Origin of the sequence: Photorhabdus laumondii subsp. laumondii (genome assembly GCF_003343245.1) — a bacterium.
Taxonomy (GTDB): Bacteria; Pseudomonadota; Gammaproteobacteria; order Enterobacterales; family Enterobacteriaceae; genus Photorhabdus; species Photorhabdus laumondii.
The window spans coordinates 519,044-634,386 of the sequence record NZ_CP024901.1; the positions used below are offsets into that span (position 1 = coordinate 519,044).

Below are 115,343 nucleotides of genomic sequence, written 5' to 3' on the forward strand. Positions count from 1 at the left end.
TGCTCAGCTCTGGAATATTACCTTTAGCATTCCCGGCATGAATAAATGGCTACACCGTCAGGGTTTTTCTTATAAAAAACCTTGTGGCGTCCCTCATAAATTCGACGCAGAAAAACAGCGACAATTTATTGAATATTATGAGAATCTTAAAGTCACAGCGAAAGACGAACCCATCCTTTTTCTTGATGCTGTTCACCCGACTCAAGGCACCAAACTCGGTTATGGCTGGATGCGAAAAGGCGAGAAAAAAACAGTAAAAACAACAGGAAGCCGGACTCGCCTGAATATATTGGGCGCGCTCAACCTGAATGCCATTGGTCGTACGGTGTTCCAGGAATATCAAACCATCAATGACTACAACATTTGCTGTTTTTTCAATGAAATAAGAAAGTCTTATCCTGACTATCATCAAAAAATTCATCTTATTGTGGATGGGGCGGGTTACAACAAAGCTCATCTTGTTAAGGAGTGGGCTTATGTTAGCAATATTGAGTTACATTACCTTCCTCCCTATAGCCCAAATTTAAACCCAATAGAGCGATTATGGAAGGTCATGAATGAACAGGTTCGAAATAACCGTTATTTTGCGGATAAACATGAATTTCGAGACAACGTCTTCAAATTTTTCACCACAACGCTACCGGATATAGCGGACTCGCTGATGTCTAGAATTAACGACCATTTTCAGGTGCTAAAAACTGCATCTTGAAGTTTCTTGGGTATATATATCAAGGCCCGATGTTTAAACTCTTTCTAGAATAAAACCGGTAAAGTCAGCAGTTGCCTCTTCTGGAAGTTCTACAAATTGGTCTTTCAGCATGTAAATACGTAAAAGTCCTTCTTCATCTGTGTTTAATTCAACTGAACCGGTCGTAAAATTGAAGCTATTGACAACAAAGGATTCAGGGCCAAATGTGCGATTCTGTAAGCCAAAATAAGCGGGCAAGGCCCTTTGTGGTGTTAGTTGAGTCGATAAGCGTGCTGTACCCGTCAGTCGATATTTAACGTTAGGTTCCAACCCTGTTATTATTTGATCAATGACACCAGAGCTGGAATAGGTTTGGATGCTAAGAAAATTAACGCCATTCTCGGACAGGATTTCTACAGTTTCAGGGGTTGGGATTCTCCAGCCACGATATCCTTCGTTAAATGAACCATTAACCAGCTCTTTATTAGCGTTTTTTGTATCAGAATAATCTGCGCTATTTAGCATTTTCTTCATATCCATATATGAGTCCTTTTAAATGAATGGCAATTAAATTTAATTTTGCTTAATAATTTTTTCCTATAAATACTTTAGCAATAATGAAAAAATATTCAATCATGTTTTTTGATTGAAGATTAGGCTTGTGATAATTAATGTGAAAATAAATGACAGGGCTAAATTATTTCGATGGGAATTTATCTTAAAATAATTGAACTATATTCCAGTTAAGATATTAATTTATAATTTTTAAATTTATTTTCTCAACCAATTAAAACACCCAGAGCCGTGAACTCTGGATGTTTAAAATGTTAAAATATATCGAAGTTAAATGCTTAAGCTTGCTCTAAAATAAAACCGGTAAAGTCAGCGGTTTCTCCGTCTGGTCGAGGACCAACTTGGTCTTTCAATAAATAAACGCGTAAAAGTCCCTCTTGATCTGTACTTAATTCTACCGAACCGGTTGTAAAATCGGTGCTGTTTACAGCAAAAGTGTTGGGGCCTTCGGTGCGACTCTGTAAACCAAAATAAGCTGATGAGGCCCATTCTGATGATACGCGAGCTGTACCTGTTAGTTTATATTTAGTGTTAGGTTCTAATCCTTCGATAATTTGATCAATGACGCCAGAACCGGTAACGCTTTGGATTCTGATAAAGTGAACGCCATTTTCAGATAAGATTTCTACTGACTCAGGAGCTGGGATTCTCCAGCCGTTATATCCCTCTTCGAATGAGCCGTTAACCAGTTCTTTATGAGAGTTTTTCTTGCTATCAGAATAATCTTCATTATTCAGGATTTCTTGTACGTTCATATATTAGTCCTTTTTAAATAGATAGAAATGAATTTAATTTCTTTCAGCACTTTGTTTTTCGGGGGGGCACTTTATCAATAATGGGATAATACTCAATTGTATTTTTTGTTGGTGGTGAATTGTAATTTGTATAAATTAATACAAGAATAAATGAGTTATAAGCGCTTATCCTGATAGGTGTTTCTGTAGGCTAATTTGTTGCTCGTGACAATGCTCATTGTTGCAGAAATGTTATGTTGAAATATTAGTCACATTGAGAGAAAGAATAGAGTGAATAATGAGGTAATATCTATGACTGTTTGAAATTCATCGGATATATTTATATTAAATCTTATTTCTTATGATTATTTCTTGTTAAATACTCTTATCTAAAATAGAATTATTTTAGATAAGAGAAAATTAAATTATCGACCTAAATAGTTATCCCAATCTTTCCAGACAGGCTGTAATCCGGCTTTAATTAATGCGTCTGCGACCTGATAGACAGAACGGTTATCATGCGGCATAAATTGTTCCAATTCTTCGTGGCGACTATCTGCGTAACCACCGGGTTGGGTTTTCGAACCGGCACTAACGTTGTTGATTGCCAGTGGTATGATGTGATCGCGGAAGAATGGAGATTCACGAGTGGAAATAGACAGCTCAACATCTGGCGCAAATAGACGAAAAGCACAAATCAGTTGTACCAGTTCTGCTTCACTCATTAGCGATGCCGGTTCAATCCCTCCGGTACAAGGTCGTAAACGTGGGAATGAAATAGAGTAACGGCTTTGCCAGTATGTGCGTTGCAGAAAGAATAAATGCTCCGCCACCATATAGCAGTCTGTCCGCCAATGACTAGAAAGGCCAATCAATGCCCCTAAACCGATTTTATCGATTTTTGCCCGACCAAGACGATCGGGTGTTTCTAATCGCCAGTGGAAATCCCGTTTCTTACCTCGTAGATGATGCAACAGGTAAGTTGGTTGATGATAGGTTTCCTGATAAACCATCACGCCATCTAGCCCCAGAGTTTTTAATTCTGAGTACTCTTCCTGTGTCATAGGCTGGACTTCCATCATGATTGAGCTGAAATACTCGCGGATAAGCGGCAGATAGTGGCGGAAATAATCCATACCGACCTTGCCCTGATGTTCTCCGGTGACTAATAACAGATTGTTGAAGCCCAGCGCTTTAATCGCCTGACATTCGGCAATAATTTCATCTTTATTCAGTATCTTGCGTTTGATGCGGTTACTCATTGAGAACCCGCAATAGGTGCAATCATTGGCACACAAATTGGAGAGATAAAGTGGCACATAGAAACCTACGGTGTTACCGAAGCGTTGACGCGTCAGTTTTTGTGCCCGTTGTGCCAGCGGTTCGATGTAGGGTTTCGCTGCTGGTGAGAGCAAGGCCATAAAATCGTCCAGATTTAATTTGTTACTGCTTAATGCTTGTTCAACATCCTGCGCGGTTTTGCTATGAATGCGCAGGGTGATGTCATCCCAACTCAATTGTTGCCAGCGATAACTAAAATTGCTGTTCGTAAGATGATTCGTCATCAGAGCACTCTCAGGAAATCGGTCAGTGGACTGGATGCAACAGCGTGTTGTTTTGGACTTGCCCGGCCAGCTTGATAAGATAATTCACCCGCTTCAATCGCTATTCTGAAGGCTTGAGCCATTTTTACTGGATTACGTGCGACAGCAATTGCGGTGTTGACTAATACAGCATCCGCGCCTAGTTCAAGCGCTTCCAATGCATGGCTTGGTGCACCGATGCCGGCATCAATGACCACTGGCACTTGTGCTTGTTCAATAATAATTTGCAGGAAATCTCGGGTTAGTAGCCCTTGATTAGATCCGATCGGTGCGCCTAAAGGCATAACCGCCGCGCAACCCACTTCTTCCAGACGTTTGCACAAAACAGGATCAGCACTGCAATAGGGCAGAACGACAAACCCATCTTTGACCAACATTTCAGCGCCTTTGAGTGTTTCAATCGGGTCAGGTAACAAGTATTTCACATCAGGATGAATCTCCAGCTTGATCCAGTTGGTTGCCAGTGCTTCACGGGCCAGACGGGCGGCAAACAGGGCCTCTTCTGCGGTTTTGGCCCCAGAAGTATTTGGCAGCAATTTGACGCCAAGTTTTTGCAATGGCGCCAAAATAGCGTCATTACCGCTCTGCAAATCAATGCGTTTCATTGCCATCGTGACAAGCTGGCTGCCGGAAGCGGCTATAGCTTGAGTCATTAAATTTGCATTGGCGAATTTGCCTGTACCGGTAAATAGACGGGAATGAAAAGTCGTATCAGCAATTTTTAACATATCAACCTCCAGCAATAGCCTGAAACAAAAGGATATTGTCTCCATCATTAATTCGATGCGTATTCCACTCTGAACGCGGAATAATGGTTTGATTAATAGCCAGTGCCATTCCCGGTTGTGTTTGTTCAAGTTGTTCTAGCAATTGCTGTATAGCCAGAGAAGCCATAAGCTCCATCGGCTGGTCGTTTACCGTAATTTTCATGCCATATCTCCGCAAATCGGGCATTGCTGCGACCGGTTAAGTTGTAGTGTGCTCCAGCTTTGTTGTTTACCATCAAACAGTCGGAGTTTGCCGCTTAACGGAGAGGGAAGCCCAGTTAACATTTTGATGGCTTCTAATGCCTGTAATGTGCCGATGATACCGACTATCGGACCTAATACACCCGCAGTCCGGCAATTTCGTAGAGGCTCTTGCTGTTCAGGGTAGAGACAGTTATAGCAGCCATGAAGATAAGGGGGTTCAAATACCATAAGTTGGCCGCTAAAACCGACAGCACTGCCGCTGATCAACGGTTTTCGCGTTGCCACACAAGCAGCATTGATAGCGTGGCGGGTTGTCATGTTGTCACAGCAGTCGAGAACCAGATCGACTTGCTTCACGATTGTTGTCAGCGATTCCAGGTTCTGACGTTGATTAAGAACCATTGTTTTGATCAGCGGATTCAATGCATTGAGTTGATTGGCTGCAAGTTCAGCTTTTGCAGAAGGGATATCCTCAGTGCGGTAAAGTATTTGCCGTTGTAAATTGGAGATGTGTAAGTGGTCATCATCAGCGAGATAAATTGTTCCCACACCGGCTCCGGCCAGATAGAGAGAGGCAGGAGCGCCTAGTCCTCCCAGTCCGACAATCAATACGTGGCTGGATTTCAGTTTTTCCTGTCCTTCCGGGCCAATATCTTCGAGTAACAGTTGTCGGCTGTAACGCATAAATTCTTGATCATTCAGCATAAGAACCTCTCTACCCCTTCAACTCAATGCCTTCAACCAGATAAAGCAGTTGTGCAGTTGCCTGACGCCAATCCTTTGCTTTGGTAATGGCACTAACCAGCGCCACACTGCCAACTCCCGTTGCAATGACATCCGGTACGCGTTCAAGAGAAATTCCGCCGATGGCGACAGTGGAATAGTCTGGTGTGTTTTCTACCTGTCGTTTCAGTGCTTCCACTCCTTGTGGGGAAGATGGCATCGCTTTGGTTGTGGTTGGGAAAATGTGGCCGAGAGCGATATAAGATGGACGCAGGGATTTTGCTCTTGCCAGCTCTTGTTCATCGTGGGTAGAGATTCCTAACCGCAATCCCGTTTTTTGGATGGCGTTCAGATCAGCGATAACTAAATCTTCCTGCCCCAGATGAACACCATAAGCGCCATGTTTTATTGCCAGTCGCCAGTAATCGTTAATAAACAGACGAGCGTTGTATTGGCGACCGAGCATAATGGCTTGTTGAATCTCTTCTTCCACCTGATCTTCTGGTAGATCTTTAATTCTCAACTGAATTGTGGTGACGCCTGTCTGTAACAGGCGGGAAATCCACGCTAGCGAATCCACGACCGGATACAGCCCCAATCTGTGTTCAGTTGGGGCAAATGGTGCGTTAGGCAGATTGTTCATGGGATACATCCTCTACACTGTGATACAACTCACTACCGTGGGCGCGGAATGCTTCGGACATCTGTTCCATACCAGCGGCATAATCGCGTACTTCTTGAGAAATCTTCATAGAGCAGAATTTAGGCCCGCACATAGAACAGAAATGCGCAATTTTGCCGGAGGCTTGTGGCAAGGTTTCATCGTGATAGGCGCGAGCAGTATCGGGATCGAGCGCGAGATTAAATTGATCTTCCCAACGGAACTCAAAACGTGCTTTAGACATGGCGTTATCGCGGATTTGTGCGCCTGGGTGACCTTTGGCGAGATCGGCGGCGTGAGCAGCAATTTTGTAGGTAATCAGCCCTTGCTTAACATCATCTTTGTTTGGCAAGCCGAGATGCTCTTTCGGCGTCACATAACAGAGCATGGCGCAGCCAAACCAGCCAATCATGGCTGCACCAATACCGGAAGTGAAGTGGTCATAACCGGGTGCAATATCTGTTGTCAGGGGGCCAAGAGTATAGAAAGGCGCTTCATGACAATGTTCTAATTCTTCCGTCATATTGCGGCGGATCATCTGCATAGGAATATGCCCGGGGCCTTCGATCATCACTTGAACATCATATTCCCAGGCAATTTTGGTCAGTTCACCTAATGTATGTAGTTCTGCAAACTGCGCTTCATCGTTAGCATCCTGAATAGAACCGGGGCGTAGACCGTCTCCCAATGATAGGGAAACATCATAAGCGGCGCAGATTTCACAAATTTCACGGAAATGTTGGTAGAGAAAGTTTTCTTGATGATGAGACAGACACCATTTCGCCATAATTGAACCGCCGCGGGAAACGATCCCAGTAAGGCGTTTGGCGGTCATCGGTACATAGCGCAGTAATACGCCGGCATGAATGGTGAAGTAATCGACCCCTTGTTCTGCTTGTTCCAGCAAGGTATCACGGAATATTTCCCAAGTGAGATTTTCCGCCCCGCCATTGACTTTCTCCAGTGCCTGATAAATAGGGACTGTACCGATAGGAACCGGGCTGTTACGTAAGATCCATTCGCGGGTTTCGTGGATATAACGGCCAGTGGAGAGATCCATTACCGTATCTGCGCCCCAACGAGTGGACCAGATTAACTTTTCTACTTCTTCCTCAATCGAAGAGGTGACTGAAGAATTACCGATATTGGCGTTAACCTTCACCAGAAAATTGCGACCAATAATCATCGGTTCTGATTCAGGATGATTGATATTGGCAGGGATAATTGCCCGACCAGCCGCGACTTCCTGACGGACAAATTCTGGTGTGATATTTTCCGGCAACTGAGCGCCAAAACTTTGTCCGGGATGTTGTTGGCGTAACACATCACCGCGGATACGTTCACGTCCCATATTTTCCCGTAGTGCGATAAATTCCATTTCCGGCGTGATGATGCCTTGACGAGCATAGTGCAGTTGAGTAACGCGTTTGTCTTTACGGGCTTTTAATGGATGGGGGCGATGATTGAAACGTAAATGATCGAGACCGGCATCCGTCAGGCGTTGCTGAGTAAAATCGGAGCTGAGGGCGGCAACAGGTTCAGTATCTTGGCGTTCGTCGATCCAGGGTTGACGTAGTTGAGTTAACCCAACATGTACATCCAGCTTGGCATCAGGATCGCCATAAGCGCCGGAAGTATCATAAACCGGAATGGCTTCGTTTTCTTCATACTGAGGTTCTTCTTTGGTGCCACCAATTAACGTGGGAGATAATTGAATTTCACGCATTGGAACTTGGATATCGTCACGGGAACCTTGAAGATAAATTCGTCGTGAATTTGGGAAGGTCACGCCTTGAATAGAATTAATAAATTCTTGGGCGGCATCGCGTTGAGCTTTACGTGGGCGTGCCGGATCGGGTTTTGGTGAAATATCGGTTGTAGGGATAACAGTATTATGAGACATAGCAAATTCCTAAACTGTGTTATTGGGAAAGTTGCTTGTCTGGAGCTCGCAGGCAAATGAGTAAGAGTAATATAATTGATGGCTGGACAGACCTGTAAAAAATTGGGTGGGCTGACAGCGGTTGATTACTCTTGTTCCCTTCGCGGGTATTAACCCGATCAGGTTCCGCGGATCCCGAATTAACGGTCTCAGCCTGTGTATGCTGCGATAAAACAGCTTACGCTAGGCACTCCGACAAGAAAGTAAGCAGTAGTATAGAAGGGATTATGAAAACTACAACCCCTACTGATTGAAAGTATTTACAGTGACCAGGTTAATTGTTGCCAGCCATGTTGTTGTGCTTCGGTTTTTAAATGGGCATCAGCATTGACCGTAATTACCTCATCGGCAAATTGACACATTGGGAGATCATTAATTGAATCACTGTAAAAGCGAATAATTTTGGGATAACTATTTTTCTGTTCCAGCCACTGTTTTATCCGTTTTACTTTACCTTCACGAAAAGTCGCAATTCCATCTATTTTACCGGTATAACAGCCATTTTCTATTACCATATCAATGCCCAGTGCCGTGTGAATATTCAATTCGGTAGCAATCTTTTTTACAATAAAAGAGACTGTGGCTGAGATGATCATAATTGGGATTTGTTGCTGTTGATACTCTGCAATAAGAGCTTTAGCTTGCGGATAAAATCGAGGTCTTATTTTTTCGTTAACAAATTCAGTCAGCCAAAGATCAACTTGTTCTTGTGGAACTTGGTGCAAGGTTTGCAGGCTAAATGCCAGATAATCATTCATATCCAGTGAACCCGCGCTGTAATCAGCCATCATTTTTTTATCTGCTTCGATAAAAGTTGGATCAGTAATGACACCTTTTTCCCATAAAAACGTGGTCCATATAGCGCTGGAATCACCGGAAATTAAGGTGTCATCCAGATCAAACACGGCAAGCAATTGAGACATGGTGTTGTGCTCCTCAGATCAAAGTCTATTTAATCGTTGAGAATAATGCCTATTACTGCCAGATCGGGCAATATGGTCTATGACAATAGTAATAAAGCACGCTTTTCTGATTAGAAAGCGTATGATTTATACCCTATGGATTTCAAGATGGATTGCGACGGCAAGGGAGTGAATCCCCGGGAGCATAGGTAACGATGTGACCGGGGTGAGCGAGTGCAGCCAACAAAGAGGCAACTTGAAAGATGACGGGTATATACAGATATTAAAATTAAGATGTCATAGTGATGATGATGCAACAACAAATTACAGGTACAGAACATGGCTGGTGGATTATCAGCAATGAAAATCGTATTTGGCTCCCGAAAGGTGAGTTACCTTTTGGAATGGCAACTCAATGGTCACTGCAAGGAAAAATAGCCTTGCCTATTGGTGAGTGGCAAGGCGAAAAAGTTTGGCTTATCCGTCAGAAAATGGTTTCAAATATGGTTTCTTTACGGCAAATTGTTGCAAGTGATCGTGGCTTGTTTCAATTAGCTGGCCGAGGAGTGCAATTGGCAGAGTTTTATCGCTCTCATCAATATTGTGGTTATTGTGGTAATGAAATGCACCATAGTGTCAGTGAATGGGCTTGTCTGTGTCATCACTGCCATGAACGTTATTATCCGCAGATTGCACCTTGTATTATTGTCGGTATTCGTCGGGATGATCATATTTTGCTGGCTCAACATCAGCACCATCGTGGAGGGGTGTACACAGTATTGGCGGGATTTGTTGAAGTCGGTGAAACACTCGAAGAAGCTGTTGTCCGCGAAGTGATGGAAGAGAGTAATATTAAAATTCGCAATTTACGTTATGTGGCTTCTCAACCGTGGCCTTTCCCTCATTCATTAATGATGGCATTTCTGGCTGATTATGACAGTGGTGAGATCCGCCATGATCCGCAAGAGCTGATTAGTGCGGATTGGTATCACTATGATCAATTACCATTGATTCCACCACATAATACTATTGCCCGTCGGTTGATTGAAGATACGATTGTTCTATGCCGAAATACGTGATGTACAGTTTGGCGCAATTCAACGGGAGAGATTTACCTATCATGTTACAATGAGGTTCTAATTCATTGTAGTCAGATTATGTTGCGGCCAATAAATATAGATGGAGCCTGTCATGAATGCGCTGAAAAACGATCGTTATTTGCGAGCTTTATTACGCCAATCTGTTGATGTTACCCCTGTTTGGATGATGCGCCAGGCTGGCCGCTATTTACCTGAGTATCAGGCTACTCGTGCTAAAGCCGGTGATTTTATTGCTTTGTGTAAAAACACTGAGCTCGCTTGTGAAGTCACTTTACAACCTTTGCAGCGTTATCCGCTGGATGCGGCAATTCTCTTCTCTGATATTCTCACTATTCCTGATGCTATGGGGTTGGGACTCTATTTTGAAGCCGGTGAAGGTCCGCGTTTTAAATCTCCGGTTTTCAGCCGTGCTGATGTGGAAAAACTGCCAGTGCCTGATCCGGAAATGGAGTTGAGCTATGTGACGGATGCCGTGCGTGCGATTCGTAAGGCACTCGCGGGCCAGGTTCCTTTGATCGGCTTTTCTGGTAGCCCGTGGACACTGGCAACTTACATGGTGGAAGGTGGTAGCAGCAAGGCATTCACTAAAATTAAAAAAATGATGTATGCCGAACCTACCGTGATGCATCTGTTGCTGGATAAGCTAGCAGACAGCGTTATTCTTTATCTCAATGCTCAGATTAAAGCAGGTGCTCAGTCTGTGATGGTTTTCGATACTTGGGGTGGAGTACTGACGGGGCGGGATTATCGGGAATTTTCCTTACATTATATGCACAAAATTGTTGATGGTCTGATCCGTGAAAATGAAGGTCGTCGTGTGCCAGTGACACTGTTTGCTAAAGGTGGTGGACAATGGCTGGAAGCAATGGCTGAAACCGGTTGTGATGCGCTTGGTTTGGACTGGACGACAGATATTGCCGATGCACGCCGTCGTGTGGGGAATAAAGTCGCTTTGCAGGGTAATATGGACCCATCTATGTTATACGCCTCTCCAGAGCGGATTGAGCAGGAAGTTTCGACAATTTTGCAAGGTTTTGGGACGGGTTCTGGTCATGTCTTTAACCTTGGTCATGGTATCCATCAGGATATACTGCCGGAACACGCGGGGGTATTTGTCGAAGCGGTACATAAACTTTCAGCTAAATATCATCAGTAAAAATATGATTAATACGAAAGCATTACGTCAGGAACAAATAGCAAAGGCTCAACAGGTTATCTGTTATGATGATTTTTCCCCACCTAAATTGATTGCGGGTGCTGATGTGGGTTTCGAACGACAGGGAGCAATTACCCGTGCAGCGATAGCGGTTCTCTCTTATCCTGCTCTTGAACTGGTGGAATATCAGATAGCGCGAATTGAAACTACGTTGCCTTATATTCCCGGTTTACTCTCTTTCCGTGAATATCCTGCATTAATGGCTGCTTGGCAGTTGTTGAAATACAAACCTGATCTAGTCATGGTGGACGGTCATGGCATTGCTCATCCACGTCGTTTAGGTGTAGCTAGCCATTTTGGTTTATTAGCTAATGTGCCCACAATTGGTGTGGCAAAACGTCGTTTATGTGGTGAAAGTGAACTATTGGGAGAACAGCCCGGCAGTTGCCAACCTTTGCTTGATAAAGAGGAACAGATTGGTTGGGTATGGCGAAGTAAAAAACGTTGTAATCCGTTGTATATTTCTACAGGACACAGAATCAGTCTTGATAGCGCATTGCTATGGGTGGAACGTTGTATGAAAGGTTATCGCTTGCCTGAAACAACCCGTTGGGCAGATGGTATAGCCTCAAATAGACCATTTTTTGAACAAATGATACAGAAAAATCCTTAAATTCGGTGTAAGCGTGTGGATATTCTTGAATTTCAGGTAAACTGCGGAGCAAATTGTGCATAATGAGTAAAAGCTAATGTTACGGAACCCGATACATTTACGGCTGGAAAAACTTGAAAGCTGGCAGCATCTGACCTTTATGGCAAGTTTATGCGAACGGATGTATCCAAATTACCAGATGTTCTGTTGCCAGACGGCATTTGCAGAACCTGCTCTTTACCGCCGTATTCTGGATTTGGTGTGGGAAATATTAGTTGTAAAAGATGCCAAGGTGAATTTTGATAATCAGCTGGAAAAGTTGGAACAAATTATTCCCTCAGCGGATGATTACGATATTTACGGTGTGTACCCGGCGATTGATGCATGTATTGCATTAGGGGAAATTATTCACTCCCGTCTGAGTGGTGAAACATTGGAGCATGCAATTGCAGTGAGTGAAATTTCAATCCGCACTGTTGCTATGCTTGAAATGACTCAGGCCGGAAAAGAAATGACTGATGAAGAACTGAAAATATTACCGGCTATTGAACAAGAGTGGGACATCCAATGGGAAATTTATCGCTTATTGGTTAGCTGCGAAGAGCGGGATATTGAGTTGATTAAAGGATTGAAAGCTGACCTCCGGGAGTCAGGAACGAGCAACATTGGTATAAATTTAACGCAGTAAAGTGAAAAAACGTGATTTAATGCTTTAAATGCCATGTTCAAAGACTTCACTTTTGCCCCCACTCTGTTCTACATTTGGGGGGTGAAAAGAAGTGGCTATCGGTGCGTGTATGCAGGGGTGCTGTCATTCGGCATATCCGTCGCACTCGATGCTTTGCAAACGATAAACACACTGTAAGGATAATCTATGAATAAGACTGAATTAGTTGATGCAATCGCAGAAAGCACAGAACTGACTAAAGCTCAGGCAAAAGCTGCTCTGGAATCAACTTTGAATGCAATCACCGAATCCCTAAAAGCGGGCGATTCAGTACAACTGGTAGGTTTTGGTACTTTTAAAGTTAACCACCGTGCAGAACGTACTGGTCGTAACCCGCAAACCGGTAAAGAAATTACCATCGCGGCTGCAAACGTACCTGCTTTCTCTGCTGGTAAGGCTCTGAAAGACGCAGTTAAATAATTTCATTGCAAAAAAGAAAAAATAGAAGGGGTATTATTTATCCCCTTTTGTTGGTTCGTCAGGGGCTGATGACACTAGGATTCGTCTTCGCGCTCAGCGCCTGTACCAATCAACCTAAAGAACCTTCTTTCAGCGCAAGTGGATTCATTGCCGATGATGGTGTTGTCCGCTTGTGGCGTCTCAACGATCAGAACAGTAAACCTCGGGTGCTGATGAGTGTTTACAGCCCCTACCGTAATGACAATACCGTCGTGACTTTTTATGAATATAAGCAGGGAGATTTGCGCCAAATTCGCCGTGAAATTTTGAATGATAAAAATCCACTATCTGAACAACTTCGTTTGAATAAATCCGGTGATGTGATTTTTATGCAAAAGCAGTCGAAAACGCGACGAGAGCGACTTTCCAGCGATGATATTGTTCGTATGCAGTTTGATGCTAAACGGACGCTTGAATTAAGTGATGCGTTGATAGTGGGAAATGTGCGTTTGGTGCAAGGGCACTGGAATAACGGTAAAGTCACTACCTGTGCAGGTGAAACGATTTCCCTTGAGTTTGAACCTTACGCGAGGTCATGGCTTGAACAGCGCGAAAAAAGTAGCTACAGCCAGTTAACTATTGCTTGGTTGGAAGCGCCTGCTGGCCGCGAATTATTGTTGGTAGCTAATAATGACTTTTGTCGTTGGGAACCGACGAAGGACAGTCTCTGACCCTCGTCAGTTTTATGATTATTTCAATCGGTTAATTGCCCGATATCCGATATCCTTGCGGTAAAAACAGTTATTCCATTCAATCTCTTCTGCTTGTTGGTAAGCATTTTTCTGTGCATCTATAATGGTTTCTCCTAATGCTGTAACACACAGAACGCGTCCACCGGCGGTAATAACATCATTGTCTTTCATTGCTGTACCAGCATGGAAAACCTTGCTACTTTCATTTTCTTGTTGGGGCAAGCCATGAATGATATCCCCTTTGTGATAATCAGCAGGATACCCTCCGGCAGCGAGTACCACACCCAGAGCAGGGCGCTCATCCCAATCAGACGTTTTACCCGCAAGCTCGCCTTTTGCACCAGCTAGACAGAGTTCAACAAGATCGGAGCGCATACGCATCATGATGGGTTGTGTTTCTGGATCACCAAAGCGACAGTTAAATTCAATCACTTTGGGTTCGCCATTTTGGCTGATCATCAAGCCGGCATAAAGAAAACCCGTATAGACATGACCCTCAGCAGCCATACCATTAACAGTAGGATAAATAATCTCTTCCATAATGCGTTGGTGGATTTCATTGGTGACGACTGGTGCGGGAGAATAGGCTCCCATTCCGCCAGTGTTTGGGCCGGAGTCACCATCACCTATGCGTTTATGATCCTGACTGGTTGCCATCGGAATAACATTCTTACCGTCGACCATAACGATAAAACTAGCTTCTTCACCTGTTAGAAACTCTTCAATAACAATACGATGGCCTGCATCACCAAACGCATTTCCGGCTAGCATATCTTTTATGGCGGACTGGGCTTCTTCCCGTGTTATCGCAACAATCACACCTTTACCCGCAGCCAATCCGTCAGCTTTTATAACAATAGGAACGCCGACTTTATCTAGGTAGGCAAGAGCGGGTTCGATAGCTGTAAAATTCTGATAAGCCGCAGTTGGGATTTGATGACGTGCTAGAAAATCTTTGGTAAATGCTTTTGAACCTTCTAATTGAGCGGCTGCCTGAGTTGGACCAAAAATAGTCAACCCTGCTGTTTGGAATGCATCGACGATACCTAACACTAATGGTACTTCAGGGCCGACGATAGTCAGCCCAATATCATGGCTTTGTGCAAATACTAACAAGCCGTTGATATCTGTCGCTGAGATATCAATATTTTCAAGATTGCTTTCCAGAGCAGTTCCTGCATTTCCTGGAGCGACATAGATTTTATCAGCTAAAGGAGATTGAGCTGCTTTCCATGCCAGCGCATGTTCGCGTCCACCGCTACCAACAATTAAAATATTCATCAGATTAACTCCTGCTATTGATTAGTGGCGAAAATGGCGCATGCCGGTGAAAATCATAGCAATACCGTGTTCATCAGCCGCGGTAATTACTTCGTCGTCACGGATTGAACCGCCGGGTTGGATAATGCAACTTACGCCGACAGCCGCAGCGGCATCAATGCCGTCACGAAATGGGAAAAAGGCGTCAGACGCCATTGCGCATCCTTGGACTTCCAAGCCTTCATCGGCTGCTTTAATCCCCGCAATTTTTGCGGAATAGACACGGCTCATTTGGCCAGCACCAATACCAATGGTCATATCATTTTTTGCATAAACAATGGCATTAGATTTGACAAACTTAGCGACCTTCCAGCAGAACAGAGCATCTTTCATTTCTTGTTCGGTGGGATGACGTTTGGAAACCACACGTAGGTTAGTTACTGCAACCATACCAAGATCGCGATCTTGTACCAGTAAGCCACCATTAACTCGTTTAAAATCAAGGCCAGCAGCCCGGTCCTCCCATTCACCACATACCAGAACGCGGATATTTTGCTTGGTTGCCAGCACAGGTAAGACATCTTTATTTACTGAGGGGGCAATAATTACCTCGACGAATTGACGGTCGATAATGGCTTGTGCAGTTTTAATATCAAGTTCGCGGTTGAAAGCAATAATACCGCCGAAAGCGGAGGTTGGATCTGTTTTGAATGCGCTATCATAAGCTTCGTGGATATCTTTACCAATGGCTACACCGCATGGGTTAGCGTGCTTAACAATAACGCATGCAGGCTCCACGAATTCCTTAACACATTCCAGCGCTGCATCGGTATCAGCAATGTTATTATAGGAAAGAGCCTTACCTTGTAACTGAGTTGCAGTTGCAATGGATGATTCAGAAAGATTCTCTTCTATATAGAATGCAGCATCTTGGTGGCTGTTCTCACCGTAACGCATATCCTGCTTTTTAATGAAATTCAAATTCAGAGTACGAGGGAAACGTCCTGATGGTTGAGTCGTATCACCATGATAAGGAGGAACCAGCTTGCCAAAATAGTTAGCAATCATGCTGTCATAAGCCGCGGTGTGTTCAAAAGCCTTAATGGCTAAATCGAAGCGGGTTGATTGTGTTAATGACCCCTGATTGTTATCCATCTCTTCAATGATTTTTTTGTAATCCTTACTATTTACCACAATCGCTACATCTTTATGGTTCTTAGCCGCAGAGCGAACCATAGTTGGACCACCGATATCAATGTTTTCAACGGCATCTGCCAAAGTACAATCTGGTTTAGCTACGGTCTGAGCGAATGGATATAGATTCACAACCACCATATCGATCGGTGAGATTTGGTGTTGTGCCATGATTTCATCATCTTGTCCGCGGCGGCCAAGGATTCCGCCATGTACTTTAGGATGCAGCGTCTTAACACGGCCATCCATCATTTCAGGAAAACCGGTGTAGTCTGAAACTTCAGTAACCTTTAGATCTGACTCAGCGAGTAAACGCGCTGTGCCACCAGTAGAAAGCAATTCGACACCGCGTTGAGATAAGGCTTTTGCAAATTCAACAACCCCTGATTTATCGGAAACGCTAAGCAGGGCACGATGGATTGGACGAAGCTGTTGCATTGATTTGATCCCTTGGATTTTGTAAGGCAGTAACATGTTATTGGGAAGAACCCACTACACCCGTTATCTTTCAAGTTACCTCTTTGTTGGCTGCACTCGCTCACCCCGGTCACATCGTTCGCTATGCTCCCGGGGATTCGCTTCCTTGCCGTCGCGATGCATCTTGAAATCCATAGGGTATATACCAGGACATAAAAAATGGGCACTGCAATAACATTTCAGTATAGTCAGATAAAATCGCTTGATGATTTTAACCACCGAATTGTAACGAAAACGTTTGCGTGATGCTCGATAAATTTTCATCCAACTAGCCATATGTGGATAAATCTGTTGGTAAGTAGGTATAAAGTAGAGCTTTGCTGTGGAATTAATCAAACGATCAATTTTTTTCAAAATAATTATTGCCAGCGTCAAAGAATTCCCTATAATGCGCCACCACTGACCGACACAACGCTGATAAACATTGTGAGGTCGGGCAGAGAACCGGCGCAATAAGCGCTTGACTCTGCGGGCGAACAGCGTAGTATACGCAGCCCGGCTGAACGAGAATGTTATTTTTTATGTCAGCCTGCTCTTTAACAATTAATCAGACAATCTGTGTGGGCACTCACAAGACCGTATCACAAAAAAATACGTTTTAAAGTCTTGAAGAGTGAACAACAGTTAATTCATTACGAAATAATTAGTCAGAATTCTTTGAGCATCAAACTTTAAATTGAAGAGTTTGATCATGGCTCAGATTGAACGCTGGCGGCAGGCCTAACACATGCAAGTCGAGCGGTAACAGGAAAGTGCCTGCACTTTTGCTGACGAGCGGCGGACGGGTGAGTAATGTCTGGGGATCTGCCCGAGGGCGGGGGATAACCACTGGAAACGGTGGCTAATACCGCATAATGTCGCGAGACCAAAGTGGGGGACCTGAAAGGGCCTCACGCCGTCGGATGAACCCAGATGGGATTAGCTGGTAGGTAGGGTAATGGCCTACCTAGGCGACGATCTCTAGCTGGTCTGAGAGGATGACCAGCCACACTGGGACTGAGACACGGCCCAGACTCCTACGGGAGGCAGCAGTGGGGAATATTGCACAATGGGCGCAAGCCTGATGCAGCCATGCCGCGTGTATGAAGAAGGCCTTCGGGTTGTAAAGTACTTTCAGCGGGGAGGAAGGGTTTAGCCTGAAGAGGGCTGGACTTTGACGTTACCCGCAGAAGAAGCACCGGCTAACTCCGTGCCAGCAGCCGCGGTAATACGGAGGGTGCAAGCGTTAATCGGAATGACTGGGCGTAAAGCGCACGCAGGCGGTCAATTAAGTTAGATGTGAAATCCCCGGGCTCAACCTGGGAATGGCATCTAAGACTGGTTGACTGGAGTCTCGTAGAGGGGGGTAGAATTCCATGTGTAGCGGTGAAATGCGTAGAGATGTGGAGGAATACCGGTGGCGAAGGCGGCCCCCTGGACGAAGACTGACGCTCAGGTGCGAAAGCGTGGGGAGCAAACAGGATTAGATACCCTGGTAGTCCACGCTGTAAACGATGTCGATTTGGAGGTTGCGGTCTTGAACGGTGGCTTCCGAAGCTAACGCGTTAAATCGACCGCCTGGGGAGTACGGCCGCAAGGTTAAAACTCAAATGAATTGACGGGGGCCCGCACAAGCGGTGGAGCATGTGGTTTAATTCGATGCAACGCGAAGAACCTTACCTACTCTTGACATCCTCAGAATTTGCTGGAGACAGCGAAGTGCCTTAGGGAACTGAGAGACAGGTGCTGCATGGCTGTCGTCAGCTCGTGTTGTGAAATGTTGGGTTAAGTCCCGCAACGAGCGCAACCCTTATCCTTTGTTGCCAGCACGTGAAGGTGGGAACTCAAAGGAGACTGCCGGTGATAAACCGGAGGAAGGTGGGGATGACGTCAAGTCATCATGGCCCTTACGAGTAGGGCTACACACGTGCTACAATGGCGGATACAAAGTGAAGCGACCTCGCGAGAGCAAGCGGAACACACAAAGTCTGTCGTAGTCCGGATTGGAGTCTGCAACTCGACTCCATGAAGTCGGAATCGCTAGTAATCGTAGATCAGCATGCTACGGTGAATACGTTCCCGGGCCTTGTACACACCGCCCGTCACACCATGGGAGTGGGTTGCAAAAGAAGTCGGTAGCTTAACCGAAAGGGGGGCGCTGACCACTTTGTGGCTCATGACTGGGGTGAAGTCGTAACAAGGTAACCGTAGGGGAACCTGCGGTTGGATCACCTCCTTACCTGAGAGAGGTTGAGTGCAGTGCTCACACAGATTGTCTGATGAAAATAGAGTGCAAATGAGTCTGCGAAGCTGACCTGCGGGTCCCCTTCGTCTAGAGGCCTAGGACACCGCCCTTTCACGGCGGTAACAGGGGTTCGAATCCCCTAGGGGACGCCATATTGCGGGATGACGGGTGAAAGGCGTTGTCAGGTTATCTTTAAGCGGATTTAAGCGAATCTGTTTAGCGATAGATGCTCTTTAACAATCTGGAACAAGCTGAAAAATTGAAATACTCAATAATATCGCCGAGGTATTGTTGAGGTGTCTCTCAAGCTGAACAGTCCGAGACAGTTTCGGGTTGTGAGGTTAAGCGACTAAGCGTACACGGTGGATGCCTAGGCAGTCAGAGGCGATGAAGGACGTGCTAATCTGCGAAAAGCGTCGGTAAGCTGATATGAAGCGTAATAGCCGGCGATGTCCGAATGGGGAAACCCAGTGCAATGCGTTGCACTATCATTAACTGAATTCATAGGTTAATGAGGCGAACCGGGGGAACTGAAACATCTCAGTACCCCGAGGAAAAGAAATCAACCGAGATTCCCCCAGTAGCGGCGAGCGAACGGGGAGGAGCCCAGAACCTGCATCAGCGATAGCATCAGAGGAACGGTCTGGAAAGGCCGGCGAGAGAGGGTGACAGCCCCGTACTCGAAGATGGTATGGCTGTGAGTTCGATGAGTAAGGCGGGACACGAGAAATCCTGTCTGAAGATGGGGGGACCATCCTCCAAGGCTAAATACTCCTGACTGACCGATAGTGAACCAGTACCGTGAGGGAAAGGCGAAAAGAACCCCGGCGAGGGGAGTGAAAGAGAACCTGAAACCGTGTACGTACAAGCAGTGGGAGCCGTGATTAATCAGGGTGACTGCGTACCTTTTGTATAATGGGTCAGCGACTTATATTCTGTAGCAAGGTTAACCGGATAGGGGAGCCGCAGGGAAACCGAGTCTTAACTGGGCGAAAGAGTTGCAGGGTATAGACCCGAAACCCGGTGAGCTAGCCATGGGCAGGTTGAAGGTTGGGTAACACTAACTGGAGGACCGAACCGACTAATGTTGAAAAATTAGCGGATGACCTGTGGCTGGGGGTGAAAGGCCAATCAAACCGGGAGATAGCTGGTTCTCCCCGAAAGCTATTTAGGTAGCGCCTCGTGAATTCATCTTCGGGGGTAGAGCACTGTTTCGGCTAGGGGGCCATCCCGGCTTACCAACCCGATGCAAACTGCGAATACCGAAGAATGGTATCACGGGAGACACACGGCGGGTGCTAACGTCCGTCGTGAAGAGGGAAACAACCCAGACCGCCAGCTAAGGTCCCGAAGTCATGGTTAAGTGGGAAACGATGTGGGAAGGCCCAGACAGCCAGGATGTTGGCTTAGAAGCAGCCATCATTGAAAGAAAGCGTAATAGCTCACTGGTCGAGTCGGCCTGCGCGGAAGATGTAACGGGGCTAAACCATGCACCGAAGCTGCGGCAGTGACACGCAAGTGTTATTGGGTAGGGGAGCGTTCTGTAAGCCGGAGAAGGTGGAGCTGTGAGGCCTGCTGGAGGTATCAGAAGTGCGAATGCTGACATAAGTAACGATAAAGCGGGTGAAAAACCCGCTCGCCGGAAGACCAAGGGTTCCTGTCCAACGTTAATCGGGGCAGGGTGAGTCGACCCCTAAGGTGAGGCCGAGAGGCGTAGCTGATGGGAAACAGGTTAATATTCCTGTACTGAATGTGACTGCGAAGGGGGGACGGAGAAGGCTAGGCCATCCGGGCGACGGTTGTCCCGGTTTAAGCGTGTAGGTGGGAGGAGCAGGGAAATCCGCTCTTCTGTGAACACTGAGGCGTGATGACGAGCCGCTACGGCGGTGAAGTGGTTGATGCCCGGCTTCCAGGAAAAGCCTCTAAGCGTCAGGTCATATTGAATCGTACCCCAAACCGACACAGGTGGTCAGGTAGAGAATACTCAGGCGCTTGAGAGAACTCGGGTGAAGGAACTAGGCAAAATGGTGCCGTAACTTCGGGAGAAGGCACGCTGGCGGTAGGTGAAGGAGTTTGCCTCCGGAGCTGAAGCCAGTCGCAGAGACCAGCTGGCTGCAACTGTTTATTAAAAACACAGCACTGTGCAAACACGTAAGTGGACGTATACGGTGTGACGCCTGCCCGGTGCTGGAAGGTTAATTGATGGGGTTAGCCGCAAGGCGAGGCTCTTGACAGAAGCCCCAGTAAACGGCGGCCGTAACTATAACGGTCCTAAGGTAGCGAAATTCCTTGTCGGGTAAGTTCCGACCTGCACGAATGGCGTAATGATGGCCAGGCTGTCTCCACCCGAGACTCAGTGAAATTGAACTCGCTGTGAAGATGCAGTGTCCCCGCGGCAAGACGGAAAGACCCCGTGAACCTTTACTATAGCTTGACACTGAACATGGAGCCTTGATGTGTAGGATAGGTGGGAGGCTGAGAAGTGCGGACGCCAGTCTGCATGGAGCCATCCTTGAAATACCACCCTTGAATGTTCGATGTTCTCACCTGGGCCCGTAAACCGGGCCGGGGACAGTGTCTGGCGGGTAGTTTGACTGGGGCGGTCTCCTCCCAAAGTGTAACGGAGGAGCACGAAGGTTGGCTAATCACGGTCGGACATCGTGAGGTTAGTGCAAAGGCATAAGCCAGCTTAACTGCGAGAGTGACGGTTCGAGCAGGTACGAAAGTAGGTCTTAGTGATCCGGTGGTTCTGAATGGAAGGGCCATCGCTCAACGGATAAAAGGTACTCCGGGGATAACAGGCTGATACCGCCCAAGAGTTCATATCGACGGCGGTGTTTGGCACCTCGATGTCGGCTCATCACATCCTGGGGCTGAAGTAGGTCCCAAGGGTATGGCTGTTCGCCATTTAAAGTGGTACGCGAGCTGGGTTTAGAACGTCGTGAGACAGTTCGGTCCCTATCTGCCGTGGGCGCAGGAAGATTGAAAGGGGCTGCTCCTAGTACGAGAGGACCGGAGTGGACGCACCGCTGGTGTACGGGTTGTCATGCCAATGGCATAGCCCGGTAGCTAAGTGCGGGAGAGATAACCGCTGAAAGCATCTAAGCGGGAAACTTGCCTTGAGATGAGTCTTCCCCTGACTGAGGTCACGGAAGGAACGTTTAAGACGAAGACGTGGATAGGCTGGGTGTGTAAGTGCAGCGATGCATTGAGCTGACCAGTACTAATGAACCGAGAGGCTTAACCTTACAACACCGAAGGTGTTTTGGTGTCGGAAGACAGAAGAGAGAAGAATTTTCAGCTTGTTCAGAGATTGATTCGGGTGGTTGTGGCGGAAGAGCGACAACGGCCGGAAGAAAACCGAATATGCCTGGCGGCGATAGCGCGGTGGTCCCACCTGACCCCATGCCGAACTCAGCAGTGAAACGCCGTAGCGCCGATGGTAGTGTGGGGTCTCCCCATGTGAGAGTAGGACACTGCCAGGCTTTAAATACCGTAGAAACCCTCAGCGAAAGCTGGGGGTTTTTGCATATCAGGGTCTGTATCATTTTATTTGCTTATATTATCTGGTTACCGTGTCTACCGCGACCTGTCTATCCGCATTATATAGGACAACTCCGTCGGAAATCGGATTTGAACGTCGCGACTCGCGACGGCCCACAAAGTGAACGGCTAAAGAGCTGTTTATAAGCCGATGAGATTTGTAAAGTTATCATGCTGACCGCCTAATAGCTGGAAATTTTGTATTTAGCGGTATGTTTTTTCACCCTCTGTATAAAATTTGCTTTGGGAAAATTTTTTCCCGCTTTTCTTAGATGATATAATTTGTTCTTCTTCCCGTAATTGGTGAAACTTCTTTGGGATTTTGTCCTACACATCGTAAAAACTTTGCACTAGGGCTTACACCATGAGCTGCTAGACGAACTAAATTGTAGGAAATGAGGCTCGTTCGTCACTTTTAATGAATGCTTTCAATACGCTGATGATAAGTGTATACGCATGATTTCATTGTCTACGTTTTATCTCCCCGTAGCTGAGTTCAACCTTCTATATATGTTCCGTTGGGCGATATAGGCATGTCGGTTAATGGGTTATTTTCGATATCGGTTTTGAGCACCTTAATAACGCCGCTTTTTCTTAATTAGTATAAGTTAACGAGAGTTTTTTCCTAATTGCATGGCTACTTTGCTTAAGTTGACGACGTAGTTCATATCAAGTTTGAGCCAGTATCGAATGATTAAACCTTAATTTCTTCTGGACATTTCTCCTAAGCTGACTTAATGTCCCTGCTTCTGATTTTGATAGGTTTGGCAATTTTCGAGCTCTTACTTATTGTCATAGTGTGGTTCTTGCTGGTTGTGGTGGCTCATTGCTCTAAATCATTCGGTAATATATTAGCGGCGAAATCCTCTTAGTCACAAAAAATATGTCTTATATCTCCACTCTAAAGAATAAGACTTTACGATACACTAAATAAATTGGGATTACAGTTTCACATCCAGACTAAATTTTAAAAAAATGTATCCTTATAGTGTATATACCCAATGGATTTCAAGATGCATCGCGGCGGCAAGGGAGCGAATCCCCGGGAGCATAGAGAACTATGTGACCGGGGTGAGTGAGTGCAGCCAACAAAGAAGCAACTTGAAAGATGACGGGTATAAATATGTCATAGCACTACGTTTATCATTCTAAACTTTACTCATTCTATATTGCATTGAAATATGAAGAAAAAACGTCCTATTTTACAAGATGTTGCTGATCGTGTTGGTATAACTAAAATGACGGTAAGTCGTTTCTTGCGTAATCCTGATCAAGTTTCTGAGCAATTGCGAAAGAAAATAGCGGATGCTTTAGATGAACTAGGTTATATCCCAAATAAAGTGCCGGATATTCTTTCTAATTCCACTAGTCATGCTATTGGTATTTTATTGCCTTCTTTGACTAACCAAGTTTTTGCGGAGGTTATTCGTGGTATCGAATATGTGACGGATAGTTATGGTTATCAAACTATGTTGGCTCACTATGGTTATCGCTCAGAAAAAGAAGAAGAGCGTTTGATTTCTTTACTTTCCTATAATATTGATGGTTTGATTCTTTCAGAACGTACTCACACTCCACGAACTTTGAAGATGTTGGGAACGGCTGGTATCCCTGTCGTTGAACTGATGGATTGTGTTTCTCCTTGTTTTGATATGGCAGTTGGTATTGACAATTTTGAAGCAGCTCGGCAGATGGTAATCGCAATGATTGAGCGTGGTTGCCAGAGGGTGATTTATCTTGGTGCGAGACAAGATGAAAGGACAATTATTCGTCTGGAGGGCTATGAAGCTGCAATGAAAAGCGCCGGGTTAAAGCCAGGCAAGATAATGACACCAGACAGCTCTTCTTACACATTAGGGGGGCAGTTACTGAATGAAGCACGAACAAAATATCCTGATGTTGATGGTCTATTCTGCACTAACGATGACCTCGCAATCGGAGCAATTTTCGAGTGCCAACGTCAAGGGATAGCTGTACCACATGATATTGCGATAGCTGGCTTTCATGGCCATGATGTTGGTCAGGTGATGACACCAAAACTTGCCAGTGTATTGACGTCTCGTGACTTATTGGGGCGGAGGGCTGCCGAATTATTAATGGCTCGGCTGAAGGGCGAACATTTACCGCAAAAAATAATTGATATCGGTTTTCAGTTATCTCTGGGAGAGAGTATCTAATCGGTCTGCTGGATTTGCGTTTTTTTGAACTCATTTGTGATAAATATCACATTTATATTTCCTGAATATTCTGTGTTGTTGCGAATTTCATCTCTACTTCTGATAATGTTACCGATAACAGTTACCGGTAACATTTTGTGGATAAAATATCTACGTTGAGGAGTTTATATGAGCGATACCCAGCATTCGAATCATGTTTTTGTGCTTATGGGGGTATCCGGTAGTGGTAAATCTGCTGTTGCCAGTGCTGTGGCCTATAAATTGGATTCTGCTTTTTTAGATGGTGATTTTTTACATCCAAGATCTAACATTAATAAGATGGCAGAAGGCTACGCGCTGAATGATGAAGATCGTGAACCTTGGTTGAAATCACTGAATCATGCAATTTTTGCTATGCAACGCACAAACCCGATTTCCCTGATTGTTTGCTCTGCTTTAAAAAAACATTATCGGGATATACTGCGTGATAATAATAAGAATCTTTCATTTCTTTATATGAAAGGCGACTTTGATTTAATTGAAAGTCGATTGAAGGCACGTAAAGATCATTTTTTTAAATCTCAAATGTTGGTATCTCAGTTTGAGGTATTAGAAGAGCCGGGGAGTGATGAACAGGATGTTTATCTGGTTGACATTAGATCATCTCTTGATGAAGTGATAAATCACTCGATAAGAATAATTAATAGTGTCATTTCAGGGGAAAAATAATGAGTACTTTAACCTTAGTGCTGACAGCGGTGGGTTCTGTGCTTTTACTATTGTTTTTGGTGATGAAGGCCAGAATACATGCTTTTGTTGCGCTAATACTGGTTTCTATGGGAGCGGGTGTTTTTTCTGGTATGCCACTGGATAAAATTGCTGAAACAATGCAAGAAGGAATGGGAGGAACGTTAGGTTTTCTGGCTATTGTTGTCGCACTGGGCGCGATGTTTGGTAAAGTTCTGCATGAAACAGGCGCACTGGATCAGATTGCGGTTAAGTTACTAAATAGTTTCGGTGAAAAGAATGCTCATTATTCATTGGGGATCGCTGGCTTGGTTTGTGCTTTGCCTTTGTTCTTTGATGTAGCTATTGTTTTATTGATTGGCGTGGCGTTCGCAGTCGCGCGTCGTACTGGCGGTAATGTAGTGAAGTTGGTTATTCCTCTGTTTGCTGGTGTCGCAGCCGCAGCGGCATTTTTGTTACCTGGTCCAGCGCCGATGTTGTTGGCTTCACAGATGAATGCTGATTTTGGCTGGATGATCTTGATCGGTATCAGTGCAGCGATTCCTGGGATGTTACTGGCGGGGCCAATCTTCGGTAATTTTATCAGTAAGTATGTCACTCTGGATTTGCCCGTGGATATAAGTGAGCCAAGCCTTGGTCAAGGTAAGATGCCATCTTTTGGTTTGAGTTTGTCACTGGTTCTGTTCCCTTTGGCTTTGGTTGGGTTAAAGGCTATTGGTGAGAATTTTGTTGAACAGAGTTCTGAGTTGTATCAGTGGCTTGAATTTATCGGTCATCCATTTTCTGCGATTTTGGTTGCTTGTTTGATTGCTATTTATGGTTTGGCAATTCGTCGTGGGATGAGTAAAGAGAAAGTGATGGATATTTGCTCTTCGGCTATTCAACCGGCGGGAATTATTTTATTGGTGACTGGGGCTGGTGGTGTATTCAAACAAGTATTAGTGGATTCTGGTGTTGGCCCTGCTTTGGGAAACGCATTGATTGGGGCGGGTCTGCCTATTGCATTAGCGTGTTTCATCCTTGCTGGTACAGTACGCGTTATTCAAGGTTCTGCAACTGTTGCCTGTTTGACAACTGTTGGTCTGATTTTGCCCGTTGTTGATCTTCTGGGATATTCTGGTGCCCAGCTTGCCGCTCTTTCAATTTGTATTGCGGGTGGTTCTTTGGTATTGAGCCATGTTAATGACTCAGGCTTTTGGTTATTTGGTAAATTTACTGGTGCAACAGAATCTCAAACACTGAAAACTTGGTCAATTATGGAAACTATTCTTGGGACAATAGGTGCCATTGTTGGAATGGTTTTCTTTGCCATGTTGTAATTCATATGAATTAAGAGATTGTATTAGATTAGTACCGCCTTCCTTAGAAGGCGGCAGGATAAGTTAACTATTTGGAAATATTGGTGACATTAAAATAGTGTTCTTGCTAACTGGTGACGATGGCACCAGCGATCTTTATAGGCGAAAGTAGGTTTACCAATAGAATAGCGCATCGTTTTTTGATTCTGCTGACAGAGCGTTGAAGCATTTTGAATATTTAACCACATGACAATGCTTCCAAGGCTGAGATTAGCGTATTCAGGATCGTATCCACCGTTTACTGCATCGAATGAAACCCATTGAGGGCTGTCTGATTTTATAACTAAATCGTAGGCGGCTGGGGTTCCATTGATAGTTAATACACATCCGTACAGATGCTGTTTGAGTTCAGTGTATAGTTCGGTTAATTTTCCTTTTTCTTCTTCACTGTGTTTTTTTCCCCACCGTTTTTCGTACAGTGTGGTATAAATATCAACAAATTCTTGGCAGGTGAAGTCATCAATTTGATGTATTTCTCCGCCTGCACGCTTAAATTTATTAATTTCATTACTCCGATTTCTTCTTGTTTTATAAGAAAAATCTTCTTTAGCAAGGCATATTGTTCGCTTGTTTAATCGGCCATAATAGATGTTGACGAAGTTTTCTTTGTGCAGAGGTGATATGGTTTTTGACTTCCTAGGGATAATAGTTTTTAGATGTTTGGCAATAGGGAAGAGAATTTCATCGTAACTGAAAAAATAGTAGTCCTTTTGGTGACTTGCTGCCAGATGATGATCTTTACATGTAAAGTATGCCCCTTCGATAACGTTTTCTATTTGTGGATTTTCTTTGACGTAAAAGATAAAACTATTGCCAAATTTTTCATTTAAAAAACGTACAATATCTGGATGAGTAGATATTCCACCACCATAGAGAGAATACGCTTGTTGGTAACGTTCGAAACTACATTCTTTCCAGCCGGAGATGAGCCTTTTTATCGTGCTGAGAGGATACTTTTTTGGAAAAATCATATTTTAAATACTCTTTTTAACGCTATGTTTTACACATGGTATAAACTTATTTTCAACGCATTAAATACAGCAAAAAAGATAGTTTGTCTTTATCAAATGGGTTTTGTGTGAGCTCATACATATTGTAAATCTAAGATTATAAGTTTAATTTTTCTGCACTAAAAACAAGAGAAGTATTTAGCACTACTCCCAGTCAAGCCTTATTGTTGCTTATTGACCGAGAGCATCTATTAACTGTTGATATAAAGCTTCAGCACTGCGCTCATAACCTGCGGCTGAAAGGTGAACATAATCAGGACGAGCAAGATCTTGTTGCGCCCAGCGCCTAATTGAGCATTTTCCACCCATATATGCACGCCAGTTCCAGAATAGTGTGTGCTGATCTTGAGCGACTTTTTGTTGAATATGGATGATATTATCCAACATTGTTGATTGTTGTGCTATACAACTTGTAAATTGGTTGTTTTTCAAAGAATCACCCGGCCCAATGATAAGGATAACTGTTTGTGGTAACTGATTACGAATCTGCTTTATCTTAGTTTCCAGTTGCTGGCGATAGCTTGGTAAGTCCAGCGAATGATTAAATGCCTCATTTGTGCCATAAGCGAGGATCATCATATCAGGATGCATTTGAACTAATGTATCAATCCATTCGGGCTGCCACTTATCCATCATATTAATAGTCGCACCATTGATACCCAAGGCGGATAACATAACACCTGGTTGTTTACGATTAATAAACCAGCCGCCTAATTTTAACTGATTATTTTGTATCGCCATAATATTAACTGGGAATGTCACTGATTCTTCAGTAGAAAATTGCCAGTGATCGTGGGTTGCCGGTAATTTCAGTATTCGTTTGGTTGCAGATTGTACCAGAATCTGAGCATCATCCGATGCTTGGTATAACGTTTTGAGTTGATAGCGATCATGGGATGGTGCAAACAGTCTTAGAATTAATTGACTTATTTGGCTATTGGGCTCTGCAATTGTACCGCCGATAGGAAAATCAGGCCGATTATCTTTGCGGCTGGTGGTGAGTTTCCATTGCTGCTTATTATCGGTCATACTGACCATAGCGTTACGTTGACCAGGTACATTAATTGGGCTAACAAAACCAATCCCTGCATTGCCAAAACGTTGTTGCAATAAAGAGCGGAGCTTGCCGGTAAAAAAGTCAGCGGCAGTATGGGAATCTCCTATCTGAACAAAATGCAGTTGATTATGGCGGCTGTTGTGAAGTTTATCCGCCAGTAAAGCTAAATTCGGTTCACCAAAGTCTATTAGCTGTTGGCCCTCTTTTGCAGACTGTTGTGTTGGCAACGGCCCTGGCTTTTGTTTATGGCACGATATCAAACTTAAAGAGAGTGTGATGACCAGACTAATGCTAGCAGCTTGGTATCGCCGACGAAGTTGTTTAACTATTTTCATTTTGTTTAGCGGGTTCCTGAATAAATTTAATCAATGAAAATATGTTATCTGAGATAGTTTGCTGGCCTTTCAGGCTAAAGTGTATACCATCACCGCTTCTGAGTTTAATTTTGTTACTATTGTCGCCGACATAATCGGAATAATCATTTGCATGATATTTGAAAATATCATTAACAGAAACATAGATTTCTCCGGCTTTCGTGACTTCTGATTGATACAAGGATCTCAGATATTTCATGTTGGCAGAAAGTTTTTTCTGTCGCATATTGGGAGGAGCAACCCAGATAATATCAGCACCGTGGTTACGTGCTTCGGTAAGGACCATTTCGATACGTTGGCGATAGAGGTTTTCCCAATCAGGACTGGCAAATTTCAGGTAGATGTTTCCATGTTTTGGTGGCATATCCCAGGGATCATTTGGCCCCAAAAAAATAACAACCAGCTTGATATCATGGTTGGCTTCCAGTGTTTTATTGATAGTTTCCGGCCAATTAAAAAAACTGGGATAAGCAAGTCCAGTACTTTGTTTGCTGAGATTAATACTTGAAATACTGTAATCCTGGTAGAGCCGACGTTTCAGATGGGGGGCGATACCCTGCATCATTGAATCTCCAGCAAACAGCACCTTATCTTTGGCTGTCAGTGTCACGTTAGTTTTAGCGATAACCGTACTGGGGGAAACATTATTCCTTAAATCATGGGGTATTGGTGAATTAACAGGATGAGTATGGGGCGATTTTTGTAATAACTCAGGGAAAGTTGCAGGCAGATTTGTAACAGGAGAGGGATAACCACTCAGAAGCTTGAGTCCAATCTGAAAATCCGCAGGCAGTGTGATATCAGTTTTCTGGAGAGTTTCCTGATGGTTGTTACTGTTATTGCTGGTAGTATGTGACAGGAAAGCTTCCCCCGCAGCGAGTACACCTTGTTCCAGGTTATCACCGAAATCCCAGAGCGGATGACCTTGCAAAGTCGCCCAAAGACTTTGCCGGTGATATTCCTGTTGCCAGAATCTATCCAGTGAACGATGATTTAGCCAAATTAACAGTAGGCTAGTTAATATTACGATAAAAATGACTTGCCCAGCCGTTTTTAAATTAGATTTGAATTCAGAAATTGGCATAAATGAATCCTGGTATTCCTTGTGGTGAAATCATAAATACCAAAGTCAGAATAATTGCTAATGGTATTGGGTAGCATATCCATGAAATCTGAGAATACATTTTCTCAACCATTATTTTTAGATTAATCAGCCACGGATAAATAATAAAGAGTCCCCAGAACATCAGTAACAACCCACTATTGGCTATTATCGAGTGAAATAAATTTGATGATATCAATTGATTTAATAATATTAGTGCATCATCTAGAGTAGGACAACGGAAGAAAACCCATGCCAGACAGATAAAGTGGAAAGTAATGATTCTGGATAGAAATGAGATGACTGGGTTTTGGGGAATGTTTTGATTTTTTTTGTCTATTGGAGGAAATAACTGGTATTTAACATTGAGGATGATTAATCCCAATCCATGAATAGCTCCCCAGATAATGAAATTAATTCCGGCTCCATGCCATAACCCAGAGATTACCATAGCGACAAACAAATTAAGATTTTTACGTAAAAATCCTTTCTTATTACCACCAAGAGGAATATAGACATAATCACGGATAAATTCAGATAAACTGATATGCCAACGGTGCCAGAAGGCTTGTAAGTTTTCAGCCAGATAAGGGGCATTGAAGTTTTCAGGTACTCTGAATCCAAGGAGTAGTGCTAATCCAGTAACAAGATTGGTATAACCAGAAAAATTAAAATAGATATGCCAAGCATAGGCATAAATACTAACCAAGATTTGCCCTGCATTGTAGCTGACAGGATCATCAAAAACCGGATTAACATAATTTTCGGATAAATAAGAGCTGAACAAAAATAGTTTGGTTATCGCCAATGTAATCAATAATATGGCTCTTGATGGTTCAATGATCACTCTTGATGATATCTGGATTTGAGGCAGAAAATCTTTAGCTCGGTTTATTGGTCCGGCAACAATACTCGGAAAAAAGCATAGATATAAAGCGACATCAGGAAATGATGCTTTGGGTATTTCTTTTCTGGCGACAGCAACGACATAGCTGACGGAATGAAATGCATAAAAAGATAAACCCAGAGGGACGAGTAGTGTTAGTACGGGTAAATCTATGGACAAACCAAATTTGGCAAACGCTTGTTGGAGACTTTCTTGAAAGAAAGAATAATATTTGAATAGAGTAAAACACCCCAAAATACCTATTGTCAGGATAGTAAACGTGATGCGGTTGGATAGAAATTTGCTGGCTACGTTTGTTAAAAGATAAATAAATAGCGTATAGCCAAATAGGATGCTGGTGAAAAGCGGATTAAAGGAAAAGACAAACAGATAACTTGCGATTATCAGCAGGTAGTTTTGTGTTTTCGCATGTTTTTGTAGCATCCAATACAAGAGAAAGAAAGCAACAAAGGAACCAAGAAACTCAAAAGAAAAGAAATTCATATTAAACTCTGGTAAATCATTTTATCTCAATATAAGATTGAGTGATATTATAGTATTTAACCTAAACATTCTATCAATGAAAAGAATAAACCGGTGGACATAAGAAAATCATCCGTTCCATAGTTGGTTATGGTAACGGATGATTTTGGTACTTAGCACAAATATTCAAACACAAGATATTCATGCTAATGACTTACTCAGGCTCTTAGTCGTGATCGTTTTTAGCTAACTTCTGCGCCTGAGTAATAAGCCCTTTATTGCTGTTAAATACTTTGTGCAGGTAGTTGTTGTAAGTCGAACCCAATTGTGAATATCCTTCAAGATTATCAATCAATTTGCTGGTATTGAGTGATTCCTGAAGGCTTCTCTGCTTGGCGCGTGAAGCACGCAATGATTCATAAGCGTTATGGGTGTTCATATTTCTCATATAGGCTTTGACCGAATCATTGATAGTCGGATAGGCGGAATAACCTTTTATTTTACCTTGGGTTTTCTTACAGTTGTTACCGCAACGCATACCAAATAAGTTGTTATTCTGTTGTGCAAGCTTAGATGTTCCCCAACCAGATTCTGTTGCGGCCTGAGTGGCAACAAAATGGGTTGGGATGATGTCAACACGACTTAGTAGCTTGTTCCAGTTAATTTTTTTAGGCGAGCTGCTACAGCTCACGTTGTAGTTTTTACAAATTTGTTGCAGGCGTTTGATACCCTGTATAGACCAAAGCTTGTCATTTTGGTGTTCCAGTAGCCATTTCCGTTCCTGCATAATTTGTTGATTGTGTTGATCAATCACGGGGACAACAACATTTAAAAACGCTTTCTTACGTAGGGTGCCCGAAGGGTATTTTCGCAAATCTGGCAAATTGCTTTGCATGTCATTGTGAGAATACTCTATGCTTTTAGCTGTGCTAGTTGAAGCATGACTAAAAGCGGAAAACAATAGTGAGATAAAGAAAGCGAAGATGGCAGTTGTCCTCATCGTTGTTTGAGAGGGCATTGCTTTTCCTCGTTTGCTCTGAATAAAAAACAGGCTGATATTAGCAAAATAAATCCAGCATAGCCAGAGTTATTAGTGATTCATAAATATATTTTCTGTAATAAAAATTATTATTTTGCTAATTTGTTCTGTGGTTTTTTATTAATTTCTATATGGTTATGTGCTGTTTGTGTACAAAATATTGCCTGTCTAGATTGAATTATTCATCAGATATGATCATGATTTTTGAGTTAATTTTGTGCCTGTAAGTCGCTTTATCAAAAGAAAAGTGATTTGTAAACCAGCTAGTGTAATATCGGAAGTGATTGAACTTAGTTTTATATAGTACTGTTAATTATAGTACTGCCAATCGTAAGAACACCGCAGCGAGTAATAAACTAATTGATATTAATATTGCCGTTATAAGAATAAGTATCATTTTCATAAAAAGGTAACCTGTTACCGATATGGTCTCTTTACTCTGAGTTAAAACTAAGTCGTATCTGTCAGGTTTGAGCTAATTTCATAATAGAGCCATTGTTATTGGTGCGGTGCAGGATATTCGATATGGTTATAAATGTTAAGTTAAAATAAGTAACAATGTGTTACAAATATTTACTCCGGGTGATATTGTAAGAATATAATAATAGAGGGGTATATAAGAATAAAGAAATTTTAATAATTTATTTGTGGATAATATAAATATTTATCTTTCTATTTTTATATTAAAGGTGTTTTTGGAGAATAAAATTTATATTGTTCCTGTGCTATTTCAAGTTATTTTTCACATTTTTATATTACGTGTAATTATATTTTTTTCTAAGGTTTTTATTTGTTATTTATTTTTATATCATTGATTTTAATGAAATATTTTTATTGTCAATCAATGGTGATTGAATGTTTTCATATGTTTTATTTTTCTATTTATGTGGTTTTTTATTGTATTACTCTCTTTTGAATATATTTTTTATTCTGGTTGTTTGTTATTTTTATTTATTCTTTAATAAGGTTGTAAAATATTATCTTGATATTATTTTTTTAATTTTATTGATAAGTGAAAGTATGTTTTTTTCTATTTTTCATAGAATTCCACTATTTTGTTGATAAATTAAGCGAGTTTGAATAATTACTTAATGTTAGGATTATCATTGTGTTACGTAAATTCAGGGAAGGTTATAAATGTAAATGAATTTTTCTATAGAAACACTTTATTACAAATTATTACTGATTGAAACATAAAATTTTAATTCGAATGAGGGAAATAAGAGGCATTCCCTTTGCCTCTTGATTAATTGTATTCAAAGTTCAGTACAGAAGTTGCTTTCAGTTCCCCTGCTATGATGTTTTGGGGATCATAAACGTGGTAGTAAGCATTAAGGTCGATGGTAAAGTGTTTATCGATGACATTACCGGAGTTTTTACTGAATAGTAGTGTTGCACCTTGGGATGAGGATTGCGAAGCACTGAAAGTTATCGGCGTTGAATCACTTGTCTGAGAAACACGGATACCAACACCTTTAGCGGCACCTGCTTTGCTATCAATTAAAGTTCGATTGTCATTTGGTAGCAGATTATTACTGCTCAGGTAAGCTTTAACTGAGCGTGAAGTTTTACCGTTTTGGAGATATTTGCATTCAAAGTTGAGGGTAAAAGGCGTTTCTCCTTTATCTGCCCCGTTAAGCAATCTAATGCGGTTGACTTTTGGTAGATTCACTGTTAACCCCGCATTTAAGAAGTGACAAGTTGTATCTCTGTGATTAAAAATCATCGTGACGGGTTGATAATAGATATCTTCAGAATGTGTCGGCCACTCCCAAGTAAGAATAAAAGTCAGGAAATCGGTAGCGAAACGGAGAATGGCATCAAGGAGTCCTAAGTTGGTGGTATCCATCGCAATTACAGCCGTTTTTAATGTTGCAGAATTGCCGGAAAAGACGTGAATATTACTACCACCGGGTCTGCCACTCAGTAGCTTTACATTAAGTGTAAATTGGGCTTGCAATTTGCTGGCAGGGTATGTGTCGTTACTGTTTCCCAGATTAATACTGTTGCCAGGAGAAAGATTCGTGATAGTCACTTCGGCATAATTTTTGCCACCATTGAATCCTAAAACAACTTTGTTTTTGGTAAAAGGCGAACCGTTAGCAACCGAGTTTTGTTTCCATAGTGAATTTCTTGTGCATGTAAAATAGCCAGAATATTGGGTGTTGAGTATCCAGGTTGCATTACTGTTCAGAGTGAGATGATCTGTCATATCAACCAGGATTGCCGGTGCCGGTATTGCATATTTGGGTTGGCAATCGGCATAGGCTATGCCACTGCTCAAACTGATTATGGCCGCCAGATACAATGGCTTAAGATATGATGGTTTAAGTTTCATTATCTTCTCCCTTAACGGCAAATATTGGCGTTTGAGCTCATTTCAGGCTGTGGATCATTTATTATGCAGCTCTTTTCACCTAGTTGACCGATGTGGACATAAATTTGCGGTGGTAATTTTTCTACTCGTAGGAAAACCATACTACCCTGACCAACGTATCCTAAGCTGTTACCTTCTGAATCGACAATTTCAGTACCGAAAGGTAAAGGTTTACCATCAGCCTGAGCGGAGTAGAAGATAAAAGTCTTCCGCTGGTCTGTTTTAAATCCGATATGGGTAATCGCGCCGGAATATGGCGCGACATCTCTGATGTTACCGATAAGTTCAGCGGCCCCTTCTGGCACTTCACTGGTATCTAGCATGATGGCATTTTTACGATAAGGAGAAAGATAAGGTATCAGCAACTTACCGCTGGTGTTTGTCACCATGCTTTTATCACCATTCACAGAAGCGTTTGCTGTGCCCGGTGCGTCAATGATGGCGAAAGTTTCCCCAATTTGATTAGCCGCCAGAATTCCGCCTCGATAAGCAACTAAACTGCCGGTTGCGCCAAGTCCCATTTGGCGGTACTCCTTGGATTGGCTATAAGAACTACTCAGTGTGGAAACGGATGTTTTGTAGGTCAAATTTGCACTGGTTGTTGTCGAACCACTTTTCTGATCTGAAATGTTGAAGTGGTAATTCAAACGGTTGTTTGGGCCTGCGCTGCCGCTTAATCCTAAGTTACTGTTGTCATAGTGACTTTCATTGATTGAGACATTATTGGTCAAATAGGCAGGGTAGCCAAACAACTCAAAAGGAACAGACAGCATCAGATAATAGCGCTGTTCCTCTTTACTTTCTGTTTCATTGATATTGTATCGGACACGGCTTGCTGTCAGGGAATAATTGATTTTCCCCAGACTATTGGAATACCCCATTTGATATTCTCTACTTTTATTCTGGGTTCCCCAGTAATTACGAAATGTTCCCGAAAGAAAAAGTGAACCTGCACGACTACCAAGATTCTGGTTCAAATTGATATTAAAGGTATTTTTTTGATGAGAATAATATTGTTGGTTATATCCATTGCTTATCCAGTCATGCAGATCAATCGCATCGATTAGGGTGAGATAATTTTTAGTTGAATAACGATAAGCCGCCAGCGAGAAATTTGTTTTTGTTTGTGGGATATAACGGCTATAAGCCAATTTGTAGCTTTGCCCTTTCATGGTTGGGCTATTATCAAATTTGGCGCTGGACTGTGAAACGTCAATTGAGACAGCGCCAATGGGTAGATTAAAGCCACTACCTAGCAGTAGTGAGTAATAATCTTTACTGATAATGGTACCTGTATAACCGGTCAGGACATTATTAAAACCATATTGATAGCTGGCTTGAAAAAAGTTTGGTTTATAACGACTGTTGGCAATATGTGTTTTACCTGCACTGATATCATATTTGCCAAGACCTTCTTTCATCATATTAGGAACGGATGAAAAGGGAACGGTAAAACTGTTAGTACGCCCGTCTGCTTCCGTCACTGCAACTAGCAAATCACTACCTGAACCTGTGGGTAAAATAGTATCAATAGCAAACGGCCCGGGTGGTACATTACCTTGATAAATAACAACATTATTTTGGGTGATTTTTACCAGAGCATTAGTCTGCGCAACTCCCCGAACGATAGGGGAAAACCCTTGCCAGGCATCGGGGTACATGCGCATATCGGTTTTCAAATTGATACCTCGGAAGCGGAAAGAGTCGAATAAATCGCTTGATGTATAGCTGTCACCAATGCGAAATTCTGAATTAATTGATGAAATTCCTCGTTGCAGATAACGGGTATTGTTACTCCATTTATCACCATTTGAACGCGTATAGTGATAAGAGGATTGATCACGTAATTGCCAGCCAAATAGATTCAAACCGCTATTAAGTGACACGTAAGCATTATCTTCATCTTCACGGTCGCGGTTTTGTTTATTCCTATTCTGAGTATGGTAATAGTTGGCATTGTAGGACAGCATAGCGCCGGGGATACCTCTGTCCCAGAACGCAGGATCGATATAGCCTTTTAGCTCGTTTTTGATATATGCCTGCGGGACGACCAGATGCAGGCTGAGTTTAGGAACATCGAGATTAGCGGTTCCTTCATGTATTATTTTAGTAAGAAGAATTTCATCTTTGGATAAATTCGATTCTGGTAATTGGTTTTTATCAATTTTTATACCTAACCTGGGAAGATCTTCATTAAGTAAGTAAATATCTTTGCCATCGTTCTGGATATTAATATCAAATCTTCCTTTCCAGTCATTATTCAGATATATGTCAATACCATAACGACCAGCGGGTAGCTCTGAAGTGGAATAAAATCGGGATAAATCCGCTTTTGCCGATTCACCAACCAGAAAGTCAGTATTAAATGTTGTGGCATAGCATAAACAATCTGTATACAGAAGGGTACTTATTATCAGAGCTAACGGACTAATTTTTTGTCTTATCATGTTCTATGCTATGCCAGTAATATCACTATTGAAGTGGTAAAGTTAATTTATTTATAGCACCAAAATCATCAACAATAGCCAGAGTTAATTTGTCTCCAACTTTTACTTTTTCATTGGTACTGAATGAATGAGAAGAGAACGGTTTTATAATTGTTCCTTCATTGAGTAAGTTAGGTTGAGTGTCAGAAGATTTAAGGCCGACAATACTCATGAAATAGGGTGATGCATTTTCCAATTTTAGTTGGCTACCCTCACGTTTTAATACAATATGTTGTTGGATCTGTTTAGGTAAGATAGAAAGCTTATCAGGCCGGTAGAAAAATTTGATCCGGGTACGAATTGCGATTTGCATAACGTTTTTATCACTAATATTTTCTGCAACGGGAGGAATATCCAGAACATTTAAATAAAACAGCGATTCACGATCCGTGGGTAGATTGTTACTGATGTATTTAATTCTTAATTGTTGCCCGTTATTGCCATCAATTTTGACGACTGGAGGGGTGAGTAAAAAGGGGACTTTAGCTGTTTCAGGTGTTGAATTAGGATCGCCATCATCTATCCAGGATTGTACCAGAGAGGGTTGATCCCCTGCATTTAATAATTGAACTGATACCTCTTTATTACTGGCTGGGTAAATAACACGTGTTGTGTTAATAACGATGTTAGCATGAGCAGATAAAGTCGTTATCCCTAATAATATAGTTAAAAATAATTTCTTCATAACGTTATTTTTGCCAAATTAAATAAGCCTATTTATCTAAATAGGCTTTATTTATTGTAGTAAATCATTATAAATAAGTAACGTGATAAGTAACCATTGTTACTATTTTACCGTGATCTGCATCACCAGCGCCTACTTTGTAATATTTCGCATAGAAATCGACAACTTCAGGTATTGTCTCAGAGCCTTTGATTCCTGTATCAAACGCTTTATTCAGCATAATAGGGTTATTTTCTTCGGCGTGTTTAACAATCGCGATACCTACGTTTTTCGGCTTACCATTTGCATTAAGTTCTTGGTTAACCAGGTACTTAGCATCGTTAGAAATAGTATGTGATGATGAGAACTGGATTTTCAACATAGAGGTTGCTGGATCAAAACCAACGGCTTTGGACTGGCAGTTAGAAAATTCTAGTGAAAATGCTTTCTTACCAAAATCAATTAAGCCTTCTTTTTGTCCGGCTTGAGTGACTGAGATCGGTTCCAATATAATCGACAGATTAGCTGAAGCACCACCATTAATAGTACAAGTGGCATCAGTGACTGCACCAGAGAAATGTAATGTACCGCCGGCAGCATCATTGGCTGCAACAGCAGAACCCGTAGCAAAAATAAGCGCAGCGGTGGTTGATAACGCTAGTTTATTCATTTTTCCTCTCCAGGAGTAGGGACATCTTAATTGGCTTTATCAGGGGGGTGAAGATAGGGGCCCTGAATCCCCCAATACATCAGAAAAATTAAAAAAACAATATGAGTATTTATCTATTAAATTGATTTAATATTATAAATTTAAAATAAAAATCAATATATTATATGGTCGAAAATAGTTTAGTAACTTGAGTTTTAGTTGAATAAATCTAATTGTTGCCAATGCAAGTTCTTATTTTATCTACTTAGATAAAGCTGATATTGTTTATACATATTTATAACTTGGAAACGTATATTATAGACGATTAAACCTATTTAAGAAGGGATTTTTATTATTTAGGTTAAATTAAGAGTGAAAGTCTAATTTTTCGATAAAAATAAGTGTAATACACAGATTGAGAGTGTAATTAAGAATTATATTCTTGTTTTTGTGATCTTTTTGATATTTTGTTTCTTTTTTTGTTGTTGTGCTGGTTAATATTCTTATGATTTTTTAATTTGTTTTTTTAGATGTTATGTAATATTAATTATTTTATATCAGTTGTTTATTGGTGTTTTATCTTTGTAAATATTTCAATACGATTTTTTTATCCTGTGAAATAATTCCTTATTGATGTAGGCTTTCTCTTTATAGATTAATTTAAGTAGGGTGGGCATAGTTTAGTTTTATTATAGATGATGTTGAGTTTATATTATGATGTAACATTATGGAAATAGTAAATTATAATTGATGATATTACAAAGGAATTATTGTTTGAGAAATAGTAATCTAAAATCTCTCATATATTTTAACTCATAATGTTATATACATTCTTTCATAGAAAATATATGCATCAATGATTCTCTTGTTGTTCTTTTGCTTTTTCTGCCAATTGTGGAAAATCAAGAGCAATCCAATAACTTTCTGGTACAGGAAGATCTTTCATTTGGCGGCTAGGCCACAATTGTAATTCGGCCAATTCAGATAATCTGTAGCCAGTATATTGTTGTGGCAGGGTAAGTCTGAGTGGAACTTGCTGTTCTGTAGGCACCATATTAGGGGTACGATCGCTGTGAGTATGGAAATCACGTTGAAGGATTAAACGTTTATCAGGCACGCGACGTTTGCTGTCCCACCAGATACCATCAACCTGTTCAAACATTTTCCGTGTTTCATCAGGGGATAAGGCTTCTAGTTCACGTAGTGCAGGAGGCAGAATAGCTTGCATTGATAGACGGTACTGTTTCATTGACGGTACTTGCCCAGCCAGTATCAAAGAGAGGGAAAGACGAGCGCCTAATAGATTGGAGTAGAGATCTTCAGGAGAGAACGCAGATACTTTTTCAGAAAATCCCGGTACAGACTGATAACCGTACCATTGGGCGATTTCATGCCATGCAGCAAGTTCAAAAGCCAATTTTGCGGCTAGATAAGCAGTTAAGGTATAACGTTGTTCTATCGATGCTGGTGGTGTGAATTGATAGAATTGGATACGGCGTAATGCTAATTCGCTGCTGAGTTCTATTTGCCACTCTTCTCCAAGACGAGGCCAGATTTGACTGAACAGAAAAACCGCATTATCAGCGGTATCCCGTACATGGGAAATATCAATGAATCCGCCTCGGCGGGTATATATCATCCCCACTTTTTCATTACTGAGCCCTGTTAATGAAGCAACGGTACCAAAAAAACTGTTGTTATAATTATGTGCCCCAAGATTATCGGCATCCAGCACATTACTTATGTGGTAAAAAGGTACTGGAATGGTCAGTAATTCAGTTTTTAAATTGTAGCCAAAAGCACAGCAAGCTCTTAATCCTTCGGGAGAGGGAATCGGAGCAAGAACCGGCCATGCACGGGTGGCTTCGGCGGTTGTTTCACTATTTAAGTCAGGTTGTACTGGTGCGATTGAAGAAAAAGTTCCTTGGCATCCTGCGACTAACGTTAAAGCAGTAATCCATAAACGCAATTTCAAAACGCCTCTCCTACCTGAAAATAAAATCCATTGCTTTTTTTACCGATACCAAAATCCAGCCTGACATTCATTTTAGGTTTGAATTCAAAACGATAGCCTGCGCCAACGGTGGGTAACCAGTTTTCTGAGCCAATATCTTTTGCATAATGGCTTAGAGTGCCCGCCCCAGCCCATAGAACAAAGCCATGTCGCCAGTCCAATTTGTGCCGATATTCCAATTGGGTGCTGATAACATTTTTGTCCCGGTATCTGCCTTCATAATATCCGCGCATCCGATGACTATTACCTAGCATTGACAGCATATTCCAGGGCACTTGGCCGTCAGTGAAACGACCATAACTATCGAATGCCAGTACAGATTTTTCATCTAATTGATAATAGGTGCTGTATTGCATATCAACGGTATTAAACCGGCGGTCACTGCCTAATGCCGGGGAAAAATGGGTATAGGTAATATCAAGAACGTGTCCTTGATGAGCGTTAGGCAGAAAATCCCGAGTGTCATAGCTGAAATAGGCACTGACGCCTGAACTCAATATGGACCGGCCATCGTTTTCTGCTGCAAAAAGTTTTTTAGCACCGTTATCAGGGTCTTTGGCATGTAATGATGAAAAATTCCAGCCAGCGCCTAAATAGGTAGAATCAGCAACTCGATAGAGAACTCTGGGTTGCAAGTGCAGTTCCTGTGAGTGATATTTTTCTTTGCGATCATCTGTCTTACCTGCTTGATATCCTGTACCCCAGTAGTAGGTGGGAACGTTGTTCAATGTACCGGAAAGAAAAAAACGCCATTGATCATCAGCAAAGAAATTGTAGTTATCAAATGTGAAGCCAAAGGCACCTGTTGAAGAGGCAAATCCATTCAGGGAAAGAGAAGAGATTTGGCTGGTATGATCATTATTATCTGGCCGATAGAGACCAATGACAGCAACACCGAGACCAGCACCTAACTCTGGAGTGTAGAAAGGGCCGGGTAAAATGCCCCAGTCAATCGCTTTACTGCTGTCATAGGTATTACTGCCACCTAATTTTTCTAGCCAGCCATCGATTTTTCCCCTGCTGAGTCGTGCTTCGCCATATGAGAAATCAGAAATAAAAAGGCTGACTAAAGCCAGCCCATATAAAGTACAGCGGATATTCATTAAAAGCGAAACTCTCCCGAAATATAGCAGCTATTACGTTTGTTAAAGCCAACTTCAGTCAGCAGATTGAAATTGCGGGTGACTTCCAGCCTTGCACCAACGGTATTATTCCAGCGGGATGCAACATGCTGTTTTACTTTGAATTTCATACTTTCATAATCGTCGAATGCACTTACTAATTTATCAAACATGGGGGGTAAATCCAGATTACTAATATTTCCCTCAAATTTCTGAGTAATTTTCTGGTACATACCACCGGTCCATACCTGCAATTTGGTATTTCCTTGGCCTGGGATGATTGGCTGGAATATAAACTCATAACCAACACGTGGTGTAACAACCAGAGCGCTAATTTTACCATCCAGAATATCTAGATTAGTGTAGGTATAGTTAGTATCAAGTGTACCGAAAAACTGATCGTAACCTCCTGCTAGAGTAAAACCGCCACCATAGGTTTTACCTTTAAAGTCCAATTTGAAAGGAATATCTTTCATATCAGGAATAGGGAAACCACTAAATCTGATTCCCTCAATGTTGGTTTTCGATGATCCTTTTGTCCAACCATAAACGCCATAAACATTCAGAAAAGGTAGAACCCAGGCATCTAGTTTGAGCATATGCGACTCATTCTTTTCTCTGGTTTTACCTGTCTGGATATCCAGCACATCTTCAAAACCTGGGGTATTCGGTATAATGATTTTAATATCGTCTACAATGATATTCTGCCGCATATTCATATAACCGTAACTGGCACCAAAAGGTTCCGGTAGGTCATAACCTTTAGCTCTGGCCTCGTCACCCCAAATTGGGAGTATTCGTGATTCTTGCTTATTTGGTTTTCTGGATAAACTACCATCAGCAGTCGTTTGGTTTCCGCCGGACTGGCTAACAGAGAGAGAAAGAATTGGGCGATCATCAGCATAGCTATAAGGGATTGCCAGGCAGGATGAAATAACAGCTAACTTGCTAATATCAGAAAATTTCATATCAAAAAATTTCATAATAGAAAGCTCGGTTTTGCGGGTAAGAAGATTTAAGGTTGTTAGATATGTCCTATCGTAATATTTAAAGCGCAACAGACCCGGCAAACTATCATAAGTTTTATTGATAATAAGTATCATAAAGTGCTGAAAAGTATAATTTTACTGTTCATCTAATGAACTATTCTGTTTTTCTCAGGCAAAGATAAAAGGAGCATGGTTATTACGCCACCTATTAATCCCCAGAATGCAGCGCCTACACCAAGTAATGTTACGCCAGATGCGGTGATTAAAAATGTTATTACCGCAGCGTCCCGTTGTTTTTCATTCTGTAGCGTTTGTAGCAGGCTGCCGGAAATTGTTCCAAGCAATGCTAATCCGGCAATAATATGAATAAGTGCTGCCGGTAGCGCGCTGAATAACATACTGATTGAACCACCGAACAGCCCTGCTATCAGGTAAAACACGCCCGCTACGGCAGCGGCCATATAGCGGCGATTTGGGTCAGTGTGGATTTCTGGGCTCATACAAATTGCTGCCGTAATGGCGGCAATACAGACGGAAAAACCACCAAAAGGTGACAAGATCAGTGAAATGAGCGCAGTCCAGCTTATCAGTGATGAAACAGAAACTGGATACCCTGCGGCTTTCAGTGTGGCTACGCCGGGTGCGTTTTGGGATGCCATCGTGACGATGAAAAATGGAATACCGACACTCAATAACGAAGAGAGTGTGAAACTGGGCGCAATAAATTCAGGGGCAACAAATGCGACTGTGGATTGTTGTTCAAAGTGAATACCTCCCTGTAAAGCGGCGATAATCAGCCCCGATAATAGTGTTAAGATGATGGCATAGCGGGATAAATATCTGCGTGCCAGAAGATAAGTTAAACACATTCCGGCAGTCAGTACGAAGTTGACTGAAAATGAGGAAAAGGCATCTAAACCAAAGCGTAATAGAATACCGGCTAACATAGCGGCGGAAAGTGCCTGTGGGATATAGTTCATCAATCGAGCAAACAGGCCAGTAATACCGCACAGCAAGATCAGTGCTGAAGCAAAGATAAAGATACCAATGGCTTCATTAATTGATGTTCCTGGTAGCGTTGTCGCCAGTAGCGCCGCGCCCGGTGTTGACCATGCGGTAAGGACGGGGGTGCGGTAATAAAGCGATAGCCCCAGGGAGCTGATACCCATCCCAAGCCCTAGCATACTCAGCCAGCCGCCGATCTGTAGGGTGGTGGCGCCCGCAGCTTCCGCAGCCTGAAAGATAATTGCCGCTGAACTGGTATATCCAACTAAAACAGCGACAAATCCGGCGGTGATTGCCGGAAAAGAGAGGTCACGCAGAGAAATTGTATGGCGCATGGTGGTCTCCATTTAAATTGTTTTGGTTAAAAGCATCTGAATTTGGCTATAATTTAGTTAACTATCAGCGTAAAACAGATTTATCGGTAGTGAACTTCCTCGTACAAACTTTGATGACGACAATATGACGGTAGAACCTGCCAGAATTTCAAGTAATTTACTGTGATCGAAAAGGTAAGGATCGTAAGGGCAAATAAGTCATGATGAATTTCATTCGAAAAATTTGAAGCTAAAAATAACTATATTCTATAATCAATTCTTATAATTATATGGAGCCTGCTAAATGGAAAACTATGTTCGCCCTGTTTTAACGTTACCGGATAATGCGGAACGATTATTATTGCACTCTTGTTGTGCTCCTTGTTCTGGTGAAGTGATGGAAGCGCTACGTGCTTCTGGAATTGATTACACCGTCTTTTTCTATAATCCGAATATTCATCCCAAACGGGAATATTTAATTCGCAAAGAAGAGAACATTCGTTTTGCGGAGCAACACAATGTGCCATTTGTCGATGCGGATTATGACAGCGATAACTGGTTTGAACGTGCTAAAGGCATGGAATTGGAGCCAGAAAGAGGTGTTCGCTGCACCATGTGCTTTGATATGCGTTTTGAGCGTACTGCTTTGTATGCTTATGAAAATAATTTCAGCATTATTTCAAGCTCATTGGGCATTTCCCGCTGGAAAAACATGCAGCAGATAAATGATTGTGGAAAACGAGCGGCAAGTCAGTATCCGGGGATTCAATACTGGGATTACAACTGGCGTAAACAAGGTGGTTCAGCTCGGATGATTGAAATTAGTAAACAGGAAAGATTTTATCAGCAGGAATATTGTGGTTGTATCTATTCATTGCGTGACACGAATAAACACCGTAAATCTCAGGGACGGGATATCATCAGGATTGGTGTTAAATATTATGGTGATGAAGATACTGAAGGGGCTTGTTAAGCTTTTCACGATAGCCTGTTGAGGGGGGGATTTCCCCCCTGAATTTACAGTTATGATACGACTAAACTTGTGTCATAACGATTGCGGACATAATTGCGGACATAAATAGTAGTTTTAGGCCGGAAAACTCAGTGAGCCTTCTTCTTGGCTTCTTTGCTTTTTGCCTTCTGGTGTGAGCGTTGTTTGGGGGCGGTTTTGCCAGATTTCTTCTCTGCTTTGGTATTTTCCATATGGGAAGACGTCGCCTTGGTATTCGAAGATTGGGGGGCGGGTGTGCTAGGTGCAGCCAATACCGCGCCAGAGAATAACAGTGATAATACAGTTATGGATAAGCCTAAACGTGTCATGATAATTTTCCTGTGTTTTAACTTTGTTTCACTTGCTGGAATACATTTTGCGCGACTCAGTAAGCTACTTGCTATTCCAGATTTGTTTTAACGCACAGTGAGTATACGGGCCTGATCATTAATTCAGCAATTTAAGATAATGCTTTTTTATAGTTTTTTATAATTCGTTGAAGAATCGTTGAAGTTTTTGGGCATAATTTGCCTGATAACAGAGGGCGTTTATTTAAAGCGGTGGGTTTTCTATTGACATGTATACTCCGGTGTTCGTATTCACTGTTCATTCATAGGCAGGTTTGCACAAGCGGTAATTAATTAACATAGGTATAATCTAGAGGAATTATCACATATACCCTATTGTTTTTTATTTAGATAGATTAGAGAGAAATATTATTACAACTAATTTCTATCTCTTTTGTGGACAATGGTGAAAACTATACTATTATGAAATTGGTGCATTGAAATAATTAATGCTGATATATACCCTATGGATTTCAAGATGAATCGCGACGGCAAGGGAGTGCAGCCAACAAAGAGGCAACTTGAAAGATAACGGATATAACAGTTCAGTAACTACATCACAGTCTATAATAACAGACTGAGCATATTAACGCTCTATTAGGGAAAAACTTATACCGTTCATGATGAAAAGGCAATGAGGCGTCATGATAACTCATTGGCTGTAATCGGAAAAGTAATGTTAACCAAGTGGAGATAGATATATGTCTAAATACAAATTAAACCGATATTTATTAGCGAGTTCTATATTATGTTTTTTCACATCAGGAAATGTTATTGCCGCCAACCCTAAAATATCTGCATATTATCTGAGTGGGCCTGCTGCACAGGTGGATACTCAAGAATATTATGCCAGCCTTGATAATTTTAAAAAATTAAGTAGAGATATCTCTAAGAACAAGAGTAACTTTAATACGTTGGTATTGTCTTTCGTCCAGCCTGGTTTTGTTAATTATGAAAAAAATAGCCTGAAATGTTCAGGATTGTTTGGTTATACCTGTACTTCTGGTCAAAGTATTAGCATCAAAGAAGCTGAAAATGCTAGAGCTGATTTTATGGCATTAAAAGGTGTGATTGCTGATTTAAAATCTCATGGTGTGAGCACTTATATTGCAGTAGGTGGATGGAACTTTAGTTGTGATCCAAAAATTTATGATATAACTGCCAGCAAAAAAGATGCTTGTGGTAATGAACCCGGTGCGGTTTATGACATCTTCCCTAATCCCCTGACTAAAATTCCTCGATTTGACAGTACTATTACGGGTAAAGCAGCAGATAAGGCATATAGAAATATTGTCAATTTGGCTGCTAACTTGGGAGTCGAGGGAATTGATGTGGATTATGAAGAATTCTGGCACGCTGATATTAATGCAAAAAGCTGGAAATTAACGCCTGACTCAATCAAGGTTCCCCTTAATAACAGTGAAACTCTTATTACATCAACTTTAATAGCAAAGGGACTCGGCGGTTATGTTTATGATGCGTCAATGAAGATTGTTCCTGGCGCAGAAAAAATTCCCCGTGCAATGCCTGCAACCGTGGATAAATTCGCCGCTATTTTAAAATCTTTTTACACTTCAATTAATGCCGTTAAACCATCACTTAAGCTAAGTATTGCAGGTCCTGCAACGGGAGGTATCCCGAATATGTCCGCTAATTGGGGAACCAATGCGAGGAATAGTGATATTTATGGTGGTGCTTGGTGGGGAGGAAATCTCTATGGTTTAATTTATAATACCGCGCTGAGTTATCCCAGTCTGATCAACCGACTCAGTTATATTGGTGTGATGACCTATGATTTAAGTGAAAAAGATTGTGGATTTATTGGAGGAGGTGAAACATATATTCCTTGTGACCTTCCTGGACAGGTTAAGTATTATTATGGGCAATATATTAATTGGCTTAAATCGGGCAATGAAGTTGTTACCTTTCATATCAAACTGAAAGGGGCACGTAATTACGCTCAGGCATCAGTTCAACCGCAAAAATTATTGGTTTTGCCGCCGATTACCGTTGGATTTGAAGTTGGTAGACCCGCAACCGGTAATTTACCGCTGACGAAGAGCGCTCTTAACAGCATATTAGATGGTACGATCAAATATGGTAAAACGGGTCTGATAATGTGGGATCTATTTAAGAATGAACGTTATGACGGTAGTAACTGGAAAGATGAGTGGGCAACACCTAATGATCTTTTGTCTACAGCTTGCAAAAAAATAGGGCTGACAGGAGAGCATTATAATTGTGATAGTTCTGTCCCGACACCTGATCCTGTTCCGGCTTTTATTAAGAAATAACATTGACGTTGATATTTCATTTTTAATTCTGCAAGTATATACCCTATGGATTGCAAGATGCATCGCGACGGCAAGGGAACGAATCCCCGGGAGCATAGATAACGATGTGACCGGGGTGAGTGAGTGCAGCCAACAAAGAGGCAACTTGAAAGATGACGGGTATATATGTGGGTTTCCTTTAAAGGTGATTTGCATTATCAAAACGGTGGAACTTATCGGAAATGCTAAATTTTCAAAGTTGATAGATACTGCCCCGCAATATACCGCGGGGCAACAGATAAAAATAGGTAAAACTATGGGGTTCTTGATGCGGTATCGTTTTCATCCTCACTGACGATAAACCACGGAGTGTACTGTTTTTCTCGCAAATATTTCTTAGCGGTGATGACCTTGTATTCCCGTCCCAGTGGATCATAAAGGTGGGTATCGGCAAACAGGTCATCTCGTGCGCTGTCATCACTAACGTAGCGCCAGTTATTCAGAAAATAGGGTTGATAAGTACGTACCGGTTGGCCTTTATCGTCATATTCTGTGCGACCGGAAACGGCCCATCGGGTGTCTGTAGCGGCACTGACCAGAGCACCATTTGCATCCACAACCAGCCCACCGTCCTCTTTACGTTGCCAGGCATCACCGGGCTCGTGACGGACTGAACTCTGGAGTAACCGGCCAAAACCGTCACTAAAACTCACGGTCTGTTGGTGCTGTTGTTGCGGATCGTTATCGTAGCGATCAGTGGTGATCCCCAGTACATGTGGAGGTAAACGGGGAATACTTGCCAATAGCGAGATGAGTTGAATCGTGAGGTTCTGCTGGCCTATTCCCCGTTTCCCGCCTAGCGCGCACACTTTCCCATCTTCGGTAACCATATGAGCGGCACGCAGTTGCGCCCATAGCGCTTCTGCCTCTTCTGGTGACTGAGAAAGCTGAGACAAAGATAACAACGGCATCCAGCTATCAACGGCATAGACTAAACATTGGGCAACGGGGAGTACTCCTGTTAACGCTAGCGCTTTATCTACGGAATCCGGTGGTGTAAAGGGCTGATTAGAATAGCCTGTGGCTTGTCCTGCCTCCGTACCCCAGAACCGGCTGGTGGTCACGCGACCTAGCGCGTCCAGTGTCACAATATGTTGATTATCATTAATATCTGTCAGTTGTACCGGCGTAAGGAAACGATAATCGTAACGGGCTTGCGTCGTTAATCCAGCGGCATCCTGAGTCTGAATTATTACGCAATGATGGGTATCCCAGGTCAGAGTGGTTTTCCCTGTTAGTAACGAGTTACGCTGAGTCTGAGGCCGCCAGAACTGGGTGGCATCACGGTAATCGGTATAGCCTTGCCGTGCCACCCATACTGGGCTTTCTGATCCGGTATTAAATAACCGCGCGACTTGCTGATAACCGGCCTGTGTCAGTGTGGTATTCAACCCCTGTTCTTCAATCACCCCTTCATACGCCTGTAATGAGGTATCGTCCATCATGGCGGTTTCTTGAAACGCTACCAGCGCCTGTAACGTGGGCTTTTCTAGTGTGACTTCCGATTGACCGGCGGTGTAAAACGTCTGTTGTTGCCCCAGATAAACGGCTGCTTTTTCATCTGCTAGTAGGCCATCGGCTTTCAGCAAGACTTCAAGAGAGATCCCTTCGGTTGGAATTTTGGTCCGGTCATAAGTATAAACATCACGGCGTTGTGCATTTGGTAAACCTAATCGCCAGTTTTCTCCGTCAGTCAGGTGATGCCAGCTATTTTTTTGCCTCACCAGACGTAATCGTTGTTGCTGGTCATCATAGCTACTGTCGAATAGTGCTTCCGGCAGGGTAGGTGGGTAGGGATTTACCGCCGGTTTTTCGCGGCGTGGCCAGGCAATATCGACACTTTGCAGTGATTGACCAAAGATATCGTGTTGCAGTCGGATACTCTGGCTGAGCTGTGGATCACTGATGATACGTTCATAGTGGTAGCTGCGATTTTCAATGGCAGTCACCCAGGCAGATAATTCGGTTTCTTTCTCTACGGGAATAGAGCGTACCTGATAGCGTGATTCACTGACGGTATAAGGCACCGTTTGACTGTCCGTTCCGTCCAGACCGTAGAGCTCGGTGCGTAGCAGTTGGCCTTTAAGTGCCCGCGTCAGCCAGTTACGTTGTGTCTCATTGGGGGTGAATGCTTGATCTGTCTGGTTAGCGTTATCCCAGACGGTATAACGGGTTTCAAATCCGCTATAAGCCTGAGTATCTGCCTGCCAATATTCTGTGGCTAATTGGCTGTCTACGTCATCTATCCCGGTGGCAAACCAGCTAATGCTCAATGACGGTGCCGCCTGTTCGGGGGCGGTGCCGTGAGAAAATGTTGTGGTATCTGTCTGTTTGACGCAACCAAATCCTCTGAATTCCCGCTCTTTACCATCCCAAACACCGTGGCTGTAGCTGACTGCACTCGTGAGCCGGTTACCGCTGATTTCATCCTGAATTTCGGTATGCCACAGCAGATGCATTGGAAACGGCAGGTAACAAGCTGGAGATTTGCCTGCTTTGGTGAGTTGTAATTTCTCATCCAACCAGAATTGCGCGGAGCTACGATAATGTAGAGTGTGATGTGCACCCCGGTTATTGTTCATCACATTTAGCAACCAAGGTTTGGTTAGCGACAAATCGCAACGCCAGTGATGTGGTGCCATATGTGGCACTGTCAGGATCAGACTGGCTATCCCTAGCCCTTGAATATCAGCGACTTGGAGTTGGCAAGTATTGTCAAATTGTACACCTTCTGGCAAAGCTAACGTCAGCGGGGCATCAAATTGATTACCACTTTGGTTGAGATAAATGAGCAAAGAGCCGGATTGCGCATAGATAATGTCAGTGGTGCCGGAGCCGTCGATATCCGCCAAAAACAGCCGTTCGGGATTGAAGCTAGTTTCGGGCTGGTTAAATCCTGGCAGGGTCAGTGGTTGACCGAAACGGCCATGTCCCAGATTAGGCCAACAAGTGACGCGATTAGCCCTGATTTCCACTAGGTGCTGTTGACCGGAACCGAGCATATCGCTGAAAGCCACCAGTTTGCGGGCGTCGGTTCCAGTAACCGGCAGAGTGATACCTGTGGATTGGGGGACATCTTGTCCTTTACGCCAGCCGTTTCGCTGGTTGGCGTACAGACGCACGCTTTTCGGCCCGATCAACACTAAATCGGATAAGCCTGCCCCGGTAAGGTCAGCGAACTGGATGCTTGGGTGAAAATATTCTACTGGCAAGGCATTGATTGGCGTAAAGTGCGTCCATTTTCCATCGGGTTGCTGGCTATGGTATCCGCGAATACCGGAGGCGGTGATTACCCAATCCAGTTGGCCGTCTCCGTTGATATCCATCAATGAGGCATTATCCTGCAAACTGGGTAGGGTAGGCAGTGGGGCGATTTTGTCGTAAGTGACGGCATTACTATCCCCGTCTTCCTGACGTTGCGGCGCTTTATACCACCAAGCACCGCGATCTTGGTACAGCATACCCGGCAACCCTTCTCCTCGCAGATCAACCAATTGATAACGTTGCTGCGAGTTAAAATTATCTAGTGCATCAAAACGTTGCCATGTTGGCATCTTCTCTAGGTTGAACCGCTGCCAGGCCAACTCTAATGGTGGCAGAGTGATTGGGCTGCCATCCGGTTCGTGACTCAATTGGCGGGCGGCAATCAATGTGGTGACGCTGGCATTTCTATCGTAATCCAGTATTAAGCGTCCAACCAGTTCCGGGGCGTCACTGGTACCGGCTTCTCCGGCCATGAGCGCGGTACGGTGAAACATCAGTACTTGTTGGCATAAGCGGCGAGTACGTACTTCAAAACCGTATTCATAGCGAGAGAAGATATCCTGGCGTACAGGCCATTGTGCTGTACCTGCATCCCATTTCGGCACGGTATGAAGTGACGTATCGCGTTCACCGTGGTCAAAGACCAGATGAAACAGCCACTCTTCCGGTGTCGGAGGTGTGTTATCCAGTACGAACAGGCTGGTTTGCGGTTTGATGTTACCGTAGTTCACCTGTACCAGATAGCGCTGTGCGGTAGCATTGGGGTGAGCGGTTTTTTCATTGTCGTCACAATGGGTTTCATCTTCGGCTCGGTATTGATAACTGACATGTTCACCGGTTGGTGTCACGGTTTCTTCCAGCAACCACTGGGCGATTTGTTGATCATTTTGCGGATTTGCCAGACAAGCCTGTGCGGTTTTCCCTAAGATGTGCAGTTGGCCGTCCGGTGACGATATCAGCCAGAAAGCGCGTCCTTCTTGACCGGAGGCCGGTTGCCAGTATTCGATTCTGCTGAAATCCACGATCTGGCGGGCTTGATAGCGGGTCACGGTATAGGAGATTGGCAAGGTCACGCCTTGCAGCGTCTTAACGTCTTGACGGATATCTGGTTGCCCTTGGTTATTTAGGGCAATATTCATGACTTCGCCTTGTGGAGATAAGAACGTGTCGTCATTACCGTATTGTGGAATGCCATGTTGGGTGCGTCGGCTAATAGTCATGACGCCACATTGCCAGCCGATACCGAAAGGCCCGTTACCTGCACTACTGCTGTAAAGCAGCGATAATCCAGGCGCAGTCCCTCTGCCAGTCGAAAGGGGCAACGGCAGAGATAGAGTGGCCATTCCATCAGGGCCGGCAGCACTTAGCGCTTCTCCCATGCCATTGATAGCTCCGCCACCTTTGGGAAGTGACAGCGTTGTAATCGATACTTCTGGTGAATCCTGCATAAAAGTACTCCTTAATAACAGGCCCCTAATAGGGAGGGACCTGTGATCGACAAAGAAAAAAAATTTATGCGTCTCGAATGATGTAATTCAGATGCACAATGATGTCACTCAGATTGGCAACTAGCCCACGTTGCGTTCTTTCTTTACCGGCATGGAAAATATTGAGCTCCAGTGTACCGGTTGTTGCTTTTCGACCTTCAAAAGGCAAAAAACGGCTATCTAGGTTGCTCAGAGTGGTACTACCGACATTCAAACTTTGTCCGACACGTAACCAGGTCAGACGTTGCCAAAGTGATGTAAAACTTTTCGGCCAGTTATTTTCTCCTAATAGCAAGGTATTCACTTGCGTTATCGTACCTTTATCCATCTCATGCAATGTGGCGATAAGTGAAGCTGCATTTTCAGCCGTCATATCTTTAGCATTTAATTGATCGAAATAGCGGATCACTTCATCACGGGAAACGGTGACCTGAGTTTGCCACTATTTAAAACATGATAGTGTGAGTAATAAGTGAGTTTTAGTGGTACAACTATTGAAGCGGCGGCTTGATCTGGATTACCCGCAATCAATATCTATCTTAGGTATTTAGAATCATTTTCACTATTTGGTAAGAGTGTTAACTGATGGAGGAATGACTTTATAGCGTGAAAGCTTATTATGTTAAGCTTAATTTTTATTAATGTAGGAATAAAAAATTAATTTAATCATAGCGGTAAAGAAACCTCGTAACAGTTTCAGACTGAAAATAATCAGACTTGAATTGATCGGGGCATTTCTGGTCTTTTACCGGGTGATGGCTCCTCGCCTTATCGGCATAGATATCTACACAGTTTCCGTCAAAAATGGTATTGATATTCAGTATGCCCTCAATTTTTCTATCGTCAGAACAGATAAATAACGGATAGTTTCATGTTTATTGATACTCACTGCCATTTTGATTTCCCTCCGTTTCGTGATGATGAACAGCAGAGCCTGCAACGGGCGGCACAGGTTGGTGTGGATAGAATTATTGTCCCCGCTATTAGTAGTGCAAATTTGCAACAGGTATCTGAATTGGCTTGTTCTTATCCTGCAATTTATGCTGCATTGGGTTTACATCCTCTTTATATCGATCAACATCAGGAAGCGCATCTTGCGGATTTGGAATCGTTTCTGAAACAGAAACACGAAAAGTTGGTGGCGGTTGGGGAGATTGGGCTTGATCTCTATATGACTGAACCCCAATTTGAAAAACAGAAAGCGTTGTTATGCGATCAATTGCGGTTAGCAAAACAGTATGAACTGCCGGTTATCCTTCATTCCCGAAAAAGCCATGATCAACTGGCAGCGATCCTAAGAAGAATCAACCTTCACCGTACCGGTGTAGTACACGGATTTGCGGGTAGCTTATCGCAGGCGGAGGCTTTTATCGGTTTGGGATATTACCTTGGGGTAGGGGGAACCATTACTTATGAAAGAGCGCAGAAAACACGTCGCGTAATGGCTGAACTCCCGTTAACGTCTCTGGTGCTGGAAACCGATGCTCCAGATATGCCGCTTTTCGGTTTTCAGGGAGAACCTAACCGGCCGGAAAAAATTGCTGGAGTTTTTGCTTCGTTATGTGAGCTCCGCCGCGAAGCTCCTGATGAGATTGCTCGCCAACTTTATCATAACAGTGTTGAGTTATTTGGATTAATTATATGATTTAGAGCCTATCTCAATAGGCGTAATTGTTGCAGACCATTCTTATCAATGAACAGTGAACACGGACAGCGCGGAAAAACCGGAGCGTACACGTAGTACGTGAGGATTTTGAGCACTGCCCAGGTTCGCTCTTTATGGCAAAGAAGGGCAAATAAAATAGCTCTATTGGGATAGGCAGTTACAGAGTGATTTTAACGACTATTGGTAAAGCTCCAAGGTTATAATATTTGCAATTAATTTTCCTTGAAAAAATCCTTTATAAATTCATCCGTATTAATTAAATCACCTTTAATTTCGCTCGACAGTTTGCTCAAAAAGTCAACCAAATATTGGGCATTCAATTGTGCAATCTTCTTACCCTCTGTGGTATTCATTTTTTCGGGGAGTTTAAATAACTTTGTCTGAAAGTGATCGATTGTATAGGATTTGTCATCCAAGGGGCGATTAAGTGCAAAGGGATCATCATGATGAAAAAGCCCCTGACCGAGCATACCCGCTATATAAAATACTCTGGCGAGTCCAATAGCTCCTAATGCATCCAATCGGTCTGCATCTTGGAGTATTTTAGCTTCTATTGTTTTGGCAGGTAAGTTTGCGCTGTAGCTATGGGTTATAATGGCGTGTTCTACCGCATCATAAAGTTCTTTTGGGAACTCTGGAAATTCAATAGATAGAATTTTTACGGCTTCCTGTGCTGCAAGTTTTGAAGACTGTTTTTTTTCTGGATGATCTTTTGGTAATGACACAATGTCATGTAAGTAACTTGAGGCAATGATAATTAAAGGCTCACCTCCTTCTTTCTCCATGATTCTTTTCGCGTTATTTGCAACACGGATCAGATGCCCAATATCATGAGCATTATCATTAGAGTGAGCGAGTCGATGTTTCAAAAATTCTCTCAAGCGTTCTTCTAGCATATTGGCTTTCATTATTTTCATATAATATGTCTTCATATCTTCTATCTTCTGTCCTTTAGCTGTGCTTACCTGATAATTATTTCTTAATTGTTGATTATTTTGCCATTCCGAGATTAGATTATCTATTGAAGATTATTTCCGCAAATTTGTGTGATTCACATCACATTTATCATTTTTTTATTGCTTTTTTCAGTAGATATTTGTGATGTCAATAGCTTGTTCATTCCGATGACTGAGTATAATCAGCGCCGACTCATCGTCAGTGAACGATTTACGTTCAACTGGCATATTTAATTTATTATTAAGTGAACAGGGATTCTTCCAATGCAACTCTTTATGAGCTTGGTCGGGATGGTAGTGCTGATTTTGATCGCAGTACTCTTTTCCAGTAATTATCGCGCTATTAAACTCCGTACTGTCCTTGGTGCCTTTTTGATTCAGATCGCTATCGGTGCTTTTGTACTTTATGTTCCCGCAGGTAAGAAAATATTAATGGGTATGTCTGAGGGAGTTTCTAGTGTTATCCAGTTTGGTCAACAAGGAATGGATTTTATTTTTGGTGGATTAGTTTCCCCCAAAATGTTTGAACTGTTTGGTGGTGGGGGATTTGTTTTCGCCCTGCGTGTACTGCCTATTATTGTTTTCTTCTCTTCATTGATTGCTGTGTTGTACTACATTGGTGTTATGCAGCTAGTTATCAAAGTCTTGGGGGGGGGGCTGCAAAAGATTCTCGGAACTTCACGTACAGAATCTTTGTCTGCGACAGCGAATATTTTCGTGGGCCAAACTGAGGCACCACTGGTTGTTCGCCCTTATATTGCGACTATGACTCAATCTGAACTGTTTGCGGTAATGAGTGGTGGTCTGGCATCCGTTGCGGGTTCAGTACTGGCGGGTTATGCATCAATGGGTGTTCCTTTGGAATATCTGATTGCGGCTTCCTTTATGGCGGCACCAGGTGGCCTGTTGTTCGCGAAATTGATGGTGCCTGAAACTGAAAAGCCACGCGATACTGTTGATGCAATGTCACTGGTCGCTGAAGAGGAACGTCCTGCTAACATTATTGATGCAGCCGCCTCTGGTGCTGCTTCTGGTATGCAATTGGCATTGAACGTCGGGGCAATGTTATTGGCGTTTGTTGCCCTGATTGCATTGTTGAATGGTATTCTCGGTGGAATCGGTGGTTGGTTTAATTATCCACAACTTTCTCTTGAACTGGTGTTGGGGTGGGTCTTCGCGCCAATTGCTTACCTGATTGGTGTTCCGTGGAATGAAGCAACGGTAGCAGGTTCTTTCATCGGTCAAAAAATAGTTGTGAACGAATTTGTTGCTTTTATGAATTTCGGTGCCTATTTGAAACCGGATGATGTGGTTATGGCGGCGGGTTTGCAGGTTCTATCAGATCATACTAAAGCAATTATCTCCTTCGCATTGTGTGGCTTTGCTAACCTTGCTTCCGTTGCTATCCTGCTAGGGGGGCTGGGCGGTATGGCACCGAACCGCCGCGGAGATGTTGCTCGTTTGGGAATGAAAGCCATTATCGCGGGCACATTATCCAACTTAATGAGTGCAACTATCGCAGGCTTCTTCCTGGCTCTGTAACGTTGCTGAAATTAGGCAGGTGGGATAATCCCGCCTGCAATCTATCGTCCTACCGGTTTATCTTTAATTCGTGATGAAGAAGCAGCGTCTTTATACTCTTTATACTCTATTGTTTGTTGGACGTGAGTTATACCCGTCATCTTTCAAGTTGCCTCTTTGTTGGCTGCACTCACTCACCCCGGTCACATCGTTATCTATGCTCCCGGGGATTCGCTCCCTTGCCGCCGTAATGCATCTTGAAATCCATAGGGTATATATTTTTTGTCGTGTATTATTTGGTGATAATCTAGCAGAAGCTAGCCGCGATAATAACGTTGGAGAGTTTTATGACCGATTTAACCGCAGCAGCGCAGCGTGCGCTGAGTTTGATGGATTTAACGACACTCAATGATAATGATACCGATGAAAAAGTGACGGCACTTTGTCATCAGGCGAAAAGCCTCGCGGGCAATACTGCGGCTATCTGTATCTACCCTCGTTTTATTCCTCTGGCACGTAAAGTATTACGTGAACAGGGCACACCTGAAATCCGCATTGCAACAGTGACAAACTTCCCACATGGTCATGACGATATTGACATCGCTTTAGCTGAAACCCAAGCGGCTATTGCTTATGGCGCTGATGAGGTCGATGTGGTTTTCCCATACCGTGCATTGATGGCCAGTAATGAACAAGTCGGTTTTGAGATGGTAAAAGCGTGTAAAGTCGCCTGTGCAGAAGCGGATGTGCTGCTAAAAGTTATTATTGAAACTGGTGAACTGAAAGAGGCATCTCTGATCCGTAAGGCATCTGAAATTTCAATCAACGCGGGTGCCGATTTTATCAAAACATCTACAGGTAAAGTGCCGGTTAACGCGACATTGGCAAGTGCTGAAATCATGATGAAGGTGATTCATGAGATGGGCGTGGGTGAAACGGTTGGCTTCAAACCGGCTGGTGGCGTGCGTACCGCTGAAGAGGCTGCACAATATCTGGCATTAGCTGATCATATCATGGGTGACAAATGGGTTGATGCCCGTCATTTTCGTTTTGGGGCTTCTAGCTTGTTAGGCAATTTGCTAAATACTCTGGGTCATCAGGGGCAAAAACAAAGCAGCCATTATTGATAATCGCTCACCGCATCAGTCGGCGCGTAACGGCTTTAATCATGATTAATACCCTATGGATTTTAAGATGGATCGCGACGGCAAGGGAGTGAATCCCCGGGAGCATAGCGAACGATGTAACCGGGGTGAGTGAGTGCAGCCAACAAAGAGGCAATTTGAAAGATAACGGGTATAGCGTGATTTGACGCAGGAGAAAATTATGAAACGTACATTCATCATGGTATTGGATTCTTTTGGCATTGGTGCCAGTAAAGATGCCGAAAAATTTGGTGATCAAGGATCTAACACCTTGGGGCACATTGCAGAAGCGTGTGCCCGTGGTGATGCGGATATCGGTCGCAAAGGGCCTCTGTATTTGCCGAACTTAAGCCGTTTAGGTTTGGGGAAAGCGACTGAGGAGTCCTGTGGAACTTTCCCTGCCGGCTTGGATAAAGACGCGGACATTATTGGTGCTTACGCTTACGCCAGTGAACTCTCTTCCGGTAAAGATACACCGTCAGGTCATTGGGAAATTGCCGGTGTCCCGGTGCTGTTTGACTGGGGTTACTTCAAAGATGAAGAAAACAGCTTTCCGCAGGCATTGTTGGATAAACTGGTAGAACGCGCAAATCTGCCAGGTTATCTCGGTAACTGCCACTCTTCTGGTACGGTTATTCTGGATAAACTGGGTGAAGAGCATATGAAAACGGGTAAACCGATTTTCTATACTTCTGCTGATTCGGTATTCCAGATTGCTTGCCACGAAGAGACATTCGGTTTAGATCGTCTGTATGAGCTATGTGAAATCGCCCGTGAAGAATTGACTGATGGCGGTTACAACATTGGCCGGGTGATTGCGCGTCCGTTTGTTGGAGACAAAGCGGGTAACTTCCAGCGTACCGGTAATCGCCATGATTTAGCGGTAGAGCCACCTGCTCCCACCATACTGAAAAAATTAGTCGATGAGAAAAATGGCGAAGTCGTTTCTATCGGTAAAATTGCCGATATCTATGCAAACGTCGGCATTACGCAAAAAGTGAAAGCGACCGGCATTGATGCATTGTTTGATGCAACGCTGGTGGAAATGGAAAAAGCGGGTGACAACACCATCGTATTCACTAACTTTGTCGATTTCGACTCTTCTTATGGTCATCGTCGTGATGTTCCGGGTTATGCGGCGGCATTGGAACTGTTTGACCGTCGTCTGCCTGAAATGCTGAAGCGGGTGAAAAATGATGACATTTTAATCCTGACCGCCGACCACGGTTGTGATCCAACCTGGTCTGGTACTGACCACACACGTGAGCACATTCCGGTGCTGATTTATGGACCAAAAGTGCAACCTGGTTCATTGGGTCACCGTGAAACTTTTGCTGATATTGGACAGACAGTCGCTAAATATTTTGAACTGTCGCCAATGGAATATGGCAAATCAATGCTCTGACCCCACTTATTTGGCTGCTTTTCTTTTAGGCAGCCATATATCACTAAAATAACCATTAAATAAAAAAATAAGGAATTTAATTATGGCCACGCCTCATATTAATGCTGAGATGGGTGATTTTGCAGACGTTGTTCTGATGCCAGGCGATCCATTACGTGCGAAATATATTGCTGAAACTTTTCTGGAGAATGTGCGGCAGGTAAACGATGTACGCGGTATGTTGGGGTTTACTGGTACTTATAAAGGCCGCCCAATTTCTGTGATGGGGCATGGTATGGGTATTCCATCCTGCTCTATCTATGCGAAAGAGCTTATCACCGATTTCGGTGCTAAAGTTCTTATCCGTGTAGGTTCCTGTGGTTCAGTACGTCACGATGTTAAATTGCGTGATGTCGTTATTGGCATGGGGGCATGTACTGATTCCAAAGTTAACCGTATACGCTTTAAAGATCACGATTTTGCGGCGATTGCTGATTTCGATCTGGTCCGTAATGCTGTTGACGCGGCTAAAGCAAAAAACATCAATGTGCGTGTAGGTAACATCTTCTCGGTTGAACTGTTCTATACACCTGATCCACAACTGTTCGATATCATGGAAAAATATGGCATTTTGGGCGTAGAAATGGAAGCTGCGGGTTTTTACGGTGTTGCGGCTGAATATGGCGCAAAAGCACTGACTATCTGTACCGTTTCTGATCACATCCGCACTCATGAAAAACTGACCGCCGAGGAACGCCAGACGACTTTCAATGAAATGATTGAAATCGCACTGGAATCCGTTCTGTTGGGTGATAAATAATTCCGGTTCTACATTTGCTGTTGATTGCATAAAAAGAGCCGTTTTTATTTAAATGCCAGCCAGTTGAAAAAATTGGCTGGCATTATTCTTTTATTGAGCGGCTTTTTCTAACGCTTGAGCCAAATCGGCGATAAGATCCTCTGCATCCTCTATACCCACAGAAATGCGTACCAACTGTGGCGTGATCCCAGAAGCAAGGCGTTTTTCTAATGGAATAGACGCGTGAGTCATACTGAATGGTTGGCTGATCAGGCTCTCCACCCCGCCCAGACTTTCTGCCAGGGTAAATAGTTTTAGCTCTTGAATTAACCGGCGGGCATAATCATCATCACCTTTTAAGTGAACAGAAATCATACCACCAAAGCCTTTCATTTGACGCTTCGCCAATTCATGCTGTGGATGGGAAGCGAGACCGGGATAGAAAACGGTTTCGATCTGAGGTTGTTGCTCCAACCAATGTGCGATCTTTGATGCACTATCAATGTGGCGCTGCATACGTAGGGCAAGTGTCCGCATTCCGCGCAGCACCAGGAAACTACTAAAGGGATCGAGCACGCCACCGACAGAGTTTTGCAGAAAACCAAGTTTTTCTGCTAGTTCTGCATTTTTTCCGACGACGGCCAGTCCTGCGATCACATCAGAGTGGCCGTTTAAATATTTAGTGGCGGAGTGCACGACGATATCAAATCCCAAATCAACTGGGCGTTGGAGATATGGTGAAGCGAAAGTGTTATCTGCAACACTAATAATACTGTGACGTTGCGCTATTTGTGCGATAGCCGTCAGATCGGCCAGTTTCAGCAACGGATTGGTAGGAGTCTCCACCCAAATCATTTTTGTATCGGGACGAATGGCTGCTTCAAGGCCGGAAATATCATTGGCTTCCACGTAAGTGACACGCAAACCGGCGGTGCGGCTACGTACTTTTTCGAGTAGCCGGTAGGTACCACCGTACAGATCATCGACTGCCACCAAATGGCTATCCTTATCCAAGAGTTCTAGCACCGTGGAACTGGCAGCGAGCCCTGAACTAAAAGCGTAGCCTCGGCTACCGTTTTCCAGTTCGGCGATCGCGCTTTCCAGAGCATCACGAGTTGGGTTGCCACTACGGGAATATTCATAACCAGTGTGTTGACCGGGGGCTGATTGGGCGTAAGTTGATGTTGCATAAATTGCCGGCATTACCGCACCCGTGTGATCTGGTGTGTAGCCGGCGTGAACAGTTTTAGTATCGAACTTGGTCATAAAGTCATTCCTAAAAATCAATTAAGTTGCTGACGCCATGCGTTCAGCACATCTGTGCGAGTTACCAGCCCAAGAAAACGGCCATTATCGACGATCAGCGCCACATGTCCGGCGTCGAAAGTTGCCATCAATTGTTGCAGAGAATCGTTTTTATCCAGCGTTCTCACCTGATGAGTCATGGCGTGGCTAACGGGCAGGCTAAAATTGCGTGGATCAGCCTGCACGGTGTGCATCAAATCCCACTCGTCGATAATGCCAACGACTTGCTCTTCTTTCAGCACCGGTAATTGAGAAATCTCATACAAGCGCATTCGGGTATGTGCAGTTTTTAACGTATCTTCTGGCGATATAAAAACCGTAGCGCCATCCTGATAGCGGTAAGTAATATAATCGCTGAGATCGTGCTGTTGCACACGTGATTGGAATCCCTGTTCCAGCATCCAATAATCGTTAAACATTTTTGACAGATACTTGTTTCCGCTGTCACACGCTAGCGTAACCACACGTTTGGGGGTGGTTTGCGCACGGCAGTAGCGCAGTGCGGCGGCGAGCAAGGTTCCGCTGGAAGAACCCGCCAGCACACCTTCCTTTAGCAACAGATCACGGGCACTGGAGAAAGCTTCTGCATCACTGACACGGTATGCGTGGTGCACTCGACTGAAATTGCCCAGAGGAGGGACAAAATCTTCGCCAATACCTTCCACCTGCCAACTCCCGGCCTCACCATATTTGCCGTGTTCGATATAGTCTACCAAGATAGAACCAGTTGGATCTGCCAGAACAAACTCAGTTTCCGGCGAAACTTGAGCGAAATAGTGGCTCAAACCGCCGAGCGTACCGCCGGACCCGACACCGATCACCACGGCATCGACATTGTGGTCCATTTGCTGCCAGATTTCCGGTCCGGTAGTGGTAGTATGCGCTGCTGAATTAGCCGGATTATTGAACTGATCGATATAATAAGCACCGGGGATCTCTTGCGCCAGACGTAGGGCATAATCTTGATAGTACTCTGGATGACCTTTGCTGACATCAGAACGAGTAAGACGTACATCGGTACCCAGAGCACGCAGATGAAACACCTTCTCTCGGCTCATCTTATCTGGAACAACCAGAATCAATTTATAGCCTTTCAAGGCAGCGACCAGTGCCAACCCGATGCCGGTATTACCAGCAGTAGCTTCGATAATTGTCCCACCAGATTGAAGTAACCCTTGTTCTTCCGCCTGCTCGATCATGGAAAGAGCAACGCGATCTTTAATAGATCCGCCGGGATTTTGATTCTCCAGCTTAATAAATAATTGACATGGACCGGTATTCAGATGCGTTAACTCCAGCAATGGGGTATTACCAATCATATCGAGAACAGAGCGTGATGTGGTCATATCATATCCAGATAATCCGTTGTATTCAGATAGTTATGGAGGATAACGCTGTATATGTATTTGTTTGAAAGAATGAATAGCAACCATATATAGCTAAAAGGAATATATTAGTTTTATTTTAGATGTTAAGAAGTATAGACGTTTAGATTTCCCAATTTATTAAAGTGTGAGGTATACCCGTCCTCTTTCAAGTTGCCTCTTTGTTGGCTGCACTCGCTCACCCCGGTCACATCGTTATCTATGCCCCCGGGGATTCACTCCCTTGCCGCCGCGATCCATCTTGAAATCCATAGGGTATATTGTTCCTTCCACAAAAAATCTTAGCTTAATCACCGGTTGTTTGTTACATTGTCTATTACTGTTTCAGATATTCCTTTAGTCATATAGTATTCATCTGTCAGTTCACCATTTATAAATAGTGAGCTAGTTCTGATGCCAGAAAAAATAAAACCTGATGACAAATACAGCTTTATTGCCAATGTGTTTTTTATTGCAACGGTTAATTCAAGTCTACTAACTCCATTTTTCCGTGACCAATCTTGCGCTTTGTTGAGTAGGGTTCTTGCTATGCCTTTATTTCTATATTCTTTTTTTACTCCAAGAACAATAGAACCCAGATGCCTGTTCCTATTGAACACCCCTCTAGATATAACAATAAAGCCAACAATGTTTTTGCTATCTTCGCATATTAACATTTGCCTGTCTTTTCCGAATCCTTTTATTATATCCGCCTGTTCTTCAACGCTTGTTTTTCTTTCTTCTGGCTCAAGCAACATAAATTCCGATGTGTTATCCAAATCATTAAAAAAAACAATGAGATTGTTTGCATCTTCTACGTTAACTTCTCTAAAAATAAAGATTTCTTTTTCCATAGCGAGTACCATATTAATGAAATTAGCGTATACAGTATATTACTGCATACAAAAATCAATAAGATTTCGAATGATGTCGGGCTAATTAATGTAGAGGTGACCACAAGTATGGTGGTAATGGGAATCACCTTAAGATATACAGATTTTGAATTTGGTGATTTGCTCCTTATTCTGTTAATAATAGATAAGGAAATCAAGTCAAAGAATATGACTAATGCACAAGTTATTATATCTATTGTTTCTGTTAGCGTATTGAATACCATCAAACTGATTAATGGTGAGACGGTTGAAAAGATAATAAGGTAAAATAAGTTGGTACCTATAGCTATATTTAAAAAATTGTTTTCATCACTTCTGTAATTTGCAGCCAATGAAATAACAGCAGAAAAGCCCGTGACAAATAGATAATTCATAACCCCCATGTAAACAAATAACTTTGATAATTCTATGTTTGAAATTAATGTCGATACAAACCTTATTAAAATAGACATCAATATCACTAATGATGTAGATGTTAAAGCCTCATTTATTCCTATATTCACAATATCTTTAATGTAAGGTAAGTCAACTTTTTTCCATTTTATAAATTTTATTAATGGGATTGAAGATGAGATGGCCATGTATGCCCTTGAGATACTGATAGCAAGAGCAATAGAAAATATTAAATCACCAGTAAATAAGTATAATGCAATCAGGGCGAATACATTTGTTAATATACTGAATGAGTTGACTTTTACCATGTACCTTTCTTGTTTTGTAGACTCTAGAATTGCGCAGTTAACAGAATATATACATAATGGTATAATTCCGATTGATAGTATCCATGCTATTTTTTTCGTTACTGTATGGTCACTGTAATAATGTATTGATACCACAGATATTAGAGTTATTAATAAGCCTATTACCGTCCCTGTTATTAGAAGCCAAGTGTAGTTTTCGTAAGTGTAGTTTTTATTTTTAATGTCTGATTTTATATTAATGCCGATGAAAAAGGTACATGAAGCAACAACAAATATCTGAACCAACTGTGATGATAGTAAAAAAAATCCGGCATCGTCTGTAGACAATTGATATATTAGTGCGGTAATAATAAGTTGCATTGCCATATTTAACATTCTACTCTTAAACATTGTTATCGATGGCAATATAATACCCTTGTCAAATATATATAATTTCTTTTCTTCCATCATGATGTCCATTATCCATAATATCAATCTTAGCTATGTATAACTTTCTTGCAATTGACGCTTTTTTTGACTTTTTTGCTATAAACTTATATCCTTCTTTAATCTTGGAGTATATTATTATCTCTTCTTTCTCGCTTTTATCAAAATAAGTCCATTGGCTTGCTGAGAAGATTAATAAATCATTCATCATCTCATCTGTAAGGTGCTTTTTACTTTCATGTCTGAAAGATAAAAAGTATGCAAATATTCTCCAATCGAGATGATATTTCCTTTTGTTTGCCCAACGTATAAATTCTTCTACTTCTTCAAAAGAAACTTCAGCTTTAGATCTGCTCAGAGGGTTGTTTAGTACATTAGTTATGTTATAAATCATGAGCTTAGATAGAGAGTCTGATTTGTTTTTTGGTAGTTCTAATGCGGATTCTCCAGTTACAACATAAGAGTAACAATTTCTATTGTCTGCATAATTCGATGTCATTAATCCAGTCTCCTAATACAAAATTATCATCTCTTTCAACAGATAGTGATGTAAGATTGTCCTTACTTTCTGTTCCCAATTTATTAAAATACTTTAATGAAAGATTAGATATTCTATCTGCATGAGTGTCAACCAAAAAACTAGGGCGTAATGATGTTTCTGCATAACCACCAATGTGAAGATGGTTCATTTCTATATCAAGCCATTCTTCAAATGGGGTTCCCGTGTTTTCTTGTGCAATTACAGCATTTGATATGTCGAACAAAAGTCCATTACCGCATTTTTTTGTCATTTCTTTAAAAAAATCTGGTTGTAGCTTGGCGTTTTCATCAAGTATTGAAGGGAAGTTTTCTAAATAAATTTTTTCGCCAATTATATCTTGCCAAAGGCTTACTGAATCGAAGTATTTATCTTTTTCAGAAGAGTAATCTATTTCACCCATTGTTGGTAAAGGATAGCTATTATGATAAAAAATACCAACATGATCAGATATATATATGGGGTTTAGTTCTTTTTGGAGTAATTTTATTCTTTTCCCTATACTCTCTAAATCTTGTTTGCTTCTGTGCATATATTTAGAGTTCATGATATGAAACGCTATCGGTAATCCTTTGCTTATGCCAAGTATTGAGTCAGGAGTGCACTGCAAAAAGTTATCTATTAATATCTCTATGAAATCGACCTTTCTTAATGATATTATCTCCTTTAGAACGCTTAGTTCTCTATTTCCCGACCAATTGGTTCCTATTTTCATGATTCACCTATTCACAAAACTTTCGAATGATTTTAAATAATGAACTGAATTTATAGTTTCATCTTCCTCTTCTTTTGTTAGGCATAGGTTTACTTCACTTTCTTCTATACTTAATATCCAACTAGATATAAGCGACTCAATGTTTTCCGACTTAGCGATTTCAATTTCCTTCTTGTTTTTTATGGCTGCTAGCAGAGTTTTTGATAGGTATGATTTCGCATAATTGCTCATGTTGGTATTTGAGGGTTTACTTGTTTCTTTATTTTTTAATAATATTGAATTCAATTTTTCAAAGTCATTATTATAACCAGATAAGTTCTTTAACCAAGAATTTTCTGTGTGCTCAATATTTATATAGAAATTTTTTTTGATTAATTTGCTGGAAACTATTTTCTCAAAAGAATCCCAAACAATATGATGAATTCTCTCTGGATGTCCATCATGAAATGCTCCATCCTTTCCCTCAATTATTCCTGATAGATGAACCTCGACTACATTATCCCAATCTATCATTCCAATAAATATAAGAGGATCAACTTTTGCATTTACTGAATTGATGATTAGATGAGCCAGGTCAACTATTTGTTTAGAATTACTTTCTTTACTTATGTAATTCGCGCTTATTATCGCGTTAGAGATCTCACTTGGTCCACCAGAGTAAAAGTTTGAATTTTCTATCCATGTATCTATCTGATATGTGTGAGAAACCCTTTTTAAGAAATTTATAGCATTTCTTTCTTTCCTCTTGCTTCTTTCATAATGGGGAGTAAAACCATATTTACCAATGTTATCTTTTCTATTTCCACACAAATGAAAACCAATGCTAATTGTTTTTTCCGTGTTGATTATTCGTGGCATAATGTTATTAATATAGTTACAGCCTGATTGAATATCTTCTGTTATTGCACTTCTGGCGATGTGAAGAGAGAATTTTCCATTGTATCTTTCGAATGGAGTTCTTTTTTCTGCAACTGATAAAATATTGTATGCAGTAATCCCTAATTCTATCATCGATACTTTACTCGGTATGTGTATTTCACCGCTAAGAAAATTAGGATTAAAACCACATGCTATTCTCATGTCTGCTTCCTTATGTAGAACATGGCCAACCAAATTGGTTAGCCATACGCCAATATTTTTATTTATTGTATGAACCGCAGGTCATTTCTTTATCTTCAACTTCGACCTCAATTTCAACAGATGTTTTCTTTTGCATGTTTATATCCTCGATTTAATTTTAAAAATGACTTTTCATAAAGTCACCTCACTATATAATTTATAATATTCACAGTGTCTTTTTATTTTCTTTTTAATTGTGATTTATATCACAATAAATGTTAATAATATGTTACAGTCAGGTTATTGACAAAGTTATGATTTTTCAACCCGCAATTTGCTTTAATTAAGCTCCGTTCACCAAACGGGGTTTGCGGCCATGTTAAGAACACCCCCTCTCCAGACTTTCTCACCAGAAACGCTCTTGTTTGACGAGCTGGCCCTTAAAAATCATTTGGTCCGTCAAGTCGATGCCGTCATTGATTTCGAATTTATCCGCGAATTAGTAGTCCCATTGTATTGCCACAATAATGGCTGACCGGCTATCGATCCAGTTATGTTGCTCAAGATGATGTTACTGGACTAGTTTTATTTGGTATTTCCAGTGAACGCTGTCTGGTACAGGAAATTCAGGTTAATGTGGCTTACCACGGGTTTCTGCGCCTCGGACTGACAGAGAAGGTCCCCGATTCCTCAACCCTGAGTCAGAAATGTCGTCGTCGTTTCAGTCACAGCGAGGTCTTCCGGCAAATTTTTTACAACATTGTTGAGTAAGCGATTGCCAAGAGATTGGTCGGTGGACGGGTACTCTGTACTGACAGCACCCGTCTGAAAACCAGTGTCAATCTGCACAAATCAAGGAACGAACAGCGAGCTGTGCCCCCCTGTACCTATTAAAGCAGTATCATGGGCACCATTAGGCCCGTTTTTGTGGGTTGCTGAAAGTGAAAATACAATGCCTTTTGGTAGCAACAGTTCAAAATATCAAGCAGATAGAGTTGCTGATCGCAAGGCTTTATTATTTTTATCTGTGGATGGGGGAATATTCAGTGTAGCAGGGTCCAAAATGGCATTTGGGTGAGTGCTCAGACCAGCTTAGTGAGAAAAAATGGACACAGCATTTTTCATAATGAAAAAAACAAACCTCATTATTTTGAATGGGGTTTGCCAGCGGTCTGTAAAGCAGTTCACTTTTTTTATCTTTCCGACCAGGAATATGACATAAAAGGATTTATTGATAAATTTGAAGAAAATAGCAAATTTTTATGCAATGTTTTTTCTGCGATTGTAGGATTGCATATTAAAAGAATTTTTCTAAAAGAGCTTGAAGAGAATTATGAAATAGAACCTGAATTTTATAATTCACGAATTTATTTATCGGCAGAAAAACGTGGTAATATAATTGATGCTTTTGAAACAGTTTTGCCCTATTACTTAGCGCCTAAACAGAATAGCCAGTATGAACATATTTATCTTCAACCAAGGGGAGATGATTTATTGTATTTTGTATCACCATGCAATTCACCTAATCAAACGATTGCAAAAGAGAACTTAATTTACAATATTCTGACTATGGATAAAGAGGGAAAACAGATAAATGCGATGGAACAAAATATCACATCTATTTTCCTACGTTCTTTTACCAACGATATATTAAGGTTAAGGGAGGTCAGTAAAAGCTCTTTATTTGAGAAAATAGCTAAGATATATATTGAAAACTAGCTGGAAATTAAAAGGTTTTCTCTGAAAAAGCGGAAGGATTATATCGGCGGCACTGAGGCCATGCTAAAAGTCACGGTGCCATCTTTTCCTTCGAAAGGGTACTCCCGCCGACATAAAGCTGGAGAGGAATAATTGGCAAAAGTAGAAACGCAAAATCCAGAGCATACATGCCCGTATCGCAATATCCGCAAAGATTACCTTCATAAAGTCACGATGACTATCAGCGAAAACCACGCCATGATCGTCATTGAGGACTTAAAGGTGAAAAACCTGTCAAAATCAGCGGCGGGGATGGTTGAACACCCCGGGCGCCACGTCAGGGCAAAATCCGGATTAAATCGCGCGATACTGGATCAGAGCTGGTATGAAATGCGCCGCCATTAGGGGAAAAAACATAATGAACGATTTTCAAGAGGTCAATTAACTCTTGAAAAAACCTTAGTGTTTACGTATCCCTGAACTGATTCAAAACATTTAACAGGATTAACCGGATTTTAAAAATCATTTAAAAAATGGACTTTGATCTTAATACCATTATTTAATCTATTACCTTCTTTGGTTTTAAACCTGAAAAATCAAATGCATGAAAAGGAGAAACGAGCAAAATGAATGCAAATTTAATGAAAATGGGTAAGATAAATAGGGGATATAAAACGTAAATACCATTTATTAAATCTTTTCTAGTGATAATAAAATCCTTTTTATCGTTGATGAGTCAGCTAAGGGGTAAAAACAGGTACTCCATTAATGCCAGATTTGTAAAAGGTATAGAGTGATTAAAAACGGCCTATTTACGGCCATAATCATTTGAAAATACGAGTGCGGATAGATTAAAGGATTTATATAACAGCTTGATTTAACATAATAAAATTCACTTTTTAGCAGGGCAGTTAATGACATTTAATCGAAACCCATTAACCATTAATGGCAAGTTAAAAAACAATCAGCACGATAGAGAAAGTTTTTTAATGAACTGAAAGTGAGATGTTTTCTCACCGTCATTTTAAGGCGTAAGCTATAAAAATAATGCAATAAAAAAGAGATAAAACGGTTAATCTGGTCGGATTTAAGCTTTTTAAAAAAAAGAGGGGTTATCGGAAAAAACATCAAGGGATATCTTTAATATCGTCAGGCTATTTACCGACTGATTGATAAAAACCACTCAGGATTACCAGTAAAACAGAGCCAGTAAAAATAAAATGTATAAAGGATAAAAATAACGGTTAAAACCTTATGCCGATTAAAACCAGAGATTAAAAAAATGATTTTTAATAGTAGCTTAAAAGCCGTCTATCATAAATATTTCAGTGAAAAATAAGAAAAAAATTGGTTTTGTTAATGTTCATGTTTCTGGAAAAGAGGGAATATGATCATATGAGTAATTTAATCAAACAATCTATTTTCCCAAAGGAGCAGACTTTAATAATTTTTTTAAATGGTATAAATTTTTCCATAAACCAGTTAAATAATCTGTCATAAAAAAGTTCAAGTGAATGATTTAACAGAATACGAATCTGGTTAATTACAGTGTTATTATTTTTCATTTATTATGTAAAACTGTAAAATACTCTGGATTAAACGGCTTTACACTGTTTTAATCAGTTTAGTCTACGATTTGATTTAAACTATGCTGCTTTTTATGTCTTTAATGTGATCTGGGATTAAAATCAATTCATATCCTTATTTTCTAAACTTTTTTCGTGCTTTGTTAACGCTAAAATACCTGTCCAACGGTGATCACTTTTCTGGCTGATTAATCTGCTAGGCTTTTTACCCTTGCTGGTGTAATGAGGTATTATTCGATATTGAAAAAATTATCAGCAGTTTGATAACTCGGCTCAAAATTAAATTTCCTGAATCCGGCAGAATTTCGGACTCAGGTGTTATTAGCCGATTTAGTGTAAACTGTTTGATTTTATTAATCATCTAGTTATCTCATCTGGTGGTAGAAAGATAATATTGGGCGACTTTACACTTAAATTTGAGTAATTGTTTACTGCAATTCTTCATACAGAACTTTCCCTTACTTGCTGGGTATCCTACTTTTGGGGAGGCGGTTCACAGTGGTCGGGATTTACAATTAATCAAAATTTCAATGAATAAGCTTTAATAAAATCGTTGTATGTTTCATGCAGATGACAAAAATTTGCATCAGATTCAGTTTTTAGTACCTGGTACCTTTCTATCAATTTATTAAAAAGTCCTTCAGGAACAGGATATGGTTTAGGATCGTTTTTTGCGCAATAAAAGTAAAACAATGCTTTTTCCAATTCAGGAGTAGATAATTTTTCAGCTTTATTGAGCAAATAGCTAAAAGCCTCAAACCAATTAGATTCTGATAAAATCAAAAAATCTAAAGCAGTAGATTTAACAGAATTATTGTTAAAAAGATCCGAATCTAAGATTTTTTTACAAAAATCCAAACAACATTCAGAATCTTTCAATAAAAGTTCTCCTAAATAATCTATCGCATCATCAGAAGGATCTTCGTATGAATCCGCATTTACATAGCCATTTTCAAGATAACTATCTAATCCTGAAATCAACTCAATAAGCTCTATTCTTTCTGTCATTTGAAAGTTCTTGTTTGAACAGTGGCTAATCTCTTCTATCCATCAGGCTGAGCCACCTGTGCTGATACTCGCATTATGGTGTTCGGTTTTAAAATCCGCTTTTTTTGTTTGGCCTTACCGATGGTAAAACTGATCACCAATACTAGCGAGGCTGGACAGTTGATTATCCGGCTTGTTGAGAAGAACTGACGGCTAAAGGGAAGATCCCAGCGCTTAGGCTGGGATCTGTATCAACTCTATTGCAATTGCTTAATCTCTCTATCTAACCAGTTACGATGCTTTTCTATCAATAGGTGGTAATTCTCTTCCGAATAGTATTCTGTCGGTGAAAGATTATTACCAACACCTTGGACTATATTCGGTGAATCAACACTATCTCCCCAAAGGTTCCAAAACTCGTTTAATTTGAGAAGACCATATACATAATCATCAGGCAATTCATTGAGTAATAGGATATATAAAGCGACATATCTCCATTTCCTTTCTGATAACTGTATATTTATATTTTTTTTATCACATATGACTTCTAAGCTATCGATCACTTCACGATTGATTTCTGTGCAAAATGCAGCTTCAGACACCTCGACCAGAATTGAATCAGACAGATCAAGTTTTGTTAATTCATTACATGCAAACTCACTTATATTAGGAGCAGATAAACGACCAACAGGGTTTCCCTTGGCTCCAAGAAAAATCATTCCCCAATCAAGTAATTCCATTTTTTTAGCTAACAAGTACATATCATTCATCATGGTTTTGATGGCACTCCATTCACTGTTCCGCCAGTAACAAACATTCTATGGCTTACACCACCTAATTTTGGATCTACTATCCACTCAAATCGTCCTTCAACCCCATTTAATTTTCCTGGCAATTGATAAAGAGTGGCTCCATTTTTCAATTTCGTTTGTGTTGCTAAGCCAGCATAATTGTCAACAATATCATTGAAACCATGAGCCTTAGCTACTGAAGGAAATTCTTGTGTCGCTGTTGGCTTACTCTTATTTGAATAAACAGATATTTCTTTCCCATCAATATCAACAACAGTTTTATTAGGTAGTTGATCTACTTTATTTCCACTACAGTTCCTTTCTCGCCACTTCCAACCCTTTGATGCTCTAATACGTCATTTTTGATTGTCTTGTCACTTGCAATGTTTTCTTTTCCATTAGGTAGTGACTTTCCATCAAACTTACCAACCGGATGCTCAACATTCGTCACTGTGCCCTTATCCTTCGGACTAAATTTCCCTTCTCCTACTTTCCATTGCGGTGATGAACCTTCTGCTTTGCTACCCGAAACAGGATTTTTAGCCAGTGCCAAGAATGCCTTAGCCGCCACATACTGCATCACCTTCGCTTCACTGGTCGGGATGCCGCTGGTCACAATTTCAGCGGCTTTCTCCGGCGTCATTTTCTCATTGGACATAACCACATCCAACGGAACACCGAAGAAGTTCCCCCACGCTACAATCAGCCCTCTGGCTGGATCTTGGCCTTCGGGATGGGTGCCCCGTGCTTGCCTCGCCAGCTCTTCGGATATCTGATCCGGTGTTGCCCCTTCCTTGTACATCTTCATTGCCAGTGAACTCTGTGCCCGACCGTAATCCGACATCCCTTTTGGCAAGCTTAAGGCATTATTCTCCACCGCATTCTTCCCGGCTTGGGCCCCGGTAACGGCGCTTTCGGTGGAGTCACCGGCAATGCCGCCGGCCAGCCCGGCCGCCAAAGTAGAAAGAGTGCTGATGGTCTGTTTTTCCTCTTCACTTAAGTCGCTGACTTTAGCATTTTCGCCGTGAATATGCTTCATCAGTTCCCGGGCAGCCAGTTCACCGCCCGCCGCGCCTGCCGCACCCGCCAGCGCATTGTTGCCACTGACTTCGGCGGCTACTGCCCCCAGAATGGCATGGGCCAGAGTATTGGTGACGATATCGACTTCATGGGTTTTCGGGTCGGTAGTCAGGTCTTTAATCACCCCGGCCAGATAAGGAGAAGCGCCGCCTGCCAGTGCCTGACCGATATTTCCGCCCGCGAGTCCCTGAATGGCCGCGGTAGCCGCCTGTAAAGCAGTGTGGTATTTCCCACCGGTGCCCAGACCAGACTCATTCAATGCCGCGTTATAGGCGGTCTTGTAAATCTGGTCTTTAATAAGCGCCGGGGTGATGTCGGTTTTACCGTTATCCTTCAGTACTTTTATGGCCGCTTCTCTATCCGGGTCACTGATGTTCTCCAGTTTGGCGTTGGCTGCTTTGGTGGCGATAATGGCCCCTTCGGTGCTGGCGATATCAATCACCTGCGCACTGATTTCGCCAATCAGTTGGGCCTGTTTCAGCCGTTGCTGCTCTTTCTCTTTGTCAAAGATAGGGCTGAGGGCATTGTTAGCATGGTCGGTATCCCGGCTCAGGGTGGTGACATCCTGTTGCTGCTTGTCTTTATCCCGGATAATCAGGGCACCGTCGCTGACCGCGGCGTGAGTGGTGCTTTGGGCGTGGCCTTCCCGGTTAGCGCCGCCCAGGGTATTGGCCGCCAGATTACTGAGGAACATGCCGCCGGCTGAACCGCCGGTGCTGATACTCACGCTATGGTGTTCGGTTTTAAAATCCGCTTTGTTTTTGATATCGCCAAAGCCCAGTGTGCCGGTATCGAGGGTGTTTTTGTCTTTGTCTGCGGTACTGGCAATGACTGCGCCATCAAGCTGAGTATGTTCCCCCACTTTGACCTGATAGCCGCCTTTGCCGGCAAACAGTCCGGTCTGCTCCTGTACGGAGTCAAAGTTGCTGTGGATTTTGTCGCGGCTGGCGCTGAGGTTCAATGAGCCGCCCGGTTGTGGACCGAGAGTAACACTGACACCGGCACTGACGTTCTGCTGCTTCATATCGTAGCGGTTGCTGTCCTGCTCGCTGCTGAGCGTCAGGTGGCGTTTGACGTCGGCAGTAATCTGTTCGCCGCTGACCTGAGCGCCTTTGAGCGAGGCATCCCGGCCGGCGTTGAGGGTGACAGTTTGCCCCGCATCCAGCGTAGTTTCATTATGGCTGACGCCGTTACCGCTTTCACGGCCTTTGCCGTGGTTGGTGCTGGCGGAGAGATTGATTCCCGTGCCCCCCGGTCCGGCAGTGAAACCGACGCCCAGTGAGCTGCCGCGACTGCTGTTTTTGCCGGTGGTCTGTTCGGTGTTCTGGCTGGATGAGAGCTGGATATCCCGGCTGGCATTGAGTTGCAGGTCTTTGCCCGCCTGCAACTGGCCGCCCTGAATGCGGATATCGCCGTGCTGGTGTTGAGTGGTCTGGTGTTGTTTCAGTTCTGACCGGGAGGACTGGCGGCCGTAGGAGAGGCTGACACCCACCAGATTGTTGTTGGCTTTGTCGTCACCGCCTTTAGCGTCGGCCAGACGGGCTGCCTGGACTGCCTGTACCCCGCTAAGGGCGGCCTTGGTGCCCTGTAAGGCTTTGATACGGCTGTCACTTTCATTGTTAGCGGTTTGAACTGTTTGAACGGCGGAATTCAGGGCTCCGCCTGCGGTGCCGGATAGTGCCACGGTCAGGCCGCTTTGTTTCTGTTCGGTTTTGGTGATAGCGGTGTGACTGTTTTCCGCACTGGTGATGTGAATGTTTTGGCCGGAAAGTTGCGTATCGCGGCCCGCCACGACATCACTGCCGTGAATGCTGAGCTGTTTTCCGGCGCTGAATGTCACACTGCCCTGGCTGCTGCCTACCGTGCTGCCTTTGTTGAGGTTGCTGTCGATATCGGTAGTCGATTTTTGGCTGGCTTTGCCGACGGAGAAGCCGATACCGCCGGTCCCCATCAGACCCGATTTTTTCTCTTGTTTGAAGTGCGTTTCATGACGGGCTTCATCCGCGGTAGTGATGGTGAGCTGATTGCCTGCGGCCAGATGAACATCCTGAGTGCCAGCCACGTTACTGCCGATGATGTTGAGGTCATTTCCGGTTTGTAAGGTTACGCGGTCGCCGCTGAGCGTGGTGCTTTGTGCCCGGCGTTCATGCACTTCATCGTGGGTTTCGACGGAGGATTTGGAGAGTAAGCCTTTACTGGTCTGTTTGCTGTGTTCTACCAGGTCTGATGAAGCGATGTCCGCTTAAATGTGATCAAACACTTACTGTAATTCTTCATGCAGAACTTCCCCCTACTTGTTGGGTGTCCAACTTTCGGGGGGTAGTTCACTTTAGTTGGGATCTTTTTAACATTATGACGACATTAAACTTTTCCTAAAATCTTTTATGTTGAAGATAATTTATCAAACAAATAACACCACCTAGGAATATCCCCATAACAACACCTATTCCAATAGCCTCAACAATATCTTTATAACCGATGAAAAACACGCCAGTTTCAAAATAAAGAACAAATTTAACTAACAGTTTTACCGCCATGACCGTGATGAACACACCTATGCTCTGAACTAAAGACCAATATAAAAAATAGATTATAAATTTCATTTTTTATCCTTAGAGCTTAACTCATCCATGATTACTTTATTTGCAGTTTCAGAACCAACAGCTCCTACTGCACTACCAACAATGCCAGGAGCAGGGGATACTAACGGTGGTGCAGATATCGAAGGATTGATTAAATTGAATCTTTCTTTAAATCCATTTGACCAAGGATTCATTTTATTATCCAAATAGTTAGTAGTTCCCTTTGTCACTCCATAACCTACTGATGATCCTACAAACGCGCCTCCCATTGGTAACCACGGAGAATTTCCATCAATTACGCTAGAAACACCTGCTCCTAATGTATTAGTCGCAGCAGTACCCCAATACCCCATTCCTGCCGTTGCACCGCCTGTAATCAAAGATGTCCCGAAACTGGTATAGCTAAAGTTTTCTTGAGGATTGTTGTAGATGTTGTAACCTTGCATTCCTAGGTTGGCTAAGCCTGTAGTACCTACACCTATAGCTCTGTTTGCAATAGTCGTACTTCCAATCCAATTAGTAACAGCAGGTGTAGCCGTTTTAGCTAATGTCGGTAAGGCTAGAGAAATTGTTGCAATTACTGCCCGTGGGATATTATTGCTTTTCTGCAATGTATCGTAATTATCAATTACTGGGCTAATCTGGTTAAGGCTATATTCTGTTAATTTTGTACAGTCAGCGTCACAATTTGGTGATTGAATAAGCTTTATCAACTCTTCCTGTTGTTTCATCAGATAATCTTTTGAAATCTTAGTTTCAATAGCTTTTTGTTGCTGATCTTGATCAGCTTTACTAGCAACCTCAATTAAACGATTCTTTTCTTCATCAGTAGATGATGCTTTATATTTTTCCAACCATGAGGTGATCTGACCTGCCTTCAGGAAGTTGTTCTCAACCGCATTCTTCCCGGCCTGGGCCCCGGTAACGGCGCTTCCGGTGGAGTCACCGGCAATGCCGCCGGCCAGCCCGGCCGCCAAAGTAGAAAGAGTGCTGATGGTCTGTTTTTCCTCTTCACTTAAGTCGCTGACTTTAGCATTTTCGCCGTGAATATGCTTCATCAGTTCTCGGGCGGCCAGTTCACCGCCTGCCGCACCCGCCAGCGCATTGTTACCACTGACTTCGGCGGCCACTGCCCCCAGAATGGCATGGGCCAGAGTATTGGTGACGACATCGACTTGATGAGTTTTCGGGTCGGTGGTCAGGTCTTTAATCACCCCGGCCAGATAAGGAGAAGCGCCGCCTGCCAGTGCCTGACCGATATTTCCGCCCGCGAGCCCCTGAATGGCCGCGGTAGCCGCCTGTAAAGCAGAGTGGTATTTTCCACCGGTGCCCAGACCAGACTCATTCAATGCCGCGTTATAGGCAGTCTTGTAAATCTGGTCTTTAATAAGCGCCGGGGTGATGTCGGTTTTACCTTTATCCTTCAGTACTTTTATAGCCGCTTCTCTATCCGGGTCACTGATGTTCTCCAGTTTGGCGTTGGCTGCTTTGGTGGCGATAATGGCCCCTTCGGTACTGGCGATATCAATCACCTGCGCACTGATTTCGCCAATCAGTTGGGCCTGTTTCAGCCGTTGCTGTTCTTTCTCTTTGTCAAAGATAGGGCTGAGGGCATTGTTAGCATGGTCGGTATCCCGGCTGAGGGTGGTGACATCCTGTTGCTGGTGGTCTTTATCCCGGATAATCAGGGTGCCGTCACTGACCGCGGCGTGAGTGGTGCTTTGGGCATGGCCTTCCCGGTTAGCGCCGCCCAGGGTGTTGGCCGCCAGATTACTGAGGAACATGCCGCCGGCTGAACCGCCGGTGCTGATACTCACGCTATGGTGTTCGGTTTTAAAATCCGATTTTTTTGTTTAGCCTTACCCATGGTGAAACCGATCACCAATACCAGCGAGGCCGGACAGTTGATTATCCGGCTCGTTGAGAACAATTGATGGCTACAGAGAAAATCCCAGCGCCTTGGCTGAGATCTCTTTCAGATTAGTTTTCGTATTTGAAGTCTATATTGAGCTTCATTTGTTCTACATCAATAGTGACTATACAACCCGACCAATGAGGTTTTCTCTCTGAATGAACATTTTCTATAAAAAATTGTCTTAATGTGACTAATAGTTCCCTCAATCTATGATCTATTATCCCGTCTTCAGGTAAAAACCAGCGCATTTCATCGTTGGAATCGATGTAATCATATTTAAATTGACAACAATCACCTTCAGGAGATAACTCCGTATCCATAATAATTTTTTTCGCATTATCAGGAGCTGCGTTATATAACAATTGGCCGATCTCAGCATATATTTTATCATCTAGACTCATTTCTTGCCCCCAGGAACATTATCTATGTTTAATCTTATTGGCCTTTCATTATCTACCTTATAGGTAACATTAAAACTGACAGGGCGGTTACTATTATCACTATATATAGGTTGTATTTTCACATCAACCTTCTTACCTGCCTTTAGTTCTTTAGCCCAAGAATTCTCCATCTGCTTCCAGGCACCTTTATTTAAGTTTCCATCCATAGGAACAACATTTAATCGCTCGCCTGGGCCACCAAAAATACTAGCGATTAAATGCCCGCCTTCATCTCCCGGATTACCACATTTACCTGCTTTACATTGCTGATAAGTATTACGGTCATTCTTGGATAAATGTAGTGAAGTTTCGATATGGACTGGCCTGCTTAATCCATCTGTATGATAAATTTTCTCCCCGCTTGCATGTCTTACATGATAAATTTTATTGGGTTCAGGCTTATTCAGTACCTTACTCCAACCACCTTTCTTACCTTGTTCAATAAGTACAATGTCTTTCTCTGCGGTAGCTAAATTTGATTTATTAACTTGCTGATTATGAGCAGCATTAGTGCCTTTTGTACCCGTATTGCCTGTGTCTTTTGTCGCAGGCTTCTTCCCGGCTATCCCTAGTCCAATTATCCCGCTACTGCCGCCCACTTTCGGCATTACACCAAACTGTTCTGCGAACTCCTTGCCTTCAACAACCTTCTTTACCACATCTGGCAGCGACTGGTAAATCGCCTGGGCACTTTCCGCATTCTCCGCCTGCACAAAGCGGTTTAACTGTGCCATCTCCTCACTACTGAGACTGGAGAAGAAAGAAGTCCGGTTCAGGCCACTGGCGACGTCTGTTCCCGAGTTCATCATTTCCCAGACGGATACCACACAGCCCGGATTATGGGAGCAGTTATCCGCGACACCTTCCTGACGATTTTTCTCGCTACGCTCCTTAAACTTGTCGTAAATCGTCTGCTTGTTTGCGCCAGTCTTTTCTGCTTCCAGCAGTTCCTCTTTCAGTTCGTGGACATCTTTGGCCGTCAGGAAATTATTCTCCACAACAACCCATTCCATTGCGACGTTGACCGCCAAACACCGATTTTCCCAATGCCCTCAGCCAGTTACCACCCGTTTTTTCCAATGGGCGTTCACCGCCGGCCCCAAAACCCCCTGACGCGCTTTTCGCCCCCGAAGGCCGGTTTTTCCCGCCGCGCTCTGGTCAGTGTAGCGCCTTTTTCGGCAACGGGCGAACGTCGCCCAACTCGCTTGGGCGGCGGGTGCCCGTTCTGCGGGCGCGGGCGGCACAGAGCCCGCAAGCGGCGCCCCTGCGATGCTCTGAGGCACTGTGGCTTCGGTTTGCGTATGACCTTGCATGACCACGCGGTTTTGTTTTGTTCAGGGAAGCCCCCGGGGGCTGCACGGGGCGGCGATGGCGAGCACGGGAATGAGCAAGGAGCCTGCGACTGCGAACCGGGCGCAGCCAGTGCAGCGGGGTTGGGGCGGGGGGAAGTCAATGAGCGGAGGCCGCAGGCCGATCTGCCTTCAGGGTTGTTGGCCGGACGTTGGCACGGCAGCTAAAGAAGAACTCAGAGTTGCCGATGTCCGGCTCAGTCGGTTAGAGCATAAGGCGCAGCCTTGTGCGCCACACCCGCCAATGCTGACCCGCGGGGGCGCAAGACATAATGCCAATTATACGCATTAAGCCGCTCATCAATGCTCAGGCGGTTGCCCGGGCTCACCGGCGCAGTGCGTATAATTCCCCCGCATTATGTTCAATAGGCGTTGGGCGGCCTGGACCGGCTTAACGGGGACGCTCGTGGTTGAGCCGCCTGACGACTATTTACCCCCGCGTGCGCCGATGCCGACGGGCAGTCCGGCCACGGTCTGCCCCCACACCGAACCCGCCCAACTCAACGGGGGCGTGCGGACGCTCAGCGGCTATCGGCGGTTGAGGTCGGCTCTGAACTGTCCGGCGGCGTGTCCGTGTCGGCGTTATCGTCGGCGTACAGGTCGGCCAGTAAACCCACCTCATCGGCGTCGCGGACTTTTTCGTCGGCCATTTGCTCCGCCGGATGGGTGCTGGCGTGCACCGCCTGCAAGGCCCGGATAGAGACCTGCGTATACACCTGGGTTGACTCCACGCTGGCATGGCCTAACATGGCCTGTATCCAGCGCAGGTCCGCGCCGTTCTCCAGCATCTGCGTTGCCATCGCATGCCGGAACAGGTGGCAGGCACCTTTTTTCTCAATGCCGGCGGCCCGGATATAACCGCTTACGGCATTCGTGATACCGTTCGGCTGCAACCCGTCGAGACCGTCCATTGCCACGAACAGTGATTGGATGTCCGGGGTGACCAGCAGTTGCGGGCGAATCTGTTGCTGATAGAACTGGAGCCAGTTTAAGGCCCGTTCGCCGAGGGGCAATACCCGGTCTTTATTCCCCTTGCCCTGCCGGATGGTCACCGTTTTGCGTGACCCGTCTATGCTGTAGATATCGAGCCGGGCCGCTTCACTGCGTCGTATCCCGGTTGACCAGAGCAGCTCCATCAGGGCCCGGTCGCGCGCGCCCTGCAACGTATTCGGGTCAGGCAGCGACAGGATATGCTCGATTTCATCAATGCTCAGGATATACCGCGGCAGGCGTTTTTCTTCCCGCGGCAACTCAATGTCCGCTGCCGGGTTCGCCAGTATCAGGTTCTGTTTCGTCAGCCATTTGAACCATACCTGTAACGGCTGCAACTGCGTGCGTTGGGTGCGGATGCTCAGCGGCTCTCCGTTGGTCTTGCGGTACTGGTACAGGTAGCGCTGGTAACGCTCCAGTATTGGCCGCGTGATGTCCGCGGCATAGTACAGGCCCCGGTCCGTGGCCCACAGGATAAAGTGATAGGTGTGATGGGTCTGCACTTTCAGCGTGGTTTCCGACCAGTTCCGTTCCTGCCGCCAGGCCACGAAGCGCAGCAGCAGCGCATACAGGCTTTTTGGGTCATGTGCCGGACCGACAGGCTGACGGTAGACGTCATCGACGGTCAGGAGACTTCCCTTGCGGGGTTTACGGTTTGCCATGATTGACCTCCGGTTGAGATTGAGGGGCGGGCGCAGACAAGGGGCGTGTTTTCTTTTTTCCTTTTATCACGGTGTCTTCCGTTACCCCGACTTGCGGTACGCTGAACCCGTGTTCTGCCTGCCCTGATGGGGATTTTTTTACCCCAGACTTAGCCCGGACCTGGCCCAGACTTGAGGCAGACTGGCGTTCATTTAAGTCAGACTTGCTCTCATGACCTGTCGGGACGGCTGCCGGCGTTTTATCCCTGTCGGGTACGGGCAATGCGCCTCTGTGATTATTTTCCTTAATAACTGCGTTTTCATCTGCCCGGACTTGTGCCCCTGCCGGCCCTTGTTCTGTCTGGGCTGACGCGGGTTTTTCTTCCCCAGACTCAGGCCAGACTTGCCCCGGACTTGGGGAAGACTTACGACCTTCCGGGTCAGACTTGCGTTCACTGCCGGCGGTTTCTGAGTCCGCTTCTCCGACATCCAGCAGGCCGCACAGGTGGGCTGCGCCGTTGTCTTCTCCGTCCCACAGCAGTTCATAATGCAGCAGGTGCCCCCGGCTGCCGCCATGCAACAGCAGGTATTCCATTTCCGTCAGCCGTTGACAGTGGTTTTTGAGCTGGCTGTCGCTCCAGTGGGTAAAGGCGCGGATATCCCGCCGGGTAAAGCGGACTTCATTTGGCTGGCAGTGCTGGATTTGCGCCTGTGCGTTCACCATCTCTTGTATCAGCAGTAACAGCTTGCGCGTCTGCGGCGGCATTTCATCCAGCGTGCGCCCCAGCACCTCATGCGCCAGCCGGTTAGCCAGGGCAATGTCGTCCTGGGTGACTTCGATATATTCGATGACCTGCCCGCGGTGGGTGGTTTTCTTCACTTCACGTTGATACTGGTGCAGCAGGGCAATGGCCTGTATCAGCGTCAGGTATTTCATGTGGTCGCGCCGCATCCGGGTTTTGTCTGACAGGAACGTCAGTTGATGGGCGTAAGGATTGACCACTTTCAGCGGCCTTAACAGGCGCTGGGCGTTCTGGTGTAACTGCGTCAGATAGCCTTTCTCCGAGTCAGCCAGCAACCCGGCCAGCGTCTGGCGGTGCCGCTGCATGGCGTGGATAGCCTGCGTCTGCTCACGCGATTCGTTGACCGTCAGCACCAGACAGCGGTTCAGCAGCTCTTCATCCACATCAATGGCCGTCGTCGTTAACATCAGCATCACCGGTCCCTGTACCCTGTATTCCCGCGTCACCAGTTCGCCGCTCTGCTCGTTCTTGCCGGTGCTGGCGATTTTCAGCTCGCCGTCGGACTGCAACAGTTTCAGGGCATAGGCCGCCTGCCGCACCCCTTCTTCTTCGGCTATCGCCAGTATTTTGTGTTGCAGGCTGGTTTCGCCGAGGTAATACAGGCTCTGTCCGGTCATCGCCGAGTACTGGATACGCTCCTCTTCCGGCATCAGGTTCAGCACGGCATCCATCAGGCTGCTCTTGCCTGCCGCGCTGCTGCTCTGGATTAACACGGCCAGCGGTTTATCGAGTTTGCGCGAGACTGCCGCCAGATACCCGGTCAGCAGATTGGTGGATTCGCCGACCACCCCACAGGCGGCCATGTCGTTGATAATCTGTTCTGTCAGGTTCGGCGATGTTAGCAACGCCAGCGCGGCGGCTTCGTCTTCCGCGCTGACCGTCACCGCCGTTGTCCCTGAGGCTTCGGCGTCGGCTTGCTGTTGCGCGTCCTGTTGCTGCTCCAGCATCAGCAAGACCCGCCCGGCTTCGCGTTTGATGACCGACAGCTCGCATTCCAGCTCTTGCGCCGCCGTGCTGATGTAGTGCTGACGATGCCGCGCGTGATACATGTCCAGCGTATCCACATGGAACAGGCCGGACGTTTCATCCCGCACCTGCACATTGACTTTCATCACGTCCGGTACCGGGGATTTTTTCATCCCCCGTATCCGCCAGACCCGGGGGCCGCTTTTCATCAACAACTCACCGGACGCCGTGCGCTCACAGGGCACGGGGGCAACGGTCAGCGCCGGCGGGGCGGCTAAAGAAGAAGATTTAGCCACCCCGGCACTTTGGGGCTTTTCCGTCACCGTCGGCAAGACGGGCCGCTCATGGCTGAACACCGCGCCCGGCGCTGTTCCCTGTCCCAGCCAGACCGCCTGTTGCAAGGCCAGCCCCAGCGCATGTTCGGCATTGCCGCTTTTCAGCGCATAGTCATTGGCATCCATGCCCGGCGGGAACTGCACCCGCCATGCCTCGATACCGGCTTCCAGTAAGTCAGCCGCCACATTAGCCGCGCCACGGTCTCCGGCCTCGTCCCGGTCAAAGGCAATCAGCACCCGCTTCACGCCGTGATACTGCAAGGCTTCGAGATGCTCACGGTTAAACCCGTTCACCCCGAACGCGGCGATCACGTTGCGGAACCCGGCACACCAGAAGGTCATAGCATCGATCAGCGCTTCGCACAGGATAATTTCCGCAGCGGCTTTCATCGCTGCCTCATTCCAGACCCCGGCCAGTGGTGAGGACAGGTACAGATGCTTTGGGCTGTCTTTCAGCACTTTGTAATCCGGCTGGGTTCGGCGGCCATACAGTTGCAGCACCCGCCCGCGGCTGGCCACACTGGCCGATTCGGCCCAGCCAATTATCGGCACCACGACACAGCCCCGGAAGTGGTCCTGCCGGGTGGTGGTACGCAACACGCCCAGCCCCGACAGCTTGCCGCGCAACTGCTGACCTTCCTGACTGTCTTTGGACGGCAACAACCCCGCGGAACCGCTGATACCGTGATGGCCCGCATACCCCAGTTTAAAGTGGCTGACCAGTTCAGGATGGTTCAGCCCGCGCCGCTCCAGCCAGGCTTTGGCTTCCGGTGACGCCAGTAAGTGCTGATGATAAAAATCAATCACCTGATGCAACAGCGCCTGCCCGTCATCGTCCAGGTCGGCCAGTTTCGGGCGCGGCAGAGGTGCCGCCTGTGATCCCGGCGGGGCGGCTAAAGAAGAAGCGGCCACAACCGCATTGTCCATATCCGGCAACCCGGCCAGCTCCCGCAGCCGGCGGATAGCGATTTTCAGCGTCACCCCTTCCGTTTGTATCACCCAGTCCAGCACCGATCCCGCTGCGCCACAGCCAAAGCAGTGATACAGGTTCTTAGCAGGCGATATCACCATTGAGGGCGTTTTCTCGTTATGGAACGGACAGCGCAGCACATAATCCTCACCGCGTTTTTTCATCGGACGGCCTTGCTTACGCGCCAGCCCCAGTAACGAGACGGTTTGCTTTAAGCGGGCTAAATCGGTATCGGGAACGCGGGTCATCAGTGACCTCCTGTAAAAACCTGTCAATAGGGTTTGGATAAAAATAACTCGACAATCATATACTACAGCTGGTAGTATTTACAACAGTAAGATGTAAAACATGTTGTAGATTAGGGTCATTCAGTCACTTTTTACATCGGTAACAACGACTATGGCCGCCTCCATCAGTAGTGAAGAACAGGTATTTATGATGACGTTAGGTCAGCGGATTTCTGCCCTGCGTAAACACGCCGGACTTACACAAGCGCAACTGGCTCAGGCACTGAACGTTTCTCAGCAAGCGGTTCAGTCATGGGAAGCGGGCAGAAGACGGATCCAGATCTCTGTTCTGCCTGAGATAGCAAAGTTACTTTCCGTCTCGCTCGAAGAACTGTTCGGCGAAGAGAGCGACACGATCCCCCGTAAACGGGGACCGGCTTCACGGCTTGAGCAACAGATACAGATTATCAGCCAGTTGCCCCGCGCTAAGCAGAAGCTGGTTTCAGAGATGCTGGATGCGGTAATTGCACAGGCACAACAGTAAAAGACAGACAGCTAAGAGAAAGGATTTTTTTACGCGGATGGAGCAGGCGGCAACCTGCCACAACCGCTAACCACAACCAACTAAGCAGGAGTTGATTTATGGCTAACCGCGATTGTAATGCAGATTTAGCGATTTCAAAAGCCCGGCGCAGCTATAAGGTGGGGTATGCCCGCACCCGCCACGAAGACCGCAGCACCGGTATGACCCGCTATTACAGCCAGCACCCCAGTTTGCATCTTAAAGGCAACTGGCTGGAAGAAGCGGGCTTTGCCACCGGACAGCCAGTACAGGTCAGTGTTGAGCACGGGCAGTTGATTATCCGGCTCGTTGAGTACAACTGACGGCTCAAAAAAGATCCCAGCCAAGCGCTGGGATCTTTAGCATGACTAATTACCTTCTATCCATACTTGCTTTATCCAGCTAGCAAGATCAGGCCAACTTTCCTCGTTATAACCATCAAGCGTCCAGTACTTAATTTTTCCGTCATAATCAATACAATAATAACTGCCATTATCTTCACAGATCGGGAGCAAATTTTCAGGTAGCCCTTGCTCTCTTGCATCGCTTAACGCTTGTGACAGTTCTCCATAATATTTTTTATCACGGGTAACAGATAACAAATCTATAGTTCCGTAGAATATATTACTTATTTTTTTCAAAACCTCTTTATAATCATTTGAAAATTCGAAACCAATTTCTTTTTCATACTGAGAAATTAATTCATCATCTGGCAAATCAACATCATTTCTTTGACCATCTGATAAGCGTTCGATTTCTTCAATAACATCATTAAGTTTAGTATTCATACGTAACCCTATTTAAAATCGTTAGCTCGTTGTTTCCAATAATCAGAACGCCACTTATTAAACTCCGAGCGGTTAATACCTGAGGGGATACTGTTATCATTTATATGTATGACCTTATGATTATCCTTATGAAAACTCTGCGTTACCTCAGCTATAGGTCCATCCTGCTTTTGTAACATATGATGTAAATTGACAGGTTTTCCATCATTACCGATAGGTGCTCTACCAGCTCTCATAAGCTCTACGTTTGTCTTACCTGATTTAGGATCAATACGGCTTGGATCAAACAAGTCATTTCGTTGATAAACCTTATTTCCCTTAAAGGGAACTGGCTCAGCCGACCAATATTTTCTGTCCTGGCCAAAGTATTTTGCGACATCTGTCTGTGTTGTTGTACTTGATTTATTAGCCGTTTGGTTAGGCTGTACTTGAGTAGCTTCCGCCGGAACGCTTTTATCAACATTATTTTTTGATGATACAGATGATGGCTTCGCCTGTATCTTATTACTGGCTGCTCCCCCAATAGCCCCGACCGCAGTCTCCAGCAACAACAGGTTGCGCTGCTCTTCCTTCACGTACTGCGCCGCATCCGCTTTGGACAAGCCCGATTTTTCCAGCTCTTTTTGACGCAGTTCCGTGTTAAAAAACCCGGAGAGGGGTCCGCTGCCGCCATTTAACCAGCTGCTCTGCTCTGAACGCCCTATCTTGTCATTGGCACGGTAACCTGAGACGGCCAGCTCCTTGCCCAGTTCATGGTTGATGAATGCCAGTTCTTCACGACTCAACTCACCATTCAACGCCATCTGTTTCAGGCTGTTGATGGTCGCATCACTGGCCTGCCGGTACTCTGTCCAGACTCCTTTACGGCAGCTGTCATCCTGACATGATGCCAGTTTACCGCGCATGTCCTCCACTGACGGCAAGCCTTTATCCAGAATGCGCTGGCTCAGCTCCTTAGCCTTGCCGCACGCTTCCGGTGACAGCGTGCGGCAATCACCCAGATTTCGCGAGGCCAGCGCATTATTCTCCACCGCATTCTTCCCGGCCTGGGCTCCGGTAACGGCGCTTCCGGTGGAGTCACCGGCAATGCCGCCGGCCAGCCCGGCCGCCAAAGTAGAAAGAGTGCTGATGGTCTGTTTTTCCTCTTCACTTAAGTCACTGACTTTAGCATTTTCGCCGTGAATATGCTTCATCAGTTCTCGGGCAGCCAGTTCACCGCCCGCCGCGCCTGCCGCACCCGCCAGCGCATTGTTGCCACTGACTTCGGCGGCTACTGCCCCCAGAATGGCATGGGCCAGAGTATTGGTGACGACATCGACTTGATGAGTTTTCGGGTCGGTGGTCAGGTCTTTAATCACCCCGGCCAGATAAGGAGAAGCGCCGCCTGCCAGTGCCTGACCGATATTTCCGCCCGCGAGCCCCTGAATGGCCGCGGTAGCCGCCTGTAAAGCAGAGTGGTATTTTCCACCGGTGCCCAGACCAGACTCATTCAATGCCGCGTTATAGGCAGTCTTGTAAATCTGGTCTTTAATAAGCGCCGGGGTGATGTCGGTTTTACCTTTATCCTTCAGTACTTTTATAGCCGCTTCTCTATCCGGGTCACTGATGTTCTCCAGTTTGGCGTGGGCTGCTTTGGTGGCGATAATGGCCCCTTCGGTACTGGCGATATCAATCACCTGCGCACTGATTTCGCCAATCAGTTGGGCCTGTTTCAGCCGTTGCTGCTCTTTCTCTTTGTCAAAGATAGGACTGAGAGCATTGTTAGCATGGTCGGTATCCCGGCTGAGGGCGGTGACATCCTGTTGCTGGTGGTCTTTATCCCGGATAATCAGGGTGCCGTCACTGACCGCGGCGTGAGTGGTGCTTTGGGCGTGGCCTTCCCGGTTAGCGCCGCCCAGGGTGTTGGCCGCCAGATTACTGAGGAACATGCCGCCGGCTGAACCCCCTGTGCTGATACTCGCACTATGGTGTTCGGTTTTAAAATCCGCTTTGTTTTTGATATCGCCAAAGCCCAGCGTGCCGGTATCGAGGGTGTTTTTGTCTTTGTCTGCGGTACTGGCAATGACTGCGCCATCAAGCTGAGTATGTTCACCCACTTTTACCTGATAGCCGCCTTTGCCGGCAAACAGTCCGGTTTGTTCTTGTACGGAGTCAAAGTTGCTGTGGATTTTGTCGCGGCTGGCGCTGAGGTTCAATGAGCCGCCCGGTTGTGGACCGAGAGTAACACTGACGCCGGCACTGACGTTCTGCTGCTTCATATCGTAGCGGTTGCTGTCCTGCTCGCTGCTGAGCGTCAGGTGGCGTTTGACGTCGGCAGTAATCTGTTCGCCGCTGACCTGAGCGCCTTTGAGCGAGGCATCCCGGCCGGCGTTGAGGGTGACAGTTTGCCCCGCATCCAGCGTAGTTTCATTATGGCTGACGCCGTTACCGCTTTCACGGCCTTTGCCGTGGTTGGTGCTGGCGGAGAGATTGATTCCCGTGCCCCCCGGTCCGGCAGTGAAACCGACGCCCAGTGAGCCACCGCGACTGCTGTTTTTGCCGGTGGTCTGTTCGGTGTTCTGGCTGGATGAGAGCTGGATATCCCGGCTGGCATTGAGTTGCAGGTCTTTGCCCGCCTGCAACTGGCCGCCCTGAATGCGGATATCGCCGTGCTGGTTTGGTGTGCCGGAAGCGGTGAGGGTGAGATTATCCCCGGTCATCAGGCTGCTGCCCTGTTGAGTGGTCTGGTGCTGTTTCTGCTCTGACCGGGAGGACTGGCGGCCGTAGGAGAGGCTGACTCCCACCAGATTGTTGTTAGCTTTGTCGTCACCACCTTTAGCATCGGCCAGACGGGCTGCCTGGACTGCCTGTACCCCGCTAAGGGCGGCTTTGGTGCCCTGTAAGGCTTTGATACGGCTGTCACTTTCATTGTTAGCGGTTTGAACCGTTTGAACGGCGGAATTCAGGGCTCCGCCTGCGGTGCCGGATAGTGCCACGGTCAGGCCGCTTTGTTTCTGTTCGGTTTTGGTGATAGCGGTGTGACTGTTTTCCGCACTGGTGATGTGAATGTTTTGGCCGGAAAGTTGCGTATCGCGGCCCGCCACGACATCACTGCCGTGAATGTTGAGCTGTTTTCCGGCGCTGAATGTTACATTGCCCTGGCTGCTGCCGACCGTGCTGCCTTTGTTGAGGTTGCTGTCGATATCGGTAGTCGATTTTTGACTGGCTTTGCCGACGGAGAAGCCGATGCCGCCGGTCCCCATCAGACCGGATTTTTTCTCTTGTTTGAAGTGCGTTTCATGACGGGCTTCATCCGCGGTAGTGATGGTGAGCTGATTGCCTGCGGCCAGATGAACATCCTGAGTGCCAGCCACGTTACTGCCGATGATGTTGAGGTCATTTCCGGTTTGTAAGGTTACGCGGTCGCCGCTGAGCGTGGTGCTTTGTGCCCGGCGTTCATGCACTTCGTCGTGGGTTTCGACGGAGGATTTGGAGAGTAAGCCTTTACTAGTCTGTTTGCTGTGTTCTATCAGGTCTGAGGAAGCGGTACCGGTATTCAGGGTGATATTGTTCCCGGCCTGAGCGGTAAGTTGTTGACCGGCGTTTACGTTAGCCGCGGTAGCATTGAGGTTATTGCCCGCTCTCAGCGCCAGGTTACCGGCGGTGGTTATCTGGCTACCGACGTCATGTTGTTGTGTCAGATGGCGATAGTTGTCGCTCCCCCAGTCACTGTTTTCTGTGCGATGGGTGCGCAGGGTATCCAGAGTCAGGTCAAGGCCCGCGGTTATCTCTGTCTGACCGTCTTTGCCCGCATTTTCCACGTCACTGGCCGTGAGATGGATGTTGTTGAGGGCTTTCAGCGACAAGGTGCCGTTGTCGTTCTGGACATAAATGCCCGCAGGCCGATCTTGCCAACGGTCAGCACCTGCTCCGCGCAGGGTAGAGGCACTGGTGATATCCCGATCTGCCTGTGCGGAAACGCGGTCACGGCCCCGAATTTGTCCGCCGAGGTTGGTGATGTCCTGCCGGGCGGTTAAATCCACTTTGCCGCTTTGGATAAAGCCGCTGTTGGTCAGATTGCTGGCGGCCAGTTGGGTGACTTCACGTCCGCTGATGGTGCCGCTGTTGGTAATATCTCTTCGGCTATTTATTGTCACGTTTTTACCGGAGAGTAGAGCACCGTCACTGGTCAGATCGCCTTTATTCACGCGAGCGTAGACCTGTGGCACGGTCACGGTCTGTTTTGTGCCATCTGCCAGAGTCACGGTCCGGTTGGTCAGCCAGATAATGTCAGAAGTGAGTAGCGCCATCTGCGATGGACTCAAGGCGATGCCGGGGGTGAGCTGTTGCTGTTTGCTGAAGGCAACACCGGCTTCCATTAACGCTTTGAACTGAGTTTCATCGTTGTTGTGGCCCGCCAGGTAACGCTGACCAGTCAGTTGGGTGATTTGATCACGCACCAGGCGCTGTTCGTAGAACCCATCTCCCAGGCGTTTGTGTGCCAGTACCGGGTCGTGGGTTAACTGTTGTTGCATGTAATCCGTGCCTAGCCACTTTTTATATTGGGTGAATTTAGGGTCGGTCTCCACTAAATAATGGCTGTCACTGCCCGGCTGTACGACAAACAGGCTGTTGGCCGGTAGGCGGGTATCTGGAGCAACGATACGGATAAGAGGTTCGACGCTTTGACCTTGGACGGTATCAGACGGTAGCGTCAATTCAAATTGTTGGCCTGTTGGTAACACCAGCGGGCGCTCATCTAATGGACCACTGTTGGGTAGAGTGACCGTCACCGGGGGGAGTACCCGTTCAGTTTGTTGAACGGGTGGAAGTACCGGGTGTTCAGTGAGTGCATCTCTGTTTGGTAGTACTACTGCGCTGGACGATAATACCTGCTCAGTCTGTTGACCTGTAGGTGAAAGTGTTGGGTGTTCAGTGAGTGCATCTCGGCTTGGTAGTGCCACTGCGCCAGACGATAATAGCTGCTCAGTCTGTTGACCTGTAGGTGAAAGTAATGGGCGATCAGTCGGTATGTCCCTGTTCGGTAGTGTGATGGCGTTGATCGTGGCATTGGTGAATGTAACTTCACCAGCTTCCGCCATTCTTGAGGTCAGATTAATCCCGGTTGGTGTACTTTGAACACGGCTTGTCTGCCTGTCATCTATTGTTATGCCGGTAGAGTTTGGACGAGTGTTGCCCTGCCAGGCTAGGGCTTTCAGGTCAATGGTTTCGGTTATCGGTGCTGGGTTATAGTGGTCCCAGTCTTTTCCTTGGGAGGTTTTGGTTCCTCTGAATCGACGTTTTTTCTTTTTGGCATACCAACGGATTTCGCTACCTTCATCCGTGATGATACGTTCGCCTTTGGTGGCGTTATTGTGCAGTTCGTCAATATCACCCCCGAGTATTCCACCCGCTACGATCTGACTGTCGTCATTGGTCAGCATCGCACTATTGATGGTCATATTACCCCCGGATAAAATTTTACCCGGATCACTCTCTTTTATCTGGGTTTCATTGATGGTACGGGTATATCGGTACTCGTAAAATTCTTCACTTCCGCTGCCATCCGGCATGACGGCTCTGTGCACGCCGTATTTGTTGCGACGGGAAGTATTCACCTGTGACCAGTCATAGCGGGCAGTGCGGCCGCTCAATACGGCTTCATGACGCTGGGATTTTTCTGTTTCGACGATATCGGTGACCAAACCGTTGTTGGTATTTTTGATAATAGCGGCATCAATCTTTAGGCTACCCCCGGCCTCAATGGTTGCCGCGTGGTTGCTGAGTCGGCCAGCTTGACTCGTCGCAGCCAGGTTTTCATCCAGTTGTCCACCAATGCGCATGTCACCCACGCTGTAAATCTGGGCATGGTTACGGTTGTTGAGGGTTCCGGTGCCGATATCTAGTCGATCTCTAGCGGCAATGACGGCGGCTTTGCCATCTTTTGCTGTGTTATTGAGAGTGCCACTCTTGAGGGCTATTTGGTCACCGTAAATACGTCCGGTTCCGGTGTTGTCCAGTACTTTGTTGGCGGTGAGATGGGTCAGTTCGCCGTCAATTAACCCGGTGTTGGTCAGCGTGTTTCGGACGTTGACTTCGGTTTGCTTGGCTCTGATTTCCGCAGTTTGGGTGTTGGTGAGATTTTGGGCTTCCAGGTACGCCTGTTCGGCTTTCATTGTGCTGTCATTGATAATGTTGCCGTCGGTTTCCAAAGACAGCTTGCCATCGGCGGCGATGTTACCGGTGTTGTGGAAGTCTTGCTTTAATTTCACCTCTATATCGCCCTGCGATAAGATTTGACCGTCACCGCTCAAGGCGTTGGCTTTAATTTTGACCTTTTCACTTCCCGTCAGTGTGCCTTGCTGGTTATTCACCGTCAGTTTCTGGGTTTTATCTTCGATGGTGAGTTGTTTTCCACCGGAGATTAGTCCTTGTTCGTTTTTCAGCGACTGGTTAATGATAGCTTGCAGGCGGTTGGCTCCCTGTAATGTTCCCTGGGTGTTATCTATCTGTTGAGCTTCAATTATCAGGTCTTGGGCTTCGGTACCCTGGTCAGGATGATTAGTCTCCCGGTTAATGAGTTCTGCTGTTTTTAGTGTCAGTTGTTGGTCACTGTGGATAAGGCCGCCGGTATTGTTCGTTTGTTTCGGCGCGTTAATCGTCGCGTCACCTATGGCTTTGACCTGTCCGCGACGGTTGTCGAGCTGTAGGGTATTCAAGTTCATGGTGTCTGCTGACAACAGTTTACCGTCTTGGTTATCCGTATCGGCTTGTCCGGTGTTGATGGTGAGTTTTTTACCCTGAATATGTCCGTGTTGGTTATTCAGTTTGCCACTGGTCACGGTGGTGTTGTCATCGCCAATAATACGGCCATGCTGGTTGTCCAGTAGCTGCCCGTTTGTGTCAATATTGACGGTGTTTGCTGACTTCAATGAGCCATTGCTGTTGGTAAGCGTTTGGCTATGAATCTCCAGTCCACTGTTACCAGCAATCAGTCCTTTTTTATTGGTGAGGGTTGTACTGGTAATCTTAGTTTTGCCATCCGCGGCGATAAAGCTAGCGTCGTTGTTTAATTCTCCGATATCCAGTGTTAAATCGCCCTGAGCAGAGAATTCGCCTGATTTGTCTTTGTCACCCGTGTTATTCAGGCGTTGGCCTTGCGTGTTGAGGTTCAGGTTGCCATCAGAATGGACCTTGCCTTGTTGGTTATTAAATGCTTGGGTAATCAGCTTTATCTGTTGGGTACCAACAATGGTGTTTTGGAGATTATTTACGGTTGCGATTTTGCGATTGGTAATTGTACCAGCCTGATTATGTAAATCACCGCTGGTAATTAACATATCGTCCTGGCTGCGGATACCGCCCCGATCACCACTGTTTTTATTAGTCAGTGAATGACCGTGTGTATCGAGAGTAAGTTTACCTGCGGATTGCAACAGGCCGCCGCTGTTGTCAGTTTGGTTCACTGATAATGTTAGAGAACCTTTTTCGCTGATGAGGGTTCCACCTTGGTTTTTCAGTTCACCGCCGGTAACGATCGTTGTTCCTGTACCTTTGATAAAACCATCTTGATTGTCGATTTCGTCGGCAGTCAGGGTCATCGTTCCTTCACTGATAACGCCTCTGGTATCGCCGCTTTTGGCGGTGGTCAGTTTTTTTCCGTGAGTATCTATCGTCATGTTGCCGTCAGACTTTATTAGTCCACCGGTACTGTCTAACTCGCCGCTATCGAGTTTTAGATTTTTCTTACTGACTATAGTGCCAGTTAGGTTGCTTAATGTCTGTTGATGAGAATTGATGTGCGTTTCATCGCCACGGATATATCCGAAATCATTGATGAGTTCACCTGTAATCAGTTTTAGGCTATCCAGTGCGAGTATTCCGTTAAGTTTTCCGCTATCGGTATTCGTCAGTTTCTGCTGTTGGGTATCCAGTTTCAGACTGGCTGAGGATTGTATCAGTCCACGTTGGTTGTTGATTGCTTGTGTGGTCAGATCTGCTTTTCCTTTCGAGAGGATTTTACCGTCGGTGTTGTTGAGGTTTTGGCTAGTTAATTTGGTTTCGCCTTGTGAATCTATCTTGCCAGCGGTGTTATCAATTTCACCGGCTTCCAGTGTCAGGTCACTGTCGCTGCGTATGCCGAGGTCATCCCCGCTTTGCGTATTAGTCAGCTTTTGGCCGTGGGTGTTAAGATAAAGGGTTGTTTTGGATTGCAGCAAACCACTGGTGTTATTCAGTTCACCGGTATTCATGGTGAGTTGTTGATGCTGGCTGACTATTTTACCGCTGGTATTATCAACGGCTCCTGTTGATGTCACGTTGAGCTGCTTATCGGCGATGACTCTTCCCTGTTGGTTATCGATAGCGCCCGCAGTTATTGTCAACTCTCCCTGGCTTGTTATCCCCTGTTCAGGTTGGCTGTTGCGGTTGGTTATTTTGCCTTGTTTCCCATCTAGAGTCAGGTTTTTATCCGCATGGATCCAGCCAGCTTCGTTATTGATGCCTTGAGTAGTCAGTTTGACATTGCCTGTACCGATTATGCCCCCGGTTTTGCCGCTGTTGAGGTTAGTCAGTAGTTCACCTTGTGTATCAAGAGTCAAATCACCCGCGGATTTCAACAGGCCGCCGCTGTTATCGGTTTTTTTCACGGTCAATGTGAGCGAGCCGGTTTCACTGGCAAGGGTTCCGCCTTGGTTTTTCAGATCACCACCAGTAACGGTGGTTGTTCCTGTACCTTTGATAAAACCATCTTGGTTGTCAATTTCACCAGTGGTCAGCGTCAGTGTTCCATTGCTAATAACGCCACTGGTTTTGTCGCTTTTGGCGGTGGTCAGTTTTTTCCCGTGCGTGTCCAGTATCATATCGCCGGTAGACTCTATTCGTCCTCCGGTACTATTAAGTTCTCCACTGTCGAGCTGTAGGTTTTTCTTACTGAATATGGTGCCAGCCAAGTTGTTTAGTGCTTGCTGATGAGTGTTAATGTGGGTTTCGTTACCACGAATATCGCCGCGGTCATTGATCAGTTTACCGGTAGTCAGTTCCAAGGCATCTTCTGCGACGATCCCGTTTTTACCGCTATCGGTGTTGGTGAGTTCATGCTGTTGTGTATCTAATTTCAGACTGGCTGAGGATTGTATCAGCCCACGTTGGTTGTTGACGGCTTGTGTTGTCAGATCGGCTTTTCCTTTCGAGAGGATTTTACCGTCAGTGTTGTTGAGGTTTTGGCTAGTTAGCGTGGTTTTGCCTTGTGAATCTATCTTGCCAGCGGTGTTATCAATTTCACCGGCTTCCAGAGTCAGGTCACTGTCGCTGCGTATGCCGAGGTCATCCCCGCTTTGTGTATTAGTCAGCTTTTGGCCGTGGGTGTTAAGATAAAGGGTTGTTTTGGATTGCAGCAAACCACTGGTGTTATTCAATTCACCGGTATTCATGGTGAGTTGTTGATGCTGGCTGACCATTTTACCGCTGGTATTATCAACGGCTCCTGTTGATGTCACGTTGAGCTGCTTATCGGCGATGATTCTTCCCTGTTGGTTATCGATAGCGCCCGCGGTTATTGTCAACTCTCCCTGGCTTGAGATCCCCTGTTTAGGCTGGCTGTTGCGGTTGGTTATTTTGCCTTGTTGCCCATCTAGAGTCAGGTTTTTATCCGCATGGATCCAGCCCGCGTCATTATTGATGCCTTGAGCAGTCAGCTTGACATTGCCTGCACTGATTATGCCTCCGGTCTTGCCACTGTTGAGGTTAGTCAGTAGCTCACCTTGTGTATCGAGTGTCAGATCACCCGCGGATTTCAACAGGCCGCTGCTGTTATCGGTTTTTTTCACGGTCAATGTGAGTGAGCCGGTTTCACTGGCGAGGGTTCCGCCTTGGTTTTTCAGCTCACCGCCGGTAACGGTGGTTGTTCCTGTACCGATAATCACACCGTCTTGGTTGTCAATATCGCCAGTGGTCAGCGTCATATCGCCGGTAGACTCTATTCTCCCGCCGGTACTGTTAAGTTCTCCGCTATCAAGTTTTAGATTTTTCTTACTGAATATGGTGCCAGCCACATTGTTTAGCGCTTGCTGATGGGTGTTAATGAGGATTTGATCACCACGGATAGATCCGCGGTCGTTGATCAGTTTACCGGTAGCCAGTTCTAAAGCCTCTTCTGCGATGATCCCGCCGTCGGTGCTAGTCAGTTCGTGCTGTTGTGTATCTAATTTCAAACTGGTTGCGGATTGTATCAGTCCGCTTTGGTTGTTGACCGTTTGTGTTGTCAGATCGGCTTTTTTCCGCGAGAGGATTTTACCGCTGGTGTTATTGAGGTTTTGGCTAGTTAGCGAGGTTTCACCTTGCGCATCTATCAGGCCAGCGGTGTTATCAATTTCACCGGCTTCCAGCTTCAGATCACTGCCGCTGCGGATACCGCGTTTTTCTCCGCTCTGTGCGTTAGTCAGTTTCTGGCCTTGGGTGTTGAGCGACAGGGTTGTGCCGGATTTCAGTAGACCACCGGTGTTGTCAACTATCCCGGATGTTACGGTGAGTTGTTTATCAGCTTCTACAGATCCTTGATGGTTATCAATAGCACTTGCCGTCAGCGTCAAGTCTCCTGAGCTACGAATACCTTGATTAGGCTGGCTGTTGCTATTGGTTATGGTTCCCTTCTGCCCGTCAAGGATCAGATTTTTACCCGCATGGATTAGGCCCGCATCGTTGTTAACGCCTTGGGTCGTCAGCTTCATGTTGCCTATGCTGATGATGCCCCGGTCTTTGCCGCTGTTGGTGTTGGTTAGCAGCCCACTTTTCGTATCCAGTGTCAGATCACCCGCGGATTGCAGTAGTCCACCGCTGTTGTCAGTGTTGTTTACCGTTAATGTCAGGGGACCGGTTTTGCTGACAAGTTTTCCTCGTTGGTTGTGGAGTTCTCCACCCGTTATCGTTGTCGTTCCTGTACCCGTGATGGTGCCATCGTGGTTGTCTATCTCGCCTGTTTTTAAGGTGAGCGCTCCCTTACTGGTCACGCCACCCGTGTCACTACTTTTAGCGGTGGTGAGCTTTTTCCCGTGGGTGTCTAATGTCATGTCGCCATCAGATTTTATTTGTCCACTGGTACTGTCGAGCTCTCCACTGTCAAGTTGCAGATTTTTCTTGCTCGCTATGGTGCCTTTTTGGTTGCTTAGCCGTTGTTCATGGGTATCGATGTGAATGCCATGACCAAGGATAACGCCCGCATTATTAGTCAGGTTACCGCTGGAAATGCGTAATGAGTCTTTGGCAATGATACCGCCAGTTTTGCCACTGTCGGTATTGGTCAGGGCTTGGTTTTGGGTATCCAACAACAGGCTTGACTCTGATTGGATCTGTCCACGAGTGTTATCTAATGCTTGTGTGGTCAGTTCCGCCATCTGTTGTGATAAGAGTTGGCCGTCGGTATTGTCAACGTTACCGGCGTTAAGGGTGGTTTTTCCTTTAGCGGAAATAATACCAGCGGTGTTGTTGATATCTCCTGTACGGAGTTCCAGATTACCTTTGCTTAATATGGTGCCTTTTTTGATCTCTTTTTCGTCACCATTTTTAGTGTCTTTAGTATTAGTCAATTTCTGTCCATGAGTATTGACTATCATGTCACTGTCGGATTGTAACAGACCAGACGTGTTATCCAGTTCACCGCTGTTTAGGGTGAGTTTTTCTTGAGCAATAACTTGTCCTGCGGTGTTGGTGAATTTATGTCCTTTGGTTTGGCTATCTATTCGCTGAGCCAGTAATGATCCTTGATGGTTATTCAACGCCTGACTTTTTGTGGTGAGCTCTGTTTTGGTTTCGATTCGTCCGTCAACGTTTTCAATGTTTTTCTCAATGATCAGTTCTGTGCTGCCACCGGTTGCAACGATTTTGCCTTTGCTGTTATCCAAGGTGGTGGCATTGATTTTCAGGTTGCCATTACCTTTAATCTCGCCATTTTGGTTATTCAGTGTCTTGGCAGTGAGGGACATCTTATCTTTGCCATTCTGCTGCATTACTCCACTCTGATGGCTTAATGTGTCTGTTTTTATTGTAATCTTGTCGGCGGTAGTGACTGCTTTTTTGTTCAGTTGCAGGTTGTGGGCTTGTATATCCAGTTCACCATTGGAGAGCAGTTCGCCTCCGTCACCTATCCACTGATGGGTGTTGAGTGACAGTTTACCTTTACCGGCGAGTTGAATTGTCCCTCCTTCTGTGTTGTCCGCTTTCTCGTGGACGGTTAGGTTCAGGTCATTCCCGTTATTGGCGATTTTTCCATGACGGTTGTCCAGATTTCTTGTGGTGATAGCCAGTCGTTTCCCTTCATTGAGAAGGGTCCCGCTTTGGTTATTCAGTGTTTGGGTGTTCAGTACCAGCTCGCCGTTGCCGGTTTGATTAATTTTTCCCTGATTGTTGGATAAGTCTGGAGTCGTTAAGTTGATTTCTCGTGCTACCAGTGTGCCGCCGTCGTTGTTAAATTGGCCTGGTGCTTTAGCTGTAAAGCGGTCCGCGGTGACTGTAGCGTTGGCGGTACTAATCTCTTGCTGACTGGCAGTGAGCTGAATGTTGTTAGCAGAAGTTTGGCTGCCGCTGAGATCAATCTTTTTACTCTGTGCTTCCAGAGTATTGGTTGCCAGATTTTTTCCATTGGCCTGAATGTGCTGTTTGGCGGTCAGTGTCAGCGATCCGGGCAGTGTGGCTTTTCCTTTATTATCAATACCGGCGGATAGGGTGCTGCCGCTGGCGCTTTGTATCGACTCCGCTTTGATTATGGTATTGCTTCGTGCGGCAATTGTGCCACTGTTCTCAATCAGTCCATCAACCGTGAGACGGACTTCACCGGCGGTTGCTCCGATGTGGCCGGCGTTACGTACCCCTACGCCAAATTCGGTACCCACCAGCATAATTTTATTGGCGTACATGCCACCCAAAGCTGCTACGTCCAGCGTAAATGAGGGATTCTCGCTGCCGTCAGCAGATTTTTTCTCAATGTTCTGGTGAGCTGCATCAACGATATTACGTCCGGTTGTGATTTTTAGATCTTTCGCGTGCAGTTTGCCGTTGATGACCACCGAGCGGGCAATAATTTCGGTGTAATTTTGTTGTGAGCTGTCCAGTCCCAGCCCTTCTATGCGGACTTCTCCCCGGTCAATATCAAAGCCTTTCAGTCGGCCTTGTTCCATCATGGCCTGTCCTGTGGTGAGTGTTGCGCGATGGGCGTTAATGAATCCGCAGCCGTTGCAAGTGATGCCCGCCGGGTTGGCAATAATAACGTTGGCTTTTTGTCCGGCGACTTCTATCCAGCCATTAAGTTTACTGGCGTTAATACTGTTCACTTCATTGAGAATGATTTTGGCTTCTGCTTTGGCAAGCCAAGGATTGCCTGCCACCATACCGCCCAGTTGAGTTTGGACAGCATTGTGACTGTTGTTAAGGATGACGCCTCGTTTATCGATATCAAATTGGCTGTAGGTATTACGCGAGATACCTGCGGCGTTAGGGGTTTGAATATCGATTTGTGGCGTACCGTTTGCACTGTTCAGGATAGTCGGTTGCTGATTACCCGGTGCTTGTCCGTCGGCCACAATATTGGCTTGTGCTGTTAGGGAGATGCAGCCGGTTGCCAATAACAAACTCAGTCGTAACGCTGTTAACCGGCAAAGGCATTGTGGTGATTGCCGACGACTGCGGCGGCGTACCGTACTACCTTGCCCGGAAGTTGCAATATCGGCCACGACCATCAGCATGTTTCGTGCTTTGTTAAAGATAATACGATACAGATGCTTGTTCATTGTTTCTCTCCGCTAACACTTTTTATCTACTACGCTTCGGCAACGTTGTTATTCTGAATTAGTACTGCCAGTACAAACTGAATCCGGTTGTAACTGATGAGGTTTGAAAGCCATCCGGTTTGGATAGTGGGATACCGGCAAACAGGTCATAGCTCACGCCTTTAAGACTGCCGCGACAACCTAGAACGCCGCCCGCCAGATGTTTTCCCAGTCGTTGCTCATTCCCCGGCCCGCCGATTTCGCCATAATCCATGCCCATATATAGGGATTGACCATTCAGTGGCGTTTGCCATTCCAGTTCGTTACGGCTGTACCAACCATGATCTCCATTTAGTGTGCGTTCGCCGTCAAATCCGCGTACGGTCCAGCGATTGCCAATTGAAAATTGATCCTGTGGCGTCAACGTTCTGGCGCTTATTTGGCGCAGGTACTGGGTTTTGTAGATGAATGGCTGAGAAAATAGGGTAAATGGCGCAGAAAGTGCCGCAGAAAACTGGGTTGTTTTAAGTAAGGCAGTTGCTTCACCGCGGACCTCTTCTGGTGCGGGTTGTGCCCCAAACCAGCGAGTTCCCCGCTGGTAAGTCACTCCGGCATCCAAGGTGGCACTACCGATGTAGTGACGATGAGATAATCCTAATTTCCAGCCAGCTGTTTCCCGGCGCTGTACGCCGATTTCCAGGTCATTAATGAAGCTTTTGGATGTTCGACGATAAATCTCGCCGTTAACCGAGGTTTTTTGACCGGCGTTACGATGCAAGATCCGGCTGAGTTGGACATTCAGATTTTTGCTTTCGCCGCTGTATTTGTCGTCTTTAGTTGGCCTGGCTACCTTTTGGTTGTAATCGTAATTACTGGCAGTGATGCCTGCCATCCAGTATCCCACTGGTAGGGAGTAATGGATGGTGTAGTTTTTGCTGCTGCGACCAGAAGGAGAGCGAATATCGCGCCCACCGGAGATATAAAATAGATCACTCAACGCAAGAGGATTATCCAGATATAAAGTTAATCCGCCTTGGTAACGCCCGGTACTTTTAGAACCCGAATCGTCCAGATAGCTAGCGAGTCGCCAATGTCGTGACTGACGCCAGTTCAGCACGATATCGCTTTCGCCTAACTGTTCATTCGGTACAATTTCCATGTCGGCTTGAACAGTAGGAAAACGTTGTAAATTTTCTAATCCTTGCTCAATATCCCGTAAGTCAAGCAGTTCTCCTTCGCGGGGAGGAAATGTGGTTATTCGTTGAATATAATTGCCACTTTCAGCGGTATAGCGAATATGCCCAATTTTGCCCGGTATGATCATGAGTTTTAATGTCTTGGAATTAAGATTCTGACTGGGTGCTAATACTCGGCTAGTGACATAGCCATGATTAATTAACCGGTTTTGTATCCGAGTCATTAATATATTAATCCCCTGGGTGCCCAGACATTGGTTTTCTCCCTGTTGGGCTAAACGCTTTAAAGGTAACCAGTGAGGAAAATGTTCCGTGCCTTCAAGAACGACTCGCGTAATGGGAAAGCAGGGCGTATCGACGGGAAATGTAGAAGGTACTGCTGTTTCAGGAACAGACAGACGAATATCCGCCGGTGGCGGCGCTAATTGGGCTTCCAGTGCTTTCTGCCGTTCTTGTTGATGAATGAGTTGCTGATCTGATATTTCGGCGGCTTTAACATCGGTAGTAACAATAAGAAAGCTAGTAAAAATAATAACCTTTTTTTTCATTATTCTTTGGCATCCCGCACGCGTCATATAATTTTTGGGGCGCTATTAGTCATTAATTTGACTTAATAATCAATATGTGGATTTACCTAGTGATATAATTGAAAAATATGGCTTGTTTTAAATTTCTAATAAAAACAAATAGATATATTTTTATTTGAAAATGAGCAAGAGTGAAAAATGCGTTGTTAATTAATGAGTTATGTAACTAATGTCAGGTATTTTTGATTTAATTCTATATATTGATAAATATGTGATATATGTCACTAAGAATATTATTATGTAATTAAAGTTAAAGTAACTGAATAAACTATTACTTTATTTATTAAATAATGGGCGAGCTTGTTTCTCTCAGTTAAGATTGATGATTTTTTATTAGTTACAGCGTGTTTATTCAGCCATGAAATGTCTTGGTAAAGGGGGCTGAGGCCCTGGAAATGATTGAATGCTCCGAGCCATGCCCTAATTCCATCTATACCCTTCATCTTTCAAGCTGCTGCTTTGTTGGCTGCGTTCACTTACCCCAGTCACATAGTTATCTATGCTCCTGGGGATGCGTTCTCTTGCCGCCGCACTGCAACTTGAAATCTATTGGGTATATACCCGTCATCTTTCAAGTTGCCTCTTTGTTGGCTGCACTCGCTCACCCCGGTCACATAGTTATCTATGCTCCCGGGGATTCACTCCCTTGCCGCCGCGATGCATCTTGAAATCCATAAGGTATATTGATTTCGATATCAAAATGATTTAGTAAGAAATTTTCGCTTTATTTCTCTTCTTCTCCATTTGCACTTGATTTACTGTTGGCTGTCAGTAAATAAGGCGATTGTTGCCATCGACTTGGTGTTAATTGCAATAGGTTATGTGCCAGAATAAAACCAATTGCTAAAGCGAGTAAGATCATGATCCGGAGTAAGTTAGTTGTGTTATCCACCTGCTTGGACTCAGTTGCCAATTTGTGGGTATCCAGCGTCAGGCGCAGAAAGCCTTTTGGCTCATCTTTTCCTGGGATGGGGACGACTATCTGGTAGTTAAAATAGCTGCCCGCTTTTTTACCATCCAAAGATAGACGATCCCGCACCGAGACGTTTTCTCCGCTATGGGCAACCTGTGTCCCATTGTTAAGATAAACACTGGCATCAAGTATGCGGCTGTTTGTCGTCAGATGATGCAAATTAGCCAGTATCCGCTCATTATTAAGATCTTTGCTGCCACTCTCCATATAATCAGATAAGCTGAATGCGACTTGTTTTGCCAAGGTTTTTGCCAATTCCTCAAATTGATCCATCTGGGCTTGTTGGTGAGAACGGCTGAAATAAGAAACGCCCTGCATTAGAAATACTAATAAAGCAATGCAAATCAAGATAATAGCTGTTTTATGCAGTCGGAATTTTAATTTAGCTTTGATCATCGTTATCTCTTCCAAGCTTTGGTCAACGCAATGTTGCCAGATGCAGTACAGAGAGGATAGTTTGAAGCGCAATTTTTTGCTGTCAAATCATGTGGGATTACAGGAGTAGGGATTAATGTCTAATAACCTGGCTTATCACTATTTGCCGGAAGAGGTCCATAAGTGGCCGGGATTACCACTTTCGTTAAGTGGTGAAGAAGTGATGCCGTTGGATTACCGAGCGGGTGACAGTGGTTGGTTGATATATGGCCGTGGCCTGGATAAACAACGTATTAGTAATTTTCAACATCGGCTTGGCGCTGCTATTGTCATCGTTTCTTCATGGCGTATTGATGATTATCAGGTAGTACGTATTGCCGGAAATTTGACTGCTCGTATTAAACGGCTAGCTGATGAGTGTCGGTTAGATGTGGTTCCCTTGGGGCAGATCCCACGGTTGCGGTCACCAGGTTTGCTGGTGATGGATATGGATTCAACAGCAATTCAAATTGAATGTATTGATGAAATTGCCCGTTTGGCTGGCGTAGGTGACAAAGTGGCCGAAATTACTGAGCGGGCAATGCAAGGAGAGTTGGATTTTTCTGATAGTCTGCGAGAGCGAGTTGCTCAGTTGGCAGGGGCTGATGCTGATATTCTGCGACAGGTTGTAGAAAATTTACCACTTATGCCGGGGCTGACCAGTCTGGTGCGTAAGTTACAATCCTTTGATTGGCATGTGGCCATCGCATCGGGTGGTTTTACCTATTTTGCTGACCATTTACGCCAGAATTTACGTTTGGTGGCTGCGGTAGCTAATCAGTTAGAAGTCAAAAATAGTCAGTTGACAGGTAAGGTTATAGGGCCCGTTGTTGATGCTAAATATAAGGCTGCTACATTGGTGAAATTGGCGAAAAAACTGGATATCCCATTGGAGCAAACTGTCGCGATTGGTGACGGCGCTAATGACTTGAAGATGATCCGCAAAGCAGGGTTAGGTATCGCTTACCATGCCAAGCCGAAAGTGTATGCACAGTCGAAAGTGACCATTCGTCATGCTGATCTCATGGGAGTATTGTGTGTGTTAAGTGGTGGTCTCAAACACGAAGAACGTTAATATACCCTATGGATTTCAAGATGCATCGCGACGGCAAGGGAGTGAATCCCCGGGAGCATAGCGAACGATGTGACCGGGGTGAGCGAGTGCAGCCAACAAAGAGGCAACTTGAAAGATGACGGGTATAAAGTTTTTAGGAGTGCAGAGTGGCTAAAGCAGTAAAGCGGGCATTTGTCTGTAATGAGTGTGGGGCGGATTATCCGCGCTGGCAGGGGCAATGTAGTGCGTGTCATGCTTGGAATACCATTACGGAGGTGCGCTTAGCCGCAGCACCTTCCTCCCGTAATGAGCGGCTCAGTGGTTATGCGGGAGATGCTGGTGTCAGTAGGGTTCAGAAATTATCAGAGATCAGTCTGGAAGAACTTCCTCGTTTTTCTACCGGGTTTAAAGAGTTCGATCGGGTGCTTGGCGGTGGTGTTGTTCCCGGTAGTGCGATTCTGATTGGTGGTAATCCGGGAGCAGGGAAAAGTACCTTATTGTTGCAGACGATGTGTCAGTTGTCTGCACAGATGAAAACTTTATATGTCACTGGGGAAGAGTCGTTACAGCAGGTGGCAATGCGTGCGCACCGGTTGGGATTGCCGGCTGATAATCTGAATATGTTGTCAGAAACCAGTATTGAACAAATTTGTCTGATTGCGGAGCAGGAACAGCCAAAGTTGATGGTGATTGACTCCATTCAAGTGATGCATATGGCAGATATTCAATCTTCGCCGGGGAGTGTTGCTCAGGTCAGAGAGACGGCCGCTTATCTTACTCGGTTTGCTAAGACTCGTGGTGTTGCCATTGTTATGGTTGGTCATGTGACCAAAGATGGCTCGTTGGCGGGTCCGAAGGTGTTGGAACACTGTATTGACTGCTCTGTGATGCTTGATGGTGAAGCGGATTCCCGCTTTCGCACTTTACGCAGTCATAAAAATCGGTTTGGGGCCGTTAATGAGCTTGGCGTATTCGCTATGACAGAACAAGGATTGCGTGAGGTTAGTAACCCATCAGCGATTTTCCTGAGCCGTGGTGATGAAGTTACCGCTGGCAGTTCTGTCATGGTGGTGTGGGAAGGGACTCGTCCTCTGTTGGTCGAGATTCAAGCGCTGGTGGATCATTCTATGATGACCAATCCACGGCGGGTGGCTGTGGGTTTGGAGCAAAACCGGTTGGCTATTTTGTTGGCTGTCCTTCATCGTCATGGTGGTTTGCAAATGTCCGATCAGGATGTGTTTGTGAATGTTGTGGGGGGAGTTAAAGTTGCGGAAACCAGCGCGGATCTCGCTTTACTGCTCTCTTTAGTCTCCAGTTTTCGGGATCGGCCGTTACCCCGTGATTTGGTTGTATTTGGAGAGGTGGGACTGGCAGGGGAAATCCGTCCTGTGCCCAGTGGACAGGAGCGTATATCCGAAGCCGCTAAACATGGTTTTAAACGGGCGATAGTCCCTTATGCCAATATGCCGAAAAAAGCGCTGCCAGGGATGGAAGTTTTTGGTGTGAAAAAGTTGGCGGATGCGTTATCTGTTATGGATGATTTTGATTAAACAGGGAGGAGATATGGGGCAATTTGACTACCTTAAAGAAGCGATTAAACAGACAGGTTATACGTTGCAACAGGTTGCCGATGCAAGTGGTATGACCAAAGGTTATCTTAGCCAATTAATTAATGACAAAATTAAAAGTCCTAGTGCCCAAAAACTGGCGGCGCTCCATCACTATCTGAGGTTGCAATATCCTGTGCAAAATAAAACTGTTGGAGTGGTATTCGGCAAATTCTATCCATTGCATACTGGGCATATCTATCTGATTCAACGGGCCTGTAGTCAGGTGGATGAGTTGCATATTATCCTTTGCCATGATGAGCCTAGAGATCGGGAGCTATTTATGAGTAGTTCCATGTCTCAGCAACCCACGGTGAGTGATCGCTTGCGCTGGTTGCTTCAAACATTTAAGTATCAGAAAAATATTCATATTCACTCTTTTGATGAACAGGGAATTGAACCCTATCCACATGGTTGGGATGTGTGGAGTGATGGCATGAAAGCCTTTATGTCAAAGAAAGGCATTCATCCCACTTATATATATTCCAGCGAAACTCAGGATTCTCCCCGATATAAAGAGCATTTAGGAATTGAGACAATTCTTATCGATCCACAACGTTCGTTTATGAAAATCAGTGGTCGGCATATTCGCCAAGATCCATTCCGTCATTGGGAATATATTCCTACCGAAGTGAAACCTTTCTTTGTTCGTACCGTAGCGATTCTTGGTGGAGAATCTAGTGGTAAATCTACATTAGTTAACAAATTGGCAAATATTTTTAATACGACAAGTGCTTGGGAATATGGTCGTGATTATGTTTTTTCTCATCTGGGGGGAGATGAGATGGCGCTACAATATTCGGACTATGACAAGATTGCATTGGGACAAGCCCAATATATTGATTTTGCCGTAAAATATGCGAATAAGGTTACATTTATCGATACCGATTTTGTCACTACCCAAGCATTCTGTAAGCGATATGAAGGACGTGAACACCCGTTTGTTCAGGCATTAATTGATGAATACCGATTTGATTTGGTCATTCTACTGGAAAACAACACTCCTTGGGTTGCTGACGGTTTGCGTAGCCTTGGCAGCGAGCAGGATCGTAAAGCGTTTCAGCAACTGCTGGAGGATATGCTGAAAAGTAATAATATTGAATATGTCAATGTGGATTCACCCGATTATGATCAGCGTTTCCTACGTTGTATTGAGCTCATTCAGCAACTTTTAGCGGCTAATCCTAAATGACACGTCAGTTGAATCGTTTATAATTAGATTTGTATATAATATTTTATATAATAAATTAGTAAATATATATCTAATCACAATATGCATTGTGGCTGGATATTTTTATTTTCTGTAAGTAATAAAATATATAACGGCTATTAATATTTTTGATACTTCTATTGATTATTTATTTCTTGAATAAAAACAAAATTAATAATTAAATACTTCCCTGTTGATTTTTAAATAAAAGTTTTTGTGTTTTTGATTGGTTGGGGAATAATGGGAGGCTGGTTTTTTATTAATAATTTAATGTTCAAAGTATCATTGTTATGATGGTAATTAAATATTAATTTTAACATGTTGTTATGATATTAAGGTGTTTTTATCTATAAAAAATTATTTGTCTGATGTTATTTTTTTATTTGTACTAACAAGATAATGGCCTGTTGCTAATGAGTGGTTGATAGGAATGGGTTGATCTTGTTTAGTAAAATTTTGATTTTAGCATGCAGATAGTCATTTGAAATAGTCACTGGTAGAAATATTGATATACTTTCAATTGAGATATTTCTTATATGATTTTCCCTCGTTTGTGTAATCTTATAATGATGAATATCTGTATTTTTACGGATTGCTCTGGCTGTAAGAGTTACTGATAATGCCAGATTTCTTACACTATTAATTATGCTGAGATAATGAATTTGAATCAAATCGCTACGATTGAAGCCATTGATATTTCATATGGTTTTTCGAACAGTAAAGCTAACCAGAAAACGATTTCAGACATCACTCTTTCTATTTTTCCAGGTGAATTTACTTTGATTAATGGGGATCTCTGTTCAGGAAAAAGTACTTTACTGGCAATGATTTCTGGGTTATTGCCTCTCGATGGAGGAAAAATATTAATTGCTGATAACGAGTTGGGGAGGCTGAATAACTTCGAGTTAGATAGATTCCATTTGATGAATTGTGGTTTTATCTTTCAAAGAATTAATTTATCTAATGAACTTACGGTCTTGGATAATTTGCTATTATCTCTCTCTTGTGGAATCACGACTTCTCATCAGGAAGCAATAGTCAGAGCAACTAAGGCACTCAATATTGTTGGCCTGAAACACAAGAAAGATATATATCCCAAGGAATTGCGTGATAATGAAAAACAACGGCTGGCAATAGCCAGTGCCATTGTGAAAAGCCCTCGGTATTTGTTTGCTGACGAGCCAACCCGTCATCTTAATAATTATGACTGTCAAACAGCTATTGATATCTTAGGTTTTATTGCTCATAACCAAAGAGGTACGGTTGTTGTGGCTTCACAGGATAATAGGCTTATCAAACATGCCGATCGTATTATTACTTTGAAAGGAGGAAAGATTATCCATGATACGTATCTTACACATAACATAATGAATAAGACTATGAGTTTATATCTAAATAATTGAGTGGAAAACGGCCTGTTGCCAGGCCATTTTCAATATGATTATTTGCTGATTCTCTTATATTTAATGCGATGCGGTTCCAGTGCTTCTGCTCCGAGAGTCCGCTTCTTATAGTCTTCGTATTCACTAAAGTTACCTTCAAAGAAAGTGACTTTACCTTCATCTTGATAATCAATGATGTGGGTTGCGATACGATCAAGGAACCAACGATCATGGGAAATAACCATTGCACAACCTGGGAACTCCAGCAAGGCGTTTTCCAGTGCGCGCAAAGTTTCAATGTCCAGGTCGTTGGTTGGTTCATCGAGCAACAGCATGTTACCGCCGACTTGCAGCAGTTTAGCCAAATGCAGTCGTCCTCTTTCACCACCAGACAATTCACCGACACGTTTACCTTGATCAATACCTTTGAAGTTAAAACGGCCAACATAGGCACGACTTGGTAGCTCAAAATTACCGATACGCATGATATCTTGGCCGCCGGAGATCTCTTCCCAAACGGTTTTCTTATCATCCATGTTGTCACGGAACTGATCGACAGAAGCGAGTTTGACGGTTTCACCTAATGTGATGGTGCCGGAATCGGGTTGTTCCTGGTTGGAGATCATACGGAACAGGGTAGATTTACCTGCACCGTTAGGCCCGATAATCCCGACAATCGCTCCTTTAGGCAGAGAGAAGTTCAGATTATCAATCAGAACCCGGTCGCCATAGGATTTGGTTAGATTTTCCACTTCCAGAATTTTGTCGCCCAGGCGTGGCCCAGGTGGAATGAACAGCTCGCTGGTTTCGTTACGTTTCTGGTATTCAACGCTATTTAATTCTTCAAAACGGGCCAGACGTGCTTTACCTTTTGCCTGACGGCCTTTCGGATTTTGGCGAACCCATTCCAGCTCTTTCTCAATGGATTTACGGCGTGCAGCTTCTGTTGCGGCTTCTTGAGCCAGACGAGCATCTTTCTGTTCCAGCCATGAAGAGTAGTTACCTTCCCACGGAATGCCTTCACCACGATCAAGTTCCAGAATCCAGCCAGCAACGTTATCAAGGAAGTAACGGTCGTGGGTAATTGCAACCACGGTACCTTCGTAATTGTGCAGGAAGCGTTCTAGCCAAGCGACAGATTCGGCGTCAAGATGGTTAGTGGGTTCGTCCAGTAGCAGCATGTCGGGTTTTTCCAGCAGTAAGCGGCAGATTGCCACACGGCGGCGTTCCCCTCCAGAGAGATGCTCGATTTTTGCATCCCACGGCGGCAGACGCAGGGCATCAGCGGCACGTTCAAGCTGGTTATCAAGGTTATGACCATCGTGGGATTGAATAATCGCTTCCAGCTCACCTTGCTCTTTAGCCAGTTTGTCAAAATCAGCATCAGGATCAGCATAGGCTGCGTAAACTTCATCCAAACGGGTCAGCGCGTGTTTTACCTCACTAACGGCTTCTTCCACTGCTTCGCGGACAGTATATTCAAGGTTTAATTTAGGCTCCTGCGGTAGATAGCCAATTTTAATTCCTGGTTGTGGTCGGGCTTCTCCTTCGATATCGTTATCGATGCCGGCCATAATGCGCAATAAGGTAGACTTACCGGCGCCATTAAGACCAAGAACCCCAATTTTTGCTCCCGGAAAGAAACTCAAGGAGATATTTTTCAGAATATGGCGCTTCGGGGGAACAATTTTACCAACCCGATGCATGGTGTAGACATATTGAGCCACGTTGCTATAAGCCTCGCTATCTCTGATGGTGATAATGCCTGTTTTGCGAAGCAAGTCGCATGGACAGGGCGCGTTGATACCTGATTATATCCGTTTAGGTTGTTGATGTTCATCTGAATATGATTTGTCACAGTTTACCCGATTTAAGTTAATAAACTCTATACCCGTTATCTTTCAAGTTGCCTCTTTGTTGGCTGCGCTCGCTCACCCCGGTCACATAGTTTGCTATGCTCCCGGGGATTCACTCTCTTGCCGTCGCGATGCATCTTGAAATCCATAGTGTATATAACCCAATTGCCCGAATAAGATGATCCTAGGTTGAATTTGTTAAAGTGAATCAATTTATTGGATAAAAAACTTACCTGTTCTGGATATGTAGTTAGATATTTCATCATAGGGTGAATTAATGTGGTAAGCGGTGGTAATTATATTATTATGCTGTTTATGCATTCGTAATATTAACCTATTTGATTTGATCTCCGGGAGGAGCGTGATAATGGCTAAATGGCAATGCCTTACGATGGCTATAGGGTTGATTTTTATCTCTGTAGCCGTAAATGCTGATTCTCTGGAAAATCAGCGACAGAGATATCAGCAGATTAAGCAAGCGTGGAATGTCAGCGATAGGGCTGAAGTTGCGAGACTGATGCCCACATTGAAAAACTATCCTCTTTATCCTTATCTGCAATACCGGGAACTGGCTCAGGATCTGTCACTTGCCACCCCGACGCGGATTCGTGATTTTATTGATCGTCACCCCAATCTGCCTCCCGCACGTTCTTTATCATCCCGTTTTATCAATGAACTTGCACGCCGCGAAGAGTGGCGCGAGCTACTGGCGTTCACCTCTACTGCACCAAAATCGATTACCGCCCGCTGTCATTACTATTTTGCTAAATGGGCTACAGGTGAGGAGCAGATTGCCTGGCAGGGAGCGAAAGAAGTTTGGTTGAATGGGCGTTCTTTACCAGACAGTTGCGATAAATTATTTGATGTTTGGCAGCAAACAGGCCATTTATCAGTAAAACTGATATTACAGCGTATTAGTCTCGCGTTAAAAGCGGGCAATACATCATTAGTCAGTTACCTCGCTAAACAGTTACCACAGGGATACAAAAGTATCAGTGAAGGTCTGATTAAGTTGCAGAATGATCCGGTTACCGTAACAGACTTTGCTGATCATACCGGGCCGACTGATTTTAGCCGTGTAGCCACTTTAGCGGCTTTTTCGCGTTTCGCACGTCAAGATCCGGAGCAGGCAAGAGTGATCATCCCATCAATTGTCAGAGTGCAAAAGATGACTGCAAGTGAACGTCAGCGATTAAAAGATATTGTTGCCTGGCAGTTAATGGGTGATGTGAGTGATGAACAGGAAAAGTGGCGTGATGATGTGATCCGCGATAGCCAATCTGTTGCATTGCTTGAGCGTCGTGTTCGTTTGGCGTTGGGTCATGCAGATGAGCGTGGTGTGGCTCAATGGATAAAATTGCTACCGTTAGAGAACCAAGACAAAGAGGAATGGCGTTATTGGCGAGCTAACATTCTATTGGCGCAGGGTAATAAAAGTGAAGGTGAGGCAATATTGCGTCAGCTAACAGAAGGCCGTGGTTTTTATCCAATGGTTGCTGCGCAGAAACTGAATGTCAGCTATCCGCTGATGATGAATAGCGCAAAAAAGCCAGATGCTGCTATTGCTTCAATACCCGAAGTACAGAGAGTAAGAGAGTTGCTATATTGGCAAATGGATAGCCTTGCTCGCATAGAGTGGAGTTACTTGGTCGCCAGCCAAGATAAATTAAAACAACAGCAACTGGCGCGTTATGCTTTCGATCAAAAATGGGCGGCGCTTAGTGTACAGGCGACAATAACCGGAAAAATGTGGGACTACCTTGAAGAGCGTTTTCCATTGGCATGGCGGCGGGAATTTAGTCACTTCACGGCAAATAAAGGGATTTCTCAAAGTTATGCAATGGCGATAGCCCGTCAGGAAAGTGCCTGGAATCCGCAAGCTAATTCGCCAGTTGGGGCAATTGGGTTGATGCAAGTGATGCCAGAAACGGCGCAAGATACGGTTAAGCAAAATGGAATCCAAGGATATATAAACAGTAGCCAACTTATAAACCCGCTGACGAATATCGAAATCGGTACTGCTTATCTCGAATCGGTTTATCAGCGCTTTGGTAATAATCGGATACTGGCCAGCGCTGCTTATAATGCCGGACCGACTCGTGTAGATCGCTGGTTATCTAACAGTGGTGGGCGATTAGATGCGATAGCTTTTATTGAAAGTATTCCATTTTCTGAAACCCGCAATTATGTCAAAAATATTTTGGTTTATGATGTCTTCTACACTTATTTCATGGGTAAGTCATCAAATGTATTGACTGACGCTGAATGGCAAAGGCGTTATTGATATGTAGCAAACTATGTTATGCTGATGTACTAGTTAAATAGTATGATGACTGATTAATTATGACGACAAATCATCTGACAGACCCGGCACTTTCGCCGCAAGATCATGAAGATTGGCAATGTTTTGTGACATTACTCCAACAGGCTTTTGCCGAAAATCTACAGCATCCGATTTTGCAGTTATTATTGACACCAGATGAACGGACAGCACTGGCTACCAGGGTACGCATTATCAAGGAGTTGATGAGTGGAAAAATGAGCCAGCGTGAGCTGAAAAATGAACTTGGAGTGGGTATTGCGACGATTACGCGCGGCTCTAATAGCCTGAAATTTGCTTCAAACGATGTTAAGGCTTGGTTGGAACAGCAATTACTGAAATAGCAGGCCGCCAATTGCGGCCTAGGCGGAATGCTGGTTTAACGGGCGTTCAGCTCTTTATAAATTTCATGATGTACGGGCACTAAAGCCAATATCAGAGCTTGGTGGTACACGCTGGTACGAGTCAGGATGCCATCAGTGAAAAAGCCAATTGCACCCTCTTTCTGATTGATGTTATCAATGCCTGTAAGATAAGCCATTTCATGGCCTAATTCCCGACCTTCGCGGATACCATCAAGAATTTTCTCTGGTAGCATCAGACTGGCTGAACGAGATTCTCCGCGAATTTGCTGATATTCCACAACCATCCAGGCAAATGTCATATCGTCTTCAATACCTGCTTCCACACCGACCCAGAAGTCTGCTTCTGGGCGAACTTGTCTGGCAGCCATGACACGCTGGCGGGCACCAGTGCGGGTTTCTGTGTTACCAATAGGTTGTTGTGGGACGCTACTGTCTACATTGATATCTTCGATTCGATAAGTACCTGGCCCAAAAACATCATCAAAGGCGAGACTAATGGCTTTAATTTTTGCAGGGTTGGTGGTTGCAGCAATAACGTGATACATAATAGATGAGTTATCCTTTGAACGAGTATTTACGCAGTATAACGGAAAATGAAAATGTTACAGGTATATCTTGTTCGTCATGGGGAGTCTGAATGGAACGCAGCACGTCGTATTCAGGGACAATCTGACAGCCCTTTGACTGAAACAGGCGAACATCAAGCCAGATTAGTGGCACAAAGAGTAAAATCTGAAAGTATTACCCATATTATTACCAGTGACCTTGGACGGACACGCCGAACGGCGGAAATCATTGCTAAGGTTTGTGGTTGTGAAATTATTCTGGAGCCACGTTTGCGTGAATTGCACATGGGGGTTCTTGAACGCAGAAATATTGATTCATTAACATCGGAAGAAGAGAAATGGCGTAAGAAAGTCCTTGATGGCACACCTGGGGGACGTATCCCCAAAGGCGAATCTATGGATGAACTGGCTGTGCGTATGAGGGCTGCGCTGGAGAACTGTCGTAATCTGCCTGTTGGTAGCCGACCGCTGTTAGTCAGTCATGGCATCGCTTTGGGATGTTTGGTTGGCACAATACTGGGATTGCCCGCACATGCTGAACGTCGTCTTCGCTTGCGAAATTGCTCTCTGTCCAGAGTGGATTATCAGCACAGTCCGTGGCTAGCGTCGGGCTGGATTGTAGAAACGGCAGGCGATATCACACATCTGGATACGCCCGCACTGGATGAATTACAACGTTAATGTTGGATAGGAATGAGATACTGAAATTCGATGATATGATTCGCCGCTTCCTTGTCTCTATCATTGGTATTGGTAAGATAATATCGCTCGATGTCGTATCCTTTCCTACGTGTCAGGTTTAGCATTGGCAGGCAAATGCCATAGACGGTAAACAGGAAATCTTGTAAGCCATCTTTGGTACCGTAGTAACTAAATGAAACGTATTCTCCAGCCGGTAATGTAACAGGTTGGCTGCCTGCCACATCAAACTGGGCATATTGGGGTTCTACCGCTGTTGTGTACAATACGGTTTGTTCATCTTCTTTTTCTGGATTGGGAGTCGCATGATGAAGGCCATAAAGTACAGGAGGTAACACTTCCGCATTTTTCAGATAGTATGTCCAGAAATTGTGGCGCATTTCAGTACAAAAACTGGACCATTGTTCCAGCGTATAAGAGCAGGTTTGTTCTATACCCACCAGTGATTGTTCCTTTAGTGTGAGATAGGTTGCTTCGGGAATATACCTCTTATCCAGCAATATGGGGGGGCAAATACCCGTGGCGCACCACTCCTCACTGAGACGATAAAGTGCAGGTGTTTTATTAAATTGTTTTTTAAATGCGCGAGTGAAAGTTTGTTGGGAGTCAAACTGGTACTGTAAAGCAATATCCAGAATAGGGCGGCTGGTTAAACGTAAAGCAACGGCTGCCCGTGATAACCTTCTGGCACGGATATAGGAGCCAATAGCCTGGCCGGTAATGTCTTTAAACATACGTTGCAGGTGCCATTTAGAATAACCTGCTTTAGCTGCAACATTATTGAGTGATAACGGTTGATCTAAATGATTATCTAGCCAACGTAATAAATCACGAATGATGCCGGTTTGATCCATACATCTCCTTAGTCGTTAAGACCAGAAAGAACAATATAAGAACTCATACTACTAGGCTATTTTGTTTGCCACTTGAACAGGCTTACAGAGTGAGTAAAACGAATCATTCCTATGTATTGCATATCTGTTCTGGTGTCTGCGTGCTGTTGGTGTTCATAATGTATTGACAAGCGTGGCATTCAACAATAACTCTACTAGATATAAGCACTAAGTGTAAAACAAGTCTTATATTTACAATAGGATACTTGTTCGTATTATTATTTCACTCATTACTTTGTGAAATTATTCTAATAAGTAATTATTGCTATTGGGTGGTATTACCGCCTATTTGGTATCTCGGCGGTGAAATTTTACGCTGAATTAATTAAGGCATGAGACTATATATGTTAAAAATCATAAAGATACTCGTAACAACGACATTGTTGTGTTTACCTGTGGCGGCTCTGGCTGAAGAGATTGGCTCGGTAGACACTGTTTTTAAATTTATCGGGCCTGATCACAAAATTGTCGTGGAAGCGTTTGATGATCCTGATGTTAAAAATGTGACTTGCTACCTGAGTAGGGCAAAAACAGGCGGAATAAAAGGGGGTTTAGGACTTGCGGAAGATACTTCTGATGCGGCTATTTCTTGTCAGCAGGTTGGAGAGATTGAACTAACAGACAAGATTAAAAAGAGCAGCAAAAAAGGTCAGGTAGTTTTCCAGAAGCGAACCTCATTGGTGTTTAAAAAACTTCAAGTCGTTCGCTTCTATGATGCAAACCGTAATGCATTAGTCTATTTGACATATTCCGATAAGATGATCGATG

At 44.5% G+C, this 115,343-nt stretch carries 80 protein-coding genes, 1 tRNA gene, 3 rRNA genes, 4 pseudogenes and 1 riboswitch (2 of these 89 running past the window's edge); of the genes and pseudogenes, 36 read left to right on the forward strand and 52 right to left on the reverse strand.

What is annotated here, in order from left to right:
* On the forward strand, positions 1-709 hold the 3' portion of the coding sequence (locus PluTT01m_RS02430) for an IS630-like element ISPlu19 family transposase (protein WP_011144720.1). The gene continues 317 nt to the left of window position 1, outside the view; 709 of the gene's 1,026 nt are visible here — the last part of the coding sequence; its start codon lies off the left edge, out of view; its stop codon occupies positions 707-709.
* 33 nt (positions 710-742) lie between these two features.
* Here PluTT01m_RS02430 and PluTT01m_RS02435 read toward each other — a convergent pair whose 3' ends face one another.
* From PluTT01m_RS02435 to PluTT01m_RS02475, 9 genes are all read right to left on the reverse strand, one after another.
* Positions 743-1,228, reverse strand: coding sequence for a hypothetical protein (locus tag PluTT01m_RS02435; RefSeq protein WP_011144864.1), 486 nt, complete (start codon positions 1,226-1,228; stop codon positions 743-745).
* A 311-nt stretch (positions 1,229-1,539) separates the two neighbouring features.
* Entirely contained in the window at positions 1,540-2,016 is a 477-nt protein-coding gene (locus PluTT01m_RS02440) for a carbohydrate binding domain-containing protein (protein ID WP_011144865.1), read from the reverse strand.
* A gap of 404 nt (positions 2,017-2,420) precedes the next feature.
* Positions 2,421-3,560, reverse strand: a complete 1,140-nt coding sequence (thiH, locus tag PluTT01m_RS02445; RefSeq protein ID WP_041379891.1) for a 2-iminoacetate synthase ThiH — start codon at positions 3,558-3,560, stop codon at positions 2,421-2,423.
* Positions 3,560-4,327, reverse strand: coding sequence for a thiazole synthase (locus PluTT01m_RS02450; protein ID WP_011144867.1), 768 nt, complete (start codon positions 4,325-4,327; stop codon positions 3,560-3,562). Before PluTT01m_RS02450 ends, thiH begins: the two co-directional genes overlap by 1 nt.
* A gap of 1 nt (position 4,328) precedes the next feature.
* Complete coding sequence (gene thiS, locus PluTT01m_RS02455) at positions 4,329-4,529, reverse strand: sulfur carrier protein ThiS (RefSeq protein WP_011144868.1); 201 nt, start codon at positions 4,527-4,529, stop codon at positions 4,329-4,331.
* Positions 4,526-5,275 (reverse strand): HesA/MoeB/ThiF family protein, encoded by a 750-nt coding sequence (locus PluTT01m_RS02460; RefSeq protein ID WP_011144869.1) that lies wholly within the window; start codon positions 5,273-5,275, stop codon positions 4,526-4,528. The genes thiS and PluTT01m_RS02460 overlap by 4 nt, the downstream gene beginning before the upstream one ends.
* Positions 5,276-5,285: 10 nt before the next feature.
* Entirely contained in the window at positions 5,286-5,936 is a 651-nt protein-coding gene (gene thiE, locus PluTT01m_RS02465; protein WP_011144870.1) for a thiamine phosphate synthase, read from the reverse strand.
* Positions 5,920-7,857, reverse strand: coding sequence for a phosphomethylpyrimidine synthase ThiC (gene thiC / locus PluTT01m_RS02470; protein ID WP_011144871.1), 1,938 nt, complete (start codon positions 7,855-7,857; stop codon positions 5,920-5,922). The genes thiE and thiC overlap by 17 nt, the downstream gene beginning before the upstream one ends.
* 118 nt (positions 7,858-7,975) lie before the next feature.
* Positions 7,976-8,101: riboswitch (TPP riboswitch) on the reverse strand.
* A gap of 55 nt (positions 8,102-8,156) precedes the next feature.
* On the reverse strand, positions 8,157-8,819 hold the full coding sequence (locus PluTT01m_RS02475) for an HAD family hydrolase (RefSeq protein WP_011144872.1): 663 nt from the start codon (positions 8,817-8,819) through the stop codon (positions 8,157-8,159).
* A 290-nt stretch (positions 8,820-9,109) separates the two neighbouring features.
* Here PluTT01m_RS02475 and nudC point away from each other — a divergent pair, with 290 nt between their 5' ends.
* The 6 genes from nudC (at position 9,110) to PluTT01m_RS02505 (ending at position 13,563) form a co-directional block, all read left to right on the forward strand.
* The gene (nudC, locus tag PluTT01m_RS02480) at positions 9,110-9,877 is read left to right on the forward strand and encodes an NAD(+) diphosphatase (RefSeq protein WP_041379892.1); all 768 of its coding nucleotides are present in this window, start codon (positions 9,110-9,112) and stop codon (positions 9,875-9,877) included.
* Between the two features lie 112 nt (positions 9,878-9,989).
* Entirely contained in the window at positions 9,990-11,054 is a 1,065-nt protein-coding gene (hemE, locus tag PluTT01m_RS02485; RefSeq protein ID WP_011144874.1) for a uroporphyrinogen decarboxylase, read from the forward strand.
* A 4-nt stretch (positions 11,055-11,058) separates the two neighbouring features.
* Positions 11,059-11,727, forward strand: a complete 669-nt coding sequence (gene nfi / locus PluTT01m_RS02490; RefSeq protein ID WP_011144875.1) for a deoxyribonuclease V — start codon at positions 11,059-11,061, stop codon at positions 11,725-11,727.
* A 76-nt stretch (positions 11,728-11,803) separates the two neighbouring features.
* Positions 11,804-12,394, forward strand: a complete 591-nt coding sequence (locus PluTT01m_RS02495; protein WP_011144876.1) for a YjaG family protein — start codon at positions 11,804-11,806, stop codon at positions 12,392-12,394.
* 186 nt (positions 12,395-12,580) lie between these two features.
* Positions 12,581-12,853 carry a nucleoid-associated protein HU-alpha gene (hupA, locus tag PluTT01m_RS02500; protein WP_011144877.1) on the forward strand — a complete coding sequence of 91 codons (273 nt, stop codon included), beginning with the start codon at positions 12,581-12,583 and terminating at the stop codon, positions 12,851-12,853.
* A gap of 68 nt (positions 12,854-12,921) precedes the next feature.
* Positions 12,922-13,563 carry a DUF1481 domain-containing protein gene (locus tag PluTT01m_RS02505; protein WP_041379893.1) on the forward strand — a complete coding sequence of 214 codons (642 nt, stop codon included), beginning with the start codon at positions 12,922-12,924 and terminating at the stop codon, positions 13,561-13,563.
* Positions 13,564-13,581: 18 nt separating this feature from the next.
* Here the strand turns inward: PluTT01m_RS02505 and purD are convergent, their stop codons facing one another.
* Positions 13,582-14,865: a phosphoribosylamine--glycine ligase gene (gene purD / locus PluTT01m_RS02510; RefSeq protein ID WP_011144879.1), complete on the reverse strand. Its 1,284-nt coding sequence runs from the start codon at positions 14,863-14,865 to the stop codon at positions 13,582-13,584.
* Between the two features lie 21 nt (positions 14,866-14,886).
* On the reverse strand, positions 14,887-16,476 hold the full coding sequence (gene purH / locus PluTT01m_RS02515) for a bifunctional phosphoribosylaminoimidazolecarboxamide formyltransferase/IMP cyclohydrolase (RefSeq protein ID WP_011144880.1): 1,590 nt from the start codon (positions 16,474-16,476) through the stop codon (positions 14,887-14,889).
* Positions 16,477-17,188: 712 nt separating this feature from the next.
* On the opposite strand from purH, the gene PluTT01m_RS02525 reads away from it, so the two are divergent.
* From PluTT01m_RS02525 to gntU, 7 genes are all read left to right on the forward strand, one after another.
* Positions 17,189-18,733: ribosomal RNA gene (locus tag PluTT01m_RS02525) — 16S ribosomal RNA — on the forward strand.
* Positions 18,734-18,815: 82 nt separating this feature from the next.
* A tRNA-Glu gene (locus PluTT01m_RS02530) sits at positions 18,816-18,891 on the forward strand.
* Between the two features lie 187 nt (positions 18,892-19,078).
* Positions 19,079-21,987 (forward strand): 23S ribosomal RNA (locus PluTT01m_RS02535).
* 121 nt (positions 21,988-22,108) lie between these two features.
* Positions 22,109-22,224, forward strand: a 5S ribosomal RNA gene (gene rrf, locus PluTT01m_RS02540).
* The 16S, 23S and 5S rRNA genes sit together here with 1 tRNA gene alongside, the layout of an rRNA operon.
* Positions 22,225-23,463: 1,239 nt before the next feature.
* Positions 23,464-24,459, forward strand: coding sequence for a gluconate operon transcriptional repressor GntR (gene gntR, locus PluTT01m_RS02545; protein ID WP_011144881.1), 996 nt, complete (start codon positions 23,464-23,466; stop codon positions 24,457-24,459).
* A gap of 168 nt (positions 24,460-24,627) precedes the next feature.
* Positions 24,628-25,167 (forward strand): gluconokinase, encoded by a 540-nt coding sequence (gene gntK, locus PluTT01m_RS02550; protein WP_058588617.1) that lies wholly within the window; start codon positions 24,628-24,630, stop codon positions 25,165-25,167.
* Entirely contained in the window at positions 25,167-26,504 is a 1,338-nt protein-coding gene (gene gntU / locus PluTT01m_RS02555; RefSeq protein ID WP_011144883.1) for a gluconate transporter, read from the forward strand. Before gntK ends, gntU begins: the two co-directional genes overlap by 1 nt.
* 89 nt (positions 26,505-26,593) lie before the next feature.
* On the opposite strand, the gene PluTT01m_RS02560 is transcribed toward gntU, so the two are convergent.
* The 13 genes from PluTT01m_RS02560 to PluTT01m_RS02620 all read right to left on the reverse strand — a co-directional run bounded on the left by PluTT01m_RS02560 (position 26,594) and on the right by PluTT01m_RS02620 (position 44,134).
* Positions 26,594-27,514, reverse strand: a complete 921-nt coding sequence (locus PluTT01m_RS02560; protein ID WP_011144884.1) for a GNAT family N-acetyltransferase — start codon at positions 27,512-27,514, stop codon at positions 26,594-26,596.
* Positions 27,515-27,724: 210 nt separating this feature from the next.
* A complete protein-coding gene (locus PluTT01m_RS02565; RefSeq protein WP_011144885.1) occupies positions 27,725-28,945 on the reverse strand; it encodes an SGNH/GDSL hydrolase family protein in 1,221 nt (406 codons plus the stop codon).
* Positions 28,932-30,068, reverse strand: coding sequence for an SGNH/GDSL hydrolase family protein (locus PluTT01m_RS02570; protein ID WP_011144886.1), 1,137 nt, complete (start codon positions 30,066-30,068; stop codon positions 28,932-28,934). Before PluTT01m_RS02570 ends, PluTT01m_RS02565 begins: the two co-directional genes overlap by 14 nt.
* Positions 30,055-31,476: an MBOAT family O-acyltransferase gene (locus PluTT01m_RS02575; protein WP_011144887.1), complete on the reverse strand. Its 1,422-nt coding sequence runs from the start codon at positions 31,474-31,476 to the stop codon at positions 30,055-30,057. The genes PluTT01m_RS02570 and PluTT01m_RS02575 overlap by 14 nt, the downstream gene beginning before the upstream one ends.
* Before the next feature lie 205 nt (positions 31,477-31,681).
* Complete coding sequence (locus PluTT01m_RS02580; protein ID WP_011144888.1) at positions 31,682-32,473, reverse strand: protein bax; 792 nt, start codon at positions 32,471-32,473, stop codon at positions 31,682-31,684.
* A 1,267-nt stretch (positions 32,474-33,740) separates the two neighbouring features.
* Positions 33,741-34,832 carry a fimbrial protein gene (locus PluTT01m_RS02585; protein ID WP_011144889.1) on the reverse strand — a complete coding sequence of 364 codons (1,092 nt, stop codon included), beginning with the start codon at positions 34,830-34,832 and terminating at the stop codon, positions 33,741-33,743.
* A gap of 11 nt (positions 34,833-34,843) precedes the next feature.
* The gene (locus PluTT01m_RS02590; RefSeq protein WP_011144890.1) at positions 34,844-37,318 is read right to left on the reverse strand and encodes a fimbria/pilus outer membrane usher protein; all 2,475 of its coding nucleotides are present in this window, start codon (positions 37,316-37,318) and stop codon (positions 34,844-34,846) included.
* 25 nt (positions 37,319-37,343) lie between these two features.
* Positions 37,344-38,042: a fimbrial biogenesis chaperone gene (locus PluTT01m_RS02595; protein ID WP_011144891.1), complete on the reverse strand. Its 699-nt coding sequence runs from the start codon at positions 38,040-38,042 to the stop codon at positions 37,344-37,346.
* Positions 38,043-38,109: 67 nt separating this feature from the next.
* Positions 38,110-38,691, reverse strand: a complete 582-nt coding sequence (locus PluTT01m_RS02600; protein ID WP_011144892.1) for a fimbrial protein — start codon at positions 38,689-38,691, stop codon at positions 38,110-38,112.
* Positions 38,692-39,523: 832 nt separating this feature from the next.
* Complete coding sequence (locus PluTT01m_RS02605) at positions 39,524-40,645, reverse strand: DUF4056 domain-containing protein (protein ID WP_011144893.1); 1,122 nt, start codon at positions 40,643-40,645, stop codon at positions 39,524-39,526.
* Entirely contained in the window at positions 40,642-41,787 is a 1,146-nt protein-coding gene (locus PluTT01m_RS02610) for a BamA/TamA family outer membrane protein (protein ID WP_011144894.1), read from the reverse strand. Before PluTT01m_RS02610 ends, PluTT01m_RS02605 begins: the two co-directional genes overlap by 4 nt.
* Positions 41,787-42,773, reverse strand: a complete 987-nt coding sequence (locus PluTT01m_RS02615; protein ID WP_041380546.1) for a hypothetical protein — start codon at positions 42,771-42,773, stop codon at positions 41,787-41,789. Before PluTT01m_RS02615 ends, PluTT01m_RS02610 begins: the two co-directional genes overlap by 1 nt.
* Before the next feature lie 167 nt (positions 42,774-42,940).
* Positions 42,941-44,134 (reverse strand): benzoate/H(+) symporter BenE family transporter, encoded by a 1,194-nt coding sequence (locus PluTT01m_RS02620; protein ID WP_041379894.1) that lies wholly within the window; start codon positions 44,132-44,134, stop codon positions 42,941-42,943.
* A gap of 283 nt (positions 44,135-44,417) precedes the next feature.
* On the opposite strand from PluTT01m_RS02620, the gene PluTT01m_RS02625 reads away from it, so the two are divergent.
* The 3 genes from PluTT01m_RS02625 to PluTT01m_RS02635 all read left to right on the forward strand — a co-directional run bounded on the left by PluTT01m_RS02625 (position 44,418) and on the right by PluTT01m_RS02635 (position 47,745).
* Positions 44,418-45,086 (forward strand): epoxyqueuosine reductase QueH, encoded by a 669-nt coding sequence (locus PluTT01m_RS02625; RefSeq protein ID WP_011144897.1) that lies wholly within the window; start codon positions 44,418-44,420, stop codon positions 45,084-45,086.
* A 144-nt stretch (positions 45,087-45,230) separates the two neighbouring features.
* Positions 45,231-45,524, forward strand: a complete 294-nt coding sequence (locus PluTT01m_RS02630) for a hypothetical protein (RefSeq protein ID WP_125026206.1) — start codon at positions 45,231-45,233, stop codon at positions 45,522-45,524.
* A 628-nt stretch (positions 45,525-46,152) separates the two neighbouring features.
* Positions 46,153-47,745: a glycosyl hydrolase family 18 protein gene (locus PluTT01m_RS02635; protein ID WP_011144899.1), complete on the forward strand. Its 1,593-nt coding sequence runs from the start codon at positions 46,153-46,155 to the stop codon at positions 47,743-47,745.
* A 293-nt stretch (positions 47,746-48,038) separates the two neighbouring features.
* Here PluTT01m_RS02635 and tcaC read toward each other — a convergent pair whose 3' ends face one another.
* Positions 48,039-52,496: an insecticidal toxin complex protein TcaC gene (gene tcaC, locus PluTT01m_RS02640; RefSeq protein ID WP_011144900.1), complete on the reverse strand. Its 4,458-nt coding sequence runs from the start codon at positions 52,494-52,496 to the stop codon at positions 48,039-48,041.
* A gap of 220 nt (positions 52,497-52,716) precedes the next feature.
* Positions 52,717-53,007 (reverse strand): annotated as a pseudogene (locus PluTT01m_RS27840) (hypothetical protein); the annotation flags it as partial.
* A gap of 399 nt (positions 53,008-53,406) precedes the next feature.
* On the opposite strand from PluTT01m_RS27840, the gene PluTT01m_RS02650 reads away from it, so the two are divergent.
* On the forward strand, positions 53,407-54,180 hold the full coding sequence (locus tag PluTT01m_RS02650) for a metal-dependent hydrolase (protein ID WP_011144901.1): 774 nt from the start codon (positions 53,407-53,409) through the stop codon (positions 54,178-54,180).
* 233 nt (positions 54,181-54,413) lie between these two features.
* On the opposite strand, the gene PluTT01m_RS02655 is transcribed toward PluTT01m_RS02650, so the two are convergent.
* Positions 54,414-55,109: a phosphohydrolase gene (locus PluTT01m_RS02655; RefSeq protein WP_011144902.1), complete on the reverse strand. Its 696-nt coding sequence runs from the start codon at positions 55,107-55,109 to the stop codon at positions 54,414-54,416.
* A gap of 324 nt (positions 55,110-55,433) precedes the next feature.
* Between PluTT01m_RS02655 and PluTT01m_RS02660 the strand changes: the two genes are divergently transcribed.
* From PluTT01m_RS02660 to deoD, 4 genes are all read left to right on the forward strand, one after another.
* Positions 55,434-56,699 (forward strand): NupC/NupG family nucleoside CNT transporter, encoded by a 1,266-nt coding sequence (locus PluTT01m_RS02660; RefSeq protein ID WP_173362516.1) that lies wholly within the window; start codon positions 55,434-55,436, stop codon positions 56,697-56,699.
* Between the two features lie 326 nt (positions 56,700-57,025).
* Positions 57,026-57,805 carry a deoxyribose-phosphate aldolase gene (deoC, locus tag PluTT01m_RS02665; protein ID WP_011144904.1) on the forward strand — a complete coding sequence of 260 codons (780 nt, stop codon included), beginning with the start codon at positions 57,026-57,028 and terminating at the stop codon, positions 57,803-57,805.
* A gap of 199 nt (positions 57,806-58,004) precedes the next feature.
* Positions 58,005-59,228 carry a phosphopentomutase gene (deoB, locus tag PluTT01m_RS02670; protein WP_011144905.1) on the forward strand — a complete coding sequence of 408 codons (1,224 nt, stop codon included), beginning with the start codon at positions 58,005-58,007 and terminating at the stop codon, positions 59,226-59,228.
* Positions 59,229-59,310: 82 nt separating this feature from the next.
* Entirely contained in the window at positions 59,311-60,027 is a 717-nt protein-coding gene (gene deoD / locus PluTT01m_RS02675; RefSeq protein ID WP_011144906.1) for a purine-nucleoside phosphorylase, read from the forward strand.
* 90 nt (positions 60,028-60,117) lie between these two features.
* On the opposite strand, the gene PluTT01m_RS02680 is transcribed toward deoD, so the two are convergent.
* From PluTT01m_RS02680 to movA, 8 genes are all read right to left on the reverse strand, one after another.
* Positions 60,118-61,272: a trans-sulfuration enzyme family protein gene (locus tag PluTT01m_RS02680; protein ID WP_011144907.1), complete on the reverse strand. Its 1,155-nt coding sequence runs from the start codon at positions 61,270-61,272 to the stop codon at positions 60,118-60,120.
* A gap of 17 nt (positions 61,273-61,289) precedes the next feature.
* The gene (locus tag PluTT01m_RS02685) at positions 61,290-62,657 is read right to left on the reverse strand and encodes a pyridoxal-phosphate dependent enzyme (RefSeq protein ID WP_011144908.1); all 1,368 of its coding nucleotides are present in this window, start codon (positions 62,655-62,657) and stop codon (positions 61,290-61,292) included.
* A gap of 329 nt (positions 62,658-62,986) precedes the next feature.
* Positions 62,987-63,529: a GNAT family N-acetyltransferase gene (locus tag PluTT01m_RS02690; RefSeq protein ID WP_011144909.1), complete on the reverse strand. Its 543-nt coding sequence runs from the start codon at positions 63,527-63,529 to the stop codon at positions 62,987-62,989.
* A complete protein-coding gene (locus tag PluTT01m_RS02695) occupies positions 63,490-64,719 on the reverse strand; it encodes an MATE family efflux transporter (RefSeq protein ID WP_041379897.1) in 1,230 nt (409 codons plus the stop codon). Before PluTT01m_RS02695 ends, PluTT01m_RS02690 begins: the two co-directional genes overlap by 40 nt.
* Complete coding sequence (locus PluTT01m_RS02700; protein WP_041379898.1) at positions 64,688-65,194, reverse strand: hypothetical protein; 507 nt, start codon at positions 65,192-65,194, stop codon at positions 64,688-64,690. The genes PluTT01m_RS02695 and PluTT01m_RS02700 overlap by 32 nt, the downstream gene beginning before the upstream one ends.
* Positions 65,169-65,948 (reverse strand): multinuclear nonheme iron-dependent oxidase, encoded by a 780-nt coding sequence (locus PluTT01m_RS02705; protein ID WP_011144911.1) that lies wholly within the window; start codon positions 65,946-65,948, stop codon positions 65,169-65,171. Before PluTT01m_RS02705 ends, PluTT01m_RS02700 begins: the two co-directional genes overlap by 26 nt.
* 3 nt (positions 65,949-65,951) lie before the next feature.
* The gene (locus PluTT01m_RS02710; protein ID WP_011144912.1) at positions 65,952-67,028 is read right to left on the reverse strand and encodes a multinuclear nonheme iron-dependent oxidase; all 1,077 of its coding nucleotides are present in this window, start codon (positions 67,026-67,028) and stop codon (positions 65,952-65,954) included.
* 58 nt (positions 67,029-67,086) lie between these two features.
* On the reverse strand, positions 67,087-67,164 hold the full coding sequence (gene movA, locus PluTT01m_RS28380) for a methanobactin-like peptide MovA (protein WP_434086436.1): 78 nt from the start codon (positions 67,162-67,164) through the stop codon (positions 67,087-67,089).
* 219 nt (positions 67,165-67,383) lie between these two features.
* On the opposite strand from movA, the pseudogene PluTT01m_RS02715 reads away from it, so the two are divergent.
* The 3 genes and pseudogenes from PluTT01m_RS02715 to PluTT01m_RS02725 all read left to right on the forward strand — a co-directional run.
* Positions 67,384-67,898 (forward strand): annotated as a pseudogene (locus tag PluTT01m_RS02715) (transposase); the annotation flags it as partial.
* A gap of 183 nt (positions 67,899-68,081) precedes the next feature.
* Complete coding sequence (locus tag PluTT01m_RS02720; RefSeq protein ID WP_049789728.1) at positions 68,082-68,726, forward strand: hypothetical protein; 645 nt, start codon at positions 68,082-68,084, stop codon at positions 68,724-68,726.
* A gap of 127 nt (positions 68,727-68,853) precedes the next feature.
* Positions 68,854-69,104 (forward strand): annotated as a pseudogene (locus tag PluTT01m_RS02725) (transposase); the annotation flags it as partial.
* A 1,706-nt stretch (positions 69,105-70,810) separates the two neighbouring features.
* On the opposite strand, the gene PluTT01m_RS02730 reads toward PluTT01m_RS02725, so the two are convergent.
* The 7 genes and pseudogenes from PluTT01m_RS02730 to PluTT01m_RS27355 form a co-directional block, all read right to left on the reverse strand.
* Entirely contained in the window at positions 70,811-71,299 is a 489-nt protein-coding gene (locus PluTT01m_RS02730; protein WP_011144916.1) for a hypothetical protein, read from the reverse strand.
* A 236-nt stretch (positions 71,300-71,535) separates the two neighbouring features.
* Positions 71,536-72,051: a DUF2247 family protein gene (locus PluTT01m_RS02735; RefSeq protein WP_011144917.1), complete on the reverse strand. Its 516-nt coding sequence runs from the start codon at positions 72,049-72,051 to the stop codon at positions 71,536-71,538.
* Positions 72,052-72,925: 874 nt separating this feature from the next.
* A pseudogene (locus PluTT01m_RS02740) lies at positions 72,926-75,382 on the reverse strand (hemagglutinin repeat-containing protein); the annotation flags it as partial.
* Between the two features lie 139 nt (positions 75,383-75,521).
* A complete protein-coding gene (locus PluTT01m_RS02745) occupies positions 75,522-75,752 on the reverse strand; it encodes a hypothetical protein (RefSeq protein ID WP_011144920.1) in 231 nt (76 codons plus the stop codon).
* Entirely contained in the window at positions 75,749-77,548 is a 1,800-nt protein-coding gene (locus PluTT01m_RS28170) for a VENN motif pre-toxin domain-containing protein (protein WP_011144921.1), read from the reverse strand. Before PluTT01m_RS28170 ends, PluTT01m_RS02745 begins: the two co-directional genes overlap by 4 nt.
* Before the next feature lie 163 nt (positions 77,549-77,711).
* Entirely contained in the window at positions 77,712-78,047 is a 336-nt protein-coding gene (locus PluTT01m_RS02755; protein ID WP_011144922.1) for a hypothetical protein, read from the reverse strand.
* Positions 78,044-79,117, reverse strand: a complete 1,074-nt coding sequence (locus PluTT01m_RS27355) for a DNA/RNA non-specific endonuclease (RefSeq protein WP_244213449.1) — start codon at positions 79,115-79,117, stop codon at positions 78,044-78,046. The genes PluTT01m_RS02755 and PluTT01m_RS27355 overlap by 4 nt, the downstream gene beginning before the upstream one ends.
* 352 nt (positions 79,118-79,469) lie before the next feature.
* Here PluTT01m_RS27355 and PluTT01m_RS26790 point away from each other — a divergent pair, with 352 nt between their 5' ends.
* Positions 79,470-79,727, forward strand: a complete 258-nt coding sequence (locus PluTT01m_RS26790; RefSeq protein WP_157866891.1) for a hypothetical protein — start codon at positions 79,470-79,472, stop codon at positions 79,725-79,727.
* A gap of 229 nt (positions 79,728-79,956) precedes the next feature.
* Here PluTT01m_RS26790 and xerC read toward each other — a convergent pair whose 3' ends face one another.
* Complete coding sequence (xerC, locus tag PluTT01m_RS02775; protein ID WP_011144925.1) at positions 79,957-81,087, reverse strand: site-specific tyrosine recombinase XerC; 1,131 nt, start codon at positions 81,085-81,087, stop codon at positions 79,957-79,959.
* Positions 81,074-84,388, reverse strand: a complete 3,315-nt coding sequence (locus PluTT01m_RS02780) for a CHC2 zinc finger domain-containing protein (protein ID WP_011144926.1) — start codon at positions 84,386-84,388, stop codon at positions 81,074-81,076. The genes xerC and PluTT01m_RS02780 overlap by 14 nt, the downstream gene beginning before the upstream one ends.
* Before the next feature lie 151 nt (positions 84,389-84,539).
* Between PluTT01m_RS02780 and PluTT01m_RS02785 the strand changes: the two genes are divergently transcribed.
* Both PluTT01m_RS02785 and PluTT01m_RS02790 read left to right on the forward strand, forming a co-directional pair.
* Positions 84,540-84,911 carry a helix-turn-helix domain-containing protein gene (locus tag PluTT01m_RS02785; RefSeq protein ID WP_041379902.1) on the forward strand — a complete coding sequence of 124 codons (372 nt, stop codon included), beginning with the start codon at positions 84,540-84,542 and terminating at the stop codon, positions 84,909-84,911.
* A gap of 98 nt (positions 84,912-85,009) precedes the next feature.
* Positions 85,010-85,252, forward strand: coding sequence for a SymE family type I addiction module toxin (locus PluTT01m_RS02790; RefSeq protein WP_011144928.1), 243 nt, complete (start codon positions 85,010-85,012; stop codon positions 85,250-85,252).
* Between the two features lie 45 nt (positions 85,253-85,297).
* Here the strand turns inward: PluTT01m_RS02790 and PluTT01m_RS02795 are convergent, their stop codons facing one another.
* From PluTT01m_RS02795 to PluTT01m_RS02810, 5 genes are all read right to left on the reverse strand, one after another.
* Positions 85,298-85,717, reverse strand: coding sequence for an SMI1/KNR4 family protein (locus PluTT01m_RS02795; protein WP_011144929.1), 420 nt, complete (start codon positions 85,715-85,717; stop codon positions 85,298-85,300).
* 8 nt (positions 85,718-85,725) lie between these two features.
* On the reverse strand, positions 85,726-99,474 hold the full coding sequence (locus PluTT01m_RS28015; RefSeq protein WP_011144930.1) for a hemagglutinin repeat-containing protein: 13,749 nt from the start codon (positions 99,472-99,474) through the stop codon (positions 85,726-85,728).
* 58 nt (positions 99,475-99,532) lie between these two features.
* On the reverse strand, positions 99,533-101,197 hold the full coding sequence (locus PluTT01m_RS02805; protein ID WP_049789731.1) for a ShlB/FhaC/HecB family hemolysin secretion/activation protein: 1,665 nt from the start codon (positions 101,195-101,197) through the stop codon (positions 99,533-99,535).
* 275 nt (positions 101,198-101,472) lie between these two features.
* The gene (locus PluTT01m_RS25375) at positions 101,473-101,679 is read right to left on the reverse strand and encodes a hypothetical protein (protein ID WP_125026209.1); all 207 of its coding nucleotides are present in this window, start codon (positions 101,677-101,679) and stop codon (positions 101,473-101,475) included.
* A gap of 281 nt (positions 101,680-101,960) precedes the next feature.
* Positions 101,961-102,605, reverse strand: a complete 645-nt coding sequence (locus PluTT01m_RS02810; RefSeq protein WP_011144932.1) for a YtjB family periplasmic protein — start codon at positions 102,603-102,605, stop codon at positions 101,961-101,963.
* A gap of 115 nt (positions 102,606-102,720) precedes the next feature.
* Here PluTT01m_RS02810 and serB point away from each other — a divergent pair, with 115 nt between their 5' ends.
* The 4 genes from serB (at position 102,721) to PluTT01m_RS02830 (ending at position 107,897) form a co-directional block, all read left to right on the forward strand.
* Positions 102,721-103,698: a phosphoserine phosphatase gene (serB, locus tag PluTT01m_RS02815; RefSeq protein ID WP_011144933.1), complete on the forward strand. Its 978-nt coding sequence runs from the start codon at positions 102,721-102,723 to the stop codon at positions 103,696-103,698.
* A 146-nt stretch (positions 103,699-103,844) separates the two neighbouring features.
* Positions 103,845-105,227: a DNA repair protein RadA gene (radA, locus tag PluTT01m_RS02820; protein WP_011144934.1), complete on the forward strand. Its 1,383-nt coding sequence runs from the start codon at positions 103,845-103,847 to the stop codon at positions 105,225-105,227.
* Positions 105,228-105,240: 13 nt separating this feature from the next.
* A complete protein-coding gene (nadR, locus tag PluTT01m_RS02825; RefSeq protein WP_011144935.1) occupies positions 105,241-106,476 on the forward strand; it encodes a multifunctional transcriptional regulator/nicotinamide-nucleotide adenylyltransferase/ribosylnicotinamide kinase NadR in 1,236 nt (411 codons plus the stop codon).
* Positions 106,477-107,150: 674 nt separating this feature from the next.
* Positions 107,151-107,897 carry an ABC transporter ATP-binding protein gene (locus tag PluTT01m_RS02830; RefSeq protein WP_041379903.1) on the forward strand — a complete coding sequence of 249 codons (747 nt, stop codon included), beginning with the start codon at positions 107,151-107,153 and terminating at the stop codon, positions 107,895-107,897.
* Between the two features lie 38 nt (positions 107,898-107,935).
* Here the strand turns inward: PluTT01m_RS02830 and ettA are convergent, their stop codons facing one another.
* Positions 107,936-109,603: an energy-dependent translational throttle protein EttA gene (gene ettA, locus PluTT01m_RS02835; RefSeq protein ID WP_011144937.1), complete on the reverse strand. Its 1,668-nt coding sequence runs from the start codon at positions 109,601-109,603 to the stop codon at positions 107,936-107,938.
* A gap of 496 nt (positions 109,604-110,099) precedes the next feature.
* On the opposite strand from ettA, the gene sltY reads away from it, so the two are divergent.
* Both sltY and trpR read left to right on the forward strand, forming a co-directional pair.
* A complete protein-coding gene (gene sltY, locus PluTT01m_RS02840) occupies positions 110,100-112,016 on the forward strand; it encodes a murein transglycosylase (RefSeq protein ID WP_011144938.1) in 1,917 nt (638 codons plus the stop codon).
* A 59-nt stretch (positions 112,017-112,075) separates the two neighbouring features.
* Complete coding sequence (gene trpR / locus PluTT01m_RS02845) at positions 112,076-112,396, forward strand: trp operon repressor (protein ID WP_011144939.1); 321 nt, start codon at positions 112,076-112,078, stop codon at positions 112,394-112,396.
* A 35-nt stretch (positions 112,397-112,431) separates the two neighbouring features.
* On the opposite strand, the gene yjjX is transcribed toward trpR, so the two are convergent.
* Positions 112,432-112,962: an inosine/xanthosine triphosphatase gene (gene yjjX, locus PluTT01m_RS02850; RefSeq protein ID WP_011144940.1), complete on the reverse strand. Its 531-nt coding sequence runs from the start codon at positions 112,960-112,962 to the stop codon at positions 112,432-112,434.
* Between the two features lie 54 nt (positions 112,963-113,016).
* On the opposite strand from yjjX, the gene gpmB reads away from it, so the two are divergent.
* The gene (gene gpmB, locus PluTT01m_RS02855) at positions 113,017-113,664 is read left to right on the forward strand and encodes a 2,3-diphosphoglycerate-dependent phosphoglycerate mutase GpmB (protein ID WP_011144941.1); all 648 of its coding nucleotides are present in this window, start codon (positions 113,017-113,019) and stop codon (positions 113,662-113,664) included.
* Here the strand turns inward: gpmB and robA are convergent.
* Positions 113,661-114,536, reverse strand: a complete 876-nt coding sequence (robA, locus tag PluTT01m_RS02860; protein WP_011144942.1) for an MDR efflux pump AcrAB transcriptional activator RobA — start codon at positions 114,534-114,536, stop codon at positions 113,661-113,663. The two genes, gpmB and robA, sit on opposite strands and share 4 nt — an antisense overlap.
* A 383-nt stretch (positions 114,537-114,919) precedes the next feature.
* Between robA and creA the strand changes: the two genes are divergently transcribed.
* A protein-coding gene (gene creA / locus PluTT01m_RS02865; RefSeq protein WP_011144943.1) for a protein CreA crosses the window boundary here: on the forward strand, positions 114,920-115,343 show its 5' portion. The gene runs 62 nt beyond the window's last position; 424 of the gene's 486 nt are visible here — the first part of the coding sequence; it begins with the start codon at positions 114,920-114,922; the stop codon falls past the right edge of the window.

Coding starts and splice junctions, on each gene's coding strand:
- thiH (WP_041379891.1), bottom strand. CDS start 3,560: ATGACGAATCATCTTACGAACAGCAATTTTAGTTATCGCTGGCAACAA.
- serB (WP_011144933.1), top strand. CDS start 102,721: ATGTCTAATAACCTGGCTTATCACTATTTGCCGGAAGAGGTCCATAAG.
- xerC (WP_011144925.1), bottom strand. CDS start 81,087: ATGGCAAACCGTAAACCCCGCAAGGGAAGTCTCCTGACCGTCGATGAC.
- PluTT01m_RS02730 (WP_011144916.1), bottom strand. CDS start 71,299: ATGACAGAAAGAATAGAGCTTATTGAGTTGATTTCAGGATTAGATAGT.
- PluTT01m_RS02495 (WP_011144876.1), top strand. CDS start 11,804: ATGTTACGGAACCCGATACATTTACGGCTGGAAAAACTTGAAAGCTGG.
- PluTT01m_RS02685 (WP_011144908.1), bottom strand. CDS start 62,657: ATGACCACATCACGCTCTGTTCTCGATATGATTGGTAATACCCCATTG.
- gntR (WP_011144881.1), top strand. CDS start 23,464: ATGAAGAAAAAACGTCCTATTTTACAAGATGTTGCTGATCGTGTTGGT.
- nudC (WP_041379892.1), top strand. CDS start 9,110: ATGCAACAACAAATTACAGGTACAGAACATGGCTGGTGGATTATCAGC.
- gntK (WP_058588617.1), top strand. CDS start 24,628: ATGAGCGATACCCAGCATTCGAATCATGTTTTTGTGCTTATGGGGGTA.
- hupA (WP_011144877.1), top strand. CDS start 12,581: ATGAATAAGACTGAATTAGTTGATGCAATCGCAGAAAGCACAGAACTG.
- PluTT01m_RS02755 (WP_011144922.1), bottom strand. CDS start 78,047: ATGAGTCTAGATGATAAAATATATGCTGAGATCGGCCAATTGTTATAT.
- PluTT01m_RS02560 (WP_011144884.1), bottom strand. CDS start 27,514: ATGATTTTTCCAAAAAAGTATCCTCTCAGCACGATAAAAAGGCTCATC.
- PluTT01m_RS02780 (WP_011144926.1), bottom strand. CDS start 84,388: ATGACCCGCGTTCCCGATACCGATTTAGCCCGCTTAAAGCAAACCGTC.
- PluTT01m_RS02805 (WP_049789731.1), bottom strand. CDS start 101,197: ATGAAAAAAAAGGTTATTATTTTTACTAGCTTTCTTATTGTTACTACC.
- PluTT01m_RS02625 (WP_011144897.1), top strand. CDS start 44,418: ATGGAAAACTATGTTCGCCCTGTTTTAACGTTACCGGATAATGCGGAA.
- movA (WP_434086436.1), bottom strand. CDS start 67,164: ATGCAAAAGAAAACATCTGTTGAAATTGAGGTCGAAGTTGAAGATAAA.
- PluTT01m_RS02440 (WP_011144865.1), bottom strand. CDS start 2,016: ATGAACGTACAAGAAATCCTGAATAATGAAGATTATTCTGATAGCAAG.
- nadR (WP_011144935.1), top strand. CDS start 105,241: ATGGGGCAATTTGACTACCTTAAAGAAGCGATTAAACAGACAGGTTAT.
- PluTT01m_RS02660 (WP_173362516.1), top strand. CDS start 55,434: ATGAGCTTGGTCGGGATGGTAGTGCTGATTTTGATCGCAGTACTCTTT.
- deoD (WP_011144906.1), top strand. CDS start 59,311: ATGGCCACGCCTCATATTAATGCTGAGATGGGTGATTTTGCAGACGTT.
- PluTT01m_RS28015 (WP_011144930.1), bottom strand. CDS start 99,474: ATGAACAAGCATCTGTATCGTATTATCTTTAACAAAGCACGAAACATG.
- thiC (WP_011144871.1), bottom strand. CDS start 7,857: ATGTCTCATAATACTGTTATCCCTACAACCGATATTTCACCAAAACCC.
- PluTT01m_RS02460 (WP_011144869.1), bottom strand. CDS start 5,275: ATGCTGAATGATCAAGAATTTATGCGTTACAGCCGACAACTGTTACTC.
- yjjX (WP_011144940.1), bottom strand. CDS start 112,962: ATGTATCACGTTATTGCTGCAACCACCAACCCTGCAAAAATTAAAGCC.
- thiE (WP_011144870.1), bottom strand. CDS start 5,936: ATGAACAATCTGCCTAACGCACCATTTGCCCCAACTGAACACAGATTG.
- PluTT01m_RS02700 (WP_041379898.1), bottom strand. CDS start 65,194: ATGACATCGAATTATGCAGACAATAGAAATTGTTACTCTTATGTTGTA.
- PluTT01m_RS02580 (WP_011144888.1), bottom strand. CDS start 32,473: ATGCCCTCTCAAACAACGATGAGGACAACTGCCATCTTCGCTTTCTTT.
- PluTT01m_RS02790 (WP_011144928.1), top strand. CDS start 85,010: ATGGCTAACCGCGATTGTAATGCAGATTTAGCGATTTCAAAAGCCCGG.
- robA (WP_011144942.1), bottom strand. CDS start 114,536: ATGGATCAAACCGGCATCATTCGTGATTTATTACGTTGGCTAGATAAT.
- PluTT01m_RS02585 (WP_011144889.1), bottom strand. CDS start 34,832: ATGAAACTTAAACCATCATATCTTAAGCCATTGTATCTGGCGGCCATA.
- purD (WP_011144879.1), bottom strand. CDS start 14,865: ATGAATATTTTAATTGTTGGTAGCGGTGGACGCGAACATGCGCTGGCA.
- trpR (WP_011144939.1), top strand. CDS start 112,076: ATGACGACAAATCATCTGACAGACCCGGCACTTTCGCCGCAAGATCAT.
- PluTT01m_RS02450 (WP_011144867.1), bottom strand. CDS start 4,327: ATGTTAAAAATTGCTGATACGACTTTTCATTCCCGTCTATTTACCGGT.
- purH (WP_011144880.1), bottom strand. CDS start 16,476: ATGCAACAGCTTCGTCCAATCCATCGTGCCCTGCTTAGCGTTTCCGAT.
- PluTT01m_RS02635 (WP_011144899.1), top strand. CDS start 46,153: ATGTCTAAATACAAATTAAACCGATATTTATTAGCGAGTTCTATATTA.
- PluTT01m_RS02680 (WP_011144907.1), bottom strand. CDS start 61,272: ATGACCAAGTTCGATACTAAAACTGTTCACGCCGGCTACACACCAGAT.
- PluTT01m_RS02565 (WP_011144885.1), bottom strand. CDS start 28,945: ATGAAAATAGTTAAACAACTTCGTCGGCGATACCAAGCTGCTAGCATT.
- nfi (WP_011144875.1), top strand. CDS start 11,059: ATGATTAATACGAAAGCATTACGTCAGGAACAAATAGCAAAGGCTCAA.
- PluTT01m_RS02595 (WP_011144891.1), bottom strand. CDS start 38,042: ATGAAGAAATTATTTTTAACTATATTATTAGGGATAACGACTTTATCT.
- PluTT01m_RS02785 (WP_041379902.1), top strand. CDS start 84,540: ATGGCCGCCTCCATCAGTAGTGAAGAACAGGTATTTATGATGACGTTA.
- PluTT01m_RS02590 (WP_011144890.1), bottom strand. CDS start 37,318: ATGATAAGACAAAAAATTAGTCCGTTAGCTCTGATAATAAGTACCCTT.
- PluTT01m_RS02650 (WP_011144901.1), top strand. CDS start 53,407: ATGTTTATTGATACTCACTGCCATTTTGATTTCCCTCCGTTTCGTGAT.
- gpmB (WP_011144941.1), top strand. CDS start 113,017: ATGTTACAGGTATATCTTGTTCGTCATGGGGAGTCTGAATGGAACGCA.
- PluTT01m_RS02830 (WP_041379903.1), top strand. CDS start 107,151: ATGAATTTGAATCAAATCGCTACGATTGAAGCCATTGATATTTCATAT.
- PluTT01m_RS25375 (WP_125026209.1), bottom strand. CDS start 101,679: ATGAAGGGTATAGATGGAATTAGGGCATGGCTCGGAGCATTCAATCAT.
- PluTT01m_RS02575 (WP_011144887.1), bottom strand. CDS start 31,476: ATGAATTTCTTTTCTTTTGAGTTTCTTGGTTCCTTTGTTGCTTTCTTT.
- PluTT01m_RS02600 (WP_011144892.1), bottom strand. CDS start 38,691: ATGAATAAACTAGCGTTATCAACCACCGCTGCGCTTATTTTTGCTACG.
- PluTT01m_RS02795 (WP_011144929.1), bottom strand. CDS start 85,717: ATGAATACTAAACTTAATGATGTTATTGAAGAAATCGAACGCTTATCA.
- PluTT01m_RS02610 (WP_011144894.1), bottom strand. CDS start 41,787: ATGAATATCCGCTGTACTTTATATGGGCTGGCTTTAGTCAGCCTTTTT.
- PluTT01m_RS02615 (WP_041380546.1), bottom strand. CDS start 42,773: ATGAAATTTTCTGATATTAGCAAGTTAGCTGTTATTTCATCCTGCCTG.
- PluTT01m_RS02735 (WP_011144917.1), bottom strand. CDS start 72,051: ATGATGAATGATATGTACTTGTTAGCTAAAAAAATGGAATTACTTGAT.
- thiS (WP_011144868.1), bottom strand. CDS start 4,529: ATGAAAATTACGGTAAACGACCAGCCGATGGAGCTTATGGCTTCTCTG.
- PluTT01m_RS02745 (WP_011144920.1), bottom strand. CDS start 75,752: ATGAAATTTATAATCTATTTTTTATATTGGTCTTTAGTTCAGAGCATA.
- PluTT01m_RS02690 (WP_011144909.1), bottom strand. CDS start 63,529: ATGGAAAAAGAAATCTTTATTTTTAGAGAAGTTAACGTAGAAGATGCA.
- PluTT01m_RS02475 (WP_011144872.1), bottom strand. CDS start 8,819: ATGTCTCAATTGCTTGCCGTGTTTGATCTGGATGACACCTTAATTTCC.
- gntU (WP_011144883.1), top strand. CDS start 25,167: ATGAGTACTTTAACCTTAGTGCTGACAGCGGTGGGTTCTGTGCTTTTA.
- PluTT01m_RS02570 (WP_011144886.1), bottom strand. CDS start 30,068: ATGCCAATTTCTGAATTCAAATCTAATTTAAAAACGGCTGGGCAAGTC.
- PluTT01m_RS02620 (WP_041379894.1), bottom strand. CDS start 44,134: ATGCGCCATACAATTTCTCTGCGTGACCTCTCTTTTCCGGCAATCACC.
- PluTT01m_RS02435 (WP_011144864.1), bottom strand. CDS start 1,228: ATGGATATGAAGAAAATGCTAAATAGCGCAGATTATTCTGATACAAAA.
- hemE (WP_011144874.1), top strand. CDS start 9,990: ATGAATGCGCTGAAAAACGATCGTTATTTGCGAGCTTTATTACGCCAA.
- tcaC (WP_011144900.1), bottom strand. CDS start 52,496: ATGCAGGATTCACCAGAAGTATCGATTACAACGCTGTCACTTCCCAAA.
- sltY (WP_011144938.1), top strand. CDS start 110,100: ATGGCTAAATGGCAATGCCTTACGATGGCTATAGGGTTGATTTTTATC.
- PluTT01m_RS02810 (WP_011144932.1), bottom strand. CDS start 102,605: ATGATCAAAGCTAAATTAAAATTCCGACTGCATAAAACAGCTATTATC.
- PluTT01m_RS02695 (WP_041379897.1), bottom strand. CDS start 64,719: ATGATGGAAGAAAAGAAATTATATATATTTGACAAGGGTATTATATTG.
- PluTT01m_RS02655 (WP_011144902.1), bottom strand. CDS start 55,109: ATGAAAGCCAATATGCTAGAAGAACGCTTGAGAGAATTTTTGAAACAT.
- deoB (WP_011144905.1), top strand. CDS start 58,005: ATGAAACGTACATTCATCATGGTATTGGATTCTTTTGGCATTGGTGCC.
- PluTT01m_RS02505 (WP_041379893.1), top strand. CDS start 12,922: ATGACACTAGGATTCGTCTTCGCGCTCAGCGCCTGTACCAATCAACCT.
- deoC (WP_011144904.1), top strand. CDS start 57,026: ATGACCGATTTAACCGCAGCAGCGCAGCGTGCGCTGAGTTTGATGGAT.
- PluTT01m_RS02705 (WP_011144911.1), bottom strand. CDS start 65,948: ATGAAAATAGGAACCAATTGGTCGGGAAATAGAGAACTAAGCGTTCTA.
- PluTT01m_RS02710 (WP_011144912.1), bottom strand. CDS start 67,028: ATGAGAATAGCATGTGGTTTTAATCCTAATTTTCTTAGCGGTGAAATA.
- PluTT01m_RS26790 (WP_157866891.1), top strand. CDS start 79,470: ATGAGCAAGGAGCCTGCGACTGCGAACCGGGCGCAGCCAGTGCAGCGG.